Here is a 115,343-nt window from a genome sequence, read left to right as displayed (position 1 = left end):
AGGTTATCGCTGTATTTAAAAGTAACGGTGATGAAGTATTCACTCCTGACTTTATGAACATGTTGAAATTTATAAAAGCACATCTAGAGCAAACTACCAATAACGCCTCAGAAGTAATATTCAATATTGGTGTTATTAATGAATACGATGAATTTGAATTCATCGATATTTAAATACAAATGTTACTATATACCCACACCACGACCTCCATGTGCACATCTAGTGCACATGATTGATGTCTATTTAAAATACCCTTTCATAATCAATCAATTAAAAAATTACGGACTCGGGTTCAACTCCCGCCAGAGCCTATTTAAAAAACTCATGGTTTTTATCGTAATAATACCCTTAAAAAGGCTTATTTTTTCGCATTCCTACATACACTACTTTATTGCATAGTGAATTGCTGGATTTACAACCAATTATTATTGATGTAACAGCTATAGTGACTATTTTAGACATTGCTAAGGTAGAGCTGGGGGAGGTAGCCCATAGATACTAAGATCAAAGTCATTAGGCACTTGCTAGAGAGCAATGGCAGTGAGCCCTTAAAATTCGGCTCTGTCGGAAAGTATTTATTTTATTTTTCTGCTGAAATCAAGCTACTGAAACAGAATATGGTCACACCTTTAGTTAATTATTGAGTATAACTAGCCAAAGGTGTAATAGACAGGAGCGGCAAGTTTTATATTAATATTAGGTATAAAAAACTCTGCAAATGTGAGATTATTTCTAGTTTAGTCTTAAATTATCCATTGATGCTATACCACCCTAGTACTTTATTATTGCGTTTTCTACATGTTGAATAACTATTTTTATCCTCATAAATATACGATTAATTCAATCATCTCAAAAAGACATCCTAACATCATACCCGTAATAAACACTAAAATTGATTATATCTATTTTGTGGTAAGCATTATTGATATTATTCAACATGTATTATCACCATGTTAGAAATGGCTACAATAACTTACCTAACTGTAAAACTTTTGCAATATTATACGCCGCCTGTTGCAGGTTTTCTGCTCCCTGCTTTAGTGCCTCATCTAGCGGGCTTAACCTTGGTAAAATACTGAAAAAAGCATCGATACCTTCTTGGTGTAGTACTTCAACGCCTTTACCTAATACACCACTTAATGCAATAACAGGGACATTGTGTTTGGCCGCAACCTTGGCTATTCCTAAAGGCGCTTTCCCCCCTGCCGTTTGCCCATCCATGCTACCTTCCCCTACAATAACCAAGTCGGTATCAAGGATTTCTTGCTCTAACTTTACTGCATCAATAACGATATCAATGCCTGGTTTAAGCTGAGCATTCATAAATGCAGCGGCAGCAACAGATATCCCACCAGCAGCACCTCCGCCAGGTAAATGCCTAAAATCATGCCCTTTACTTTGTTGGATAACTTCAGCAAAACGATTTAAGCCTTTTTCCAATTCCAATACCATTGAAGCGGTTGCCCCTTTTTGTGGCCCAAATATCATTGCGGCTCCACGTTCTCCAACCAGTGGATTATCAACATCACAAGCCACTTCGATCGTACAATGTTGCAACTGAGGAGACATTCTTGATGTGTCAATCGTTGCAATATGATTTAAGACTTCACCTCCTAAACCAAGTTTGTTTTGTTGGCTATCATAAAAAATAACACCTAGGGCTTGAAGCATACCGACACCACCATCAACGGTTGCGCTACCGCCAATCCCTAAAATGATTTTTTTCGCCCCTTTTTCAAGCGCATCTTGAATTAGCTGACCTGTTCCGTAACTCGTCGTAATCATTGGATTACGCTGCTCTGGGCTAACTAACATTAACCCACTGGCCTGAGCCATTTCGATAACAGCGGTTTTTCCATTGTGTAATACACCATAGTAAGCACTTACCATATTCCCTAATGGGCCTTTAACCTCAAGTAATACTCTCTCACCACCTGCGGCCGCAATCAATGCATCAACGGTTCCTTCACCACCATCAGCAATCGGCAAACAAAGATACTGAGCATCAGGAAATACGCTTTTAAATCCTTTAGTTATGGCATTTGCGGCACATTCTGCACTCATACTTTCCTTGAAAGAATCAGGGGCTATAATAATTTTCATATATGGCTACCTATAGAACGGTTAAGTAATCAGTTAATAATATTGTTAATTTCGAAAAATATTATCGATTATCAAAATACACATCCACTTTTACAAATTGCGCATATTACTGATAAATAGATTAGCTTATTAAATTGAGAGAATTATATTCAGCACCACTTCCTAAAAACCTTTTTAGTACTGAGTATAGCCATTAACTTCTATTCGCCATTGTATCAAAAAAAAACAATTGATAAAGATTTAATTGGAAAAATTTTCCAATTATTTTTATTGATTAAAATCAATTGGTTAAAGTTAAAACAAAAACAATAAAACACTAAAATAAACCTAAAATTAATCCAACCTCATTAAAATTAATCAAAAATAGAGTAAATCAACTTAAATTGAACGAATTACCTCAAAAAAACAACAAAAAAAGAAATGATAAAAAATAAAATACTCCATAACCAACTGTTTATTAATCGATTTTATAAACAAAGGTGCTCCAGATCTATTTTTTGGAAAAATTTTTTAAATTTATATTGCATCCATCAGTTAACGGTGGCTATATTAAGTTCAAGAATTAATTCCCTTGTAGTCAATATAATTAATTAAACTGACGCTAATAACTATATATAAAACCATTAGTTATTAAGTTGATGTGTATATAGAAAATAATATTATTTAAAAAATTAAAACAATAACTTTATTACTTTATTAAAAATTCGATTAGTTAAATCTCTCGTTTTCAAATTTAAATTATATGCGTGGAAGGACACATATATGAACTATTCAGAAGAAAAAGAGATTTATCGTGAACGTGGTTATACAGATGATTTATTACCTAAAACACCGGAGCAACGAACATGGAAAACATTTAACTACTTTACGCTATGGATGGGTTCTGTCCACAATGTCCCAAATTATCTAATGGTTGGCGGTTTTTTTATTCTGGGCCTTTCTACTTTGAACATTATGTTTGCCATCGCACTAAGCGCAATATGTATCGCTTTCGTTATGGTAATGAATGGTGCGGCGGGGTCTAAATATGGTATCCCGTTCCCAATGCTACTTCGGGCATCTTATGGAATTAAAGGTTCACTCTTTCCTGGCGTACTAAGAGGCTGTATTGCTGCTATTATGTGGTTTGGCTTACAATGCTTTACCGGTTCATTAGCGCTATTAATATTAATCGGTAAAATTTGGCCTGAATTTTTAAATATAGGCAATGGCGAAACCTATATGGGGGTTACCATTCCAGCCTTTATTGTTTTCATCATCTTCTGGGCAATGAATGTTGCCATAGGACTAGGTGGAGGCAAGGTATTAAATAAACTTACTGCCATTCTTAATCCCTGTATTTATATTTTGTTTGGTGGTATGGCAATTTGGTCAGTTTCTTTAGTTGGCATTCAACCTATTTTGGATTACATCCCAAATGGTGTTAGCGAAACGCCAAGTAAAGTATTCTTTTTCTTTATCGTTATTAATAGTGTTGTCGCCGTCTGGGCAGCCCCAGCAGTAAATGCTTCTGATTTTACACAATATTCAACTAGTTTTAAACAACAAGCCATTGGACAAACCGCTGGCCTGTTAGTGGCTTACTTGCTCTTTGCCATTAGTAGCGTATGTATTTTAGCCGGCGCCAGTATTCACTACGGCGTTGATACATGGAACGTACTCGATATTGTTCAAAAATGGGATAGTTTATATGCCTCACTCTTTGCGGTAGTCGTTATTCTGATGGCAACAATTTCCACCAACGCTGCTGGTAATATTATTCCTGCAGGGTACCAAATTGCTGCACTGTCCCCATCCAAACTCACTTATCGTCACGGCGTTATTATTGCCAGTATTATCAGCGTATTAATCATGCCTTGGAAACTAATTGAGAATCAGGACAGTATTTATACTTTCTTGGATATTATTGGCGGTATTTTAGGTCCAGTTATTGGTGTCATGCTATCGCATTATTTCATCGTAATGCGTACAAACATTAATTTAGATGTCTTATATACCCGCGCAGGCGATTATAAATTCTATGAGAACGGATTTAATGTTACCGCTTTCGTTGTCACTGTTATTGCAGTTATTTTCTCCCTTGGTGGAAAATTCATTCCTGTATTAGAGCCTATATCACGTGTCTCTTGGTTTGCTGGCGTCATATTAGCCTTTGTTCTCTACTCTTTATTCAAAAAAGACACCACTAAGGTGGTTGAAAATAAAGTAAAAGCTACGAATGATTCAGATATCGGCATAAAAAACCCAGTGTGATCTGAATTAAATACCCTATTCAGCCCGTTTTAATATATTGAAAACACGCTGAACAGTAATGTTAATAAATGAAATTATAATCTTATCTAAGGAATACCCTATGTCATACGATTTAATCATTAAAAACGGTACTGTCATTCTTGAAAACGAAGCAATTAAAACAGATGTCGCGGTAAAAAATGGCAAAATTGCCGCTATTGGCTCTGGTTTATCTGGTGCAAAAGAAGAAATAAATGCCGAAGGCCTAGTCGTTTCACCAGGTATGGTTGACTCTCATGCCCACATTTCTGAACCAGGTAGAACACACTGGGAAGGCTATGAAACGGGAACTCGCTCAGCAGCAAAAGGTGGCATCACAACTATCATCGAAATGCCATTAAATCAGCTACCTGCAACCGTTGACCGTGAAAGTATTCAAATGAAATTCGACGCTGCCGCAGGTAAACTGTCAGTAGATGCAGCACAATTTGGCGGTTTAGTCTCTTATAATCTCGATAGACTGCACGAGCTAGATGAAGTGGGTGTTGTTGGCTTCAAATGCTTTGTTGCCACTTGTGGTGACAAAACTATCGATAATGACTTCCGTGATGTTGATGACTTTCAGTTTTTACGTGGTGCAGAAATTATCAGTAAATTTAACGACTCTCGTGTATTAGTTCACTGTGAAAATGCATCAATCTGTGATGAATTAGGTCGAGAAGCTGAAGCTCAAGGGCGCATAACCGCTCACGACTATGTGGCCTCGCGCCCTGTATATACTGAAATTGAGGCAATTCGCCGCGTGTTATATCTGGCAAAAGTGGCTAATTGCCCAATACATATTTGCCATATCAGTAGCCCTGAAGGCGTTGCTGAAGTAACTAAGGCACGTAATGAAGGACAGGATGTTACCTCAGAATCTTGCCCTCACTATTTTGCCTTAACAACCAATCAGTTTGAAAAAATTGGTAATTTAGCAAAATGCTCACCACCGATTCGTGATGAAGCGAACCAAGAAGGCATGTGGGAAAAACTGTTTAATGGTGAAATCGACTGTTTAGGTTCTGACCACTCACCATGCCCACCAGATATGAAAGCGGGTCATGTATTCAAGGCTTGGGGTGGAATTGCAGGGATGCAAAGCTGTGTTGACTTGATGTTTGATGAAGCAGTGCAAAAACGTGGAATGGAACTCCCATTATTTGCCAAATTAATGGCAACTAATGCAGCTAAGATCTTCGGTCTTAAGCATAAAGGTTCCATTACCGTTGGTAAAGATGCAGATTTCGTGTTTATCAAGCCAAACTCACCTTATGAATTAAAAGCTCAAGATTTAGAGTATCGCCATAAAGTCAGCCCTTATGTAGGGCGCAAAATAGGTGCACAAGTTGCACGCACTATTTTACGCGGAGAAACTATCTACGATATTAATACTGGCGTTCGTGAAACGCCTATTGGGCAGTTTATTTTAAAACACCAACAGTAATATGATGTAAATAATACAGCACACTCTTTATTGGGTGTGCTGTATTGTTATTTATAACAGGATGTAATTTATGTTTAGTTTGAACAAAGATAATGTGTTATCAGGCTTGCAATGGTTCTTTTTTATTTTCTGTAATACAGTCGTTATACCTCCTACATTACAATCTGCATTTCATCTGAGCAATGCCACCACTCACACAATTACCCAGTATGCTTTTTTAGCCACATCTCTGGCTTGCTTAATTCAAGCTATTTTCGGACACAAACGCTCTATCATGGAAGGTCCTGCGGGGCTGTGGTGGGGAACGATTTTATCTGTTGCATTTGCAGAGTCTGCTCAAGGAACACCATTAGAGGTTATTGGTGGTAGTTTTGCAGTGGGAATTGCCATTGCAGGGATCATCACTGTCATTATCGGCTTGAGTGGGGCAGGAAAGTATTTGGCTCTGCTATTTTCGCCTGGCGTGATGGCAGTATTCATGCTGTTACTCGGCGCTAATTTAATTACTATTTTTCTAAAAGGTATGTTGGGCTTACCTTTTAGTGCCACAACAGATGTTGTCCATATTAATTTCAATACATTCTTGTTAGCTTTATTTATCATGGTGTTGATCATTGGAATTATTGTCTTACTCCCTCGTCATATTAATAAATATGCTGTGCTGATTGGCTCAATATTGGGTTGGTTATTATTTTCAGTTATCTTTCGAAGTGACTCAACAGGCGTGAGTGGCATTGGCTGGCAGCTTTTCCCTCTCGGAAAAATTGAAACTATCAATTATGGTATTGTCACAACCTGTGTTATTGCCTCACTACTAAATACGTCCAATACGTTTGGCGCGATTAAGGGAACAGATTTATTTCATCCAGATTCGCCAGCAACGCCAGCCATGTATCGTCGTAGTTTTATTAGTTCTGGCGCACTCACTGTTGCCTGCTCACCACTAGGAATTGTTCCTTTCGCGCCATTTGTTTCTTCAATAGGGCTCATTACTCAAACCAACGATTTTAGTAAAAAGCCCTTTATTATTGGTAGTTTGTTATTCTTTGTTATTAGTATCGTTCCCGTTTTTTCAGGGTTCTTTTCTACCTTTCCTTTAGTGATCAGTAGTACCGTGATGATGGTCACTTACTTACCTCTGCTTTGGTCTTCTTTGTTATTTATTCGTATTTTAGATTTAAATCCGCGCAATATTTATCGACTTGCTTTGCCTATTTTTATTGGCATATTTTTGATGAGTGTTCCTCCAACTTATATGCAAGATATTCCATTGATGGTAAGACCTATCATCACAAATGGGTTATTAATGGGAATTATTATTTCTATAATCTTGGAAAATATATTTAAGTGGGATGCTGTAAAATAGAAAGGATAAATAAAATCTCATAGAGGTAATATATATTAATTATATTACCTCTTTTTTATTCACTTAATGTTATGCAAAAAAAAGCCCCAGATACATGGGGCAAATAAACGACTAGTTAAACTGTTTACTTCTTACATTTACACTTACAATATGAAGATCATTACATTCAAACAATTAGACTGCGTATTAGTCTCCTAATTTATGGTTAGCCATAATTTCAATTGCTTTGATTAAGGCTGAATGGTCATTATCTTGAGCGCCATGTGCTGCACATAAATTGAAAAGTTCCTGACAGGTCGCGGTATTCGGTAAACTCATCGATAAAGCCTTCGCACCCTGCAAGGCAAGATTTAAGTCTTTTTGATGTAAAGAGATCCTAAACCCTGGGTCAAATGTGCGTTTTACCATGCGCTCGCCATGAACTTCAAGGATACGCGATGATGCAAATCCACCCATTAATGCTTCACGAACACGTGCAGGATCGGCCCCAGCTTTTGACGCAAAAACTAATGCTTCAGAAACGGCTTCAATGGTTAATGCAACGATAATTTGGTTAGCAACCTTACAGGTTTGTCCATCTCCATTTCCGCCCACCAAACTGATATTTTTACCCATTAATTCAAGTAGCGGTTTTACTTTAGTGAAAGTCGATTCTTCACCACCCACCATAATACTCAATGTGCCTTGCTTAGCTCCGACTTCACCACCGGAAACTGGCGCATCTAAATACTGACCGCCTAATTCATTGACTTTTTTTGCGTATTCTTTGGTTTCAATCGGGGATATGGAGCTCATATCCACAATGATTTTGCCTTTCAACGCTGTAGATGCGCAGCCGTTCTCACCAAATAGCACCTCTCCAACGTGAGGGGTATCTGGCACCATGACAAAGATAATATCAGCGTTTTCAGTCACTTCTTTAGCCGATGAAAATGTCTTTACCCCTTCATCCGTAAGATATGCGGGAATTTTCCCACGGGTATTTACAGCCAGCTCATGGCCACCCTTTAATAAGTTAGCCGCCATTGGGCCACCCATAATTCCTAAACCAATAAAGCCTAATTTCATAATACTCTCCTAATTATAAATACGGTTTCATCCAGCCTAAACCTGCTTCTGTTGTTGCCGCAGGCTTATATTCGCAACCGATCCAGCCTGTGAAGCCCATTTGTTCTAGCTGTTTAAATAAATAGGTATAATTAATCTCACCCGTTCCTGGCTCATGACGGCCTGGGTTATCTGCGAGTTGAATGTGGCAAATATGCTTTAATAAACGTTTCATTGTCTCAGTCAGCTCACCTTCCATTCGCTGCATATGGTAAATGTCATATTGGAAGTAAATATTGGCATGACTGACACGCTTAATTACATCTTCGACCTGAGCTGATTTATTCAAATAGAAACCTGGAATATCGTAAGTATTCACAGCTTCTACCAGTAAACGTATATTCTCTTTTTCTAACTGCTCAGCTGCATAACGAAGGTTTGCAACGAGGGTTTCCATCGTTTTTTCTTCACTAAGCGATGGGTCTTTACGCCCCACTAAGCAGTTAATTTGTTTACAATTCAAGATCTTTGCATATTCAATCGCTTTTTTAACGCCTTCTTGAAACTCTTTTTGTCTTTCAGGCAAACAAGCGATACCTCTTTCGCCACCATTCCAATCACCCGCTGGGAGGTTAAAAAGAACTTGAGTCAGTTTATTTTCATCTAACTCTTTTTTGATTTCCTGAGCAGTAAAGTCATATGGAAACATGTATTCCACTGCTTTAAAGCCATTTTTAGCTGCCAATTTAAAGCGCTGCATAAAATCGGCTTCTGTAAATAACATAGATAAGTTAGCTGCAAATTTAGTCATTTTTTCGCTCTCTTATTTATATTGGTAAAATGCTGTTGCAGTTGGTGCATCAGCTTCAGAGGTCGCAACTTCTTCAAACTCAGTAACGTTATCCAGTTCTGTACCCATAGAAATATTGGTGACGCGCTCCAAAATAATTTCCACAACAACAGGCACACTGAATTCTTTCATGAGTTTTTCAGCTTGTTTGAATGCTGGCGCAATATCTTCTGGTTTAAAGACACGAATAGCTTTACAACCTAAGCCTTCAACCACTTTGACGTGATCAACACCGTATTCACCAATGACATCATTATTGATATTTTCAAAGGAAAGCTGGACGCAATAGTCCATATCAAAGCCACGTTGTGATTGACGGATCAGACCTAAGTAAGCGTTGTTTACTAATACATGGATATATGGCAATTTGAACTGAGCACCGACCGCCAATTCTTCAATCATAAATTGGAAGTCATAATCCCCTGATACGGCAACGACCTTACGTTTAGGATCAGCGGCACATACCCCTAATGCAGCAGGTAAAGTCCAACCTAATGGGCCAGCTTGACCGCAGTTGATCCAGTGACGCGGTTTAAAGATGTGTAACATTTGAGCGGCTGCAATTTGCGATAAACCAATGGTTGTGACATAGCAAACATCGCGGCCAAATGTTTTGTTCATTTCCTCATAAACACGCTGTGGCTTCACCGGTACATTGTCAAAATGCGTTTTACGTAACAGAGTACGTTTACGCTCTTGGCATTCATCTACCCATTTGCTGTAATCAGGTAAAGATCCCGCTTGTTTACGTGCTTTTGCTCGCTCAACCAAGAGCTCTAACGCAGCTTTAGCATCGGAGACAATCCCTAAATCAGGGCAGAAAATACGGCCAATTTGTGTAGGCTCGATATCAATATGTACTGTTTTACGGTTACCGACATATTTTTCTACAGTACCAGTGTGTCGGTTAGCCCAACGATTACCCACACCCAATAAGAAATCAGATTCTAATAAGGTTGCATTTCCATAACGGTGAGCTGTTTGTAAACCAACCATACCGGCCATCAGTTTATGATCATCAGGGATTGTTCCCCAACCCATTAAAGTTGGAATGACAGGCACGTTACAGATTTCAGCTAACTCTTGCAGTTTATCTGCCGCATTCGCGTTGATAACACCGCCACCGGAGATAATCAGTGGTTTTTTCGACGCGAATAACATATCCAGTGCCTTATCAACCTGAGCAACTGTTGCCGCTGGCTTGTAAGCTGGCAATGGTTCATAAGTCTCTGGATCAAACTCAATTTCAGCGACTTGTACATCAAAAGGTAGGTCAATTAATACGGGTCCAGGGCGACCAGAACGCATTAAATGGAAAGCTTGCTGCAATACTCGAGGAACTAGTGCAGGCTCTAGCACCGTTGTTGCCATTTTGGTAACCGGCTTTGCGATAGACTCGATATCGACTGCTTGGAAATCTTCTTTATGTAATTTAGCTCTTGGCGCTTGGCCTGTAATACACAAAATAGGAATTGAATCAGCTGAAGCGGAATATAATGCTGTGATCATATCAGTTCCTGCGGGACCTGATGTACCAAGACACATCCCAATGTTACCCGGATTTGCTCTCGTATATCCCTCAGCCATATGAGAGGCACCTTCTACGTGGCGAGCAAGATAGTGTTTGATCCCACCATGCTTACGCATCGCACTATAGAATGGGTTTATTGCGGCTCCAGGAACACCGAATGCGGTTGTGATCCCTTCTTTTTCCAGTACATACATTGCAGCATCAACTGCGCGCATCTTAGCCATAACAACTCCTATTTGGAAAATTTTTCCAACTTTATTTTTTGTCTAAAAAAACCGTTTTTTTAAAAACGGATTATCTATGTATTCTGTACTCTTTGGTTAATCAGCTCGTTGATTACCATCTAACCACTTGTTAAATAAACTCTTTTTAGCGGATGATTAACACCCGCTGATCTCTGGTCTTTATGATTGGCGCTCACCTAATGCCGCGCTGATATCCGCAGCAACGTCACGAACCAGTTCCCCTAGCTCAGTAAAACGTTCTTCAGTTACCCTTGCACTAGGGCCCGAAATAGATATTGCTGCTATCACTGAATTATTACGATCAAATATAGGTGCCGCTAAACAATTAAGACCCAGAGCATGTTCTTCATTATCAATGACATAACCCAGCTCTTGATAATGCCCTAACGCCTTTCTCAACACATTAATGCTGGTGATGGTTTTAGGGGTGAATTCTTGTAAACCAGAGCGTGTGACAAGCTCTAACATTTCCTCTTCATCAAGCGGGAACAATAATGCCTTCCCAGCTCCTGATGCATGTAATGGTAAACGACTCCCCAACGGTGCGCACATTCTCACTAACGCATGGCATTCACATTGGCGGATTAATACAGCATCTAAATTATTACGAATAGCCAAGTTTGCCGTTTCCCCTGATAGCAACATTAGCCTGCGCATAAATGGCCCAGCAACTGATACTACGTCCCTATCATTCATATATGTAGCCCCAACTGTGAATGATTGCAGACCGATATGCCACCAGCCAAGTTGTGGGTCTTGAAAAATAAACTCTGATTGCTCAAGGACTTTCAGCAAGCGAAATGTCGTTGATAAAGGTAAACCTAACTGCTCAGATAAAACAGAGACTGAGGAGCTCCCACCTGAATTAGCCAGAAATTGAAGGATATCCAACCCGCGCTCAAGTGCTTGCGCACCTTTTGGCGAACTTTTATCTGTCTGTGGTCTTCCTTTTGTGCGTGGTTCAGTCATTTATTTTTACCTTTTATGTTTACTATCGGCAGAAAGGAATTATATTACCTAGCCCTTATTGCCCAATAGAGTAGTTAAGGAAAAACTATTTGACAAGGCTCAGGGAGATCCATAACGACACAATTGTCAGCACCGCCTCTATCTACCGTTAAAAAATCCGTTTGTGATTGAAATGCATAAATAGGATGATGCCAGACATCACGGTGATAGTTTACACCCTGCTTACCATTGGTGATAAATGCTCGTAAAGTACCAACTGGGATATCATCCCCAGGCTCAGCAACCACCACAATGAAACGCTCACCATTCATTGGGATAAAAGCTTGACTGGAAAGCGGATGCTTCTCTAAAAGTTTAATATTCATTGGCATATCAATAGGTTCTGAACGACTAATACTCATCAGAACGGGACTTGCATCTGTAATCTCTGCCTTACCTAAAGCATGATAACGTTCTGTCGTACCATCATTGATATGAAAAAATTCAGATCCTTCAACTTGGATGACGTCTCCATAGGGGGCAAACGCTTCCGGTGTCAGATCAGATAGAACAAGTTCCATTATTTTCTCCTAACACACTAAAAATTTTAAGCCACTATTTTGTACAACCACCTACTGACAAAATCAGTTTATCAGGTTGTATTACATTTAACATCATTTTTTGGAAAATTTTTCCACAAAAAACCATAGATCACAGTTTTTCATTTTATTTTGTATATAATTCTTTAATATTCAGTAAGATAATAATTACTAACAATTCTACAGAATTTATACTTATCACTTTCAATTATGATGAAGCCAACTTAATGGATGACGTGAAACAAAATGCAGATCTAAAAAATATTATAAATTGATTTTTCCTTTGACTTTAGGGAGATACGAACATGTTAGATCAAGAAACGATGACAACATTTATCACCGTTGCGCAGTGTCAGAGCTTTTCTCAAGCCGCAAAACAACTCTACAAAAGTACCGCAACCATCAGTTACCGGATCAAAATCTTAGAAGAATATGTTGGAGTCCAGCTTTTCACTCGAACGACACGAACCGTTAACCTAACATCTGCGGGGGAATATCTCCTTGAACATTGCCGTGAATGGCATAATTGGTTAAGTAGTATGCCAAATCAGTTACGGCTGATTAATGAAGGCGTCGAGCAAGAAGTTACTATTGCAATTAATAACTTGCTCTATGAACCGAATGCCGTAGCGGACTTACTTCAACACCTCATCGAGCGCTTTCCTTTCACTCGCATTAATATCACTCGCCAAGTATATATGGGGGTGTGGGATTCCCTACTCAGTAACAAATGTGACATTGCTATCGGTGTCCCAGGTTCTGAATCATTAGACAGCGGTGTGAACACCTTATTTTTAGGCAAAATCGATTGGGTATTTACTGTGGCCAACCAACATCCACTTGCCTCTATTGACGGTATTCTTAGCGATGAACAACTCCGTTGTTACCCTACTATCAATGTGGAAGATACCTCGCTAGTTTTATCCAAACGCACTGCATGGTTATTATCTGGCCAAAGGGAAATTAAAGTGCCTGATATGAAAACCAAAGTACTCTGTCACCTAAAAGGAACGGGAATTGGCTTTTTACCTGCCTCTATTTGCAAACCCTATATTCAAAACCAACAACTCATTGCAAAATTGATAAAAAGACCAAGAAGGCCGTCTCCACTATCTTTAGCGTGGAATAGTGACCATCAAGGGGAAGTATTAAAAACTGTGGTGAAGCTCTTCAAACTTCGCGACCCTATCATTCAAGGCTTGCTGAGCCCAATTGACCCAGCAACAAAGTAACTTTGGATTAATTATAAAATATCCAGATATTGCTTATGTGTTGGCGGTGGAAAGCTTTCATCTAATAAAGCAATATCGTCTTTGTCTAATACCAACTGGCAAGCGTGCGCATTTTGCAGCATATGCGCCCTGCTACCTGACTCAGGAATGGCAACGACCCCATCACCACGGATCACCCACGCTAATGCAACCGTTGCTGGTGCAACCTGATATTTTTGCGCAATCATCTTCAACGTTGGGTGCCTAAGTAATTGATTGCCGCTGCCGAGTGGTGAATAAGCCATTAATGGCATTTTTTTATGCCGACACCAGTTAAGTAAGGAATAATCAATACCGCGGCTACCAAGGTTATATAGCACCTGATTTGTCGCACAATAACGTCCCCCCACGAGGTGATCGTACATATCTTGCAATTCATTAATATCAAAGTTAGATATTCCCCAATAACGAATTTTCCCTGCAGATTGCAGTTTTTCGAAACCATTAATAGTTTCTTCGAGAGGAATATCGCCAGCCCAATGCAGCAAGTAAAGATCAAGCCTATCCGTTTTTAACCGGCGCAAAGATGCCTCACAAGCATTAACTAACGCTTTACCTCCAGCATTGAAGGGGTAAACTTTTGATACTAAAAACGTTTCATCGCGTCGTCCTGAAATTGCTTTACCAATTAATTGTTCAGAAGCTCCATTGCCATACATTTCAGCACTATCAATTAATTTTAAGCCTGCATCAAGGCCTGCTTGTATCGCCTCAATTTCTTCTTTTGCACTTTTTCGTTGCTGCCCCAAATTCCAACTGCCCATACCAATTGCGGGTAAAATATCATGACCAAATGAAACGTTTTTCATTAATACTTCCTTGATTATCAAAGCAATTAATCACTATGGCATAATTTTAGTGCCTGCCTCTCCTTTCAAAATAGCATCTATCTGCTTTAACGCACCAATATAAGCAGGTTTACCTGAGCGTTGCACAAAACGGCTGACCGCCATCAGTTTCGGGCCCATAGAGCCATCATCAATCGCCATAGGGGCAACTTCTGCGACCGTTGCGCTTCTAATCACGCTTTGCTCTGGTGTTCCCCAATTTCGATAGACGGCGTCTGCATCTGTTAGAATAATGAGGTGGTCAGATTCAAGCACTTCCGCTAATAGTGCAGAGGATAAATCTTTATCGATAACCGCCTCACTCCCACAAAATCCATTATCCTGCTGAATAACAGGAACACCTCCGCCACCATTACAGATGACAATATGCTTTTGATCTAATAAGCATTTGATGGCATCAATTTCCAGAATGGCTTTAGGTTGAGGGGATGGAACAACCCGACGATAATATTTGCCATCGGCTTTAATCGTCCAACCTAGCTCAGCTTCTAAGCTTTCTTTTTCCTGCTTGTCATACACAGGGCCAATGTATTTAGTGGGGTTTTGGTAAGCAGGGTCATTGCTATCAACTTCAACACGAGTGAGCAGCGTTGTTACTGGCTGTTTAGGGTGCTTACGTCCCAGTTCTTGCATCAGCATATAACCAATCATTCCCTGACTTTCGGCCACTAAAATATCCAAAGGATAAGCAGGAACATCTGTATAGGCTAAATTCTGTAACGCCAATAATCCGACTTGTGGCCCATTGCCATGTACAATCACCACACGATACTTCTGCGCCAATTGTCCCAAAGTCCCCGCAATCGATGCGATAGCTTGGTATTGATTTTCAGCGGAAAGCACTTCTCCGCGCTGCAGTAATGCATTGCCACCTAAGGCGATAACAATAGTTTCCATGTTTGTCCTTGTTTATTCGCGAACGTTAACCCATTTCATCCATACCCGCTAACCACACACCGATTAACGTATCCGCACCAGAAAAATGACCGACCTGAAGCAACAAACGAACCGCTTGTGATAATTTCATCGGCTGTACTAACGCAGCTGCTAACGTTTGTAGTGGAGTAGAAAAGATGCCCTGAGAAGCAAAACGTAAATAGTTCACACTGATCAGAGTCGTTAATGACCCTAAAGGAGGAGTATCTTGAAAAAAGTTTGGTAAGCTGTCGCTGTCAATCTCTGGATTAAGAAACGTGACCAATAGCATACCTATTAAGATATCATCAAAGCTTGGGGTTAACCCTGGCCCTCTTCCAATTATCGACTGCCAATCAATACGCTCACCTTGAAGGTATCGTTGATAGTTTGCTTTTAATTCTTTGAGCTCTCGACATAATGATCCAGTTGTCACTTCACTCAAACTGCCGTGTAAACCACTTTTCGCTTTCGATTGCCTTAAGATATCCCATAGCGCTGTAAACGTTCCATCAGGGAGTTTTTGTGGCACTAACTTGAGCGATAAGTGTTCTTTTGGCGCAATGAGTTGCCAGTTAGGGCTGACCAATCGATCGTTTTTATACTCAACAGACTCATTATCATCATCAAAAATAGCTTGAAAATCAGTATCAGAGACCATCCAGCCCATTGGGCTTAATCCTCGACCATAGCGATGTAATGTCAATAATTCACCTGAAGGAGTGACAAAATTAAGTGCATGATTAAAGCGTCCAACGCAATTCAATATCCCTGTTTCTTTAGGTAAGTGAGCGCTAACGGACAGTGCTTGCATGATCATTTTTAAGCTCCTTCAGAGTGAAAATTATCGATTTATTCGCTGATGCCCATTTTTTCAGCTAGCGCAACAATCGCTTTTTCAAAGCAAGCCAGTGGTGCTCTTACCGTACCCGCACCAATCTGACCAATTCCTGCTTCTTTATGTGCGATCCCTGTATTGATGAGCGGTGTGATACCAGTTTCAACAACTCTGCGAGCGTCCAGTCCGATGCAAGCACCTTGGAAATCCCAAGTTGGAATTTGCAACATCATGTTGTGTTCCAAGTAAATTTCAGTCATTTCCTCAGACACATCTAATGCGGCACTCATGCCACCACTTGCACCAACAAAACGTGTAACACCCGGTGCTGCCACCATCGCGGCACCACCAATACCGAACGCTTCAGTGATTGCACTGTCACCAATATCTGGGTTGGCATCAGCTTGGCTATAACCTGAGAAAAAGAGACCTTCAGGTGTGTTAACTGGCGCGGTAAACCACTGATCACCCATCCCACTGATTTTCACACCAAAGTTTTTACCATTACGCGTTAATACGGTCACAATGGTGCCATGCTGAATTTCAGCGCCAGCATCCATCGCCGATTTACAGTAAGCCATTGCAAGATTGAGGAAAAATTGGTCTGTGATACTTAAAAATTTCATCACTTGCTGGAGTTCAGTTTTATCAATATCCAGCGAGCTCATGATAGGGGCGAGTTGTCTTAGTAATAATGCTGAAGTCGCAATGTTGCGTTGGTGGAATTCATCCCCCATAGTGATGCCTTGTGCCATCACTGCCGTCAAATCAATACCATTTTCCAATGTTTGTAAGGTTTTTTTCAGTACAGGACCTAATGAGTCACGCATCCAACGATGACGTGCTTGAACATCTTCACCATATGCCCCAAAACGCATGACTTTACCAATACCTTCATTGAGGTTGCAGTAAGCAAAGTTGCCATGGGTCATATTCTTGACAACTAACATTGGCATGTTGGCGGAAGTAATTCCCCCCATTGGTCCCACTGCTTTTACACTGTGGCAAGGAATAAATTCAATTTGACCATTATTCAATAAGTTAAGCGCTTGCTCTTCATTATCTGCCCATTTTTCGAATAAACAGGCTCCGATACAAGCACCACGCACGGGTCCACTCATCTCATCCCAAGTAACAGGCGGGCCTGCATGCAGTAATTTTTTGCCTTGTTGCAAAGTTGGGACGAGATTTTTTGCAGGCTCAACACTTTGCCAAAAAGGACGAGCGGCACGAATACGTTCAATTACTGCGGCATTTGCTTCTTCAATCGTTGAGTACATATCCAAACCCTTATTTCAATTTTTTCAGAATATTAGCTAATTTTTTATTACCACCAGCAACTGGAGCCCACTGGTAGTGAACAACTGGAATATCATTGGCTTGTAAATCATCTGCAAAGCTGCGTACGCCAGCATTAATCACTGAAACACTTTGCAAGATGTCTTGCTCTTTTTGAGGGAATGCAATCACAGGCGGGGAAATAATATTGCATGCCAGCGTCACGGCTTCAGGCAGTGAATTCATTACTGCCATTCCAGCCTCTTCTAAATAGGCGATTTGTTCAGAGCGTACTTGAGGATCTTGTTCAGTCCCCGTCACGGTAGCAATAACGGCAATCGGTGCATTACTTGGACGGTTTTCTCTTAATGCTTTAATTTCTTTGGCTAGTGTTTGCGCTGAATCCATTTGAGCACCGTAACCAATAACCACATCCAGTAATAACACTCCAACATCATCTTTCTGAGCAAGCGCAGCAATTTGCTGGTTGCGAGTAGAAGGGTCAATCATTGGATGAGGCTTGCCTTGTGTATAGAAGTCATCACCTAGATCAATAATTCGATGGCCATCTTGGTTAAGCATCATGCCCTGATCGTGCGTAGCGTCTGTTTGCAGTCCTAATTTTTCTGCCAATAACATGGCGCACTCCGCCGCTAGCGTTCCCCCCGCATACAGGCCTGAAATTTTCTTGCCCTTTGCTTGCGGTTGAAATGCTACCGCTTTTTCAACGCGGCCAAGCATGGCTGCAACACGCGCAGTTTCATCCAATGTTTCAGTAAAGTATAAATTTCCATCCTGTTTGATTTCGGGTTTTGTCCCGAGGAATAATGCGACAACTGGTTTTCCTTGAGCCTTAAGCTTATCAATCACTTTGCTACGGATTTCTTTGGCTGGCGGCTTAGAAACAAAGGCGATAACATCGCTCTGCGGATCGGATGCGAGCAATTCGATGGCAGTCATGGCACTGACCCCACCGATTTCAGCGGTTAAATCACGACCACCTAATCCAATCGCATTTGTAATACCTTGTCCTGCAAGCGTAATTTGAGATATCAGCTCTTGAATGCCTGTTCCCGATGCCCCAATAATGCCGATGTTTCCTTGCGGTGCTACGTTGGAGAACGCGAGTGGCGCTCCTGCTAAGTAAGCCGTACCACAATCAGGTCCCATCACTATCAGACCACGTTCGCTCGCTTTAAGTTTTAACCTACGCTCATCCACTTGCGACACATTATCGGAGAACATCATGACGTTACAGCCATCATCTAATGCTTGGTCAGCCAGTTCTGCAGCAAACTCCCCTGCAATGGAAACTAATACAACATTTGCATTGGGGAGTTTATTTTTTGCCATTCGCCAACTACGAACACGTTGGAGTTTTTTTCCTGTTTGCTGCTGCCCTTGAGCTAATGCTTTGAGTGATTCATCCAACGCTTGTGCAATTTCATCAACAATAGCGGTATCTGTAGATTCGGTTTTAATCGCAACACAAATATCATTCGGCGTTGCGTCATCAAAGGATGAATGCCAAAATCCAGTCGCATCAAGTAACGACTTATTCGCTGGAGTTCCCATCATGACGGATATTTCTGAAACATTTGGAGATTCACTTAGTTTTCGAGATATCAGCATTAAGCTTACTGAATCTTGGAAGCTCCCTTTTTTTATGAAAGCATGGATCATAGTGACATCCTTTAAACAACTTTTATTAATTGAAGTTTTATTTACTCAATAAATGAGATAAAAAAGTAAATAGGCATTTATTGAAAAATAAAATTACAAATAAACCTTATAAATAAGTTGAGAATGCTCACACTTTATATATTGTTAGAAATTCCTTTAAAATACACTGGGCATTAAAAGAAAAAACACCAAATTTAAAACTATTAGATTCGTTCTAATAATTAAGCGACTATTTGCACAATTTTTTATAAAATCGAATAAAAATAATCTAGATCACATTTATAGATAATTTAATTGCTACATTGGTATCAGCAAAGAGTTTTATTAAACTTCAAAAACACTAAAGGGTTATTTATGTATGAAAGTTTCTAAAGAAAAACTCCATCAGCTCATCGCTAATAAAATCCATGCGGCAGGATTATCTAAAGATCATGCTGATATCGTTTCTGATGTCCTTGTCCATGCCGATGCAAAGGGTATCCACTCCCACGGTGCAGTACGTGTCGAATATTATGCAGAGCGCATTTCGAAAGGTGGCACAAATAACTCACCTAATTTTACTTTTGATAAAACAGGTCCTTGTAGTGCTGTCTTTGACGGTGATAACGGTGCAGGCCATGTAGCCGCCAAATTGAGTATGGACGAAGCCATTAAAATGGCAGAAGAAAATGGGATTGCCGTAGTCGGTGTGCGCCGCATAGGTCACAGTGGCTCATTGTCTTATTTTGTTCAACAGGCTTCTAGTGCTGGCATGATAGGTATTTCAGTTTGCCAGTCAGACCCGATGGTTGTGCCTTATGGTGGTGCTGAAACCTACTATGGTACTAACCCTATCGCGTTCTCTGCACCGGGTGAAACAGATAATATCACTTTTGATATGGCGACTACCGTACAAGCCTGGGGCAAAGTGTTAGATGCTCGTTCAAAAAATGCAAAAATTCCAGATACTTGGGCTGTAGATAAAGACGGAAACCCAACAACAGATCCATTTGCAGTAACGGCATTAGTCCCAATTGCAGGGCCTAAAGGTTATGGATTGATGATGATGGTCGATATTCTCTCTGGTGTATTACTTGGGCTGCCTTTTGGTAAACACGTCAGTTCTATGTACCACGATTTAACACAAGGAAGAGAACTAGGACAATTACATATTGTTATCAACCCTGCTTATTTTACTGACGCTGTGATGTTCCGCAAACACATCACTCAAGTCATGAATGAACTCAATGCCGTTAAACCTGCTCCAGGCTTCGATAAGGTTCAATTCCCAGGACAAAATAGCTTAGCAAGAGAAAAACAAAGTGAAGTAAATGGTATCGATATTGTCGATGAAATTTATGATTATTTGGTCTCTGATGATATTTACCAAAAATCCTATGACAATAAATCACCATTTGCCAGCTAAATAAATACGGAAATACGATGATTAATCGGATCTCCTGCCAATATTTATTGCATCGTTCTACCCCTAGTCACTCGATAAATAAGAGATTAGGGGCACCTTGCCAAATATAACAAAGATACAGTAGAGCCATTAATTATTTTCTTTTGCCTATGAAAACAAATATCGCGCTTTAGTGACAACACAAACTGTTTTGTTGCTACAGCACACAGTATGAAAATCACTAGGTGGTATGGATATGAAGGACTTTACAAAAGAAGTTAAAGAAACTTCAAATTGGCTGTCTCAACACGGCGCGGTAGAAAATAATGGCATGACACGCCTGCTTTATACTCAAGAATGGGTTAGTGCACAAAAAGCGTTAAAAAATGCATTCGAAGGTTCTGGTCTATATGCCTATTACGATGATATTGGCAATCTGTTCGGTCAACTCAAGGGCAGTAAATATCCGGATCAAGTGATTTTATCAGGATCACATATCGATACCGTTATTAATGGTGGAAATCTAGACGGGCAATTCGGAATTGAGGCCGCCTATATTGCTTTAGATTATCTGCATAAAACATATGGCCAGCCACTCAGAACATTAGAGGTTGTTTCCTTAGCGGAAGAAGAAGGTAGCCGCTTCCCTTACGTGTACTGGGGTAGCAAAAATATTGTCGGTATCGCCAAAAAGAAAGACGTCGAACATATTTCAGATGCTGAAGGGGTCAATTTTGTTGACGCTATGTCGCAAGCTGGTTTTAAATTTCGCCCCACCAACCAAAAGCCTCGCAGTGATATTAAAACCTTTGTTGAATTACATATTGAACAAGGTAATGTGCTAGAACGTGAGCATATTACAATTGGCGTTGTGAATAGCATTGTTGGTCAACGTCGTTACAATATAACCTTAAAAGGTGAAGCCAATCACGCAGGCACAACGCCAATGGGGTATCGCAAAGATACTATCTGTGCCTTCAGCCGCATTTGTTATGAATCCACTGAAAAAGCCAAACAGTATGGTGACCCATTAGTACTCACGTTTGGTCGAGTGGTTCCCCATCCAAATACGGTGAATGTGGTTCCAGGCCAAACTGATTTTACGATTGATTGTCGCCATACCGATAAAGCAACGCTAGTTGAATTCACCGCTATGATAGAGAACGATATTCAACGAATTTGCGCTGAAATGGGTATTGAGGTAAAAATCGACCTCTGGATGGACGAAACACCAATTCCAATGGATGAGCAGCTAGTTACTTTCGTAAAAGAAATTTGTGATGAAAATCAATATAGCTATAAAGTCATGCACAGTGGTGCTGGCCATGACTCACAAATATTTGCCCCTATTGTTCCAACCGTCATGATGTTCGTTCCCAGCATTAAAGGGATCAGCCATAATCCTGCGGAAGCCACTACATTAAGCGATCTCGCTGAAGGCGTGAAATTACTGACGGAAGTTTTATATAAATTGGCCTATCTGGAATAGATTTCCTGCAACATATAGCCAAAACAACAAATAATGAAATTACTTAGGAGAGGATAAAATGGGTTATTTAGATAATCAAATTGGCTACCCAAATGATATTTTGGCATCACGTGCAATTATCAAAAAAGATAATTATGCCATCATTCCACCTAACGGGGTTGTTTGTAATATTATTCCCGGTTTTACTGACTGTAATATGACAATTTTATCCACCCCAAAATTAGGGGCTAGCTTTGTTGACTACATCGGAACCTTATTCAATGAAGGTGGTAACTTAGCGGGTTTTGGTGGCGGTAAAATTGAATGTATTATTTATGTCATTGAAGGTGAACTCATTGCTTATTCTGATAAAGATGAACATAAATTAACCCAAGGTGGTTACCTGTATTGCCCAGCAGGTGTCACCATGCGCTTTAAAAATAATAACAAGGGTAACCCTTCAAAAATATTTTTATACAAACGCATTTATGAACCAACAGAGGGCCATAAAGCACACGTGGTTTGTGGTAACGTCAACGAGCTTCCTAAAATTGATTATGAAGGAATGCACAACGTTCATTTACAAGACTTATTACCTAAAGACCTTGGTTTTGATATGAATATCCATATTCTAACCTTCCAACCAGGTGCTAGCCACGGTTATATCGAAACCCATTATCAAGAACATGGTGCGTTAATATTATCGGGTAAGGGTATGTATAACCTCGATAATGATTGGGTTCCTGTCAAGAAAGGTGATTATATTTTCATGGCATCATATGCACTGCAAGCAGGTTATGCTGTTGGCGATGAAGAGTTTAGCTATATTTATTCTAAAGATTGTAACCGTGATATTGAACTATAATTTCAAGTAACTATTTTGCAATTCATTATCTATATTCTAAATTATTTGAATTGCAAAAAATAAAATAGTTACACTCACAACCAAAGGCATTATTTATTAATGCCTTTAATTTCTTAAAAATTTACTTTTCAAATTAAACTTAACTTTACCATTATATAAAGGAATAGATATGAAACTCATTAAATACGCTCTAATTTCTTTGCCTTTGTTACTTTCTGCAATCTATGCAACTGCCAGTCAAGTTTATAATATTGATGAAGTAAATAAAATGAGTGTTAATGATTACGAAAAAACATTCTCGAATATATTTGAAGATGCAACGTGGCCTATTGTCGAGAGTGCCTCTAAACGCCCTTTCACTGGGTTTGTTAATATGTATATTGATCTTGTTAATGTGGTTGAAAAATCGGGAGCAGAGAAACAATTAGAGCTCATTAAATCTCATCCTCAATTAGCGTGCAAAAATTTGCGCAATAATAACATCGCAGCCTTGTCACAAGGGGAACAATCAGGTGCTGGGCTTAATGAATGCACAGAGGAAGAGGCCAAAGAACTGGCTAAATTAAATAAAGAATATAATGAAAAATTTGGTTTCCCTTTTTTATTGGCCGTTAAAAAGGCCACTAAACAACAGATTTTCTCTTCTCTTAAAACCAGAATCAATAATACAAGAGATCCAGAATTTAAAATTGCTTTACAGCAAGAATACAAGATTGTCCTATTTCGTTTATTAGATACCGTTCAATAATCACATTTATGTTATTTCAACTAAGGACAGTTCAAAATGAATATGAATAACAGCCGTAGAAATTTTATACTCGGAGCATCGGCTTTAGCGACTATAGCGGTGACCCAAAAAACTATCGCATCTACCGACTCAGCGGCCAATAATGTAATGAAAAAAATACGCTTATTAGTCCTTAATCCAAATACTTCTGAGAAATTTACTCAGCTCATCGTCTCTGAAACACGTAAAGCTGCAGGTGATAATGTCGAGGTTGTTGGGCTAACATCCAGTTTTGGGCCTGACTATATCGGCAGCGAGGTTGCTATCGGTATCGCAATGCATTCACTCATTGATATGATGGCTAAACAACTTAAAAAAGACGCACAATTTGATGCCGCGATTATTGCGGGTTTCGGCTGCGGCGAAGCCTCTATTTTACAAGAGATGGTGCCTTTTCCCGTCATCGGCTTACTCGAAGCCTCTCTATCCGCTGCTCTACTATTTGGACGTAAATTTTCAATTCTCTCAGGAGGTGAAAAATGGAAGCCTATTTTGGAAAAACAAGTTGAAAATTTTGGCCTAGCAAGCCGGTTAGCTTCCGTGAGAACGGTTTCAATGACAGGTGCAGAAATCGTTAACAATCCAGATAAAGCTTATGAAATGATAGTGAAACTCAGCGATACCTGTGCACAAAAAGATGGGGCATCCTGTGTCATTTTAGGGGGTGCTGCACTCGCAGGCTTCCCTGCAATCATTCATGAGCGAGTAAGTGTTCCACTGATTGATAATCTAGCGGTAACCATTTCAACGGCACTCACTCTAGCAAAGTACGTTCCCCAGCCAAATCGTAGCCAGCAAACACCATCACCTAAAATGAGCAGCCAAAATTTATCACCAGAACTTTCTGATTTTCTCTTAAAAAAACAATAGATTAGTTAAAATTCCACCAATGAATCCATCGAAGGTCCTATTAATATCTATATGAATACGTCCCAATTAACGAAGATGGATATTAAAACTTATGTTAACCGAAAAATATTAAGGCCGCATTAGGCATGTGGGCCTTTTTTAGTTTAATTTCTAATAGACTAATTATAATTTATTTTCAATAAAATCCATATTTAACAATAATTATCAATAATTTAACTTTTCTGATTAATTTAAATTGTGGCTAATAATGTTCAATACCGTAAGAATCAAGGATGTTATTCTAGGTTTTAGACAACATCATTCATATCCTGGACAACATCCATCTGTTTTATACAAGAACCAATAACGAATAAACATTGAAGTTTATTAGAAAATTCATAGCATTACAGCAGCTATGTCTTGCTTAGTTGCCTATTTTGCCTATGTTTTAGTTAATCACTATCATCTTGCACAAAGTGATAATTATATAAATGACGCTTTTGAAATTAAGAATGCAGGCTTCCTTAATGCTCTATATTACGGGCTTGTTCGCTCAATATTCTATCTTAGAGGATCGATAGAATATAACCCTGTGCTATGGACAATGGCGATTGAGTTTTATGGTTCACTGGCTTTGTTTATTGCTTATAAACAAAAACACCCTTTAAGGGTTATGTTTATCATCGCTATCTTGTTCATGGCGATTAATACGACTGTATTTCTAGGTATTTTCAGTTTTTATATTGGGATGCTCATAAAAGAAAAATTTAGCGAGTATAAAAACAATGCCGTTAGCCTGCTATTAATCATATTAGGTCTGTATTTTGCTGGTATACATACATCTAGCCTAAGCTATAGTTACATTGCAAACCTAGCTGGTAAACATAGTTATGATATATTCAATTTTCTATCTGGTGTTTTGATTGTATTAGGTGTGATGAGCAATACGGCTATTCAACGGTTCCTTTCTCATTCATTTTTAGTCTGGTTTGGTTCTTTATCATTTCCGCTCTATTTAATCCACTGGGCTACAATCTATGTATTCTCAAATCTGTTTTATTTATACGATTTTGAAAACTCGTTGATTAATAGCGCAGCTATCATCATTCTATCTATTATTATCGCAAGCATTTTCGTTAAAGTGGATACAATATCCATCAAATTATCGAAGAAAATAAAGCAATAACCTGAAGTGAATGGCGGGGATTTCGCCATTCACATATCGGTTTTAACTAATACGATACCACCCCATCAACGTGGCATAAACGTTGGTTACTGCCAAAACAGTGCACACTTTATCCATCAATAATTAACTTTTCACAAAAAAGCTTAATTCTGTTTTTCCTTGGTAATTTCCCGGTTTCACTTCTGGAGTCCGGCATAAAGCCCACTTAATATTTAATAACATTGGTTTGCTTGGAACAATTTTAATTCCTATACTTTTTTCTTGGCCATCAAAATGAATTAAATTATCTTTCCCTACATCTCTGCAACTTAAAGTTGCAGAAGTTCCTGCTGGTTGGATAATACCTAAAACCCATGGCAACACATCTGATTTCATTGCACTATCCGTTGGCTGCAATAATAATTTAGTTGGTTCACCTGCGTCATATGTTGTTTCTTTCGCTAGTGCGACCATATTTAACACATCTTGTCGGCTGCCATTGCACTGAACCGTTAACGTGGAATTTTGAATATTTTCCATCTCGTTTGTGAATTGATGTTCTATTTTAGTGTTTGTTACACTACTCACCTCACAATAACGCAGTACCGTTAAGTTCGCTCTAATATCTACTTTTATCGAGCTTATCGCAGAATCAACTCTTCCAGCCGTTGTTATATATAATGGAAGCGTGCTTGTATACGCAAATTGTCCAGGCGCTATATCATTATCTGCATAAATTATTTGCTGGCTTTCTGCTGATATACTGATATTTTTTGTACCTCCTGCTGGTATGGTAGTAAAATTGTCCTTCGCATAAAAACACGAGTTCGTTATTCTATCGGGTATAGCCGATAAACCTGTTGGCGGCTTTTCATAAAATGTTCCACTATAATAAGGCTCAAACCATTTATTACCCACTGTCGTCATTTCATAATGTATTTTTGGAACAATATAAGCTTTGCCTGTTTGATTTCCATTATTCGTTAATGGCAAAGCATATGCCACCAACGTGGATGGACGTATCACAAATGCAGTTGTATTGCACTTAGTCTCTTCATTACTAATACCAATAAATGGCGTTAAACTACTCCAATACGACGCTTTACCCGTTGAGTATATAGGCGTTGCAGTCATTGAAAGATCACCCGTTAGAACCCCATTGACTTCATGAGATTCCCTTTCCGCCACAGTCATATCCAACGTGCCGTTGAGCTGTAATGTTGCATTTCCAACCACCGCTGAATAAGCCAAATTTATATTGAAAGCCCAAGCAGATAAAATTGCAGTCGAAAATATCAGTATCTTACAATTTCTAATCATGGGTATTTTCCCCCTGCAGGTCTACAATTTATTGCAAATGTTCTGATTGGGTTATCGGCAGTAAGTTCCATGTTCTCTAATCCACTAAAAGAAGCCTGACAACTTTGCTTGTCATTCTTCCCCCACTGAATGTGTAATATACCAGCGTCAGGTAATCCACTCATATATAACATTCCATCATCACCAACCAATCCAGTATTTTCAGTCTGCGTCGTATTATCCGACATTAAGGATGCAACGGCACCAAATGGCACCACGTTGTTTTCAGAAACTAAATTAATCAATGCCTGATAACCAACACGCGTATTAAACTTCACCTTAACAACAGCCCCTGCTGTTGGGTATATACTGGTCGAGGTTTGTTGTAGTGTTACATCATTTGGCAATGTATTTACATTTAAGCTAACCGTATTTTTTGAGTAATCCGCTAAATAAGGGTAAACAGCTTTACCTTGCTTATTTATTTGTGTATTGCTGGCCGTTAGCGATGTTCCTTGTGCTCCTTCTGCTTCAATGATGGCAATACTATTACTCATTGTGCGACCGAAAATAATGCCATCGGAATAAGCCACAACCCCACCGTTATAACCCGCATTAATGGAATAGTAGTCTTTTGAGTAATTATAACCTGCTGATGCAGTCCCTTGGCTTCCTGAATAATTAGTATAGATAGAACCATTGTGATTTTGCCCCTGATTTCCCCATCCTTGAGAGATACCATAGGTCAATCTATTTGATAACATGCTGCCGCTGATACCCGCTTGATGGTTAGTCTTACCTTTATTATCATGGCTAATTGAATATGTACTGCTAATATCTTGTATTATAGGACTCTTTGAAAAGACACTTAATGGCACACTAACGTTAAAACTCAATTGCCTATTTTCAGGCCATCGCTCTTTATTTTTTACGCGGTCAATACTGTAATTCACACTGTAAGATATATTTTTAATCGAATTATTATACCCTGTGGACAACTGAACCATATTTTGTGCTTGATCCCAATACTCATATTGGCTAGCAGATAGGTAAATATTGCCATAATCATTCAGTGGTTGAGATAATGATAAAGAATATTGATTTTTTTCCCTTGATGCTAACCACGGTGCAATATCCTCTTTCAGTCGATAATTTAAATTATTAAAATCACTAAAAGAATAATAGTCTTTTGATGAATAACGCGTTGCAGAGACGTCAATAGAGGTATTTGTTGTATTGACATTCTTAGAATAACGGACCCGATAAGCTTGTGCTTTGTTAATATCATTATTATCAAGTTTAGCTTGCGCAAACGTTACATCCGTTGAAATTGCACCGATATTACCAAGTGATAACCCAACACCCGAAACAAACGAGTTATAATCATTTGCAATTAATGTACCGCCATACACTGTAATATCGCTAGGTAATCCGTAACTTCCTGTTACTAAAACAAAATCAGATTGCCTTGATCCAACCGTAATCCCACCATCATAATGCCCACCAGTTAATTCATATTTCCAACCACCAGGGCGTTGCATTACAGGTAAAGAGGCAAATGCCACAGTAAATGTTCTTTCCGACCCATCTTCTTCTTTTATCGTGACATCTAAAGTGCCAGAATTGCTCCCCGTCGCTAAATCTTTAATACTAAATGGGCCAGGAGCGACATAGGTTTGATAAATAACATAACCATTTTGGCGAATAGTCACCTGGGCATTTGATTGAGCAATGCCATTCACATCAGGGGAAAACCCTCTCAAACTGTCAGGCAACATCTGCTCATTAGAATGTAATTTAATCCCCTTAAATGGAATTGAATTAAAAATATCGCCATTAGTTGTATTTTCGCCTATTAACAAATCAGAGCGAATGGCATATAAATTACGCGAAACATACGTATTCGAAAAATTATTATCACTATAAGTATCGCTTCGCTGGCTTCCACTTTGGCGATTATAAGTATGAGTCATATTTGAACGTAAACGCCAAGGCCCAGCGTTTGCTCCCATATGAAAACTCGCAAATAAATTGTCACTTTTTTGCTTGCGAGAAAGAAATGAATCATTGACTGCATGATTTGCACTGAACATATAATTTGTCATCAATGCAGGGATCCCGTCGTCTAGTAATGAAGGGTCAATGTATCCATTCGCTGTTTGTACCATAGCAATTTGTGGGATACTAATATTCACACTGACATTTGAAAGGTCTGTACTCACTGATGAGTCAGGAATATAACGATGTAAATCAGTGACTATGCTATCTTCAGGTAATTCCCGTAACGTGGGTAAACTATCCACCTTAACCCCAATTAAAGATAAAATCGAGGTGTGAATTCAGGTACGACCTTATTATTTTCACCAGAAACGAACGTAAGCGAATACTCTCCCTTTAATTCTTGGTTAACATATACCAACATTGTATATGTTCCTGTCGGTACACTACCCTCTTGTGAAAAATGGCTTAAGTCTACCTCATTTGGATCAATCCCTAACTGCTCATCAAGTAAACTTGGGTCAAAATATACATCACCACGGCTGAAAACAGGCAACAGTAAAATTAAGCATAATGAATATGTCTTATAATGGATGTTTGTCATTTTATTACCATCATATCTAATGATGTCATTCCTTTAATGGCTGCTTTAGCACTTTATTATTATTAAGTTCTATTGTATTTTTTTCTGTAGGAAAAATATTTTCATCCAGAATATCCCATGCAACAGAACCCGTTACGCCTTTAGGGAGTATGTATTCTTGCTCGCTAAAAGGCGCAACAGACACATATAATTGCTCATCTTTTAAATGGTAGTTCCCGACAGACAATGAATTAAAGGTTGCATATATTGCTGTATTGTTTTTAACAATTAATCGTTCACCTTCTTGGCGAAAACTAAGTTGTTTTGCTACATCAACTAATTTTATATCTTTCAAAATGTTAGGACGATAATATACTTTAAATAGTAATGCACGCATCACCGTAAATTGCAACGGTTCCTGTGAAGGCTCCGTAGAGGGAATTATTTTCAATTGAATAAGAAATACACTTTCCCTATCATTTGGCAATTGGTCTTTATGACCAGAGAAAAAAAGCCGCCAACTATAGTATTCATCAGGTGAAATTTTATAGAGCGGAGGAGTCACTAAAAACGGTATTTTTTCTTTTTTCTCAACAATACTTAAACCCGTTTTTTCATCTAACCACTTCATATTCGCTTGTACCAAATAAGGGCTACTATCGGTATTTCTTAAGCTAACTGAAAGGCTTTTTTCACCCGAAACATACGTTAAACGTTGTAAAGAAAATTTGATGCCGTTATCCGCCGCTAATGTGAAAAAACTTAGGCTACTAAACAAAAGACAAAATAAAAACTGAATGAAATACAGGGTTTGCTTATGCATTGAATTCCCTTAATTATTAACATCTTGGCGGTTTTTAGAATATATCGGAGTCGTTCCACCATAGTCATTCAACATTTGCCACTGACCCTCGCTAATATCTTTTTCTACACCTTCGAGCTTCGTTTGGCTAAAAGGAGCTATCAATATGCTGCGCTTATATGGCTTATTATTTATTTTTATATTTACTAAAGTCATATAATAAGGCGTTGGGTTAGTAAATTGCCATTTGGTTCCTTGCCTTTCTAATTCAACTTGCTTAAAGCTATTATCACTCGGCACGCTTAAATCACTAGGTCGATATATCAACTTAATAATAATATTTGTCACAAAAACAAGCTTCGCATTATTTGGAGTGCTCTCCATCGAGTTTGTCGCTGGGATAGCCCTAGTGTTTAAATAAAAAATAGATTCTTGATCTGTTGCTAGCTCACTTTTATTTTTTAGAAAGAGACGTAAACTAAATTTAGTATTTGCATCAATTCTAAACAAAGGTGGTGTAACGACAAAATAATGACTCTTCCCGCCGTCAACACTCTTTGTCACACCCGATTGGATTAAATAAGGCGAGTCATCATCATTAACTATGGTCACAGTTTGGTTATTCGTATCACCACTAAAAATGACACGGGTTTGTTCTAGACGGATCCCTTCGGCCATCCCCTGACTTTGCACTAATACCGCACTACAAACCACTAATAAAGAAAACCATAAGCGCTTCATTTATTCCTCATTCAATCAATAACAAATGAAAATGTGACCGTAGATTGAAAATCCCCCACTTGTGGTGAACATTCACTCCCAGTTTGGCACCTTACATAGGTATAAAGTGTTTTATCAAGTTGATTTTCATTAATATTAGTCCAAACTTGGCTTTCTTTTTCAAAGAAATCCGCCATTGAAGAAGAGTTCACAATATTATTTTGTTCTGAAAAACTAATCCCAAAACCTTTGGCTGGGTCATCAATAAATGTAATCGAGTCTAAATAATTTTTAGGGGATATTTTCACATACGCACCTATAAAATTATTTGTTGCACAGTCACTTAAAACTATTTTAGTTTGAATAGGCTGGACTTTATGCGCTCGAATATCTGCAACAGTGATATTACCAAAATCAATTTCATTTAATGATGTGCCCACAATTGAAATTTTACACATCTGAGCCATAATGTTGATATTAAAATCAAAAACGGCTGAATTACTGGCAACACTAAGTAAAGGAGCTAAAAGTGACGAAAAGAATATTGATAATTTCATTAAATGCTTCATGATTGCTTCTTCTTATGGCTGCACAAATGAAAAAATTACACTAGCACTTAATTTTCCTGATTTTATTGGTGAACCATCTAATTTAACAACCTTAGCTTGAAAATATTTTTCATTTTCACCATTGTGAACAGGAAAGTCGATCTCTGTATTATTATTAAAAAAATCAACAAGTGAACAGTCTGTATTCACAATATTACATTGGGACAAAGTAAAGGCTGCATTTGTAATATTATTTTTAGGAAATAGCTTTTCATTTAAAGTATTGGAGTTACCATCTGCTTTTATTGATACCTGTAAATCAGGGATCACATCATCCGTGTAGTCTTGGCAAATATATTGAATAGTAAACGGCTCAGTAGGTGTAGTTGCATCCATAACATCACCAATGTCTGCTGAGACTAGTGGTTTAGTAAACTCAACAACCTTGTTAGAAAATGCAAAAGAGCAAGTTCCTTTTGAAACTTTGCCCTTCACAATTAAGTCAATTTGTTGATCTTGTTCACTTATTGCATACACACCACCACTAATACTGCCTAGTGCTAATAGCATCAGTATGCTTTTTGCTTTGTGGCTAAATTTTGATGTTAAATTCATTTGTCCCACCTAAATCAGTAATGACTCGCCAAGTCACCATCCCTGTTTTCACACTTGAAGATAGAGGGTAACTTATTGATGAGAAAGGTGGAATCATTGTGTTTCCTTTTGCCATACTCATATCAATACGCTGATTATTAATTTTAATTTGCGCTAAATTAATATAGTAAGGTGAGTCATTCGAAACATTGAGCGCTGAACCTTTAACCGAAAATTTAAGTGACTCTTGTGCTTTCGCAGACGTCATTCCAAGGTTTTTGGGGCGATAAAACATTTTTAAAACATGATCATAACCAATATTTAAAGCATCCCCTTCCACTTGCTCATTTTGCCCCGCGATCATCGTAGTATGAAAATAAAATAACGTTTCCCTATCTGCTGGCAACGCACTATTTTTACTGATAATCCGAACATCCTGCTTCATTCCTGGAGTTATCTTGAAGACTGGTGGTGTTACCTCAAATGATTTATTCGGTTTATCACGTTCATCAGCGATGAATGAACGGCTTAAATAAGTCACTTGCGGATCACTATTCTTGATAGTCACTGAAACACTTTTTTCACCTTGAGGGTAAATAATACGTGTTGCATCAAGGCTTACACCTTTACCCCAAAGCAACATTGGCATCATGGACATGAATAAACTCGATACAATGGCGATTTTTGCTGTTTGTGATCTCATTGTTATTTCCAACCCTCAAGCCAATATAAATTTTAACCACAATCACTTAATTAACGGCTAATTTATTTGTTATGTATAATTACCTAACTCTTTTTATTTACCCTTACAGCATAGGTATTACAAATCATTTTGAGTGTTTGTAATACCTAAGTCAATCCTTCTCTAGCGCAGCTATTACACTTAATAATAGCTGCGTTTTTATAATAGCTGTATTTTTCATTTTAGTTATAAGAGACTGTAAATGTTACAGGTACTTTTAAGCTATCGCCAACAACAGCTTTGTTCACCATAATCAATGATGCTTTCATAGGTATAATTGCAAAACCTTTATCTTTCAGTGTATCCACGATAGAAACTGACGCATCTCTATTTGGTTTAACATCAACTGGACTATTATCCGCGGATGTAGCTTCTAATTTCACCGCTAATGATTTGGCAGCAGAGTTTGCAAATAAGTTTGGATTAAAAGCAGATGCAGAGCCTGATGCATGAACATGAACTGTTGAATCTCCATCTGCATTTTCCGCGGAGCAATCAGTCAGCATTAAATTAAAATCTTTTGTATTACCGAGCTCACTACCAGCTTCTTTGTCGGCTAACTCTTGCGTTGTAAAAACACCCCAATTAACCATCGCCCCTTCAGTAGTTGATGAAACAGTACAGCTAGCGGTACGAACCATAGCTTCAAATGTAACCATTGCGCCTTGACTTGCAGCAAATACCGAAGGGCTTAACAGGATGCTAGAAACAATAAATACAGGCGTTATTTTTTTTAAAATTGACATGTGTGTAACCTCATTAAAATATTGATTTTAAATTTCATAAATCAGAGTTTAATTTAGATTAGTTGAGATTAATTAAATCAATCATCTAACTAATATAATTATTTAAGTTTTAACCACCGACTTGGTATGAAAATAAGATACAATGTAATTAATGACAAATACACCTTTAGTGTGTATCCAAATAAGTGAAAAATGTTAAATTATCACACTTTAAAAAATAATAATAAGTCATATTATTTATTTAAATCAATGATATAACCTAATTTGAGTAGAAATATTCTGTAATACTTTCTAAGGTAATAAACCACTATTTTCTGTTTATTTTTACTATTTTTTAAATAACGTCTATTTACCGCATACAAAATAAATGCTGTTAATCTTATTTTTTATCAATCACTTAATTTTTCCCTTTGGCTGTTATCAGTCGATGAAACCTACCTAAAGCAAGCATTCGGTTGCTCTTCCAAATATAATCACCTGTCAGATTGATGTGTTCCCAACCTAATGGTAATAAGTGTGACAGTAATTATTCGTTGAATTTAAATCCTTTACGCTTTAGGGCATCAACTGTACTTTCCATATAAACAGTATTCCACAGCGAAATAGCCACTATTAACCGAGTTAGAACACTTGCTCGATAGCTTTGACTCTCCAGTTTTCTATCCCACCGATGCATAAATACTGCATGCGCCAGTGTATTACGAGCCTCACCTTTATTTAGTCCATTCTATTGTGAATAGTTGACCAAGCTTTTTCAGCATCAAGGATGCAGTTACTGTGGCGTTGAGTATTTTTCATGTATACGCATATCCCCCCTACCAGGTGTTCCGATATTTAGTTAATAGAAGGCCACCAGCGATAGCAGCCAGACTTAGATTAATCAATTTAATCGGCATGTTAGATGATTTTGAAGTAGTGTTACTGGCAGTGTAAAAATGACCCCATATTGGCAATTGAATCTTGACCCCTGACGTAATATAGCGGTTTTACTTGTGAGGCCGCTTTTCAATGTTAACTCAGGAGAGGGTTGTGACGATAAAAGTTCTCAAACAACAGGGCAAATCGATCAAAAGGATTGCTCGTGAAACAGGTCTAGCGCGCAATACTATTAAAAAGTATTTGCAACGTACTGATACAAAACCTGTTTATCAGCGTAAAGCTCATCGACCAAGTAAATTGGATCCATTTAAAGATTATATTCAGTCTCGGATTGATGCGGCTCATCCTGATTGGATACCTGCATCCGTTCTTTATGAAGAACTCCTTGCTTTGGGGTATCAAGGAAAACGTCGAATATTGAGTGGATATCTTGCAGCTTTAAAACCTAAAGCATTGCCTGAGCCACTTGTGCGATTTGAAACAGAGCCAGGAAAGCAATTGCAAGTTGATTTTACCATTATTCGGCGAGGTAAACAGGCATTAAAGGCCTTTGTTGCAACGCTTGGTTATTCTCGCGCCAGTTATGTTCATTTTTATGACAATGAACGAACTGATGCGTGGATTGATGGATTGGTACGTAGTTTCGAGTTTTTTGGTGGTGTTCCTCATGAAGTCCTTTTTGATAACGCAAAGGCGATCATCCTTGAGCGTGATGCTTACCGAATAGGAGAGCATCGTTGGAACCCTAAACTTTTATCTCTTGCTCAGGATTATGGTTTTAACCTAACCGTTTGTCGTCCTTATCGCGCTAAAACAAAGGGGAAAGTTGAACGTTTTAACCGTTACCTAAAATCAAGCTTTGTTGTGCCATTACAAGCAACATTAAGGATGTCAGAGTTACAACTCGATGTCCAAACTGCAAATGGTTATATCGGTTACTGGTTGACTCAAGTTGCCAATGCAAGAGTCCACGGTACAACTGGTGAAGTACCGAACCAACGATTAATCACAGAGCAGAATGGCTTACTGCCATTGCCGATAAAGTTTGGCAATGTTTATGGCTATCAGAGGATAAATACAATGCCGATGCCATTTGAAAGTCTACAGCATCCACTTAGCGTCTATGATCAACTTTTACAGGGGGCATTGTGAATTTACAATCTGAGCGGATTACTGATGCTTGTCGACAACTCGGGCTCTACGCATTACCGGAAAGTTGGCCTAGGATTGCTGAAAAACACCTAGCACAAGAAGGGTCGTATGCTGACTTTATTGAAAAACTTCTTACCGAGGAACTCAATGCTAAGATGCAGCGTACTAAGGCAGCATTATTGAAGTTTGCAGGGTTACCCAATATCAAAACACTTGAGGAATATGACTTTAACTTTGCTAGCGGTGTGCCTAAAGCCCAACTGATTGAATTATCAGGTCTCAGTTTTATTGAACGTCATGAGAACGTTGTTATGCTGGGCCCGAGTGGTGTTGGAAAAACACATTTAGCTATCGCGCTGGGTTATAAAGCGATCATGTCCAATGTAAAAACGCGATTTATTACCGCTGCAGATTTAATGTTGCAATTGGGAACGGCCCATAATCAAGGTAAATTAAAAGCTTACCTACAACGGGTCGTTATGAGCCCCAAGCTCCTCATTATTGATGAGATTGGTTATTTACCTTTTGGTCGAGAGGAGGCTAATCTCTTTTTCAACGTAATTGCAAAGCGGTACGAGAAAGGGAGTACGTTATTAACCAGCAACTTGCCCTTCAGTCAATGGGCAGGCGCATTTGCCAATGATACGACATTGACAGCAGCGATGTTAGATAGGTTACTACATCATTGCCATGTTATTCAAATTAGTGGTGAAAGCTACCGTTTAAAAGATAAGCGTAAAATAGGCATTGCACCAATAGTATCTGAAGTGTAGTCAATGGGGTCAATTTTAAATTGCCAACTGGATCCTTAAAGGGGTCAAAATTAAACTGCCATTGACAGTAGAACTGATTAGCTTCATTGACGAATGTTAATGACGCAAGTGGAGTATTTAGCTCTTCAACAAACAGTTTCTATATTGTTACATCATTGCCTGATGATAAAAAGTAATTAGCATACGTTATTATTTATAGCATCAGGAGCAGGACATAAGTCTGATCTCTTAAATAAAAAGAGACTGCGTAATTCGCAGCCTTTGATTCAATCAATATACCTATCAATAGAACTAGGTCTTATTTAAATTACTTTACAGATGCCTTTAAGTATTTGGTCATCTTTTTATTATCTATATGAGAATAAGACATTTACTGTATTACTAAACGGACCTTGTTTAATAGACTCGTTGTTTTTTTTAGATAATTCAGCTGAATACTGATAATTCCCTGGTTTTTGCTGAGAAATAACACCTTTATAATACTCTTGATCAAACCGGATCTCTTGCCCCAAGCTTCTATCTGTAATAGCCATCTGTAAACCATTATCAAAAACTAAATATTTATTATTTACCACACCTTTATTACTTTGAAATTTAACACTAACTTCTAAAGCAGTTTCACACGTTGAAATTGGGGTTAAAATCAAATTAAAATTTTCTTTTACTGTTTTATTATTCTCAAATTGGTCAGTTGTCAGCTCTTTAAAATCAACGACCTTATCACTCATCGTAACAATAGGGGTCGGGCAATAATTAATTAATTTCCCCACAAGGCGGATAGTGTAGTTGTCACCAATACGGCTTCCCACACCATCCAAGTGATAGCCAAGCGTAAAATTGCCGGTATCAAATGATTTTAATGGCCCAGTTCCTCGCTTTATAACAAAATTATGCCACAGCGCTATTGAAAAACTACCTGTCTCCCAATATCCCACCATTAGCCGAGGGGTATTTGGTGCTGTAATTTCCACTTCATTATTACCATAAGATGACTGATAAACCTGGACTCCACTAGAGGTAAGGTAAGTTTTAATTGACGCAGGTGTTTGATTATAAAACCAAATAGTTCTATCTGCTTGGGAGCCAGAAAATCTACAATTCCATGATATCACTGACTTTCCAGAGCCTAATCTTGTTCCAGTTGGGATATCACCAGGCGTTGTATTCATATCAATTGATAATAATGGTAAGGGGAACCACTCTCCGTTAGGCGTACATGTAACACCTGCATAAGAAAGCGTGCTGAAAGTCAGTAATAACGAGCTAAACACCCCTAGCTTTAATTTATTCTTAATTTTTTTGCTCATAAGAGATTTCATTTAATTATTCCTCTAGGGACAACACTATAATTTTATAGGACACATTTATATTCACCTGCCCCACATTGAAACTATGCAGATGAGTGTGCTAGAAGATCCCCTCTCGCCCACTAATAACAATACGCTCTTATCAAATTTGTTTTCATATTTTAGTAAACTTGTCACTACCGACTACACCTCACACAGTTTTTTAACTGAATTTAATATATATACGTTATCTCCCACGAATAATACTCATGATTAGTGTAATTTTGTATCGGTGAACTATTAATTTATTCCATAGTATGTAACAAAATATAATAAATAATTATAAAATCAATTAAATCAAAAGGATAAATTTCTCAAACGCAGCAAGATTATTTTTACATTGATGGAATAGACAAAAACACTAATTATTAGCCTGCATACTTAAATTAGCATTAACTAATCAACATAGTGATTTATAAGGATTGGGTAGCGACAATTAATTCTGCACTTAATCTTATTTTTAAACTCAACAAGAGGAAGATAGGTAACCACTTTAAATTACCTATCTCGAATGCGATACAAGAATGCAGCGTTTACTTTTTATCTTCGATAATCATTGCCGCTGCACGTTCAGCGATCATAATCGTTGGTGCGTTGGTATTGCCACTTGGGATCTCAGGCATGACAGAGCAGTCTACGACTCGTAAGTTTTCAATACCATGCACACGTAAGCGTAAATCCGTCACCGAATCTTTAGTGTCTGTTCCCATACGGCATGTTCCCACTGGGTGATAAACGGTTTTACAGAAATTACGTACAAACTCTTCAAGCTGAGCATCATCATGGCGCACTGAGTCAGGTGGCATTAATACGTTTTGGCTAACCGCTTGTAACGATGGTGAGCTTAAAACATCTAAACCAAACTTAACCGCACGCTTACATCCTTCCATATCTTCTGGCAATGCAAGGTAATTGGCATGAATTTTTAAAGGAGCTAGAGGGTCTTTACTGCGTAATAGGATTTCGCCTCGAGATTTTGGCTGTAGATACCCCACTTTTAAGGTGAAACCATGAGCGGCAGGTAACGGTTCACCGGGTACATCATCCCAGCTGTCTAAAATGGGTAAAAAATGGATTTGCACATCTGGGCGACCTTGCTCACAGCTATCTTTAAACGCAGCACCCTCAAGAACATTAGACGCTAATAACCCGCTGCGAAATGCCATCCATTCGAAGCCGTGCTTAATGGCGTTTAAGCCTTGATCCGCTCCAAATAAACTGATTGGCTGCTTGGTTGTCACATTAATCGACATGTGCAAATGGTCATGAAAATTCTGACCAACGGGTAAGTTTGCCACCGTATCAATACCCAAGGCGGACAAATGTTCTTCAGGCCCAATGCCTGATAGCATCAATAATTTTGCTGACCCCATTGCACCAGAGCAGATAAGCACTTCGTTACCCGCAATAGCTTCGATTTCATGACCACTTTTTCCTTGATAAGCCACACCAACGGCACAGCCATCCTGAATAATAATTCGATTCACTTGTGTGTTGAGTTTTAAGGTTAGATTTTCACTCTTTTCTACTGATTTTAAATAGGTTTTTGATGTACTGGCTCTTTCGCCGTTGTGGGTCGTCGTTTGATAAAAGCTAGTTCCTTGCTGGCTTTCACCATTCAAATCATTTACATAGGGCAACCCATGTTCTTGTGCTGCTTGAATAAAGGCCATTGAAAGTGGGTGCCGGTAACGGTTTTCACTGACGGGTAAGGGCCCATCTGTACCGTGATACTCCCCTGTCAGGCTTTCATTACGCTCTGCTTTTTTGAACCATGGCAGTACATCTTTATACCCCCACCCTTCACAACCATATTTCTCAGCCCAATTATCATAATCCTGCTTTTGGCCTCGAATATAAATCATGCCATTAACGGAGCTACTTCCACCGAGAACTTTACCTTGGGCAATTTGCATTTTGCGGTTATTTGCATGAGGCTCGGGCTCCGTTTCATAGGGCCAGCTTTTTTGAGCGATGATTTTAGCGACCCCAGCAGGCATCTTAATAAACATATGGTTATCACTTCCACCCGCTTCGAGTAGTAATACACGCGCTTGAGTTTCTTGGATCAATCTAGCTGCTAATACACACCCCGCAGAGCCTGCACCGACAATAATATAGTCATATTTTTCTGTACTCATGATTTAGCCCCATTATGCAAACGCAACAATAAATACACATTGAGTTAACAATAACCCTTTATTTTATTAATGTATTAATGATGTTCTCGTAATGTGATTTCAATCAAAAACAATTTATTTTGTAATTATAAAAATTAAGACCAATACATTGAAATTAAACAAAATATAATAAATTCAAAGTATCTAAAACTGCCTCACTTATATTATTAATACTTTAATAAGAAAATAACCCAATGGAGAGTTAATCATTGATTATTTCAGCCTAAAGACAAAAAAGCCCACTTTCGTGGGCTACATAGCTATTTATGTCAACGCGCTAGCAAATTACCAGAACAGGGCATATAACACACACAGGATAACCATGATTGTGTAGGATGCAATATTGAACCCTGTTGATGTTTTAAACGTTTCAGACGTTAAAACAATCGCACCATTACTGTCATCTTCTTTTGAAGTTGTTAGGCTGATTAAACCAATAACCACAGCGGTGAAGAAGAAGGTGTACATCATTTGGTCAAGGAATGGCATTCCAAGTGGCATCAGTTTTAAGAATAATGCAAATGGAATGGAAAGTAGCACACCAATAATCGCGCCTTTCGCATTGGTTTTTTTCCAGAATAAACCTAACAGGAATACCGCTAAAATCCCAGGGCTTACTAGGCCAGTATACTCTTGAATATATTGGAAAGCTTGGCCAATATTCCCCAGTAACGGCGCAATAAAGCAAGCAATAATTAACGCCACAACCGCACTGATCCGCCCAACATTCACTAATTTATGGTCGGCAGTTGCAGGAGCAATATATTCTTTATAAATATCCATAGTGAAGATGGTTGCCACAGAGTTCAACATGGAAGCTAAAGAAGAAACAATCGCAGCGGCCAATGCAGCAAACACGACACCTTTCGCACCCACAGGTAAGAACTGTGTTAACCATGGGTAGGCTTTGTCCGCTTGTGCCAAGGTTGGCATATGTTCTGAGGCCATAGTTCCTAAACCAGCGAGCAATGCAGGGTCAGAGACAATCACAAATGCAGCAATCCCTGGTAAAACCACAAGAATAGGTACAATGAGTTTTAAGAATGCGGCAAACACCAAACCTTTTTGAGCTTCACCAATGGATTTAGCTGCCAATGCGCGTTGAATGATGTATTGGTTGAAGCCCCAATAATATAAGTTCGCAATCCATAGGCCACCAATCAATACCGCGATGCCCGGTAAGTTACTAAATTGAGGGTTATCTTGGCTCAAGATCATTTCAAAGTGTGCTGGTGCTTCACTCGCCATTCGGCTCATACCGGCAAACAAACCTGCATCGCCACCAATATAGCTCACAGCCATAATCGTGGTTAAGAAACCACCGAGGATTAGGAAAAAAACTTGAACCACGTCGGTCCATGCAACTGCAGACAAACCGCCATACAGGGAGTAAATAACGGCAAACAATGCTAAACCAAAAATAGCATAATGCATTGGAATGCCAAGAATAGTTTGTAATGCTAATGAGCCTAAGTACAGTACTGATGTTAAGTTAACAAAGATAAATAATGCCAGCCAAAATACCGCTAAGATCGTTTTTAATGTTTTATTAAAGCGTTTTTCAACAAACTCAGGAATAGTGAATATGCCTTTATCTATAAACACAGGCATAAAATATTTAGCAACGATAATCAGCGTCAATGCTGCCATCCACTCATAAGACGCAATGGCTAATCCGATAGAAAAACCGGAGCCTGACATACCGATAAACTGCTCTGCGGAGATATTTGCTGCGATTAAAGATGAACCAATTGCCCACCATGGCAACGTTTTCCCTGCTAAGAAATAGTCTTTTGTTCCTTTTTTTTGCCCATTTTTATCTCGGGATACCCAAAGCCCGACGGTAATAATGATTAGCACATACAGGATGAATATCCCGTAGTCTAAAGTGCTTAATCCAACACCTTCTGTCTGCATAATAAATTTCCTTCGCCAAGTGATAACGAAGTTAGTGTAAACGTTACCACAAAATAACTCCGTTATGTGAATCACATATTTTCACAATCTTCTTACTTATGGCTATTTAACACGTTAAATCTACACAAACCCTGCAGGTTCAATGCCTACATAAAGGTAAAAGAGACGATTTAGGTAAGGAAAAATTAGAAACATCCTCAAAGACGTGATAAACGTCAAAAATAAATGTAAACGTTATCATTAAATATGACTTTTTAATGTTTATCACGGTATGGCAGTTAAGAATGAAGCGGGCGAACTGAGTTTCGCTGAACGAGAGTGGGAGAATAAATTAAGTTATCACCCGCTATCTTTTCACCACGAGCGAGAGAAAGGGCTAATTGTGTGGCTTTTTCTGCCATCATTTGAATAGGATAGCGAATGGTAGTTAAGCGCGGATGAATATAACGAGCGATTAAGACATCATCAAAACCAATCACGGACACCTGATCAGGCGCATTAATTTCATTTTCATCGAGTACCGCAATTGCGCCTGCAGCCATGAAATCGTTATACCCCACTACAGCGGTTATCTCCAAAGATTTGGTAAGTAAATTGGTCATGGCTTGTTCACCGCCTTCACCATAAGGCACGCCGTATTCAATATAGCTATCCGAAAGCGTTATTCCGTTATTTTTCAAGGCATCGCGGTAGCCTAATAAACGCTGTACCGCATCTTCTATTTGATGGTTCGACGAAATATAAGCAATTTTCGTATGACCATGGCGAATAAGATGTTCCGTTGCTAAATACGCCCCTTTGTAGTTATTCAATGAAATGCAGCGATTGCCAATTTCCTCAATATGGCGATTTATCAATACCATACTGGGAACCTCTTTCGCATATTCAATCAGTTCATCATCAGAAAGAGCTTTAGAATGGATAATTAATGCATCACAGCGATTATTAATCAGCAACTCGATTGATTGCCGCTCTTCTTTTGCGTTGTGGTAACCATTACAAATTAAAATGTGTTTACCATTTTTGTGAGCCACCGCATCGACGGCTTTGACCATCACACCAAAAAACGGGTCTGAAACATCGTTAACTAGCACACCAATAGTGTTTGAACTTTGATTGACGAGGGCACGTGCAGCAGCGTTCGGGCGGTAGCCAAGCTTATTCATGGCTTTATTCACTGATTCAATCGAGGCTTGACTCGCCTTTGGTGACTTATTGATCACCCGTGAAACAGTTGCAACGGAAACGCCCGCCTCTTTCGCTACATCTTTGATTGTCGCCATCGTGCACCTCTGCAATTAGGATGGCTTATTAAACAATGTGCTAGGATTAAAAACAATGGCATTACGCATAATAAAGTTGTTTATATCAAAAGAAAACACCGCCAAATGGCGGTGTTGAATACAAAAACAATAATTTTAGAAAATGAATTGGTAACTCGTTTCATTGATATAAATCTGTTCGGGCTGTGAAATCGGGCTGTATTGTGATCCCCATTCAGGATGATTTACCGCATTAGGAGGAAATTGCGTTTCAAATGCGACCCCTGAATAAGGGGTATATTCCCCCGTTTTTCCTGCCACTGAATTTAAATAATTTCCTGTATATAGCTGCATTGATGGCATCGTCGTTAAAATATCCATTCGTACATCCCTGTCAGGAGAATACAGCGATGCAACAGGTTGCTGACCATCAGTTAATGTCTCATCAAGAATAAAGGTGTGGTCATAGCCTCGAGCCGCTTTTTGGTCTGCATCTTGTAAAAAATTGCGGCCAATTGTCTTTATGCAGCGAAAGTCAAAATATGTATCGGTCACATTTTTCCATTCCCCTGTCGGAATGCCGTCTAAGTCTGTCGGTAAGTAAGAGTCGCTCTGGATTTCGAGCTCATGGCCTAATACCGTTTCGCCCGCCCCTTCTCCTGCAAGATTAAAATACGTATGGTTTGTTAAATTGACTGGGCACGCCTGTGTTGTTTGGTGCTGATAACGAATAACCACTTGGTTTTCTTCCGTTAATTCATAAATTACCTCAACCTTTAGCTCCCCAGGAAAGCCTTGGTCACCATCAGGTGAAACTAGCGAAAAAGTCACTTGGCGTGCATTTTGCTGCGAAACACCCCATATTCGATAACTAAAGTTATCTTTTCCGCCGTGTAAGCAATGTGGACCTTGGTTGTTTGTGACCTTATATCCTATTCCATTAATCGAAAATTGCGCATTTTCAATACGGTTTGCCACACGACCTACCGTCGCCCCTAAATACACCGCCTGCTCCCTTTGCTTGGCAATATTTGGGGAACCTAAAACAACATCACGCTGCCCACTTTCGAGTGGTAAAACACAACTTAGCCAACTCGCTCCTAGGTTTGTCAGTGTAATTTGCATCCCACGGCGGTTAGTTAACGTCACGACAGTAGGAGCAGGTGACGCGAAGTCAATCTTTTGCATAAACAATCCTTTGTCTCGAATTAAATAACGCCTGCACCTTTACTTGGTTGGCACACATAGATATCTGCATGTAAACCTGTTGCATCTGCGTATTGTGATTCAACCGCATTGATGACAGGCTTGACAAGGTGCTGTTGCATTAGGGCAACCACACAGCCACCAAAACCACCACCTGTCATGCGTACGCCACCTTGAGAGCCTAAAACCGACTTCACAATATCCACTAAAGTATCAATTTCTTTGACGGTGATTTCAAAATCATCACGCATAGAAATATGCGATTGTTCCATTAATTGACCAAGCAATAATAAATTGTTTTCTGTCAGTGCCTTAGCAGCCGACAATGTGCGCTCATTTTCACTAATCACATGCTTTGCACGCTGCGCAACAAGGGGTGACAATAAATGCTCTCTTTGTACAAAATCTTCATAGCTCATATCACGCAATGCTTTAACCCCAAACGTTTTTGCCGCTTCTTCGCATTGCTGACGACGCGTGTTGTACTCGCTTCCGACGAGCCCTCGTTGTTTATTTGAATTGATTATCATCACAACCAAATCATCTGGGATGGAAATAGGAAACAGCGCTAAGCTACGGCAATCAATCAATAAGGCATGCCCTTCGTCCCCACAAGCAGAAATAAGCTGATCCATAATGCCGCAATTGCAACCGACAAATTGGTTTTCTGCCTGTTGACCGTTCAGTGCTATCTCTTGCTGACTAATATCTAACTGATACAAACTCTTAAGTGTCTGTCCTATCACCACTTCTAATGAGGCTGAAGAGCTTAACCCCGCGCCTTGAGGAACGTTACCACTAACCGCAATATCGCAACCGTTAAATGAAAAACCACGTTCTAATAAGAACTTAACCACTCCACGGATATAGTTCGCCCACATTTTTTCAGGTAAAAATGTAATTTCATCGTCAAGGCTAAATTCATCACAGTCATTATTATAATCAGCAGCAACAACGCGAATAATGCGATCTCCGCGTTTTGATGCAGCTGTCATGGTTAGGTAATCAATTGCACAAGGTAAAACGAAGCCATCGTTATAATCGGTATGTTCACCAATTAAGTTTACGCGCCCTGGTGCTTGCACGTAGATATCCGCTGGATAACCAAATGTTTTTTCAAACGAACTAGCAACCGTCTGTTTTAGTAATTCCATTATTGTGTTCCTTGATCATAAAATTGATTTGCTCGGAAAATAAAAACCAAACAAATATTAATTAGGTGTATTTCTACCAATGCAATTAGGCTTAATTCTGTTTGTAGTGCCTATCACTAACGTCTCTAAGGCGTTGAGCCGCCTGTTCTGGGGTTAAATCCCGTTGTGTTTCTGCCAGCATTTCATAACCCACCATAAATTTTTTCACGGTTGCAGAACGCAGTAATGGCGGGTAGAACAGCGCATGTAATTGCCAATGCTCGATATTTTTATCTTCTTTAAAATAAGGCGCAAAATGCCACCCCATTGAATAAGGAAAGGAACATTCGAATAGGTTGTCGTAACGACAAGTCAGTTTTTTCAGCGCAACACCCAAGTCCAAACGAATGGCATCGTTCATTTCATCCATTCGTTTAATGTGTTGTTTCGGCAATAATAACGTTTCAAATGGCCAAGCCGCCCAATATGGCACTAGTGCCACCCAGTGCTCAGTTTCAACCACTATGCGAGAGCCATCCTGCCGCTCTGCGTTGACATAATCCATTAGTAAGTTAGTGCCATGGCGTTGATAATATTCAGATAAAAAATGGTTTTTATGCTCAATTTCATTAGGCAAGAAGTCACTCGCCCAAATTTGCCCATGGGGATGAGGCTGTGAACACCCCATAATTTCACCTTTATTTTCAAATACCTGAATCCATGTATAACGCTCACTTAGCTCACTAATCTGCTGCTGCCACGTCGTTATTACACCGCCAATTTCAGGCAGTGAAAGCTCAGGTAAGGTTTTACTGTGATCGGGTGAAAAACAGATTACACGGCTAACACCACTTACTGATTGAGCTTGGAATAATTCAGACTGGTTTTTCGGTTGTGCACAGGCATCCGCCAATAAAGCACCATGGTCATTTTGAAAAACATACGTCCCTTGATAGTTAGGGTTCACTTCCCCTGAAACCCGCGTATTGGTTGGGCAAAGAAAACAACCCGCATCATAATGGGGTAGCTTTTCTACCGCTGGTTTTTCATCCCTACCACTCCAAGGTCGTTTGGCGCGATGAGGCGACACCAACACCCATTGCCCGGTTAGTGGGTTATAACGGCGATGAGGGCAGTCTGAGGGGTTAAATTGCAATGTATTCATCCAATCACTCTCCTATACACCATAACCATTGGGGTTATTTGATTGCCAGCGCCAGCTATCTACCGCCATATCATCAATGGTACGGCGCGTTTTCCAGCCAAGTTCGCGATAAGCTTTTTCAGGGGTTGACCAATATTCCGCAATATCCCCCGCGCGACGAGGTTCAAATACATAAGGGATGGGTTTTCCTACTGCTTTTTCAAAAGCCTGTAATACTTGCAGCACACTGACGCCACACCCTGACCCTAAATTATAGGTATGTAGCCCTGCTTTATGGCCAACCCCCTGTAACGCAGCAACATGCCCATCCGCCAAATCCATCACATGGATATAATCCCGAACCCCTGTTCCATCTATGGTTGGGTAATCGTTTCCATAAATAGCCAGTTTTTCCCTTTTTCCAACAGCAACCTGTGTGATATAAGGTGTTAAGTTATTAGGGATGCCTTGAGGGTCTTCACCGAGTGTTCCTGAAGGGTGCGCACCAACAGGGTTAAAATAGCGCAAAACCGATATCGACCAAGTGTTGTCAGCTTGAAAGAGATCCTCAAGACAACGTTCAACCATGTATTTACTCGTGCCATAGGGGCTCTGAGTATTCCCTGTCGGGAAATCTTCAGTGATAGGTAATGCATGAGGCTGCCCGTATACTGTCGCTGAAGAACTAAAGATTAAACACTTTACGTTCGCTTTTTGCATACAGCGCACTAAAACCAGGGTTCCATTTAGGTTAACATCATAATATTCAATTGGTTTTTCGACTGATTCACCGACTGCTTTTAACCCTGCAAAATGGATCACTGAATAAAATTGGTGAGAGGCAAAGATATCATTGAGCGTTTGCTCGTCACGAACATCACACGGGTAAAATACAGGGCGCACACCCGTTAATTTTTCAATACGATTAAGGACTTCGCGCTTTGCATTATATAAATTATCAACGATAACAGGTGAAAACCCTGCTTTTATTAGTTGAATACAAGTATGGCTGCCGATATACCCTAACCCACCTGTGACCAACACTTCAGTCAGTTTCATTTTTCACCTCTATACGTTTTCTCATCGTTAAACTTGCCATTGCTGCGGAGTATAGCAATGAGTTGCCATCCACTTCTGTGATCAACCTCGACTTAGTGTAAACGTTTACACAAAAATATAAAGGCCTCTTTAAAATGGCTCAAAAAATTGTTATGCGAGGTGTTTCGATGAAATAATTTTCCCCCCTTTTTCGGGATGAATAACTGAATTTAACAAGGCGCTAGCAATATTTTGGGCTGGGCTAATTTGGCAGCTAGCGGGTAATATGCGGGATAAACTAGAGATAATACGGATAACAACCACTTCACCAAGGCGCTCTTGGTTACGATGCCCACTAATGACGTTAGGACGCACTAATGTCAAGGACTCAAAATTCAAGGCGATTAAGCTTTGTTCAAGCTTCCCTTTTATTCGGCTGTAAAAAAATGGCGAGTTCGCGTTAGCACCTAATGCAGAGGTTAACGCATAAGTTGGGCACCCCCATTTTTTGGCAAGTTTTGCACATTCTAAAGGGTAAGTGTAATCAACTTGGCGAAATGCGGCTTTTGACCCTGCCACTTTCATGGTTGACCCTAATGTACAAATTACCGCATCCACATCCCAAATATTGGCTTCATCGGGAAGTTGGTCAAAATTCACAATTGGCGCGAATAGTTTCGGGTGTACAGGCAATTCATGACGCACAGGGGTAATAATTTGGCTAATACGAGGGTCAGCAAGCGCTTGCTCTAACACATGGCTCCCCACTAATCCAGTTGCGCCTATTAGTAATATTTTCATTAATCGCCCTCCGTTTTAAAATTGAAGAGATCAACAACTCAATAATGACAACGTTATTTCAGTTATACGTTTTTCTTCTTATACCTTATAACCTAAGCAAATACTGCATTTTTGTGCCTATATCCCATTTTGTAGCTCTTTTGTTGTTTGATTGTGAAAATCACTTGATATTGGGCATAATTATAAAGATAATCATTCTCAGTATCATTTCTGTTATCAGTATAGTTAGCATGGTAAATAATATGACAGCGCCAGTTGCAGAAAATATCGCCGAAACGGCCAAGCAAACAATCAAAACTGACGTCGTAGAGAGTCAACAGCTCTTGGGGCCGGCAGGAAAGGTTTCCATACAGCACAATGGCGAGCTTTACCAGTTAAGGCAAACGCGTACAGGTAAATTGATTTTAACGAAGTAACGTTCCAACAAAAAATTTTATCCGCAAGCCACCTAGGTTACTCATCCAGGCAGCCAGCTTAATCTAAAACATAGGAATAGGTTTCTATGGAGTTTAAACTGCCGTCTGTATTTGCTGGTTCTTCATCCAAAAAGCAAACAAAAAGGTCATACTCCGACCACGTAAAATTCGCAATCATTACTCGCACACTTTGTGATATTCCTGCGCATCTTACATTCGAAACTCCCTATGTAATGCCAACCTCCTATCCCCCTGATGGGCTACATGCCTGTCCATAAGTATTTTAGCCATTACATAAATAGCCTTTTATTTCCGCTACTTAACCTAGCAAAAAATGAAACTTTTACGGAGTGTCACCATTATGTCTCATGTTTTACGGATATCCGTGTTGACCAGCGCGATCTTAGGTGTCATCGCCAGCGCTCATGCACAAGCGGCTGAACCTTCAACAACTAAAAAAAGCAATGACGTCATGACTGTTTATGCGACAGGGACTGAACGTGATAGCTTTGATGCACCGATGATGGTGAGCGTGATTAAAAATGACTCACCTGAAACCCAAACGGCAAGCACGGTCAATGATATTCTACGCAAAGTCCCTGGTATTAACGTGGCAGGCACTGGTCGTTCAAATGGGCAAGATGTCTCCATGCGTGGGTTTGACCGCCGTGGGATCTTGACCCTAGTAGATGGCGTTCGCCAAGGCACCGACACAGGCCATGTTAATGGCACATTTATTGACCCTGCCCTGATCAAGCAAGTGGAAATCGTTCGTGGTCCATCCGCCCTGCTTTATGGTAGCGGTGCAATGGGGGGGGTGATTGCGTGGGAAACTGCTGATGCAAAAGACTTGTTACGTGATGGGCAAAATCACGGTTTTCGCGTCTTTTCCCAAGCCGCGACAGGCGACCATAGCTTTGGTTTTGGTGGCACAACGTTTGGGCGCACCGATAACCTTGATGGGGTTTTCAGCTTTGTAACAAAAGAAGTGGGTGATATTCGCCTCAGTAATGGCGATGACATGGATAACAAAGAAACCATTGCTAACCTACTTGCCAAAGGCACATGGCAAATAGATGATGCACAGAAGCTTGCGGGTCAAGTTCGTTACTATAATAACGACGCTCATGAACCTAAAAACCCACAGAAATTGAATGTCGGTAAAGATAACCTACAAGTTAACCGCACTACTCGCCAACGTGATGCCCAAGCGACTTATCAGCTCAATCCTTCATCACAAGATTGGTTAAACCTAAAAGTCACTCCTTATTATTCCGAGGTAAATATTACGGCTAAAGGTAAAGGAACCCCTTATGAAGGCCGCACGCAAAAAACTTACGGTTTAAAAGCTGATAACCGCTCTAATGTTTATGATTTACCGCTGGCGGCTCATAACTTCACCTACGGCAGCGAAGCTTATAAGCAAAAGCAAACCCCTTACGCAAACACAACCCAATTCCCTGATGCGGATATCACCTTTGCTTCTGGATTCTTACAAGACGAAATTGCCCTAAAAGATTTACCCGTGTCATTTATTGTGGGTACACGTTATGACCACTATAAAGCGAAAGCAAAAGGCAATGAGGACGTTAAAGCAGATAAATGGTCATCGAAAGGTGCGATAAGTATTACACCAACAGATTGGTCCATGCTATTTGCATCCTACTCTGAAGCCTTCCGTGCGCCGACAATGATGGAAATGTATAACGATGAAACACACTTTCGTATCGGGCCAATTGCGAATAAATGGCGGCCAAATCCAAATCTAAAACCCGAATCAACACGCACCGCTGAATACGGCTTTGGCTTACGTTTTGACGACTTATTGATGGAAAGGGATAACCTGCAATTTAAAGCCAGCTACTTTGACACAAAAGCCAAGGATTATATCAATACTTATGTCACACCTAAGCCTGATTTTAGAAATCCAGAAAATAATTACACCATGTCAATCAATGATAAACGCGCCAAAATTTGGGGTGTAGATGCATCACTGGATTATAAAACAGATTATTTCACCTGGAATTTAGCCTACAACCGTACAACAGGTAAGAACGAGTATAACGGTAAATCAATTACGTCAATCAAACCAGAGTCATTAACCAGTAACCTGTCAATTCCTGTTGCTAATAGCGGTTTTTCCGTGGGCTGGTTAGGGGAATTTACCCGCCATACCGACTTCAATAAGGCCTCTGAAGCTAAACAACAAGCTGGCTATGCCGTCCATGATTTCTACGTTAGCTACAAAGGTGACGGCGAACTCAAAGGTTTAGGCACCAGCGTGGTGTTAGGCAATGCCTTCGACAAAGAATATTACTCATCACAGGGCATTCCTCAAGATGGACGTAATGCCAAGCTACTGGTCAGCTTCCAGTGGTAATTCATAATAATATTAAGGAGATAAATGTGAATCCAACCATTTTTGAGCGTTACCAACAAGCCAAAGCAGATAACAAAGCCAAATACGCTCGTGATCTTGCCGCTTACCTAAATATTTCTGAAGCCCAGTTGCTGCACAGCCGCGTGGGTCATGATAACGCCGTGCGTTTAGAGGTTGACGCGCCAACGTTATTGACTGAATTAGCCGCAGTTGGCCAAGTCAAAGCCATTACCCGCAACGAATACGTGGTGCATGAGCAAGTAGGTCGTTATGACAATGCGACATTCAGCCCTCACGGTGGTTTGATTTTAAACCCTCGCGCCCTTGATTTACGTATGTTTTTTTCCCATTGGGATGCGATTTTCGCCCTGACAGAAGACACCAAACACGGTGAGCGCCACAGTATCCAATTCTTTGATAAACAAGGTGATGCACTGCATAAAGTCTACACCACAGATGAAACTGATATGGCGGCATGGCAAGCACTGATTGAGAAGTATGCGACGCAAGATAACAGTGAATTAACCCATGTACCCGCTACGCCATTTACTAACCAACCCGTTAGCGATGAGCTAAAACAACAATTAGAACAAGAATGGCGCAACATGACAGATGTGCACCAATTTTTTGTTTTATTGAAAAAGAATAACTTGAGCCGCCAGCAAGTTTTCGCCGCCGTGAGTGATGATTTAGCTTGGAAAGTGCCGACCGATTCCTTCAATCAGCTGATTAATACTGCGTTCAATGACCAGAACGAAATCATGATTTTTGTGGGCAACCGTGGATGTGTGCAAATTTTCACTGGTGAAATCAAAAAAATCATGCCATATCAGAGTGAAGGTTCAGACTTGAAATGGCTCAACATTTTCAATCCTGATTTTACCTTACACATGATTGAAAACGGCATTCATGAGTGCTGGGTAACACGCAAACCAACGCAAGATGGCTTTGTGACTAGCCTTGAAGTTTTCGATATTGAAGGGAATCAAATCGCACAAATGTACGGTCAGCGCACTGAAGGTACGCCAGAGCAAGAACAATGGCGCCAGCAAGTCACTGCGTTACCCCGCATTTAAAATTTAGGTAATTTATTATGAAACAATGGCTTCTAACCTTATCAGTCCTGTTTGTCTCGTTCAGTTCTTATGCTGCGCAGCGCATTGTCACCCTCGGTGGTGATGTGACAGAGATAGTTTATGAACTTGGTGCACAAGACCAACTTGTTGCCCGCGACAGTACCAGCCTGCACCCAGAGCAAGCGACCAAGCTGCCTGACGTTGGGTATATGCGAATGCTTAACGCTGAAGGCGTGCTTTCAATGCGCCCAACCTTGGTGCTCGCCAGTGAATTAGCAAAACCGTCCATGGCGTTAACGCAAATAGAAAAAAGCGGCGTTAAAGTCATCAAAGTGACAGGGAAACCGAGTTTAGAAGCCATTCCAGAAAAAATCACCACCATTGCCGCTGCGGTTGGCAAGCCTGAGCAAGGCAAGCAATTGGTGGATAAATTCAATCAATCGCTTAGCCAAGTCAACACGGCACCGATTGATAAAAAAGTGTTGTTTATCATGAGCCATGGTGGTGTTCTCCCCTTAGCAGCGGGGAAAAAAACGGCGGTGGATAGCATGATAACAGCAATTGGTGCGAAAAATGCGATGGCCAATTTTGATAGCTATCGCCCGCTTTCCTCAGAAGGCTTATTGTCTAGCCAACCTGACTTAATTGTCTTCACCGAAGAAGGTATTAAATCATTAGGTGGCGTTGATCGCGTGTGGAACTTACCCGGTATTGCTATGACGCCTGCGGGGAAAAATAAAGCACTCGCCGTCGTTGATGATGTGGGCATGCTAACGTTTAGTTTAGGCACACCAAAAGTCATGCAACAACTACGTGAGGCATTAGAGAAGTCCCAATGATCCGTTTTAAGCGCCCTTTATTTGTTATTCTAATTTTATTGTTCGTGCTTTGTGGCCTGACGTTTATTGCATCTAACGCAGGGCCGATAAACTTTTCATTCAGTACACTGTGGCAAGCTTCTGCCACCGATCCTGACTGGCAAATTTGGCTAAACATTCGTTTACCGCGAGTCTTAATTGCCATTTTAGTGGGGCTAGCACTGGCTGTGTCTGGCGCCATTATGCAAGGGCTTTTTCGTAATCCACTCGCGGATCCCAGTTTGCTAGGCATCAGTAGTGGTGCGGCATTAGCCGTTGCCGCTTTTATCGTTTTATCTTTTTCATTACCAGCGGTAATGCAAAACTATGGCCATATCGCGGCGGCTTTTATTGGCAGCTTAATTGTTTCGTTAATTATTTTTAGTTTAAACCGTTCATCCAGCGGCAACTTGGCACGCTTACTACTCGCAGGCATCGCAATTAATGCACTGTGTATGTCGTTTATCGGTGTGCTGAGTTATATCAGTAATGACCAGCAACTTCGAACCTTTAGTCTCTGGATGATGGGCACGTTGGGGAATGTGGATTGGACGTCGTTAGCCATTGCCGCTACGGTCATTTTACCTGTCACCCTAGTGTGTTTATGGCAGGGAAATAAGCTCAATATCCTCCAGTTAGGGGATGAAGATGCTCACTACCTAGGTTTGAATGTTGAACGGGCGAAATTTGTTTTGCTGTTTCTCAGTGCCTTATTAGTCGGATGTGCGGTAGCAATGAGTGGCGTGATTGGCTTTGTTGGGTTAGTGGTTCCACACTTAATCCGTATGACATTAGGCCCCGACCACCGTTGGTTAATACCGGGGTCAGCCATTGTCGGTGCTGCGCTATTGTTAATCGCCGACACCATTGCCCGTACCGCAGTCGCCCCTGCTGAAATCCCTGTTGGTCTGCTCACTGGGCTGATTGGTGGGCCATACTTCTTATGGCTAATTTTACGCCAACCTGCGGGGAGAATTTAGACGATGCAAGATAAATCTATTTTATTAGAGGCACAGAGCCTGACTTATCAAATCGACGATAAGGCATTGATTAACAATATAAGCCTTTCGATAAAACAGCATGAAATGGTAGTCATTATTGGCCCCAATGGTGCAGGGAAATCCAGCCTATTAAAACTGTTAACTGGCTATACAACACCTACACAAGGTGTTTGCCTATTAGAGGGGCGCTCGTTAAAAGAGTGGCAAGGCAATGAGCTAGCTCGCAAACGTGCGGTAATGAAGCAACATAGCAATTTGCAATTTGCATTCACTGTTGAAGATGTCGTGGCCATGGGGCGTACCCCTTATGGTTCCGAACACAAGCAAATTGCTATTGAAGAGGCGTTATCCCTAACCCATTGCCAAGTGTTGCGCCACCGCGATTATCGGCAGCTTTCTGGCGGTGAACAACAACGCGTTCAATTAGCACGTGTGTTGGCACAGTTATGGCAGCCCACAAGCCAAGGCGCCTGTTTATTTTTAGATGAACCTACGTCGGCTCTGGATTTATACCACCAGCAACATAGCTTACGTCTACTGCACCAACTAACCCGCGAACGCCCTATTGGCGTGTGCTGTGTGCTACATGATTTAAACCTAACCGCGTTATACGCCGATCGTGTTTATTTAATTCACGAAGGGGAGTTAGTCGCCAGTGGTACGCCAACGGAAGTATTAACAACAGAAAATCTCACTCGTTGGTACCAAGCCGACTTAGGGGTAAGCAAACATCCTGAAAATGATACACCTCATATCTATTTGCGCCATTAATGGTTTTATTCTGTTGTAACGACTAAGGGCACATTAACAACGTGCCTTTATCTCCCCCTCACTATAAATTGCTCTATTCTTTTGTTTTTCTTAAACTATTCATTTTATAATCATCTTGTTATGCTCAAGTGTAAACGATAACTCAATTGTTCATTTACCTCTCTAAAAAGGCGTGAAATTAATACAATCTATTGATAGCGATTTGAAATTTGAAGATAAATATTAAGAATTTTCCCCTAGAATACGCCTAAACACACAAATGGGCTAATAAGGCAGAAAATGGAAAGTAATATTATCCAAACATTGATTGAATTGACGCATCGTGGCAATGATGACGTAAAAATTGCTGCCATTTCGGCGTTAGGGGATTACCGTGCAACTGTTGAACAACAAATTGCGATTCATCGTCTTCTTGATTTATGCAAAGACCCAAATAAAGATGTGGCTGTATCTGCGATTAAAGCATTAAGTAAATTATCTGAGCATTTTGAATAAAAACCTTAGCCTTCGATTAAGTTAATTCGTTAACTAATCAAATAATATTCTCACTCATCTTTCTCCCGTAAATCCCGATTTATTCTTACCACACCCGAAATCCAGGTAGGCATACCCTCGGGCATTCAATCATTTTTATGATTAAAACCAATAAATTATATCTCTTTTCATTCCATCCGCTTTTTTTTATATTTTTAGATTAAATATTTTGATAATATCAATATTATTGAACTTAAATGCTAATATATATTAAATATCAGTATATTTAACTAGTTCATTTTTTATAACATAATTTCGTAGGATGGATAATGGATAAACAAGTCATCAACACACTGCTCGATTTAACCAATCGAAAAAATGACGATGTCAAAATAGCGGCAATTTCAGCGCTTGGTGATTGCAAGTTACCAATAAAGCAAATGAATACCATGGGTCGTTTGTTAGAACTGTGCAATGACCCAAATAGGGATGTTGCGATTAGCGCGATTAAAGCTGTGAGTAAGCTTTTAAATCATGATAATGAATAACAAAAATATATTTATGCGAACTATAACAAGAGGATAATAGAAGGGTAAAATTATTTATAATCCTACCCTTCTATATTTATTACACCTGTTTTAAATGACGTGCGTGAAAAGCAATATGTTCGCCAATAAAGCTGCTAATAAAATAGTAGCTATGGTCGTAGCCATCACGCAAAAGCAATGTGCAATCAAATTGCTTTTGTTCACAGACCGTTGCTAACAGCTCTGGCTTTAATTGCTCATGGTAAAAGGGATCTGCAAGGCCTACATCGACAAGTATTGGCAGGGTTGTTGCCGCTTTGCCAAGTAACTCAACAGTATCATATTGATGCCATTTTGCTGTGTCATCTCCCAAGTACGCAGTAAAGGCTTTTTGCCCCCAAGGTACCTGTGAAGGCGCAATAATCGGTGCAAATGCAGACAAGCTACAATAGCGCTCAGGGTTACGTAAACCAATCATTAGCGCCCCATGCCCCCCCATAGAATGCCCGGAAATCGCGCGTTTATCCGTCACAGGTAAATGGCTTTCCACTAAAGCGGGTAACTCTGAAACGATATAATCATACATTTGATAATGACGTTTCCAAGGTTCTTGGGATGCATTGACGTAAAAACCAGCCCCTTGCCCCAAGTCATAGGCAGTATCATCTGCCACACCTTCGCCCCTTGGGCTGGTATCTGGCGCAATAAGAACCACACCATGTTCTGCGGCAAATTGCTGAGCTGCTGCTTTCGTGATGAAGTTTTGCTCGTTACATGTCAGCCCTGACAACCAATAAATCACAGGGCAAGACTGCGTTTGAGCCTGTGGCGGTAAATAAGCAGCAAATTTCATTTCACAGCCTAACACCGTTGATTGATGTTGATAAACATCCTGCCAGCCACCAAAGCAAGCGTGGCGCTCAATTCTCTCCATCAATAGCTCCTTATTCGTAATGAATGACGGTACGGATTGATTTGCCTTCATGCATTAAATCAAAAGCCTCATTAATGCTATCAAGCGGCAATGTGTGAGTCACAAATGGCGCCAGATCAATATCCCCTTTCATGGCATCTTCAACCATTTTTGGCAATTGGCTGCGCCCTTTCACGCCACCAAATGCAGTTCCACGCCATGAACGGCCTGTCACCAATTGGAATGGGCGAGTTGAAATTTCTTGTCCAGCACCTGCCACACCAATAATGATGGATTGCCCCCAACCACGGTGAGCACTTTCCAATGCAGCACGCATGACATTCACATTACCAATACATTCAAAGGTATGATCGACACCCCATTCGGTCATTTCAATCAATACTTGTTGAATAGGCTTATCAAAGTCTTTCGGGTTTAAGCACTCTGTCGCACCAAATTGACGAGCTAACTCAAATTTAGTCGGGTTCGTGTCAATGGCAATAATGCGCCCCGCTTTGGCTTGTCTTGCCCCTTGGATAACCGCTAAACCAATACCACCCAAGCCAAACACTGCAACAGAATCACCTTCTTGCACTTTTGCGGTGTTATGCACTGCACCAATTCCTGTCGTCACGCCACACCCCAGTAAACACACTTCTTCGTGTTTTGCTTCTGGATTGATTTTAGCGAGCGATACTTCGGCAACAACAGTATATTCACTGAATGTTGAGCAGCCCATGTAGTGATAAACAGGCTGACCATTATAGGAAAAACGTGTTGTTCCATCAGGCATCACACCTTTTCCTTGGGTTGCACGGACAGACACACATAAGTTCGTTTTGCCTGACTCACAGAAAACGCATTTTCCGCACTCTGCAGTATACAATGGAATAACGTGGTCACCGACGCTGACACTCGTCACGCCTTCACCCACTTCAACCACAACCCCAGCACCTTCATGGCCTAACACAACAGGGAATAGCCCCTCAGGGTCATCCCCTGAAAGTGTAAATGCATCTGTGTGGCAAACACCCGTATGGCTGATTTTAACTAAAACTTCTCCAGCTTGAGGTGGCATAACGTCGAGTTCGACAATTTTCAGTGGTTCACCAGGACCAAATGCGACTGCTGCACGTGATTTCATCGTTGTTCCTTTTTATTTAACGCAAATAAGTGCGAATAAGTGAAATAGCATCATCAACTGACTCTTTTTGATGCTGTGTGGTGGCAGACTCTTGAAGCCCTTCGCGCAAATGGCTTTCGAGTACCCCCGCCATTAACCCATTAACGGCACCGCGGATGGCCGCAATTTGTTGCAAAATTGCGGCACACTCCGCTTCGTCCTCGAGTGCAGACTCCAATGCTAATAGCTGCCCTTTAAGTTTTCGAACGCGCGTCAATACCGCTTTCTTTTCTTTTGGTGAATGTGGCATCGTTAAGCCCTCTTCATATACATAGGGGGAGTATAGTATCTATAGGATTATCTGTACAGAATTACCCTATCGGATTTACATTTTTGAAAAATAATAAATAAAGAGAATGGCAAAACGCATTGAATTTCGTTCTGCCATTTATCGGTATATCGCGCTAGGAATTACAGCAAATTAAAATATTTGTCTGGTTTATTGACTGGAGGGAGCGGCTTGAGATCGAGCATGTCCATTGCATTTCGCTCGATACTATTGCAAATCGCATTTAATGGTAGATCATTCGCAGATGTCCCAAAAGGGTCTTCCAACTCTTCGGCTAATGAGTCCCATGCTAAAAAGGTATACGAAATAAATACCGAAACAAATGGGGTCATATAATGTAAATCAACCACCAACGCGAACGGTAATAGCGTACAAAATAAATACACAGTGCGTTGCAAAATCAAAGTATAAGCAAAAGGTATCGGTGTATTTGAAATACGTTCACAGCCACCTAAAACGTCTGATAACGCATTAATATCTTTATTGATTGCTTGAAATAATACGTCGCTAATCACTTTATTATCACGCAGTTCCCCTACCTTCAGCCCTATCTGCATTAAAATACGGCTGGTTGGGAATGGACTACGAATAACTTCGTCAAAAATAGCGCGCGGCAGCAGCCGATATAAATCAACAATGGGGCTAGTTTTTCTTAGCTCATGCTTTAAGCTCCATCCAAAAGCAATCAATAAGTGCGCAAATTCTTTTTGTGCGGCTTTGTCATTTGGTAATAACCCTTTAATATTTCTTAAAATATTGCGTTGGTTAATCAACAAATTTGCCCAGAGTGTTCTTGCTTCAATTAAACGGCTATAGCATGCGTTATTACGAAAACCTAAAAAGATAGCGATGGCTATCCCTAATAAACTAAAAGGCGCGATAGTTAAATGAATACCTAATTGTTCGTACCATTGGTAACTTAATACGGCAACAATTGAGATCATGATATTAAGGGATAACCGAAAGGTGATTTTTGACAGCACGGAACCGTGCCAATCGAACAACCGGAAAAACCAGTGCTGATGCGGGCGAATAACCATAATGTAATAAGTATATTTTTAGTAAAACGACATGAAACTTATTATTTCACTTATCAAACTGATAATCTATAGGTAATAGTTGGTTAACAGTTGGCACCTTATCCAATAATAAAAAATAGCTGATGGCGTTTCCAGAGCAGCTATTTCCCACGTATTAATTATGCCATTGCGCTATTTCATTTTCAGTTAGCATTAAAGGCTGTGTAGAGCCAGTCTCTGCTGATTTTACTGCCGCTTCTAACACCGCCATAACTGCTAACGCCTGCAGTGGTGTTACTGGGTTTTGTGCATTATCTTTCAATGCATTACGAATATTCACATAATACTGGCTTTGGTCACCTTTTGGCGTTTGTTGCGCCTTAGAAGATAACGTCTCATCAATTAAAATCATTGGGTCATTATCCACACCCCATTCTTTATCTCGCGGCGTTATTCCTTGTAACAATTGTTTTTCTTGTTGATCTGGTTGGGATTTTACTGCACTGCCTTTATCGCCATGTACAGTAAAACGCGTAAACCCACCAGCAGCTAACATGCTGCAATGCAAGATCACTTTATGAGTTGGGTAGTTTAATAACACATGCGCCCAATCATTAATTTGGCCATTATTTCTTAGCGTTGCAATGTTACCCTGTACTGATTGTGGTAAACCAAAAAGTTGCAGTGCTTGGTCAATTAAATGCGGGCCTAAATCAAACCATAAACCACTGCCTGGCAAGTTTTGTTCACGCCAACGTACTCTCACTTCAGGGCGAAAGCGGTCAATGTGTGATTCAAAATGTTTTATTTCACCAATCTGTTTTTGTTCGATGACTTCTTTTATTGCCAAATAATCACTATCCCAGCGGCGGTTATAAAATACCGATAGCAAGACATTATGTACTTTCGCTAGTTCAATCAATTCCCTAGCTTCTTGCATATCAAGGGTAAATGGCTTGTCAACCACCACATTTTTACCCGCTTCAATTGCCAGTTTTGCCAATGGTGCATGAGTTGAATTTGGGCTAGCTATCACAACTAAATCAATATCAGGGCGAAGAATCGCCTCTTCAGGAGATGCAATAACCGTGGTATTTGGAATATCACGTTTTACTTTGTCCTCATCACTGGAAGCCACAACAGCAAGGTTCAAGCCATCAACTGACTGAATTAGAGGTGCATGGAATGTTTTCCCCACAAACCCATAACCAATCAGTGCAACATTAATTTCTTTGCTCATAATTTTACCTGCATTGTTAAATATTCAGAGAATTTACAATTACCTTGCTACTAGGATTAAGTTCATCCCAATGACAATCTAAAAATAGTTGATCAATTTCGTCCAAATGTGCCACTAAATAAGGCTGACATAGATTGAGTTTTGTGCTGTCTGCTACGACCCAATGTGCTTGGCTATTCGCTATCATGGCACGTTTTACATCGCAATCTGCTTCTTGTGTTGCACTCAATCCCAAAGTGGAATGCAAAGCACAAGCCCCTAATATAGCAATATCTGCTCGGTATCGTGCCAATATGGATAGTGTGCCACTTCCTGCAAACAAGCGCTGCTCTGAGTCCCACTCCCCACCTAATAAGATCAATTGGATATCCGCACGTTCACTAAAATGCACAGCAATATCTAAGGATGTGGTGATGATTTTCATTGGACCTTGAATAAAGCTAGCAACAGCCATAACCGTACTGCCCGAATCAAGGAAAAGTGTTGAACTCTTCGGGATCAACTTAGCAACCTGTTGCCCTAATTGTTTTTTAACCTCAGGCAATAAAATATTGCGCCCTCGACGGCTCATAACTGGCACATTGAACCCCACAGCACCACCATGGTTTTTTTGTGCCAGCCCTTGGTTTTCTAATTCCGTTAAATCACGGCGGATAGTATCCGTAGATACGTGCAACTGATTAGATAAGTCCGCAACACTCACCTGGCCATTTTTTGCTATTATTTCAATAATATAATTCTGTCGTGCTTGTTTGTGCATAACCGCAAAACCTTGCAAAAAGCCGCATATAATCTCATAATACCGCAATAAAACTGGAAATAAAGATAAAAGTCAGCGCTACAACCACACACATCAACAAGCCTATGAAATTTTTCTATTTTTATTTTTTAAGAAAAGAAAACATCAGGAGGGAAATTACAGTATGAGTAAGGGCAAAAATAAAGTAGCAAGCCACTAATTAGGCTTTCTACTTTATTTGAATTAAAACATTAACTTTTTAACGATTCTAACCGCTTGATTTCATAGCGTAGCGCATCAATTTCACGTTCTAACTGACGGCTTTCATCTGAGTAATATTTACTGTTCAGTTTTGTTGGGCCTGTAGCTCCAGAATAGTGGTCATAACAACGGTTTTGCACATTCGAAATAGCACGTTGTAACCCTGCGACTCGATGACGGTTTCCATGCGCTTTTGCATATTTTAACTGTTTTTCAAGTTGGTAAATTTTATTATCACAACCATAGTAATTAGAGCCCGCTTGAGAAGATAATGGAATAAACAGTGTTGATAAAATAATTAGCATTATCTTTTTCATTTAATTCTCCAAATATAAAAATAAATTAAATTTCGTCTATTTCATCACTTTTATATTTTATTGATATAAGCAAGCTCTTAATTTGGCTTAAGCCAAGGAATAACTCTAAAATAATCGTATCCCAAAGTAGGATAAATGATAACTTATATTTATAGTTAACAAGTTAAACAGTTCTAAACACTTTTTATGATAATTTATTACAGACAGACATAATTTTCCTTGTTACCTTATTTACAAGGACTTTTCTCTACATGGACGTAGGCATTTTTCATTTAAAATCTCAAAATAACTACTTTCACCACCTAAATCATCAATCCAATTACTTCAATTAAATTAAACAGTTAGCTTGATTATTAAAAAATATATTAAGCACAATTTGCAAAAATCCATTTAATTATAAAAATAAAAAATCCATTTTATTTGTATTTATTTAAACCTATAGGAATAAGTCTAAATTACATCTTGTTCTCATATATATTTTGCTGCCTATTAATCAGTGACGATATACTCTTAGCATCGGTAATGCCAAAGAGAACAACGATGCTCACGACTAAATTTGAACTGACATTTTCCAATGCTGACGAACAACATTTTCATGCAGCGTTAAAGCAAGCCAGCCAAAATTATCTGCAAAATAAGCAAGATCATGTATATGCAAGCAAAACCGATATTATTGTGATAATCACTTTATTTGCTATCGCAATATTGTGTTATCTTCCGACGCTGTTTACCTCATCCGTATTAACCTACAGTTTATCCTATTTTGTTTTTGTCCTAATCATTATGTTCCTCAATGTGATCGGGCAACACGATGCTTGTCATAATACCTTATTTAAAAATAGCTGGAAAAACCGAGTGTTTGGCCGCTTAGTCACCTTACCTTTAGGATTAGAGCCTGAATTTTGGCGAACTCGCCATGTTCACTATCACCACCATTTTGCCAATATTGAAGATTACGACTTAGATACAGAAGAAAATGGCATCTTTCGCCAAACACCTTTTCAAAAGTGGCGACCTTTTATGAAGTACCAACATATCTACTGGCCATTTATTGCCTCTTTTTCTTTAACCTGGATTGCGCTGGTTTTTGACTGGTCGGATAGAACGGGGAAAACACGCCTAAAAGATAAAAAGGTCTTAACAGGAAAAAAAGGCTGGGCACTTTTTATTGCCAGCAAAATTGGCCATTTATTGCTGATGCTAGGTTTACCTTTATTTTTTGCACATGAGCATGGAATAAGCTTAACCGCTATTTTTGTCACTTATATTTTGAGCCAAATGATTGCATCTATTTTTGTTATTTATTTACTTTTAGGGACCCATTGGGCTGAAACTGAATTTTTTACTGCTCCAAATAATAAGCAAATTAAACATGGTTGGTACCATCATAATTTTGTCACTGCTTGCGATTGGATACCAACGCCACATTGTCTATGGCGTTTAACTGGCGGGCTTAATTATCATCTTACCCATCACCTTTTCCCCAATTGGCACCACCGTCACTACCCTGCTTTGGCGAGAATTTTAGGGGAATTGGCAACGCAACATAACATGCCTTACCGCTGTATTCGTTATAACGAATTGGTCGCAGCGCAAATCCGTTTCTTAAAAAAGATGGGCGAAAAACCACGCTAAATGCAACTTCACTGTATGCTATACCGTGTAAATACAGTGAAGTAATGTTTGTATTTAAATAGTTACTCAATGAACTAATTATTCAAATACCCATCACTTTTATAAATAAACCCTTAAGGTTTATTGCCTAGCGATATGGTAGGCTTTATAAAAATAATACCCACATTACTTTTGACGAATAATTAAAACGATTGATTATATTATTGATATAAATTTAAACAAAAAGAGCATGATATCTATTAATTCACGTCTTATTTATGTTCTGTTTACTTTTTATTTATTAAGGAATTATTAAATTCACTATTGCACCTATTGATATTCCATTTAAGTTATTCAAAATATAATCCATACATAAAAATAATATTTCTAAACTACACACTACATTTTATAGAATGGTTGACACTCGCATGAAAAAAGCAGAGTACATTATAAAAAAACTACGTACATTTATTATCAGTGATAAGCTTTATCTTGCTAATAAATTTACTAAAAAACTAAATTATCGCCCTGATTTTAAAACACCTAAAAGCTTCAATGAAAAGGTGAATTTTAGAATGCTGCGTGATAAAAACCCGCTGTATACACAACTTGCTGATAAACTCGCCGTCAGAGGCTACATTAGCCGAACCATTGGCGAAGAGTATTTAGTCCCTATTTTAGCCACTTATCGTAATGTTGATGAAATTGATATCGGTGCGCTTCCCGAGCAATTTGTACTCAAATGTAATCATGACAGCGGCAGCAGTGTAATCTGTCGAAACAAAGCCAAATTTAATTGGCAACATGCTAAAAATAAATTGTCATTTCACTTAATAAAAAATCTTTATTACATTACTCGCGAACGTCATTATAAAAATATTTCACCTCAAATTATTTGTGAACAATATATTGATTTGTTCGCCAATAAAAATAGAAAACTCGTTCCTGAAACCTGCCGTATACATTGTTTTTCAGGTAAACCTGTCTATGCAGAAATAGATTACACTGATGAATCAGGTGAAGAGTTTATCAACATCTATGATGTTAATTGGCAATTGCAACCGGTGACTTTTGGCTACCCAAATATGTTAGAGCCAGTACCTGAGCCCCCCATGTTTAAAGAAATGCTGCGCTTGGCTGAAATCCTCGTCACGCCGTTCGATTATTGCCGTGCTGACTTTTTGATGTCTGATGAACATACCTTGTATTTTAGCGAACTGACCTTTGCACCTAACGCAGGTAGAACAGAAATATCCCCACTATCGTGGGACTTCAAATTAGGGGAGCATTGGGAGCAACGCATTACCCAATCTGCAGGCTATATGCCACTCGAAGGCGCCTTATCAACAATCTCAGCGAATAAGAAAAAGTAACATGCAGAAAAAAGGCTCTGTGAAATCACAGAGCCTTCATAAACTATTTTAACTCAAACCGTTAATTCGCCAGCACGCTCGCTTTACGACGTAAGCTTGCTATTAACATATAAATTGCGGTCACGAGCAACACAATAAAGAAGAAATCCACTAAACCATTGTGCTGGCTTAACAGCGTACCTGCTGCGATAGGGCCCATTGCAGAACCAATGCTATAGCTAAATAACATCACTTGTGTCGCTGCAACAATGTAGGATGAATCCAAGCTGTCGCACGCTAAAGTGATAGCAATCGGGTATAACGCAAATGAAGACATTCCTAATAAGGCTAACGCAACAATCATCACTAAGTAGTCGCTAGAGATATAAATAACCCCCATCGCGAATACCCCTAACAGAGAAACCATCGCTAATAACAAGGTTTTGCTCATCAGGATAGATAACTTGCTGACAACAGGCTGAATCAACATCCCACCTAAAATAATAGAGGCCATTAACACCCCTACTTGGTCAGTCGTAAATTGGTCTTTCTTCAATGATAGTGGCATCAACCCATAAATCGTACCCATGGTGATACCTGAAACCATACAGCCGATAATTGCAGGTTTACTTAATCGCGCAATTTTTTTCAGTGATAATTTTTGATGTGACCCGCTATCTGGCTGCCCTTGGCGAACTAATAAAGGCGGCATTACAGCTAATAACAATAAACCCAATACAACCATAAAGGGATAGGCACCTTGGGTCCCAATCACGCCAATCGCGAGTTGCCCTAACGTTGTACCGCCATACAATGATGTCATATAAAAGCTTAAACGCTTAGCTCGCTCTTTCGGGCTGTCACCAATCAGCAACCAAGATTCAACCACAACAAAGATACCTGCAACCGCGATACCTGCAACTAAACGGTTTGGTAGCCAAGCTTCAATAGAAGGCGCCCATGGCAACACCACAACCGTAGCAGCTAGCATTAATAAAAAGCCGATAAAGGCAAAGCGATGGCCAATTTTGGCGATCACAGGTTCAATTAACATCGAACCAATTAATAAACCAATATAGTAGGCACTTGCTAACCAGCCTGCATACTGCGTATCAATTCCGAAGCTCCCCATTGATAATGGGATTAGGCTCATTAAATAACCCGATGCAATAGCAAAAATCGTTAACCCTGCAACAGGAACGAATGCATTATCGCGTTTGCGCATGATAGTAGTGGACTGATTCACGCCCCACTCTCCAACAAATAAAAATAAATAATATGCGCTGCAACTACATCGTAGAATACGACAAGGCTTCGCTCCCCAAAAAAGGAACACATTTCGGCGATTAGTGCAGTAGTAAAATATAAAAATAAGACTGATTTGAGCGCAATATAGAACGTTCAATCAGTAAGTTAAAATGAGAAAATCTAATGGTGACTAGTAAAATAATTTATGTGAGAAAAATCACGTTTTTTCCGAAGGGAGGTTTAGATCAATAATCACAATAAAAATACATAAAAAAGTTAAAAATCAATGCAGTATAGATAAGCACCCTTTCATTTTCTTGTTACGATTTGATACAACTTAAGTCATATACCGAGTATCCTAAAAGTGCTCAATGGCAAAATAATTTATTTATTATTTTTATCTTGCCATTTTATTGGGTGCAAAAGGCCTTTCTGGCTAATGGAACAAATAAATAATTAAATTTGTGCTTTCATTAATTTATTTCTTTTTTAATCAAAAATACGTAATAGCACATACCATTTAATGGTTATTTTCATCGTGGTTTATCTGCTAAGTTTATTCTAATGAAGAAAGACGCCGCCAAAGTGTTGTTCTACTAATCCCTAAATACTGCGCTACCGCTTTACGGTCACCATTAAACCTCGCCATCACCTCAGTCAATGATCCCTCCCTTCTATCTATAGTAGCTTCATGGTCATTTGCTCCCCACTGGCGCTCTGGGGATAAACTTGTCAGCATTTCCTCCGTAATCGCCTTTTCTGGGTATGCACTGCAATAAAGCGCAACCCGCTCCATTAAATTTCGCAGTTCACGCACATTCCCTGGCCACGCATAATGTAGAAAAAAATGACGGCAGCTTAAAAGTTGCTGTACGCGAAATGCGGGGAGCGGCAGTACTAATCCCGCAAAAGCCAGTTTTAAAAGTCGCTCAGCGAGAACAAAAATATCCTCTCCACGTTCATTAAGTGCAGGAACTTGCATTCGAAGTACCCCTAAACGATAGAAAAGATCAGCCCTAAAATGCCCATTCTTCACCCAATCGTCTAAATGGCAATGAGTTGCGCAAATCACACGAACATGGACTTGTAAAGGTTTATAGCCGCCAATTCGCACCACAGATTTCTCTTCTAATACGCGTAAAAGCCTTGTTTGCAACACTAGTGGCATTTCACCAATCTCATCTAAAAATAGCGTGCCACCGTGGGCTAATTCGAACAAACCCGCTCTTCCACCACGCCGAGATCCCGTAAACGCACCTTCTTCATAACCAAATAATTCTGCTTCTAATAATGTTTCAGGGATCGCACCACAATTAACCGCCACAAACGGCATTTGCTGCTTACTGCGTTTGTGTTGATTAAATAAGGTAAATTCGTGGTGAATCGCTTGCGCAACCATTTCTTTCCCTGTTCCGCTTGCACCTTGGATCAACACCGTAGCATCGGATCTCGCATATAACATAATCGTCTGCCTTACCCGCTCCATCGATAATGATGAACCAATTAAGTCATTGATTGTATAGCGGACTCTTGGTGGTGTGACTGGGACATACTTTTCTGATGAATGGCGATTGCGATGAGACATACGGCTTAACTCAATGGCATCAGAAAAGGCCTGGCGTATGGTTTGAGTTGAATAAACAAAAATTCCTGTCATTCCCATTTCATCCGCCAAATCCATAATCAACCCCGCGCCAACAACCACGGTGATCCCCATCGCTTTCAAGGCCTTAAGCTGCGCTCTCGCATCTTCTGCCGTGACATAACTGCGTTGTTCAATTTGCAATGCAAAACGCTGCTGAAAATCAGTTAATGATGCAATGGTATTTTTATAATTAATAATGCCGACCTTATCACTGATTTCTCGTGCTTTAGCGAGTGCCTGCATGACATCAAACCCGTTGATATTAACGATAATCACAGGTACAGAAACATGGCTTTTGAGATAAGCACCGTTAGAGCCAGCGCTAATAATCGCATCACAATGTCCCTCTTTTAGCCTTTCTCGTACTATGTCTACCGCTTGTTCAAACCCCAAATTCAACGGTGTAATTTCGGCTTGCTCACTAAACTCAGGACTGATATCACGAAAAAGTGTGAATAACCGCGAAACAGACACAGTCCAAATAATCGGTTTTTCCATCTGCTTCGCGGCCTCTCTATTATGCTTAAAATTATGTTTCAAAATGCGTTTCAGTTAACACTAGTCTGTTTCAATGAAACACGCTAATCACAAATGATAAATTTGTTTGTCTTATCACAAATCTATATTTTTTTAACCCGCTAATTTTTAACGTTTTATTATTAACATTGACACCTGAACTAGTTGGCATGGCAATTGCTATATGACTATAGTTACCTTAAATAAAAAACAATTCATTAACATTCGAGAGGCTGTTATGTCATCTATTCCTGCTGGACAAAAATTCCGCAATGCAGTCGCCCAAGAGTCCCCTCTTCAGTTAGTGGGAACTATCAACGCCAACCACGCCCTTCTTGCTCAACAAGCTGGCTACAAAGCCATTTATTTATCCGGTGGCGGCGTCGCCGCGGGGTCGTTAGGCATGCCTGATTTAGGGATTTCTACCCTAGATGATGTGTTGATTGATATTCGCCGTATTACTGATGTTTGTGATTTACCCCTGATGGTCGATGCCGATATTGGTTTTGGCCCATCCGCCTTTAATGTCGCTCGCACCGTCAAGTCATTTTGTAAAGCAGGCGCGGCAGGCTTACACCTTGAGGATCAGGTCGGTGCGAAACGTTGCGGTCATCGCCCAAATAAAGAAATCGTATCGACACAAGAAATGGTGGATAGGATCAAAGCCGCGGTCGATGCCCGTACTGATGACAGCTTTGTGATTATGGCTCGCACAGATGCGCTCGCCGTCGAAGGCCTTGATGCAGCACTTGAACGAGCTCAAGCCTACCTTGAAGCAGGCGCGGACATGTTATTCCCTGAAGCAATTACCGAGTTGTCTATGTATCAACAGTTTACCCAAAATACCCCCGCCCCTGTTCTCGCGAATCTCACCGAATTTGGCCAAACCCCATTGTTTACCTTAGATGAACTTCGCAGCGTCGGTATCGCAATTGCACTTTATCCATTGTCAGCCTTTCGAGCAATGAATAAGGCCGCAGAGCAGGTCTATGCTGCGATACGCCATGAAGGTACGCAAAAAAGTGTCGTTCCATTGATGCAAACACGTGATGAACTATATCAAAGCATTCATTACTACGATTATGAACAAAGATTGGACACTCTATTTTCGCAAAAAAAGTGATAAGCACGTAGGCAGCACCAAGTTGAGTCTCCTCAATCCCTTACAAGGAAATTACGATGAATGAACAACTTAGTAGCACTGAAACACCACAATTTAAACCCAAAAAATCCGTTGCACTTTCGGGCGTTTCTGCGGGAAATACGGCACTGTGTACCGTAGGGCGCAATGGAAATGACCTGCATTATCGTGGGTTTGACATCCATGATTTAGCCACACAGTGTGAGTTTGAAGAAGTTGCACATTTATTGATACACGATAAACTTCCCACGCAAACCGAACTCACCGCTTATAAAGAAAAACTGCAATCCTATCGTGGGTTACCTGCGAGTGTGAAACAAACTTTAGAATCCATTCCCGCCAATGCACATCCTATGGATGTCATGCGCACAGGGGTTTCGATGATGGGTTGCGTGCTTCCCGAAAAAGACGCTCACCCATTTTCAGGCGCTAAAGATATTGCCGACCGGTTGTTAGCCTCATTAGGTTCAATGCTGCTGTACTGGTACCACTTCAGCCATCATGGTCGCCGCATCGAAACACAAACCGATGACGACTCAATTGGCGCACATTTTTTGCATTTACTGCATGGCAAAAAACCGCCTGCTCAGTGGGAAAAATTCATGCATATTGCCGCAATTTTATATGCAGAACATGAATTTAATGCTTCAACATTTGCCGCTCGCGTCATTGCAGGTACGGGAACAGATTTTTACTCAGCAATGACAGGAGCAATAGCCGCTTTACGGGGGCCAAAACATGGTGGGGCAAATGAAGTTTCACTAGAAATTCAGCAACGCTATGCTTCAATGGATGAAGCGGAGCAAGATATCATTGCTCGTATTCATAATAAAGAGGTCATCATTGGCTTTGGTCACCCCGTTTATACCCTTGCCGATCCACGCCATCCCATCATTAAATCCGTAGCACTGCAGCTATCAGAGCAAAACTTGAATCGCCATTTATACAGCATCGCCGACCGTATCGAAACGGTAATGAAACGTGAAAAAGGTATGTTCCCTAATTTAGATTGGTTCTCCGCAGTGGCCTATCACTTAATGGGCGTACCGACTGCTATGTTTACACCACTCTTTGTCATGGCGCGGACTGCCGGTTGGTCTGCCCATATTATCGAACAGCGACAAGACAATAAAATTATTCGTCCATCTGCCAATTATATTGGGCCAGAGAATCAGTTATTCATTCCGATAGAACAGCGTTAATAAAGGTAAAATAATGACAACACAAACCGTGAGTTCTCATAAAGTTGAATTTGATAGCGTGATCAGTGACATTGTTGATTATGTAATGGATTACCCCATTGTTTCTGAGCTAGCTTACGATACCGCTTATCATTGCCTGCTTGATACATTAGGCTGTGGCATGGAATCGTTAGAATACCCTGCTTGTAAAAAACTGTTAGGCCCAATAGTCCCAGGAACCATCGTCCCTAATGGCACTAAAATTCCGGGCACACAATTTCAGTTAGACCCCATTCAAGGCGCCTTTAATATTGGTACAATGTGCCGCTGGCTTGATTTTAACGACACTTGGCTTGCTGCTGAGTGGGGCCACCCTTCAGATAACTTAGGTGGCATTCTTGCTACTGCGGATTGGTTGTCTCGGGAAAACCTAGCCAAAGGAAAAAAACCTTTAATCATCAAAGATGTATTAACAGCCATGATTAAAGCGCATGAAATCCAAGGGTGTATAGCCCTTGAAAATGCCTTTAATAAAGTGGGGCTCGACCATGTTATTTTAGTCAAAGTCGCCTCAACCGCAGTCGTCGCACAGATGTTAGGTTTGAGCCGTGAACAAATCCTCAATGCCGTTTCCCAAGCGTGGATTGATGGCCATAGTTTACGGACTTATCGCCATGCGCCGAATACAGGCTCACGAAAATCGTGGGCGGCTGGCGATGCAACTTCCCGTGCTGTTAGGCTTGCATTGATGGCGCAAAAAGGGGAAATGGGCTACCCAACGGCATTGACCGCCAAAACTTGGGGGTTTTATGACGTTTTATTTAACGGTCAACCACTTAACTTCCAACGCCCTTATGGTTCCTATGTCATGGAAAACGTGCTGTTTAAAATCTCTTTCCCCGCTGAATTTCACTCGCAAACGGCCGTCGAAGCGGCACTTCAGCTTCATCAAGCATTAGCCGCAATAGGTAAAAGTGCCGATGATATTGCCTCAATTGCAATTCGTACCCATGAAGCCTGTATTCGCATTATTGATAAAAAAGGTCCACTCAATAACCCTGCTGACCGCGATCATTGCATTCAATACATGGTAGCTGTGCCATTAATTTTTGGTCGGCTTACTGCCGCTGATTATGAAGATAACATTGCACAAGATAGCCGTATTGATGTGCTTCGTGCCAAAATGCACTGCCATGAAGACACACAATTTACCGCTGACTACCATGACCCAGATAAACGTTCGATTTCCAATGGGTTAACCATTACGTTAAATGATGGCCAAGTATTAGAAGAAGTGGTGATAGAATACCCTGTTGGCCATAAACGCCGACGCAAAGAAGGGATGCCGTTGTTATTAAAGAAATTTAGGGTTAATTTGGCAAGGCAATTTCCTGAAGCGCAGCAACTGCGTATTCTTCAGGCATCACTCGATAAACCTATGCTAGAAAAAATGCCAGTAAATGAATATATGGATTTATTTGTGATTTAAATTCTATCCATCTTTAATACGAAAACGCCGCTAAATTGCGGCGTTATTTATTTTGTCCATCAATAAATTAGAAAATAAATTGATAGCTCGTTTGGCTGGTATAAACCCGCTGCGCTTTCGCAATACCTGTATATAGCTCCCCCCATTCAGGGTGATTAACTGCATCAGGCGGAAACTGTGTCTCTAAAGCCACGCCTGAATATGCCGTATAAATTTGGCTTTTTCCTGCAATCGCAAATAATTGATTGCCACTATAAACTTGCATTGCAGGCATAGTCGTGGTGATTTTCATCTGTACATCACCATCAGGCGCGCCTAGTATTGCCGCTGTTTGCTGGCCATCAGCAATACCACTATTGAAGATAAACGTATGATCATACCCACCAACTGCGGCTTGTACATCATCCTGTAAAAAATCTCGTCCAATGCGTTTACCTGTACGAAAATCAAAGTTCGTCTCTGTCACATCTCGCCACTCCCCTGTCGGGAGCCCTTCTGCGGTGGTAGGTAAAAACGTATCAGCCGCTATCTGCAGGTCATGCTCAAATGCAGTTCGAGCCGAATCTTCCCCTGCAAGGTTAAAATAAGTGTGATTCGTCAGATTCACTGGGCAGTCTTCCGTTGACTGGTATTTATAATCAATAATCACTTGATTATCTTCCGTTAGTTCATAGCTTACCTCAACCAATAATTCCCCAGGAAAGCCTTGATCGCCCGCAGGTGAAGTCAACGAAAAAACCGCTTTGCACGGACTTGGTTGAATAATCCCCCAAATTCGATAGCTAAAGTTGTCTTTTCCACCATGCAAGCAGTGCCTGTCTTGATTATTAGACACTGTGTATTGCTGGCCATTTAACGTAAATCGTGAGCCACAAATGCGGTTTGCAACTCGTCCGATGGTCGCGCCAAGATAGACACCTTGCTCCATCTGCTTCCCCATATTGGGTGACCCTAACACCACATCCCGCTTACCACTGGCTAAAGGCAATATGCAGCTAACCCAGCTAGCGCCTAAGCTTGTAAGTAAAATCTTCATTCCATTTTGATTGGTCAGAGCAATAACTTTTGGCGATCGGATAGTATGACGTTGTTCTTGAGTAAACCGCATTTTTTCCTCAATATTCGATAGTAATCTATTTAGCTGAAGGGGTTAAAATTAACATTTGCTCAACCGCCCCTTCCGCGTCAGCAAAAAAATCGTTCCATCTTGCAGCAACAGATTGATTTTCCACTGGTTGCCTATTGAGTGCAATAACTTATTGGCTGATATTGTTTTAATTCGACAAAAAAATAACCGAGCAAGTGACAAAGCTCGGTTATTTCGAAAACATATCGGTAACAATTCTATTAATGTTTGGTGTACTTATCGTAGGGATCTAAGTGAGTCATCACATCTAAAATCTGTGGATTTTTCATCAATTTTTTACGTGTATTAACAGCAATATCATGCCCTTGTGTGATACTCATATTTCCATCAAGCTCTAAATGCACATCAACTAATAAAAAATCTCCTGATTTACGGGTTTTTAAATCATGGTAGCCCGATAATTCATCGATGTTATCTAATACATCACGAATTTCTTGCAATGTCTCTTCATCTGCACCTTTATCCATTAAATCTTGCATTGATTGGTTGGTAAATTTAAAGCCCATCCTGAAAACAAATGTCCCTACAATCATCGCAGCGAGAGGATCGAATATACGCAGCCCACATAAGTTACCAACAATACCAATCGCTACGACCAAAGAAGATGCGGCGTCAGAACGTGCATGCCATGCATTTGCAACCAACATGCTCGAATTGACTTTTTTTGCCACGTGTAGCATGTAACGGAATAAACCTTCCTTTGCAACTAACGCAATCAAAGCTGCCACTAATGCAATCATGTGAACTTCAGGGATCAAATCAGGATTGAGCAGCTTCTCAATGGCAGACCACACCATTCCCACCCCAACAATCAATAAAATAATCCCCAAAATTAATGATGCCCCATTTTCATAACGAAAATGCCCATAAGGGTGGTCTTCATCTGGCTTTTTGTGGCTCTTTTTATTGGCGATTAAAACAACAAAATCTGCGATCAAATCGGATAATGTATGGATCCCATCCGCGATTAAACCCGATGAATGGGAGAAAACACCAATAATAATCTGCCAAATAGATAACAGCGTATTGACCAACACACTTATCAACGTGCTTTTTTTCGCTGCCTTAAATTTAGCCTGCTGAACCACGAATTCCTTGCTTGGCTGAGTCACTGCTTCATTTTTATTCATATCGTCATTTCTTTAATGAAAAACAAAATAATTATCATTTAAATAAACTTTTTAAATCAATAAGTTAAATAAACACTCAGCCAATATTCGCACATTAAATGTTAAATGTCTCATCATAAATTGTAACCAGTTAGTGTAGATGAAAATGGTTATTCTTTACTTTTGGTTACGAAAGCACTCATTATTTAATAATAGCGATAAATGCGCACTTAATAGCATTTCTTCTATCTTATTTAACTTATAGTATATAAATAGTGAATTGCTATAATCGGTTTCAAATAACATATGGATGAGGTGGCTATGTATAAAAAAATTCTAGTTCCGATTGATTTGTTAGAGGATGAATTGAATCAGGACATCATAAAACACGTTGAAGCCTTAGCCATGTTGGGGGCGCCTGAAATTCATTTTTTATCCGTCATTCCTAGTGTTGAATTATTCTTTGGTATTGAAATTGCCGCTCTGCCCGAGAGTCAGAAAGACTCAGCGGAACGCTCAATTTTGGCGATGAGAGCATTAGAAGAAATAATTAAAAATATCAAAGTGCCAGATAATCAGATTAGTTGCAAAGTAAGCATTGGATCAGCGAAAGATGAAATCTTGGATTATGCACAAGAAATTAATGCGGATTTAATTATGGTAGGTTCACACCACCCTAGCACTTCAACCTATTTATTAGGTTCAACCGCGTCTGCTATTGTTCGCCATGCAAAAACATCGGTCTTTGTGATCCGCTAAAATATGGGATAAAAAATGCCGCTAATCAGCGGCATTTTTTATTTATTTTTTGGTGGAATCAATTAACTTATCGTCTGTTGACCAAACACGATATTTTACATCCATATCAGCTGGCGCATAAACAACGATAGGGAGTTTGCTGTTATAACGAACAAACGCATCATCACCTAATTGCGTGGTAATAAAACGGTTCTCAGCTGGCTTAGTACAAGCCATCATCGTTGATGCAGGCCCTTTAATTTCATCCAGTTTATAGTAATCATAACCCCAACCGTCTAAAGTTTTCTTATCAAGATCACCCATAAACCACTGGTGGTTACAATCTGCTTTAATCGTTTTACCAATGACCAGCTCAACCATAAAGTTATTTTCATTTTGCTGGTTCGCGAGTTGAATCACATGACGAGTCATACCTGATTCTGCTTTTGGATATGGTGCGATCTTTTCCAAGTCCTCCGTTGCTACTGCACAAGATGAGACAAGTGCCGCTGCCATTACAGATAAAATCGCTTTCTTCATCATTTATTCCTATTTCAAAAGAGAAAATCAATTAAAAACTCTAAGTTCCACTACATAGTAAGTCAATTACACTACAATTATCACTATAGATGATTCTTAATTACAAAAATATAGGTTTGCCACAGTAGATAGGCGTAATAATACTTAATTTTAGTATAAGGATCATAAAAATGATAAAAAGTATGTAAATTACTCGCTAATTTAATGCACAAAATATACGCACTGATTATACTAAATTTGAGGCTTAATACATTCTGAGGAGGTAGTATGTTATCAGCAGATCAAGATTTAGTTTCAAAATTAGTATCCACCCATCCCCGTTTTCAAACGCTGTATGAAAAGCATCATCAACTCGATAAAGAAATTAGTAAACTCGAAGGCCCTTCTGGCGCTGGCTACAACGAGCATGTCGTCAAATTAAAAAAAGAAAAATTACATCTTAAAGATGAAATGCAAAAAATAATGCAATCTAGTCTGTAACCTATTAAAGATAGACTCAATAAGTTTATCTTTTTATTGAGTATCCAAGTGGTTTCAGTTAAAGAGGGTAGCCCATTGGTTAACCCTCTTTTTCATTATCCCCAAATTTATTGAACTCTATCAAAGAATCTCTCATTAAGCCCCCATAAGCTTTCTATTGAAACCATTAACATGTATATTAAATACATGTTTTATTGCGCGATGAGGGGTTATCATGGCTGGCAAACGAATAAATCGGGAAATTAAAACGATTGAAAAAATGATTAATATCTATGAAAAAGCGCACCCAGCAGCCAGTGACACACCAGATTATTATCAAACGCTTTTCGATTATGCCGTTAATCGCTTAGAGAAATGCCGCTATGGCGAAGAAAAACCTGCCTGTAAGCAATGCCCTATTCACTGCTATCAACCCAAGATGCGAGAACAAATGAAGTTAGTGATGCGCTGGGCTGGCCCTAAAATGTTATTACACCACCCAATACTCGCCATTCGGCACTTACTTGATGATCGTAAGCCTGTTCCCGATCTTCCTGCTAAAGTTAATAAGCGTACATCACAGAGCCAAGACATAAATAAGTAGAATTAACTTAAGAGCAGAAACATCACAGCATAATCCACATAAGCGGAAGCTACGTTTTTTTATACTTATTTACATAAGGTAGTCTTATTCTTTCTGTTTTTTCTCACCATTAAGAAATTATCAATATCCAACTGATATATTTATGCTTTTTTATATAGACACCTTTTATGCATAAATCTAAAAATGAGAAACACCGGAATCCATCACCTTAACACTGACTATTTATGACTGAGATATGTCCCACTAAAAAATAGTAACTCAAAATAACTAATTACTAAAATCTATATTTATATTACCTATTAAAACCATTAACGCCATCTATCAATTAAAAATAGAGACATAGGTCTCATTATCATACATTTAAACGCCATCTTGATAAAAATAATCAATCACATCGATTATTTAAATAAATAACTTAAGTAAACAATTAATTAAAACATAAGAATTATTTATTATTTATGTTTTTTACGAATGTTTAATCAATTATTAACATGGCAATAAAACCGATTACTGCACTAAAAATGATGACTCTATACAAAAACGAAAAAAAACACGAGTAAAGCGTGAAAAACAATAAAAAATTTACAACTGGCTGAAACAATCAAACCAGAACAATAAACCAGATGTTACCCATAACACTGGAATATTATAAAAACAGGAAATTAATCACTATAGTAAAACCGAGTTAAAAAACAAATTAAATCGGAAAAACTATATTTTGAAACATTTATTTATATTTAAAATAACAAAATGACACATAAATAATCGATTTATATAATTTCAACCATACAAGTAATGTCGATTTTTTATATCAAGGAATTTTCATTTTTTGATATTTAATTTCGATAGTAATGTTTAAACAGTATGAATACGACTACTTAGGTGACTATAATGCAAATTAAAAGCAATTTAAATCAGCAAGTTATAAAAAAAATGACCATCGATAAAGGGATGGCTCACACCATTATCGACCTGACCTCCAAGGGGATCATTATCGTTGAAACAGGAACTTTATTACTGGAAACCCCAGCGAATGTGCAAACCTTAGATGCAGGCGATATTCTATACCATAAGCAAGGCTCTTATTCATTCCAGTCAGCTGACTTCACAACAGATTGCCAGCTGATTTGGATAGGCTTAGAGGATGATTTTTTACGTGAGTTTATTACTCTCCATGGTTCACAACTGAGTGAAATTGAACGATTTGAAGACACATCATCCGATATTATCAAATTTACCTCGTATTCTTTAATTGATGATATCAAAAACAGCCTAAATGCAATCATCAACCATGATTACCCTGAGGTCATCGTATCATTACGCGTCAGCGAATTATTGCTGTTATTATCCTATAGTGAACAAGGTGCTATCTTACTTTCTAACTTTAAGCAATTAAGTAACCGCCAAGCTCAACGATTGCAATTATTTATGGAAAATAACTATTTAAAAGAGTGGAAGTTAAGTGAATTCGCTCGTACCTTTGGCATGGGCTTAACAACATTCAAGGAGCTATTTCATACCGTGTACGCAACATCACCCCGTTCATGGATCAGTGAAAAACGGATCATGTATGCACACCAATTATTGGTAAATACTGCAATGAGCATTGTTGAGATTTCGATGGAAGCAGGTTTCTCTAGCCAATCTTATTTTACACAAAGTTATCGAAAACGATTTGGTTACACCCCGAGTAAATCAAGAATAACAGCTTAATTACTCAATAAACTCGAGCATAGACACATGCCCTGTCAGTTATAGAAATTTCTGATTTAACTATAATCTGGCAGAAAGGCAACCAAAAAAACCTTTCTTTTTATCATCCTTTTCCATTATCAACTCTTCGTCATAAAAAAGGCAATTTGCCTTAGTGACAAATCGCCCTTTCAAAACCTAAACTACTTTTTCAGTTATTTGACTTTCATGATCTTCAAGTCAATGATAGACATCGAGTTCGGTGGTATTTCACCAGGGATCCCTGCGACCCCATAACCGCCTTCTGGCTTAATGTAGACTTTCACCATCCCACCTTCCCCTGCACGTTCAACAAACGAGTTCAATGGTGTTGGTAGTTCATTATAAGGCAGCGTTACTGGGTTTTTATCGGTATACATTACCGTTACTGTCCCATCCGTCAACTGCTCCCTCATAATAAAGGTGATGTCTTTCTTTTTAACATCGGTAATCGGTGTTCCACGCTGAATAATTTTATAATATGTATTGTTATCCAATTTACTGTATTTTTGTGCCGTAATATCTTGAATTATCTTCTGGTTTTTCTTGTCATTCTCTTCAGCGATCACTTTAGCATCTTTGCTTGGTGGTATGCGCCCCGCTAACCCTGCGCTCGCCCCCGTTTTACCATTCCCTTTTAACGCATTATTTTCATCTTGCAACAGAGTTATACGACGGTTTAAGTCCATAATTTGCGACTTAAGTCCTTCATCACTTGAAAATGCTTTTTGTGTATCTAACTCCGCCTGTAATTTTTTCAATTGTTCTTTCGCAGAAGCTAATTCTTGTTCTGCTTTCGTTGCAGAACTCAGCTTTTGTGCGTCTAACTTCAAGGCGCTAATTTGTTTATTTGCATCAGCAAGTTGAGACTCAACCTCTGCTTGCTTTTTAACTTTGGCCGCAATATCGTTTTCAAGTTTGCTAATTTGTGTTTCTTGCTCTTTGGTTTGTTTCACAAATTGTGAGTTTTGTAGTTCGAGTTTTTTCTTTTCACTCTCTTGCATTGCAAGCGCATCTTGAATTGCTTTTTTCTCTAAATCCAATTTACCCAAGGCATCTTCTTTTTGCTTCAACTGTGCTAGCTGCTTATTCAAACTTTCCGTTAATTCTTTTACTTGCTGATCACTTGCTTGACCAATTAATGTAGTTTGCTTTTCAACGTCTTTTTGCAGTTTTTGCAAGTTATCATTAGCCTGAGCCAACTGCTTCTGAGCTGCCGTATAGTTTTGCTCATTTTGCGTTAATGTAGCTTGGAGTTGCTGCTGTTGTTTCTGGCTTTCGGTATATTGTTTAGAAAGTATATTTTGAGCAGCTTGATGCTCTTGCAATTGCTGCTTAGCCGCAGCAAGCTCCGACTCTAACGTAATTTTCTGAGCAACTTTAGCGGATTGCTCAACAAGTGATGCTTGTATTTTATCGGCTTGCTGCGTTTTCTCTTTCAATTGAGCGGAAAGTTGCTGATTTTTCTGCTCTAATTCTTTCGATGTCACTTGCTGTTTCGTCAACGCATCTTTCGCTAAACGGCTATCTGCCTCTGCTTTCTTCAAGCCATCTTCTTTTTGTTTTAACAGTGCAATTTGTTTATTTAAATCAACAGTTAATGCTTCAATTTGCTGATTTGTGGCTTGGTTCATTAATGCAGTTTTAGTTTCAACATTCGCTTTTAATGTTTTAAGCTCTGAATTCGCGGTATTTAATTGCTCTTGTGCAATGACATAATTTTGCTCATTTTTCTTAAGCAAGGCTTGCAATTCAGCTTGATTCTTTTCGCTATCAGCCACTTGTTTGGCTAACGCATTTTGTGCACTTTGGTGCTCAGCGAGTTGTTTTTGTGCTAATGCTAACTCACTTTCCAAGCTAGCTTTACCTTCTGCTTTAGTCGTTTGAGCAGATAATAATGCTTGAATTTTATCGGCTTGCTGAGTTTTTTCACTCAATTGTGCAGCCAATTGTTGATTTTGCTCAGTCAGCGTTTTCTCTGTTGCTTGCTGCTTCGCTAATGCATCACGCGTTGCTTGGCTTTCTGTTTGGGCTTTTTGCAAGTCAGCTTCTTTTTGTTGCAGTAATGCAACTTGCTTATTAAGGTCAAGGGTTAATGCTTTGACTTGTTTATCATTTTCTTGCCCTATCAATGCAGTTTGTTTTTCAACCTCTTTTTGCAGTTTTTGCAAGCCCGCATTAGCTTTATCCAACTGCCCTTGAGCGGTTGTGAAATTTTGTTCATTTTGGCTTAATTTAGCTTGTAATTCAGCCTGTTGCTTTTCACTGGCAGCCAATTGCTTCGCCAATGTATTTTGCATTGATTCATGTTCAGCTAACTGTTTTTTTGCCGTCGCTAACTCGGTTTCTAACGCCGCTTTGTCCGCCGCTTTCGCCGTTTGAGCCACTAATTCCGCTTGGATTTTATCGGCCTGCTGCGATTTTTCCGTTAGCTGCGCCGTTAATTGCTGATTTTTCTGTTCAAGCTCTTTGGCCGCAGATTGCTGCTTCGCCAGCGCATCACGGGTTGATTGGCTGTCCGCTTCTGCTTTTTTCAGCCCATCTTCTTTTTGTTTCAGCAACGTAACCTGTTTATTTAAATCCGCCGTGATGGCTTTCACTTGCGCATCACTCGCTTGATTTAGCAATGCTGTTTGTTTTTCAACATCTTTACGCAGTTTCTGTAAATCTGTATCCGCTTGCTGCAACTGAGCCTGTGCAGTGGTATAGTTCTGCTCATTTTGGCTTAATTTAGCTTGTAAATCAGCTTGTTGCTTTTCACTGGCAGCCAATTGCTTCGCCAATGTATTTTGCATTGATTCATGTTCAGCTAACTGTTTTTTTGCCGTCGCTAACTCGGTTTCTAACGCCGCTTTGTCCGCCGCTTTCGCCGTTTGAGCCACTAATTCCGCTTGGATTTTATCGGCCTGCTGCGATTTTTCCGTTAGCTGCGCCGTTAATTGCTGATTTTTCTGTTCAAGCTCTTTGGCCGCAGATTGCTGTTTTACCAGCGCATCACGGGTTGATTGGCTATCCGCTTCTGCTTTCTTCAGCCCATCTTCTTTTTGTTTCAGCAACGCAACCTGTTTATTTAAATCCGCCGTGATGGCTTTCACTTGCGCATCACTCGCTTGATTTAACAATGCTGTTTGTTTTTCAACATCTTTACGCAGTTTCTGTAAATCTGTATCCGCTTGCTGCAATTGTGCTTGCGCTGTAGCATAATTTTGTTCGTTTTGGCTTAATTTAGCTTGTAAATCAGCTTGTTGCTTTTCACTGGCAGCCAATTGCTTCGCCAATGTATTTTGCATTGATTCATGTTCAGCTAACTGTTTTTTTGCCGTCGCTAACTCGGTTTCTAACGCCGCTTTGTCCGCCGCTTTCGCCGTTTGAGCCACTAATTCCGCTTGGATTTTATCGGCCTGCTGCGATTTTTCCGTTAGCTGCGCCGTTAATTGCTGATTTTTCTGTTCAAGCTCTTTGGCCGCAGATTGCTGTTTTACCAGCGCATCACGGGTTGATTGGCTGTCCGCTTCTGCTTTTTTCAGCCCATCTTCTTTTTGTTTCAGCAACGCAACCTGTTTATTTAAATCCGCCGTGATGGCTTTCACTTGCGCATCACTCGCTTGATTTAACAATGCTGTTTGTTTTTCAACATCTTTACGCAGTTTCTGTAAATCTGTATCCGCTTGCTGCAATTGTGCTTGCGCTGTAGCATAATTTTGTTCGTTTTGGCTTAATTTAGCTTGTAAATCAGCTTGTTGCTTTTCACTGGCAGCCAGTTGCTTCGCCAATGTATTTTGCATTGATTCATGTTCAGCTAATTGTTTTTTCGCCGTCGCTAACTCGGATTCTAACGCCGCTTTGTCCGCCGCTTTCGCCGTTTGAGCCACTAATTCCGCTTGGATTTTATCGGCCTGCTGCGATTTTTCCGTTAGCTGCGCCGTTAATTGCTGATTTTTCTGTTCAAGCTCTTTGGCCGCAGATTGCTGTTTTGCCAGCGCATCACGGGTTGATTGGCTGTCCGCTTCTGCTTTCTTCAGCCCATCTTCTTTTTGTTTCAGCAACGCAACTTGTTTATTTAAATCCGCCGTGATGGCTTTCACTTGCTCATCACTGGCTTGATTTAACAATGCTGTTTGTTTTTCAACATCTTTATGCAGTTTCTGTAAATCCGTATCCGCTTGCTGCAACTGAGCCTGTGCAGTAGCATAATCTTGTTCATTTTGACTTAATTTAGCTTGTAATTCGGCCTGTTGTTTTTCACTGGCAGCTAACTGATCAACCAGCATACTTTGCGCTGTTTGTGCCTCTTTTAACGCTTTTTCGAGTGCAACTTTTTGATCTGCTTGCGCTGTTTTTTCTATTAACGAAGCCTGGATTTTTTCTGCTAACTGTTCTTTCTCTGCTAACTGAGCCAATAATTGCTGATTTTGCTGCTCTAACTGTTTAGTACCCGCTTGTTGAGCATTCAAAGCTGACTGGACATCATCTTTTTCACTTTTTGCAGTATTTAATTCAATTTCTTTTTGTTTGAGTAATTCTTTTTGCTGCAAGAGCTCATTGGTCACCAATTTCACTTGCTCATCTGTATTCCCTGCAAGTTGCAATTGATTTTTAGCATCTAGCTCTAATTTCGCAATATCTGCCGTTAGCTGCTCAATTTTTACATTTGCAGCGGCATACAGTTGTTCTTTCTCAGCAAGCTGCTGTTTGATTTTAGATTGTTCAATAGCGCTTTCATTTAATTGTTTTTCAAGCTGAGCAATCGTTTCTTGGGTTTGCTGATTTTCTTGGCTAAGCTGCGTTAAATTATTCTGTTTTTGTTCAATCGTTTTTTCCGCTTCAGCCAGTTTGCGGTTTAGCGTATCAATTAACGATTGATCATCTGAAGATGAATTTAATAGTGCTTGCAGTTGCGCAATTTGATTTTTATTTTGTTTAACATCTTCATTAAGCTGATTAATTTCAAATTCTTTTTCTGCAATTGTCTGAGTTAATTGTGCAACACTCTTATTATGATTAATTAGCTCAGCAACAAGTTGTTCATCATTTAACAAATTGTTATAAGAAATAAGTTGGCCTACACCTTGTGCAATCCCAAATTTATATAAATCGGTTAACTGCTGGCGTTCAATTAATTGTGCAAGTTGCTCAAGATAGGCTGAAGCATCTATCCCTGACGGTCTTGCAAATTTAGAAGAATACAACCCGAGAGGATCGAGAACTAACTGATATTTGGCAAAATCCCTTGCTAAATATTCAGGGTGCCATTGATTACTTTGGAATAAATAGGGATAGGATGAGAGTAAAATTGGCGCAGAAGCGTTATTTGTTGTCACCGCACAGACATCAGAAAAAGTTGTTTTTTCTGGTTCTGCTGGCGTCGTTTTAGCCGCATCGACTTGATTTGTCGATGCTGCGCCTGATTTTCTTTTACCTGTTGTCTTACCTTTACTTCCTTTATTCGCTGCCGCGGACTTTTGTCTTTCCTTTGGCGCAGGCACCGTCGATAGTGAAGAGAAAATATCGTAACCTTGAACTTGTGTATTAACTGGCTGCTGTTGCTGTTTTTGCTCTTTTACTTTTCCTTCGTTTTCCAATTGAAGGTAAGTATCAAAATCATCAATAACACTATTAAATTTATCTGCTTTTGGAGCATGACTAAAAAATGTCGTAACAAGTGCCAGCGACACACAAAGTCTAAGGTTTATTCTCATAATCCACTAATTTTCTTCAATGTTGATTCGGTAGACAAGACTGAGTTATAGCGAACTTTTGCACAGAGCACTTTCGTTTTAGACTCAATCGCCATTTGCAGTAATTCAATTGTGTCAGGGCTAGCGGTACCTTCAACTTCTCGATAGAGACGGTTGATTTCACTAACTTCTTTAAATGAACCTACTAAACGGTTGTAATCTTTTGGTGAAAGTGTTTTTAGTGCGTTTAATTCCTTAACACACGTATTTAGGTGAGCAAATGTTTGTTGGTCAGCACCACTTTGTCCATAAGTTGTTGACGCTATTGGTGTGCGATTAATAGCGCTATTTAACACTTTTTGTGATTCAGGGTAAGAGTCATCAGTTTGAGTTGCATTTACTGCAGGTTGCTGAGCAACTGGTGTCGTATTTGCATTTACTGTTTGTTTACTCGGGGTATTCGGCGTTGCTGTATTGTATGTGTCTGAGCCAAATGTACAGCCAGAAAGAAGAGCCGTACCTGCTATAAGCAAAGATGCAACATGAAATTTATTTTTTAAAAACATATGGTTACCTTACCAGTACTTTTCTTCGCTATTATAATGATGTCCAAGAAACCTAGTGTAAGCTAAAAACTAGTTATTTTCTATAAGTCCGAATGTAGAAATAGAGCCATCTCATAAATTTATGATTAAAATAACTTTAGTTTTAAATTTATTTTATCGCTACCCTTGCGTTCCTTTTATGAGCTTATTCTTATTAATGCACCAACTCAGTCATAAATTAACACCTTTAAGGTGCTATTTAATTATATTATGTTATCCAAACATTATTTTACGAGTTTATGTAACCATAAACATAACAGTTCAATAACACAAAGCCTGGGTTCTTTTTTATCTTATGGCTGTAACACTTACTAACAAATAAAATAGTTTTTAGCACACAAAAAAGGTGTATTAACTACCCTCATAGCTCTAAGTTACTCTAAAACATTTAAGTACAACCGCCTTACCTGAAAATAAGCAACTTCACCTAATCTCAATCACAAAAAGACTGAATTCAATAAATTTCATGTATACTCAATGGGTTATGTCAAACAAGCACCAACAAACACCTTACATAGTACTTGTGTAATTATACCCTCTCTTTGGCACACTTACTTATACTAAATTGATACTATTCGTAACTCAAATTTATTTTCAGCATTATTATATAGTCCACTTTTTACTAATTAGCGAATGCCAACGAAAAATAAGTTAGTACATATTATTTTGATATTCATTTTTGGGGAGGTAGAGACTCTAAAGCTACGTAGAATAAAAAAGGAAGGAATTTTTGAACATATTAAGAGTAAAATAATGTGCCCAGAATTATCTGGGCACAAAAATAACATGGGTTATTTTGTTGGGCGCAATGCCGGGAATAAAATAACGTCACGAATGGTATGACTGTTAGTGAATAACATCACCATACGGTCAATACCAATACCAAGACCCGCTGTTGGCGGTAAACCATGCTCTAAGGCCGTCACATAGTCTTCGTCATAGAACATTGCTTCATCGTCACCTTCGTCTTTTTGACGAACTTGCTCAGCAAAACGTTCTGCTTGGTCTTCTGCATCATTTAATTCTGAGAAGCCATTACCAATTTCGCGACCACCAATGAAGAACTCAAAACGGTCAGTGATAAATGGATTGTCATCATTACGGCGTGCTAAAGGTGAAACTTCAGCAGGGTATTCTGTAATGAATGTTGGTTGAATTAAGTGGCTTTCAGCGACTTCTTCGAAGATTTCGCATTGAACACGACCTAAGCCCCAACTTTTCTCAATCTTAATACCTAATGATTTTGCAATCGCAACGGCTTTATCCATATCGTCTAAGTCAGCCACGTTAGTTTCTGGACGATATTTGCAGATAGCTTGCTTCATGGTCAATTTAGTGAATGGCTGACCAAAATCAAACTGTTGATCACCATACTGAACGACCGTATTACCTAACACTTTTTGTGTCAGTGTACGGAATAAATCTTCCGTTAATTCAATCAAGTCACGGTAATCTGCATACGCCATATAGAGTTCCATCATGGTGAACTCAGGGTTATGACGAGGCGATAATCCTTCATTACGGAAGTTACGGTTAATTTCGAAAACGCGTTCGAAGCCACCGACCACTAATCGTTTTAAGTACAATTCTGGTGCGATACGTAAATACATATCGATATCTAATGCATTATGGTGCGTAATAAATGGACGCGCTGATGCACCACCAGGAATGACTTGCATCATTGGGGTTTCAACTTCCATAAAATGACGACCAACCATGAAATTACGCACTTCAGCCAAGATTTTAGAGCGTACAATGAATGTATTACGTGATTCATCATTTGCAATTAAATCCAAATAACGCTGGCGATAACGTGTTTCTTGGTCTGATAAACCGTGGAATTTGTCTGGTAGCGGGCGCAAGGCTTTAGTTAATAAACGAACTTCATGGCAATGAACCGTCAGTTCGCCTGTTTTCGTTTTAAATAAACGACCTTTGGCACCTAAAATGTCACCTAAGTCCCATTTCTTGAACTGTTCGTTATAAACGCCTTCGGCTAAATCATCACGAGATACGTAGATTTGAATACGCCCGCCGACATCTTGCAATGTTGCAAATGAGGCTTTACCCATGATACGACGAGTCATCATACGACCCGCAATAGAGACTTCAATGTTTAAGTCTTCCAATTCTTCTGATGACTTTTCACCATACTGTGCATGAATTTTGTCAGAAAGATCTTCACGACGAAAATCATTTGGAAATGGAATTCCTTTTTCACGCAACGCCGCGAGTTTTTCTTTACGGGTTTTCAGTTCGTTATTCAAATCGGGAGCTTGTTCTGCACCCTGTTGCTCTTGAGACATTTTTTCCTCACAGGCCAGCTTTTAAACTAGCTTCAATGAATTTATCCAAATCACCATCCAGCACGGCTTGCGTGTTACGCGTTTCCACACCAGTACGTAAATCTTTTATTCTTGCATCATCAAGGACATAAGAACGAATCTGGCTTCCCCAGCCAATATCTGATTTGTTCTCTTCCATCGCTTGCTTGTCTGCATTTTTCTTTTGTATTTCCAGTTCATATAGCTTTGCTTTTAACTGGCGCATCGCTTGGTCTTTATTTTTATGCTGCGAACGGTCGTTCTGGCACTGCGTCACAATATTAGTTGGAATATGTGTAATACGTACCGCTGATTCCGTTTTGTTTACGTGCTGACCACCTGCACCTGAAGCACGGTACACATCAATACGTAAATCCGCAGGGTTAATTTCGATATCAATATCGTCATCAACTTCTGGGTAAATAAAGGCTGAACTAAACGAAGTATGACGACGCCCGCCAGAGTCAAATGGACTCTTACGAACTAAACGGTGAACACCTGTTTCCGTTCTTAACCAGCCGTAAGCGTAGTCACCGATAATTTTCACTGTCGCTGATTTTAGACCCGCGACATCACCATCAGATTCTTCAATAATCTCGGTTTTAAAGCCCTTTGACTCCGCCCAGCGCAAATACATACGTAATAACATACTCGCCCAATCTTGAGCTTCAGTACCGCCAGAACCCGCTTGTAAGTCAATATAGCAATCAGCACTGTCATATTCACCCGAAAACATGCGGCGAAATTCCAGTTGTTCTAATTTGCCTTGCAGTTGTTCAAGCTCCGCACCCGCTTCATTGAAAGTGTCTTCATCGTCAGCCTCAACCGCCAGCTCTAATAAACCTTCAACATCTTCAAGGCCTTGTGTTAGCTGATCGATTGTTTCAACAATCGCTTCAAGGGATGAGCGTTCTTTACCAAGTGCTTGCGCTCTTTCGGGCTCATTCCAGACATCAGGTTGCTCTAGTTCTGCGTTGACTTCTTCTAAGCGTTCTTTCTTGGCATCATAGTCAAAGATACCCCCTCAGAACCGATGTCCGATCAGACAGGTCCTGAATCTTACTTTTTACTGGGTTTATTTCAAACGTCATTTTTAATATCTTATGGTTGGTCAAAATAATTTTTATTTACAAACCGTTTAGTATAACGGAATTTATCTCAGGTTTATAGCACCCTAAAACGCTATTTCATCACATACTTATCGATAATATTTGCGTTTAGTCAGGCCAAATATGTTCAACCATTAATTGTACGCTTCGTTGCCCACGATATTCATTTACGTCGAGTTTAAACGCAATTTTAGCTTTTTTAATACTGTTATCCGGCCATCTGCGCACATCAATATTAAACATGATAGCATCGAGCATCGGGCCACCATTCACTGGCTCTAACATCAATTTAAGATGACGTTCACCCACTAAACGTTGCTGTAATAGCTGAAAATGGCCATCAAATACAGGTTCAGGGAAAGCTTGCCCCCATGGGCCACTTTCTCGAATTAACTCTGCCGTTTCTAAGCAAAATTCATTTCGTGAAAGCTCGCCATCACTCCAAACAACACCCGCCAGTTGCTCAGGTTTAATGAGTTCCCCCATTAAAAGCTCAAAGTGATGTTTAAAATCCGCAAATTTATTTTCGTCTAAGGTCAACCCCGCCGCCATTGCATGGCCACCAAATTTTTGCATCAAACCAGGTTGCAGGGTATTTAAACGTTCAAGTGCATCACGCATATGCAGACCTTGGACTGAGCGCCCTGAACCTTTCAGTACACCATCCCCTGCAGGTGCAAAAGCGATAACAGGGCGATGAAACTGCTCTTTAATTCGCGATGCTAAAATCCCAACAACCCCTTGGTGCCATTCTGGGTGATAAATAGCGAGACCATTTGGTAGTTGATTATCACTATACTCAAGCTTGTTAAAGAGAACTGATGCTTCTTGCTGCATCCCCTGCTCAATATCGCGGCGAGTTTGGTTTAACCCATCTAACTCGTTAGCAAGCTCCCTCGCATAGGCCATATCATCAGTGAGCAATAATTCAATACTCACTGACATATCATCCAACCGCCCCGCCGCATTTAGCCGTGGGCCAAGTGCAAAACCAAAATCATTGGCAACAAGTCTCGATAAATCACGTTTTGACACCTCAATGAGTGCCTTAATGCCTGCGCAGCAACGCCCTGCTCTAACGCGGTTTAAGCCTTGATGAACTAATATTCGATTATTGGAATCAAGCGGTACAACATCGGCTACCGTACCTAATGCAACTAAATCAAGGTATTCAGCTAAATTAGGCTCGCTTAACCCTTGCTGGGTAAACCATTCTTTTTGACGTAAATGTGCGCGCAGCGCTGACATTAAATAAAATGTCACCCCAACACCCGCTAATGATTTTGAGCCAAAGCGGCACTCATTGAGATTTGGGTTAATGATCGCATCAGCTTCAGGTAATGTTTCACCGGGCAAATGGTGGTCGGTAATAATGACATTGATACCATATTGCTTCGCAACTACCACGCCTTCATGAGATGAAATACCATTATCCACCGTGATAATTAAATTTGCCCCTCGCTTATGTGCTTCTTCAACCACCAACGGCGTCAATCCATAACCATTTTCAAAACGATTGGGTACGATATAATTTAAGTTCACATACCCCATCGATTTTAAGGCTCGAATTGCTAGTGCAGTGCTTGTTGCGCCATCCGCATCAAAATCCCCAACAATAGTAATGGATTCGTGCTCCGTCAGTGCGCGGTAAAGCAAGACAAGTGCATTTTCAATGCCTGATAACGAACGATAATCCAACAAATTTGTGGCTTTGCGCTCTAGCTGAGCCAAATCCGTAATACCACGATGCAGGTAAATACGCTGCAATAATTCAGGAAGCCCAGAAAGTTGCGCTGATTCGCCTTCAACTTGCCGTTGTCGTAAAAAAGTTTCTACATTCACAATAATTAACTATTTTTCATCGAGTAATTGAATAAGGGCATCCGGTTTTAGAAAACCGGGTAGCATTTGACCATTAGGTAAAATAATTGCAGGAGTACCTGTCACTTTAAATAAATTACCGACATTCATATGCTTGCTTAAATCAATTTTGCAGCTATCGATCATAGCGACTTCTTCACCTTTAAACGCTTGTGTTAACGCATTTTGTGGTAAGCCATTACACCAAATAGACGCCATTTTTTTACCCACATCACTTTGGGCACCTTGACGAGGGTAAGCAAGGTAGCGCACCGTCACACCTTTACTATTAAGTTCACCAACGGTTTCATGGAGCTTTTTACAATATCCGCAACTAATATCGGTGAAGATAGTGACCACGTATTTTTCTTGTGGTGCTTTGAAATAAATCATTTCATTTTTTAGCGCTTCAACCTTTTTCATTAGCGGTTGATTACTAATATTCACGGGGGTTTTTCCACTCATATCGTAAATTGGCCCCTGAAGTAAATACTTACCATCATCAGTGATGTAGATGATACCCGTCGTTGTTTCGACCACATTTAGCCCAACGATAGGTGAAGGTTTAATTGACTCCACTGTCATATCATATTTTGCCAATGTGTCGCGAATGACTTTTTCTTCCGTTGCACTGTATGCGCTCGCGGTAATTGCAGCAAAACAAGCAGCCGCCAGTAATAGCAATTTGCGTTTCATTAATAATCCTTTAATTGTCATCCTCTTGGATGATGTTGTTCATGTAGCGCGCGTAACCGTTCCGTCGCAACATGAGTATAAATTTGCGTTGTTGATAAATCGCTATGACCTAGTAGCATCTGTACGACACGTAAATCAGCTCCATGGTTCAATAAATGCGTTGCAAAGGCATGTCTAAGGACGTGCGGAGAGAGCAATTCAGTATCAATTTGTGCCAGCACCGCGTAGTATTTTATTCGATGCCAAAATGTTTGCCGTGTCATTTTTGTTCCACGTTTACTTGGGAATAAAATATCACTGGTTTTGCCATTTAATAAGTCAGGGCGGCCTTCGTCAATGTATTTTTCCAGCCAGTATATTGCCTCTTCCCCCAAGGGAATCAATCTTTCTTTATCGCCTTTCCCGACAACTCGAATAACGCCTTGGCGCAAGCTGATGTCAGAAAACGTTAAGCCAATCAGTTCAGACACACGTAGACCACAAGCGTATAAAACTTCTAACATAGCTTTGTCCCGCAACTCGAGGGAGTCTTCCGTTGCAGGCGCATTTAATAAATCATCGACTTGCCGTTCACTAAGGTCTTTTGGTAATCGCTGCGGTATTTTAGGTGCTGCGATGACGGCTGAAGGGTCATCCGCCCGTCGTTTCTCTCGATATAAATATTGGAATAAACGGCGCATCGCGCTCAATAGACGTGCTGAACTTGCAGCCTTATAACCACCATCTATACGTTCAGCGAGAAAAGATTGCAAATCAATTGATTGAACACTTTCTAAATGTAAATGACGTGCATCAAGCCACTTATCTAGCGACTGAAGGTCATTACGATATGAGGCTAATGTATTCTCTGCCAAATCTTGCTCAAGCCAAATCGTATCAAGAAATTGCTCAATTAATGGATTAAGGTGTTTTGTTTCCACAGCTAATTCGTTTCCTTTGAATAATACCACACGATTCTATTATGCCTGAAAGGGGGTCCATCTGTTACAATACCCCTCTTGTCATCAAAACCCTAGCTGGACGTAGTAATAATATATGAAAATAGGTCTTTTTTACGGTTCTAGCACCTGTTATACCGAAATGGTTGCTGAAAAAATACGTGATATTCTCGGTGATGATTTTGTCACACTGCATAATGTTAACGATACCCCACCCAGTGAAATGGAACAGTATGATATTCTGATTTTGGGAATACCTACGTGGGATTTTGGTGAAATACAGGAAGACTGGCTAGAAATTTGGGATGCGCTTCCCAACCTTAATTTAACTGGCAAAATTGTTGCTATGTATGGGCTAGGCGACCAGATAGATTACAGTGAGTGGTTCCTTGATGCACTTGGGCTGCTTTACCATCAACTTAAACCTACTGGCGTGCAGTTTATCGGTTTTTGGCCAACTGAAGGTTACACCTTTGATAGTCCAAAACCCTTGAATGAAGCAGGAGACATGTTTGTCGGGCTTGCACTCGATGAAGTCCATCAGTTCGAACAAACTGATGAGCGCATTGCCCAGTGGTGCGTGCAAATTCTACAAGAAATTGAAGCGTCTCTCTAAGGCGCAATTCTGGCGGTAAACATTGTTCCTAATTGACGCTTTATAATGCTAGATATCTGGATATTGGAGCAATAGTTGATTGAGATTCCGCCAGTTTTCTTCTGAAACTGAATCCCTCGCGACCCACAAATGAATTCTTTGCGCCTTCCCTTGCAAAGCTTCTAGTGTAAGTAATACACCATAACGGCTCAGCCATGGCGTTCTCACGATATTCCATTCGTTTTTCTTCCATTGAACCTTATTGCCATTAACCAGCACAGCAACGCCTTTTATTTTGCTGATATTTTTTTGGCTTTTAGCCCAACTTGCCACCACCACAACGAGTAATGGCAGCCAAAACACGGAATTACCTTGTGACCATGGTGCAAGCAGCAAAAACATGCCGACTGCGCCATGAACACAGGTAGTAAAAAATTGTGTCTTCCATGAAATGGCAAGATTAGATTTCCACAGGACCACGATTTTTATTTTTTTCCTGAATGAGTTTAACCATACGGAACAGCTCGTCATCCTCTGGACGACCATGATTCATTAACCAATTGAATAAGTCTGGATCCGCGCACTCTAATAAACGAACAAAAATGTGTTTGTCTTCTACCGTTAAGCCATCGAACTCATACTCAAAAAAAGGCATGATTGAAATATCTAGCTCACGCATTCCACGACGACAAGCCCAATGAATTCGTGCTTTATTCTCAATATCCATTCCACTACGACCTTTTGTTGCAGTTAACTGATAAGATTGATTATTTTCAATACTCTAACAGATTATCTACGAAGAAAACATGTCATAGACTACATAGTTGTAATTTTAGTAGTAAAATGCCGTTTTTCTACAAACAGATGCTAAAAAAATCCGAGATAATGCAAGCGGCATCATAATAACTACTTGCAATGTTATCTAGCTATTTTACCATTAAGCACCTTTATCTATCAAAGAACAACAGGTGAAATCATGACTACCCACATTGATAGTACACAGCAATTTCCCCTTGAATCTCAGTCTTTACCACTTGTTTTGATTTCACTGGAAAACTGGGAACTTATTCATCTTACAGGCCTCGATGCAGAAAAATACCTGCAAGGCCAAGTGACAGCAGATATTGCGACACTGGCACAAATGCATACCTTAACGGCACACTGTGACCCCAAAGGCAAAATGTGGAGTGACCTACGCCTATTCCATCATTTAGATGGTTTTTCTTATTTGCTTAGGCGCAGCGTCGCAGATTCACAATTAGCTGAGCTCAAAAAATATGCGGTTTTTTCTAAGGTTTCGTTTGAGAAAAAACCTGAATTGAGATTACTGGGTGTCGCAGGAAAAGGGGCGAGAGAAGCGCTTGCAACGTTGTTTACCACGTTACCTGATGAGCAAAACCAAGTTGTCTCTGAGGGTGATTCCACGTTGTTGCACTTTTCATTACCTGCGGAACGTTTTTTAGTGATATCGACAGAAGAAATAGCACAAAGAATGTCTGAAATATTAGGTGCTGCTCAAGTCAATGATGACCAATGGCTCGCGTTAGATCTTGAAGCAGGCTTCGCCGTTATCGATCAAGAAAACAGCGCACAGCACCTACCACAAGCCACAAATCTGCAAGCACTTCCTCATGGGATCAGCTTTAAAAAAGGCTGTTATACCGGCCAAGAAATGGTGGCTCGAGCAAAATTCCGTGGTGCCAATAAACGTGCAATGTATTTACTAAAAGGCACTGGCACAACACTTCCAGTCATTGGCGAAGGTCTTGAATGGCAATTAGGTGACAAATGGCGCCGTACAGGCACTGTCCTTGCCGCTGTGCGCCTAGGTAATGGCGAAATTTATGTGCAAATCATTATGAATAACGATATGGAAGCTGACAGCGTTTTTCGTGTCATGAGTGATGAACAAAGCCATTTAACCATTGCAGCTTTACCTTATTCATTAGAAGAAGAACATTAATTGAGGTTTTTATGTCATCTGCATTAAGTAACAAGCCCTCTGAGGTGGTCAATTTTGGGGCTTTTACTGAAGTCGTCCAATTTTTAATGGAACTGGATAAACTAAAAAGTGTTTACCGTAAAAATAAGTTGCTCAACCGTGAACGCCACGAAAATACGGCGGAACACAGCTGGCAATTTGCCGTTGCAGCAATGAGTTTTGCGCCTTATGTTCAAGGCGTAAATATTGAACATGCAATTAAACTTGCTCTCGTGCATGACATTGTTGAAATTGATGCGGGTGATGTATTGGTTTTCGATAATGCTGCTCGTGATGCTATTCATGCAGAAGAAGTCAAAGCCGCAAACCGTATTTTTAACCTTCTTCCTAGTCCACAAAACTCAACATTGTTGGCGCTGTGGAATGAATATGATGCATTAGAAACCCCTGAGTCGGTCTATGCGAATGCGATTGATAGAGCAATGCCAATGCTGATGAATTTGCACAATCAAGGGCAAAGCTGGGTCGAAAACCATATTCGCCTCGAACAAGTACTCAGCAAATGTGATTACATTGAGCAAATTCTTCCTGAGTTTTACCAACAACTTAAGCAACAATTAGAGCTTGCTCAACAAAAAGGTTGGCTGCTTTAATTAAGAGGCTAAAGCGGCTTTTCTGTCGCTTTAGCCTAACCCTGAAAGCATCTCTTCACTTACCTCCCCTTAAATGAAACTAACCTAATTAATAGCAATCTATTAAATTAAATTATACTTAGATAAATAATTTCCTAGTAATTTATCTTTTATGTAGTTTTTATTCGCTGTCAATGAGGTCAAATATGCCAAAAGACAATAAAAATGCTTCCCCTTATTTGTTATTGCTTGATATTCATGCCCTTTCTATTGTTCAGTTCAATAAGTCGACTCATCACCTAATGCCTCTCATTGAAGGCCTCGGCGGTACACCTGATGGTATCGCCGTTGATCCTGATAATCACTTAATCTATTGGAGCAATATGGGGGAGAATTTTGATGAAAATGATGGCTCAATCAATGTTATGCGTTTTGATGGTAGCAATAGCAAAATGCTATTAGGTAAAGGGGCGATAAGAACCCCCAAACAATTACAACTCGATCTGCTCAATCAACGGTTATATTGGTGCGATCGTGAAGGTGGAATGGTTTCCTCCTGCAGCATTAATGGTTCCGATCTAATCACCCACATTGCTAGGCCGCGAGATGAAAATGATCAGGTTGATATACTTGAACAATGCGTAGGCATTGCTATTGACCTAAAAAATAATTGGATTTACTGGACGCAAAAAGGAACACCTAAGGGGAATTTAGGTCGTATTTTTAGGGCACCATTAAGACAAAAAAATCCGCAATCCCCAGAAAGCCGCAGTGATATTCAGTTACTTTTGGCTAATTTACCTGAACCTATCGATTTATTACTCGATGAAGAAGCCAATATTTTATATTGGACTGATAGAGGGGCTGAACCTGATGGAAATAGCCTAAACTGTGCCAATATAACCCTTCACGGGCTCACGGATCACCGCGTGATCAGCCGAGGATTCAAAGAAGCAATAGGACTAACTTATGATAAATCGGCGCAGCTGATGTATATCGCCGATCTCCATGGTGGCGTTTATCAAGCTAATATAACAACGGGTGAGGTTGAAAAACTTTACCAAGGCAACAGTTATACCGGTATTGACCAATATTCTGGTTAAACGATAGAAGAATAAAAAGGCTTGCCCCAATGAAAAAGGAAGCAAGCCTAATATTAACCCAACTAAATATATCTAGTTTGCCAATTCAAACTATTACATATACTCGTCAATCGGCACACATGAACAATGTAAATGACGGTCGCCATAGACATCATCAAGGCGTTTTACCGCTGGCCAATATTTATTTGCTTTGGTTTGTTCTGTTGGGAATACTGCTAGCTCGCGGCTATATGCGTGTGGCCAGTCACTCGCCAACTCAGTTTGCACATGAGGGGAATTCACCAGTGGGTTATCCTCTAACGTCCATTTACCTTCAACTACTTGGTCAATTTCATCACGTATCGCTAACATCGCGTCAATGAAACGATTGATTTCTGTGATACTTTCAGACTCAGTCGGCTCAATCATCAATGTCCCAGCGACTGGGAAAGACATCGTTGGTGCATGGAAGCCATAGTCAATCAAACGCTTAGCAATATCTAATTCGCTGATCCCAGTATCTTTCTTGATGGGACGTAAATCGACGATACATTCGTGAGCCACATAGCCTTCTTGCCCTGTGTACAGAATGTCATAACGACCCGCAAGGCGCTGAGCGATATAGTTCGCATTCAAAATCGCCACTTGGCTTGCCTTTCTTAAACCATACGAGCCCATCATGCGAATATACATCCAGCTAATAGGTAAGATTGACGCACTACCAAACGGTGCCGCGGAAACTGCGCCTTGGTCAGTAACCATATCTAATTCAACCACGGAATGCCCTGGCACAAATGGTGCGAGATGCTTTTTCACACCAATAGGCCCCATGCCTGGACCGCCGCCACCGTGTGGGATGCAGAACGTTTTATGTAAATTAAGGTGAGAAACATCCGCGCCAATAAAGCCTGGTGTAGTCAACCCAACCTGCGCATTCATATTTGCACCATCAAGATACACTTGCCCGCCATATTGGTGAATGATTTCACACACTTCGCGAATGCTTTCTTCGTACACCCCATGCGTTGATGGATAAGTGACCATCACACAGGATAAATCGTTGCCGTGCTGCTGCGCTTTTTCACGTAAATCCGTTAAATCAATATTACCTTCATCATCACAGCGCACCACCACCACCTCCATTCCCGCCATATGGGCAGAGGCCGGGTTAGTTCCGTGTGCAGATGCAGGGATCAAACAAATATTACGCGCGCCTTCATTGCGGCTTTCATGGTAACGACGAATCGCTAACAGGCCAGCATATTCCCCTTGTGCGCCTGAGTTTGGCTGCATGCAAACTGCATCGTAACCAGTTAATTGCACCAACCAATGAGAGAGCTGCTCAATCATTTGATGATAACCTTGCGCTTGATCCGCAGGGCAGAATGGGTGTAATTCCCCGAATTCTGGCCACGTAATTGGGATCATTTCCGCTGCGGCATTGAGCTTCATCGTGCAAGAACCCAGCGGGATCATCGCTTGGTTCAACGCTAAATCTTTGCGCTCTAGGCTGTGCATATAACGCATCATTTCCGTTTCGCTGTGGTAACGGTGGAAATTAGGATGCGCTAAGATTTCGTCTTTACGCTGTAATGCTGCGGGGATGGCTTGTTCATTTTCAGCCACTTGCTGGTCTAGCTTTTCAAAATTTAATTTGTCATCAGAGCCGGTTATTACCGAGAATAACTCATTGATGTCTTGGCGAGTGGTTGTTTCACTTAGTGTGAGGCCTACAGCGCCACGAATATCTGTACGTAAATTGATTTTCGCTTTTTCTGCTCGCGCTAACACTGCAGTTTTGTCTGCGACTTCAATCGCTAAGGTGTCAAACCAGGTTTTATGGCGTGATGTGAAACCCGCATCCGCTAATGCTTTCGCCAAAATAGAGGTAAAGCGATGGATGCGCCCTGCAATCAATTTAAGCCCTTCAGGGCCATGATATACCGCGTACATAGCGGCAATATTCGCCAGCAATACTTGAGAAGTACAAATATTGGAGTTCGCTTTTTCACGGCGAATATGTTGTTCACGGGTTTGCATTGCCATACGTAACGCAGTATTGCCCGCCGCATCACGAGAAACACCAATAATACGACCCGGCATGGCGCGTTTAAACTCATCGCGACAAGCAAAAAACGCCGCATGTGGACCGCCATAGCCCATCGGTACACCAAAACGTTGCGCGGAACCGAAAACAATGTCCGCACCTTGTTTACCCGGTGCAGTTAATAGCACAAGCGCCATCATTTCTGCCGCAACGCAGCTGACAATTTGGCGCTCTTTTAGTTGTGCAAGCAGTTTAGTGTAATCATGGACATTACCTGTTGTGCCGACTTGTTGTAACAGCACACCAAACACGCCCTCATGTTCTAAAACTTTGTCAGCACTATCGACAATAATTTCAAAGCCAAAAGTTCCTGCACGTGTGCGCACCACATCAAGGGTTTGCGGGTGAACATCATCCGCCACAAAGAAGCGTTCTGCATTTTTTAATTTGCTAATGCGTTTCGCCATCGCCATCGCTTCTGCCGCAGCCGTGGCTTCATCCAGTAATGATGCAGAGGCAAGGTCTAACCCAGTTAAGTCAATGGTGAGCTGTTGGAAATTGAGCAGAGATTCTAAGCGGCCTTGGGATACTTCAGGTTGATAAGGCGTATAAGCGGTGTACCAGCCTGGGTTTTCCAGTAAATTACGTAAAATAACTGGGGGCAATACAGCAGGTGCATAACCCATCCCAATATAACTTTTGTAGCGTTTGTTCAACGATGCAATGGCTTTTAATTCCGCCAATGCTTCTTGTTCGGTGGCTCCGCCGCCTACTCTTGGCGGCTCTGGAAGTAAAATGGCCTTTGGCACAATTTTATCCATTAGGTTATCGAGCGACGACGCCCCCACGGTATCTAACATGGTTTTTATTTGTTGTTCTGAAGAACCAATGTGGCGCGAGATAAATTCTGAACGGTTTTCTAATTGACTCAGTGACATCGACATATCTGTGTTCCCATCCTTTGTCTGCTATGCATAAGTTGTCGGGCGGTTATTACGGAACTTGCGAGATAACACTCAAAATCAGTGATGTAGCGATTTGTTTCTTGTTTCTTGTTTCTTGTTTCTAACTAATTGTCTTTTTTAACACTCTAAAAGGTGTTTATTCTATATAGTTTGCGTTGTGGCTAGGCGGCAAGCGAGACAATCTTGGGGAGCATACACCAGTATGTGACCCAAGTTGTCGAGTGCAGCCAACACCGCCACAACACAAAATATGACGAATAAACTATTCTTCAGCTTCAATCATAGAATTATACCCAGCCGCATCAATCAAATCCGCCAACTCTGCGGTATCCGATGCTTTAATGCGGAAAATCCAACCTTCTTGATACGGCTGTTCGTTCACCAGCTCTGGAGAATCGCTCAGTTCACTGTTCACTGCCACAATTTCGCCGCTCAGTGGTGCATAGATATCAGACGCAGCTTTAACAGACTCAACCACTGCTACGTCATCACCTGCGCTGACAATATTGCCCACTTCAGGTAAATCAACAAACACCATATCCCCTAACGTTTCTTGCGCATGTTCTGTGATACCAACGGTATATTCACCATTGCCTTCATCACGCAGCCACTCATGCTCACGGGTATACATTAACTCTTTAGGTGTATTGCTCATCATTAGCCTCTCATTTTAAATTTATTCATTGGGTTAGCCCAAATTACACTAAGCAGTTACCTTCGCGGACAAAGCCCGGTTTAACCACTTCAACTGGCATTTCTCGCTGTCGAATTTCAACAATCGCTTTGTCTTGAATTCCGTTCGGGACACGCGCTAACGCAATACTGAAACCTAAAGTAGGAGAGAAAGAACCGCTGGTAATAACGCCTTCTTTCAATTCACCCAGATCATCTGTAAAGCGAACCACTTGCCCTGCTCGCAGTATACCCTTATCACGCATCACAATACCGACAAGTTTTTCAGTTCCTTGTTCACGTAACTTTTCGAGAGCTTCACGGCCGATAAACTGGCGGTCTTCAGGTTTCCACGCAATAGTCCAACCCATATTGGCTGCAAGGGGAGAAATACTTTCATCCATATCTTGACCGTATAGGTTCATTCCCGCTTCTAAACGCAACGTATCACGAGCACCTAACCCAGCAGGGTGGACGCCTGCTTTCAATAATTTATGCCAAAAATCAATAACTTGCTCTTTTGGCATTGCAATTTCATAGCCTTTTTCGCCGGTATACCCTGTTGTGGCGATAAACAAATCGCCCGTTTGAACTCCATAAAATGGCTTCATGCCGTCAATGGCTTGATTTTGTTCTGGAGTCAATAATGAATGGACTTTTTCTGGTGCTTTAGGGCCTTGAACAGCAAGCAGGGCTAAATCATCACGCACTTGAATTTCAACGGCATAACCTGAAGCGTGCTGTTCAATCCATGCAAGGTCTTTTTCCCGCGTTGCCGAATTAACCACAAGACGGTAAAAATCATCAGCAAAGTAATACACAATCAGGTCATCAATCACACCACCTGATGCATTCAACATACCGGTATACAGTGCTTTACCTTGCTCAGTGAGTTTATTGATATCATTCGCTAAGAGGTAACGTAGGAAGTCACGGCAGCCACTACCATGCAAATCGACAATGGTCATGTGGGAAACATCAAACATCCCTGCATCCGTTCGAACAATATTATGTTCATTAATTTGCGAACCATAATGCAATGGCATCATCCAACCATGAAAATCCACCATCTTTGCACCACAAGCAATATGCTCGTCATACAGTGTTGTCTGCTTTACCATGAATACCCTCTTTGTTCGATTAAGATATTTTGGAATGTTTACGGGTTAAAAATACCAATTGGTAATCATTAAATGGGCATTTTTAACCTGACGCAAACGATAACTTCTGTTAAAAAACCTACCATTATTTGTCTTTTGATCCTATAAAAAAAAATAGGGCGACCTCCCTTCTGTATTACTGATTCCCCCTTACTTTTACCAGTGAATTTTGTTAAATAATTGAGAATGATCACTCAAAAACAGCCTAACACTGCTTATTTAGCTCAAAATATCACCAAATCCCCCCCTGAACACGTGGATGATTAAATTAATCAAAAGATCATTGAATTAGAAAAACTAATGCGAAAAATTGATATAATTAGTTTTTTTCAGGCATAGGTTCCCATAAGGCCATCGCCTTTCTATCCGCTTTTGCTGGTGTAAGTTCACGCTAAAACTTCACCCATTTGGCCTATCGTTATCGACTTTACACAACATCATCGCAAATAGGCTAATAAATGCACACATCCACAATTTATAAGTAATTTTATTTATCTATCTCTCTAAAAAACGCACTGAAATGTTATGTTACACTTTATATTCCTTATCCAAAAACAGCCATTAACACTTCAAAAAAACCACTCAATGCACTGATAAATAAAACAATATTATCACAAAAAAACCATCCAAAATAAATCACCGCATATTATTCGCATATCATGACTGGTTAAATAAACTGATCTATATTCTCCCCGATCGATATACGTAGAAGACGCAAAAAATCTCGATAAAAATCTACCGTTAACAAGGCCGAGTTATGTCAAATACCAAAAACCAAACCACATCAAAAACCAATTGCGGAACCGGCAGCACCGATGCCTTTTCAACCTGTGGGCCTGTCTTGTATTACCACCCAAATACCCATGAACTGATTGAAGTGCCCAATGATGAACTCGAAAGGGAAAGCCAATACCTTTGCGACCTCGTCATCAAAAAGCGCGTGCTACAGTTTAAAATTGATGAACTCAATGATAAATATCCCCTAAGGCTGAGGGAAAGAAACCCTCAGAATTATCAGCACGAGCTCTTAGCGCTCTACCAAGACTATGATGTGGCCTCTGAAGAACTGAATACCATCATTAAAGAACTTAATGCAATCCCAGAAGACGCCCAAGGTGAAGAAATTCTAACCACCTCTTTGGATTCAAATTCAACCGGTTTCGACAACAGTATTTTGGAATTAATCCGGTTAAAAAAAGGCGGCGAATTCAAATACAGCTATATTCGCTCAAACAAACTCGGCGAGCGCCATATTGTCCATAAGTTAGGCACAGAGGATATTAAAAGCGAAACCAGCACATTGGTTAAAACCGAAACGGTTAAAAACAATGAAACGAATGAAGAAATCACCGTTAAAAAAATTGATACGCAAGAGCTGAAAAAACAACTGTCTGAAATTGCCCCCACGTTAAAATACCAACTCTTTGAAATTGAAAATAAAAATTACAGTATTTTTGAAAATTATAAAAATGATGATAACTGGGTCAGTGGCTTATATCACTGGGCTGAAAACATCAATGAGAGCTTAAATGAAACCCCGCCTTATCGCGGCAAATATGCTTCTTTTGATAAAAACGCCCAATTAATGCGTTTTAGTTTTGGTGGCAGTGGCGACCTCGAATTAACCAAAGGCAATCTTGGGGATGCCTCCAACCCCAAAGCCAGTGCCAAAGTGGCGCTGTATGCTAACTTAGCCTTAGCGGAAGCCCAAACACAAGGGAAAGTGCATTTGCCTTGCCGCCAAGGTATTCAAATTCGCTACCCGAAACAAGGCGCCAATGAGCTCGCCCTAATGGGGGCGTTACGCTTTGACCTTGTTCTATCCCTTAGCGGCCATATAGGCGCCAGTGTTGGGCTGCAAGGCAGTGCCAATTTTTCACAAAATGGCATTATGGGTATACCGTCAAAAACCGCGGTTGATGAACCGAAAGACCTTAATGAAATCAAAGGGATTGATATCACAAAACAAGCCAATGACCTTGGCGTTGTGGCTCAAGGGGAAGTGTTCGCAGGGATCAAAGTGGGGGCAAAAATGTCTGGCGAACTGCTGTGGCGTAACCCGGAAAAACCCGCCACAGAAAACGACGGCTTTGCCACCTTAGGTGAGCTAAGTGCGGGCATTGAGGGGCTACTCGGCGCGGGGGCATCGGGGACATTCGCCTTTACTTACTTTAACGGCAAAATCCTCGTCACCGTTCAAGGGGGGCTTTGCTGGGGGGCGGGAGCCAAAGGCAGTACCTCTTTTGAAATCAATACAGATAGAATTATGCGGGATTTTATGCCCTGTTTTGGTTATATGCTAAAAAATATGGATTATGAAAAGCTGGTAAAAATGATCAGACCTGAACATTTTTATGCTATTTGCTCGTTACCCTTATTAGTTGGTATGGAGTTAGTCAACATTGCCTATATCAATCTTCAAAGTATAAGAGATGAATTGGAACTCTCATGGGAAAATAAGAATAAACGCGTTAATTTGATGGAAACTATCGTCAAAACTAAAGGTGAATTTTTAAAATATTGCCCCCCTGAAACCAAAGGTGCCGCCATTGCTTCCTTACTCGAGCATAATTTTTGGGATGACTATATGAGCCCTGCCAGCCACGCACAAGCCAGTGGTGAGGCGATGGCGGTGTTTAGTCAACGCAAGCGTGCCATATTGCATATACTGCGCTGGGCACAGTCAAGGCGGGATTTTGACAATATTTTGCAACACGCCAGTTTAATTCCCTCCGAAACCAAAGAGAACATTACGGAAAATAAATTACGCATTGCAACATTTATGAAAATGGGGGAAAAGGTGAAGCCTATACCTAATCATGCGTTAGGCAAAAAGTATGGAGTATGGATCCCGACACCAATGATTAACCCCAGCCATTACGCCGATATTTTTAGCAAAATAGAGCAGCGCTTACCCGATGACACATTAGCCCATAGTTATGCCAATGAACCCTATCAAGAATTTGTTACTGCTGGGATGGTTGAAAGCCAGTCAGACATTTTCTTTACCAAATAACCCACCAATAACCGCGAGGTTTGCATGAATTATAACGCTATCTATCTTTTATTAAGTGCCGTTTTGCTCACAACAGGCTGCGATCAACAACTTACCGCCGAGCAAGAAACACAGAAACAGCAACTGGTTAGTGATTCGCGAAACAATATGGTATTTATCGAAGGCGGCACCTTTTTAATGGGGGATTTTGGCAGTGGCCATGACGGTAAATCCACCCTGCCCTATTCTGTAGATAAAGACAATAAATTTGTCCATAATGTCACCTTAGACAGCTTTAGTTTATCCAAATACCGCGTAACGTGGGGGCAACTTAATTTATGGCGTGAATTAACAGGGCAGCCACTAACTGAAAAATATCAAAAGCTGAAAACTCGATATAGATTAAAAGATTGGCAAGCCTCCACCCAAGATAACTACCCAGCTTCAGTAGATTGGCAAGATGCCAAAGATTATTGCCTTTGGTTAGGCCAAAAAACGGGGCTGCCATTCGATTTGCCCACTGAAGCCCAATGGGAATATGCGGCCCGTAATCGGGGGCAATTTATTTTATTTGCTTCAAAAGATGGCACTTATAATGATGGCACAGAAGAAGGCGAACCACTGTTTATCGCAGGTTTCTACCCCATTGGCAGTTACCCTGCCACTCCATTAGGCCTCTACGACATGATGGGTAATGGCCTAGATTGGACCAATGATTGGTATTCTGCTGATTATTATGAACATTCCCCTACTAAAAACCCTCAAGGTCCTGAACAGGGCACAGAAAAAGTAGCTCGTAGTTCAGTCAGCAGTGCTATCCGCGAAACATTAACTATTATTAGGGCCCCTCGCCCTCTTATTAGCGGGAATATTCCTACACTTGGCTTCCGCTGTGCCGTGCAATCCCCAACCCCAGTCCAACCTGTGGCGAAATAACCATGCGATTATTAAATAAAATACACAGTGCTGTTTTACTCGCGGGTCTTGGGCTATTAACCGGCTGCGATCAACAGCTCACCGCCGAGCAAGAAACACAGAAACAGCAGCTAATTGATGATTTGCTAAACAATATGGTGTTTATCGAAGGGGGCACCTTTTTAATGGGGGATTTTGGTAGCGGCCATGACGGTAAATCCACCCTGCCGTATTCTATAGGTAAAGACAATAAATTTGTTCATGATGTCACCTTAGACAATTTTAGTTTATCCAAATATCGCGTAACGTGGGGGCAATTTAATTTATGGCGTGAATTAACCGCCCAGCCACTGACTGATCGCTACCTTGATCTAAGCACACAAAAAGAAATAAAAGCGTGGCAAGAGTCCACTCAAGATAATTACCCAGCTTCCGCAGATTGGCAAGACGCTAAAGATTATTGCCTTTGGTTAGGGCAACGGTGTCGATTGGGTAAACGACTAGTATAGCACTGACTACTACCAACACTCCCCTGAAAAAAACCAAGGCCCTGAAAATAGCACTAAAAAAGTGATCTGTGGTTATCGTGCTAGTGTTGATGGCACGCTGACCATCACTCATGGTGGTCACATTCCTGATCATGAATTTGGGGCTGGCTTTCGCTGTGTAGAAAACCTTTAACGTGAACAAATGCCCCAAAGGTGCAAAATGTAAAAAATCCGTCATCTATACAAGATGGCGGATTTTTGTAGGATGAGCTGTTTAAGGGAGAGTTTAGGAATAATGCCTCAGCATAACACCTTACGCCGCCCTGTACTTATGAGAATACCTGACGCCAATTTAACAACTTACACTGACTCTTCAACGGAAATTTTTTCCAGCCACTTAGGCATATCAAACAGCCCCATCGCATGGTTCAATAGTTGGGGTTTTACACCCGGTAGGCTATCTGCCAATACTAAACCAATATCACGCAAAAGTTTTTTCGCAGGGTTATTGCCATCAAACAACTCACGGAAACCTTGCATCCCCGCTAACATCAATGCAGCGCTGTGTTTGCGGCTACGCTCATAATCACGCAAATAAAAATACTGACCAAAGTCCTTACCTTCACGATGCAAGCGCTTAATTTCACCGATTAACATCGCCACATCCATAAACCCAAGGTTGACACCTTGCCCAGCCAATGGGTGGATGGTATGGGCAGCATCGCCCAATAAGGCTAATCGCTGCGCCGCAAACTGCCGTGCATAACGCCCTGTGAGTGGAATGGTCATGCGGTCACTTTCGACTTGGCACAAACCAAGCTGGACATCGAACGCAACGGCAAGTTCTTTATCAAAATCGGCTTTATCCAACGCTTGGCGCCTTGCGGCTTCTGTTGCTGGTTGTGACCAAACAATGGAGCAAAGATGCGGGTCAGCCAATGGTAGAAAGGCTAAAATACCTTCGCCATCAAAAGATTGGCGTGCAACCCCCTCGTGTGGTTTTTCTGTGCGAATGGTTGCCACCAGCGCGGTATGTTCGTAATCCCAAAACGTCAGTGGGATATCGGCATGGCTGCGTAACCACGAATTCGCGCCATCAGCGCCAACAATTAGCCTTGCGGTCAACATACTTTCATCATCTAACGTGATAAACACATCGTTCTCACCCCACACCACCTTTTTGATGGTGGCAGGTGCCAATAATGTCACATCACGCAGCTCTGATGCTTTTTGCCACAATGCATCGCGAACCACATTATTTTCAACAATATGGCCTAAATGAGTCAGGTTGCGCTCTTGCGCTGAAAATGTGATACGGCCGAAACTGTTATTGTCCCACACTTCCATACCGTTATAGGCAGCAGCTCTCATGCTTTTAATCGCTGACCAAACGCCCAAATAGGTTAACAGTTTTTCACTTGCCGCATTAATCGCGGATACCCGTAATGCATAAGGCTCCGACGCAGAAAATGTCTTTTTCGGTGGGTGATTTTCCACCACAGCAACGCGCAGGCCGCTTCCTTCAAGGCCACATGCAAGGGCAAGCCCCACCATGCCACCACCAGCGATAACCACATCAAACGATTGCATACTTTTTTCCTCTTTATTTCGTGGTTATTGGTGAACAACCCAACCCAATGTTTGGCGAGCCAAAACATCGCGGACAGGCGGCAACATCTCCATTGCCATTAAACCTAAATTTCGCCCCACAATTAATGGGATACAGCGATTTGCAAATACGCGAACCAAGCTGTCTGTCATGGTCACGGTTTTTTCTCGGTCGACTGCACGCGCTTGTTGATATTGGCTTAATAGGGAATAACTGCCAATATCTTGCTGATTTTCATGAGCCTTAACCAGAATTTTCGCCAGTTGCATTACATCACGGATACCAAGGTTAAACCCTTGCCCCGCGATGGGATGTAACGTCTGAGCGGCATTTCCGACTAAAACGACTCGATGGCTCACCGGATTCAGTGCTTTGCGCAGCGCCAGCGGGTAACAATGGCGTTTGCCCGCCATGTCTATTTTCCCTAAGCGCCAACCAAATGCGGTTTGTAACTTGTTGATAAAGGTTGCATCGTCCCATGCATTAATCGCATCCGCATGTTCTTGGTGATGGCACCATACTAGCGAACTACGGCCATCTGACATGGGTAATAATGCCAGTGGCCCAAACTCAGTAAAACGTTCGAAAGCTTGGCCTCTCGGGGCAATGGCCGTTTTCACGTTAGCAATAATCGCCACTTGGCCGTAATCATCCTGCTGCCACTGCATATTGCAGGCTTGCCCCACTAAAGAGCGGCTACCATCAGCGGCAATGATTAGCGCTCCACTCACCGTTTCGCCCGTATCTAATGTCACGGTGACAGAATCTTGTTCGCGGTGGATACGTTCAACTTTTGTGGGGCAATGTAGCGTTACCCCTGGTGCTTTTCGTAATAATGAAAAGAGGCGAGCACCCGCTTCATGCAGCTCAATCACATTGCCAAGTGCTGGAATATGATAGTCTTTTGCGTTGATATTCACAAAACCCGCATGCCCGCGGTCAGACACATGAACGTGAGTAATCGGCGTTACGCAATCAGCAAACGCAGGCCATACCCCTATTTTCGCTAAATATTGGCACGTACCATGGGCTAATGCGATAGCACGCGCGTCGAATCCGGGGTGTTTACCTTCTGGCAAAGAGGCCTCGATTAATGAAACCGATAATTTTCCTTGGCTAAGTGAAGAAATCGCCAGTGCCAATGTCGCGCCAGCCATTCCTCCACCCACGATGATCACATTCATGGGTTGTTTCTTACCTTTTTATGATTAACCTTTTACTGTTAATAACCCCTACCCCAAACGCTGTTTTGCAGCTGCCATTAGGGCTTCAATTTCATCAGGGTCTTTGACCACTAAGTCCGTTAAGTTTTCATTCCCGTTTTCAGTGATCACAATATCATCTTCAATACGAATACCGATGCCACGGTATTGCGGCGGCACGTCAGCATCTGGCGCAATATATAAACCAGGTTCAATAGTCAGCACCATGCCCACTTCTAATGTACGGTCACGGTCTGTACCATAGAACCCCACATCGTGCACATCTAACCCTAACCAATGACTTAAACCATGCATAAAGAAGGCTTGATATGCTTTGTTTTCGATCAATTGATCGACATCGCCATGTAAAATTCCGAGTGCAACCAACCCTTCGGTTTTAATCCGCACAATTTCACGCGTGACTTCATGGATGCTGGTACCAGGGCGATATAACGTTAATGCAGTATCTAACGCTTTGAAAACAATGTCATAAATTTCACGTTGTGCCTGACTAAACTTACCATTAACGGGGAAAGTACGGGTAATATCCCCTGCATAGCCGTCAAACTCGGCGCCGGCGTCAATCAGCACTAACTCACCATCTTTCATTTGGCATTCATTTTCGGTGTAATGCAAAATGCAGGCATTTTCGCCGCTACCAACAATCGAATTATAAGATGGGAAGCGCGCTCCATGGCGAGTAAATTCATGTTCAATCTCGCCACAGAGTTGATATTCATACATATTTGGGCGGCAAGTTTCCATTGCGCGAATATGTGCCAAGGCAGAAATACGCCCCGCCTCACGCATTGTGTTCAGTTCGGCTTCAGATTTAAACAAGCGCATTTCATGGACAATTGGGCGCCAATCGATAACCGTTTGCGGCGCACGTAAATTACGGCGGCTGCCTTTACGCAAGGTTTCTAACGCATCAAACACCAGCTTATCTGCGTAAGCAAATTCACCCTGTGCATGATAAACCACATCCAATCCATTCAGTAATTGGTAAAGTTGCTCTTCAATTTCATCGAAAGGTAATGCTTTATCGATACCCAATTTTTGAGGTGCAGCCTCTTGACCTAGGCGGCGACCAAACCAAATTTCAGCCGTTAAATCACGAACGCGGTTAAAAAGAACGGTATGGCTATGTTTTTCATCGCTTTTAATCAATACTAATACTGCTTCAGGCTCACTAAACCCTGTCAAATACAGAAAATCACTGTGTTGACGATATGGGTATTCACAATCGGCATTACGCTGCGCAGGCGGCGCAGAAAAAATAATTGCGGCACTCCCCACTTCCATTTTTGCCAATAATGCATTGCGACGAGCAACAAATTCCTGTTTATTCATACCGTTTTTGCCTTATTATCTGAATTATTAGGTTGCAAACATATTGTTGGTCCAATATGCGCGACGATAATGACTTAACACTGATTAAAATCGACCTAAAGCCGCTTCGTTCTACCTTTCGATAAAACAAAGTGGCGGATTTTTAGTGACAAACAAGTCGGGATTAGTGAAGGATCGGCTTGTTATTCTCAACTGCTGTTGGGCCTTTTTTCGGCTCAACTAACGCGATATAACATAACTGCACAGCCACTCTCACGTACTCAACCACTTCTTCCAGCGCTTGTTCGAGTTCTTCTTGGTCTTCATCTTCATCGTAACCAAGCATCCCGATATTACGCAGATCCGTAATGACTTCACTGATTTCTTTTTTATCAGCTAATTTCGGTTGTGCGACACCCACGCCTAATAAAAAGTGATTAACCCAGCCCGCTAATGCGTCTGCGTGGTCAAATATCGACGCATCTTCATCAGGGAATAGCATGGTAAATGCAAATTCACTGTCATCGAGTGCTTCAAAAGTAGTATCGAACAGCTCGCGTAGAGGTTGAGCGACCGTTTGTGGGAATGCAAGGCCATCGTTAGCAAGGTCATGGACAAGTGTTTGCCAGCCATGGTCACGACTTCCGCCACAGATTAACCCCGTTATTAAACCATGGATTTCCGCAGCGGTAAGTGCTATTGAGTGCTGTTGCAGCAGTTTGTCCAGTGATTCATAGTTTGGTAAAGATTTTTGTATAGACATCTGAATTCGTCATGTTAGCTTATGATTCGTGATATGCTACCATCAAGGGTAGTCGCTAACCAGTATGCTTTTGTCTTATCTATTAATTGCGCCAAATATGATGTATTTATGGCGAGTATTATTCAGTATGGAGGTTTCATGTCCGCACAACCTGTCGACATTCAGATTTTTGGGCGTTCAATGCGCGTTAATTGCCCATCAGAACAAAAAGAGGCCCTTCTTGAGTCGGCTAAAGAATTAGAACAACGCTTGCAAAATCTGAAAGATAAAAGCGGCGTTACCAATATGGAACAGCTTATTTTTATCGTAGCATTGAACGTCTGTCACGAATTAGCACAAGAAAAGACAAAAACGCGTGATTATGCTTATAATATGGAAGAGAAGATAAAAATGTTGCAACATACCATTGAACAGGCGTTGCACGACCAGGTGAAGATCACTGAGAGGCAAGTATTGCCCTTAGAGTAAATCTGCTTATTAATCAGACACTAGTAGAAAAAAATATACAAAATTAGGGTTGCATTTTAAATCTAGTTTCGTACAATGAAGTCACTGAGTAACGATAAGTTCTCAAACCAAATTTCTCTGAGATGCGCGTGAGTGGGCGAGTCCCCTGAGCCGATATTTCAACTAAAAAGAATGCGGTTATTGCGCTGGTGAGCATGCCTGATTCGTTCAGGAAGCCTAAAGGTTGCTAAACTGCGTTCACCTTGAACCAAGGGTTCAAGGGTTACAGCCTACAACGGCATCTTGGAGACCCTCAATTTTTTCTTGCTGTACTTTCAATCGCTTAATCCCCCAACATCAATTTATTAACCTGCACTATTTCTGGCCTTGCGATATACTGTTTTGAATATTGCTATTTCCTATCGCCGTCCACTGTAGGTTATTTATATGCAAGACACACTTTCTACCCAGCGCCAACAAATCCGCCAAACCATACGCCAAGCTCGACGTCAGTTAACCCCTGAAGAGCAAAAAATAGCGGCTGAGCAAGCTAAACTCAATGCATTGCAGCACCCCAAAATTGCACAAGCAAAAAATATCGCGCTGTTTTTATCATTTGATGGTGAAATTAATACCCAGCCACTTATCGATGCCTTATGGCAACAGAATAAACAAGTTTATCTACCTGTTTTGCACCCTTTTAGTGCTCATCATCTGCTATTTCTGCACTATCGCCCTGATACACAGCTCGTGAAAAACCGTTTTAATATTGCCGAGCCCCCCTTAGATGTGCGTGACGTTTTACCCCCTGAGCAACTTGATGTGATGTTAATTCCATTAGTGGCATTTGATAGCCAAGGGCAACGCTTAGGTATGGGTGGTGGGTTTTATGATAGAACGTTAGAGAATTGGCAGCAAAGTGGTTTTTACCCCATCGGGCTGGCTCATGATTGCCAACAGGTTGAGCAGCTGCCTATTGCGCCTTGGGATATTCCATTACCTGAAATTATTACCCCGAAAAAAATATGGCGCTGGTAATCAATACCTGCGCCATATCATAAGTAATAAAACGGGTTATGCGAACTTAGAACAACAGGCGTGCACGAATAGTGCCCGGCAGGTCTTTCAGTTTCTGTAGTGCTTCATCCGTTTGATTTGGTGTTTGCATCAGTACATCGATGACGACGTAACCCACATTACCCGATGTCCGTAAATACTGACCCACTACGTTAATATTGTTGTCAGTAAACACTTGGTTGATGCTATTCAAGATACCCGGGCGGTTTTCATGGATATGCAAGAAACGGTTAGTATCTTCAGTGTGTACAGGCAGAGAAACTTCTGGGAAGTTGACCGCAGAAAGCGTTGAACCGTTATCAGAATATTTTGCCAGTTTACTCGCAACTTCTAAGCCAATGTTTTCTTGTGCTTCTTCTGTAGAGCCCCCAATGTGAGGCGTTAAAATCACATTGTCGAATTTAATCAGCTCAGAAATAAACGGGTCATTCGGGTCGTTATTTGCCGCAGGCTCACTTGGGAATACGTCAACCGCTGCACCGGATAAATGCTTGCTTTCCAGCGCCGCTGCCAGTGCAGGAATGTCCACCACTGTACCACGTGACGCATTGATAAAGATTGAGCCTGGTTTCATGCGGTCAAACTGTTCTTTAGCAAACATGTTTTTCGTGCTGGCCGTTTCTGGTACATGCAAGCTGACGACATCACTCATATTGAGTAACTCAGTCAAAGAACGCACTTGTGTAGCATTTCCTAAAGGTAGTTTATTTTCAATATCATAGAAGAAAACATTCATACCAATACCTTCAGCTAAGATCCCCAGCTGAGTACCGATATGGCCGTATCCAACGATACCAAGGCGTTTACCTCGCGCTTCAAAACAGCCTTTCGCTTGTTTTTCCCAAATACCACGGTGCGCTTGCATATTCGCTTCAGGAATACGACGTAACAACAGTAATAGCTGGCCTAATACCATCTCAGCAACGGAACGAGTGTTTGAGAATGGAGCATTAAAGACAGGGATACCGCGTTTTGCCGCAGCGTCTAAATCCACTTGGTTGGTTCCGATACAGAAGCAACCAACTGCCACTAACTTTTCAGCCGCAGCGAAAATCTCTTCAGATAAATGAGTGCGGGAACGGATACCGACAAAGCGCGCATCTTTGATCGCTTCTTTTAATTCTTCATCAGATAATGCGCTTTTATGGTATTCAATATTGGTATAACCCGCTGCTTTTAGGTTATCAACCGCGCTTTGGTGCACACCCTCTAGCAGTAAAAATTTTATTTTGTCTTTATGCAAAGATACCTTGACCATTTCCCTACCCTATCGTGAACGTTTTAAATTTGTGACAGATGAATTTGCTTGTTTGACTCATGGTTTTGCTCAACATAATTCAAGGCATATCCATACCAGCACATTCATCTACCTTGAAATCTGAAAAGAGTATACCAACATAGCAAAATTCGGCGCAGTATCAATACAACCGTTTGCTTAAGGGATGCTAAAAAGCGCGAGGAAAAAGAAGTTAAATGGTAGAAAATCAGGAGCAGTAACACAAAATAAGGATTTTTCCTGCACAATGCATATTAGTGTGAGATATATCACCAAAATCGCGAAATAATAAAAATAATGAAATAAATTTCAAATTAATGATATTTATAAAACTGGTCAATTATTTTTCAATCTACTCACTAGCCAAATACGTTAACGCCTTTTTTACGGCACAAAAAAGCCAGCAACTAAATAGTTTGCTGGCTTATAGATTAAGCAAATTAATTCATCGCAAATAATTGCGATTATAGTTTGATCGTTTTAACCCCAGCATCCGTTGTGCCCATCAGGACAACATCAGCACCACGATTAGCAAATAAGCCAACAGTCACAACACCCGCGATACCGTTAATGGTGTTTTCTAACGCAACAGGGTCAACAATACTTAAATTGTGAACATCTAAAATCACGTTGCCGTTATCAGTAACCACATTTTGACGATATTCCGGTGTACCGCCCAGTTTGACCAATTCACGTGCCACATAACTACGCGCCATTGGGATAACTTCAACAGGCAGAGGGAACTTGCCTAACACATCAACCAGTTTTGATTGATCAACGATGCACACAAAGGTTTTTGCTATCGCAGAAACGATTTTTTCACGTGTTAACGCAGCACCGCCGCCCTTGATCATATTCATATGGTGGTCGACTTCATCCGCACCATCAACGTAAACATCTAATGAGTCCACTTCATTACAATCAAAAACAGGGATACCCAATGATTTAAGTTTTTGCGTAGACGCTTCGGAGCTAGAAACGGCACCTTCAATTTGCCCTTTCATTGTTGCCAATGCATCAATAAAGTGTGATGCAGTAGACCCTGTACCGACACCAACAATTGTACCGGGTTTAACGTATTCCAGTGCTGCCCAACCCACCGCTTTTTTTAATTCATCCTGCGTCATGCTCATGCCTTTTGCTATTTAATTGAGACGTAATTAAGAATTAGTATATACCGAGCCCACAATAAGTTGCAGTGTTGTTCGCTGCATTTGTGCGTTACTTCTTGTGATTTGTCGAGTGCCCGCAATAATTGCAGGTGTTATCAATAAAAATATGGCATAGTGCTTAGCAGAATAACAACAAGGAGACTTTTTGATGAAGCGCCCCGACTATCGCGCACTACAAGCACTGGATGCTGTTATCCGCGAACGCGGCTTTGAGCGTGCAGCTCAAAAGCTTTGCATCACGCAATCCGCTGTTTCACAACGGATAAAACAGCTAGAAAACCTGTTTGGGCAACCGTTACTTGTGCGAACCGTTCCGCCGCATCCGACTGAACAAGGGCAAAAGCTGTTAGCGCTGCTTCATCAAGTTGAATTGTTGGAAGAACAATGGCTTGGGGATGAAAATACAGGTTCAACACCTTTATTACTTTCCCTTGCCGTCAACGCCGACAGTTTAGCAACGTGGTTCCTCCCTGCGCTCAACCCTGTTTTAGGTAATAGCCCTATTCGGTTGAATATCCAAGTGGAAGACGAAACCCGTACTCAAGAACGTTTAAGACGCGGTGAAGTGGTAGGTGCAATCAGTATCCAGCCACAAGCGTTACCCGGCTGTTTAGTAGATAAACTCGGCGCGTTGGACTATATCTTTGTTGCTTCTCCTGATTTCGCCGCTAAATATTTCCCAGATGGTGTCACTCGCTCATCCCTATTAAAAGCCCCCGCAGTGGCATTTGACCACTTGGATGATATGCACCAAGCGTTTGTTCAGCAAAACTTTGGTTTATCGCCGGGTAGTGTTCCTTGCCATATTGTTAATTCGTCCGAAGCCTTTGTGCAATTGGCTAAGCAGGGCTCTACCTGTTGTATGATCCCACATTTGCAGATTGCTGATGAATTAAAAAATGGTGAGTTAGTCGACTTAACACCGGGGTTGTGCCAACGCCGTATGCTGTACTGGCACCGCTTTGCGCCTGAAAGCCGCACGATGAAGAGAGTGACTGACGCCCTATTAAAAACCGGGCGCCAGATGTTAAAACAAGAAGATGAAATTGCAGCTGAAAGTTAACGTTTTAGTTCAAACACCACATCAACTTGGTCATTAAAATCAATGCTTTGCTGTTCATAGGTCTCATCAATATTGAGATCTTGAGCAGCCGCTTTCATTTT

General features: G+C 40.5%; 99 protein-coding genes, 1 other RNA gene and 2 pseudogenes (2 of these 102 only partly in view). 41 read left to right on the top strand and 61 right to left on the bottom strand.

The window, feature by feature from the left end:
* A protein-coding gene (locus J6836_RS03115; RefSeq protein ID WP_219246762.1) for a YraN family protein crosses the window boundary here: on the top strand, positions 1-173 show its end. Its footprint begins 1,180 nt before the window's first position; only the last 173 of its 1,353 coding nucleotides appear in the window; its start codon lies beyond the left edge, outside the window; its stop codon occupies positions 171-173.
* A gap of 790 nt (positions 174-963) precedes the next feature.
* Here the strand turns inward: J6836_RS03115 and J6836_RS03110 are convergent.
* Positions 964-2,103 (bottom strand): glycerate kinase, encoded by a 1,140-nt coding sequence (locus J6836_RS03110; protein WP_219246760.1) that lies wholly within the window; start codon positions 2,101-2,103, stop codon positions 964-966.
* A 762-nt stretch (positions 2,104-2,865) separates the two neighbouring features.
* On the opposite strand from J6836_RS03110, the gene J6836_RS03105 reads away from it, so the two are divergent.
* The 3 genes from J6836_RS03105 (at position 2,866) to J6836_RS03095 (ending at position 7,187) form a co-directional block, all read left to right on the top strand.
* Positions 2,866-4,356: an allantoin transporter gene (locus J6836_RS03105; protein ID WP_219246758.1), complete on the top strand. Its 1,491-nt coding sequence runs from the start codon at positions 2,866-2,868 to the stop codon at positions 4,354-4,356.
* A gap of 100 nt (positions 4,357-4,456) precedes the next feature.
* Positions 4,457-5,821: an allantoinase AllB gene (gene allB / locus J6836_RS03100; RefSeq protein ID WP_219246756.1), complete on the top strand. Its 1,365-nt coding sequence runs from the start codon at positions 4,457-4,459 to the stop codon at positions 5,819-5,821.
* A 70-nt stretch (positions 5,822-5,891) separates the two neighbouring features.
* Complete coding sequence (locus J6836_RS03095; RefSeq protein WP_219246754.1) at positions 5,892-7,187, top strand: uracil/xanthine transporter; 1,296 nt, start codon at positions 5,892-5,894, stop codon at positions 7,185-7,187.
* 186 nt (positions 7,188-7,373) lie between these two features.
* Here J6836_RS03095 and glxR read toward each other — a convergent pair whose 3' ends face one another.
* From glxR to J6836_RS03070, 5 genes are all read right to left on the bottom strand, one after another.
* Positions 7,374-8,255 (bottom strand): 2-hydroxy-3-oxopropionate reductase, encoded by an 882-nt coding sequence (gene glxR, locus J6836_RS03090; RefSeq protein ID WP_219246751.1) that lies wholly within the window; start codon positions 8,253-8,255, stop codon positions 7,374-7,376.
* Positions 8,256-8,268: 13 nt separating this feature from the next.
* Positions 8,269-9,045 carry a hydroxypyruvate isomerase gene (gene hyi / locus J6836_RS03085; protein ID WP_219246749.1) on the bottom strand — a complete coding sequence of 259 codons (777 nt, stop codon included), beginning with the start codon at positions 9,043-9,045 and terminating at the stop codon, positions 8,269-8,271.
* Between the two features lie 12 nt (positions 9,046-9,057).
* On the bottom strand, positions 9,058-10,839 hold the full coding sequence (gcl, locus tag J6836_RS03080) for a glyoxylate carboligase (RefSeq protein ID WP_219246747.1): 1,782 nt from the start codon (positions 10,837-10,839) through the stop codon (positions 9,058-9,060).
* Between the two features lie 180 nt (positions 10,840-11,019).
* A complete protein-coding gene (locus J6836_RS03075) occupies positions 11,020-11,829 on the bottom strand; it encodes an IclR family transcriptional regulator domain-containing protein (protein ID WP_219246744.1) in 810 nt (269 codons plus the stop codon).
* Positions 11,830-11,903: 74 nt separating this feature from the next.
* Positions 11,904-12,389, bottom strand: a complete 486-nt coding sequence (locus J6836_RS03070; protein ID WP_219246742.1) for an ureidoglycolate lyase — start codon at positions 12,387-12,389, stop codon at positions 11,904-11,906.
* A gap of 323 nt (positions 12,390-12,712) precedes the next feature.
* Here J6836_RS03070 and allS point away from each other — a divergent pair, with 323 nt between their 5' ends.
* Positions 12,713-13,639 (top strand): HTH-type transcriptional activator AllS, encoded by a 927-nt coding sequence (allS, locus tag J6836_RS03065; RefSeq protein WP_219246740.1) that lies wholly within the window; start codon positions 12,713-12,715, stop codon positions 13,637-13,639.
* Between the two features lie 11 nt (positions 13,640-13,650).
* Here allS and J6836_RS03060 read toward each other — a convergent pair whose 3' ends face one another.
* From J6836_RS03060 to fdrA, 5 genes are read right to left on the bottom strand one after another with little or no spacing between them, the layout of a single operon-like run.
* On the bottom strand, positions 13,651-14,487 hold the full coding sequence (locus tag J6836_RS03060; RefSeq protein WP_219246738.1) for an aldo/keto reductase: 837 nt from the start codon (positions 14,485-14,487) through the stop codon (positions 13,651-13,653).
* 33 nt (positions 14,488-14,520) lie between these two features.
* The gene (locus J6836_RS03055) at positions 14,521-15,423 is read right to left on the bottom strand and encodes a carbamate kinase (protein WP_219246735.1); all 903 of its coding nucleotides are present in this window, start codon (positions 15,421-15,423) and stop codon (positions 14,521-14,523) included.
* Positions 15,424-15,448: 25 nt separating this feature from the next.
* Complete coding sequence (locus J6836_RS03050; protein ID WP_219246732.1) at positions 15,449-16,261, bottom strand: DUF2877 domain-containing protein; 813 nt, start codon at positions 16,259-16,261, stop codon at positions 15,449-15,451.
* Positions 16,262-16,293: 32 nt separating this feature from the next.
* The gene (locus tag J6836_RS03045; protein ID WP_219246729.1) at positions 16,294-17,559 is read right to left on the bottom strand and encodes a DUF1116 domain-containing protein; all 1,266 of its coding nucleotides are present in this window, start codon (positions 17,557-17,559) and stop codon (positions 16,294-16,296) included.
* Positions 17,560-17,569: 10 nt separating this feature from the next.
* Positions 17,570-19,240 carry an acyl-CoA synthetase FdrA gene (gene fdrA / locus J6836_RS03040; protein ID WP_219246727.1) on the bottom strand — a complete coding sequence of 557 codons (1,671 nt, stop codon included), beginning with the start codon at positions 19,238-19,240 and terminating at the stop codon, positions 17,570-17,572.
* Positions 19,241-19,598: 358 nt separating this feature from the next.
* On the opposite strand from fdrA, the gene allD reads away from it, so the two are divergent.
* The 6 genes from allD to J6836_RS03010 all read left to right on the top strand — a co-directional run bounded on the left by allD (position 19,599) and on the right by J6836_RS03010 (position 25,779).
* Positions 19,599-20,645 (top strand): ureidoglycolate dehydrogenase, encoded by a 1,047-nt coding sequence (gene allD, locus J6836_RS03035; RefSeq protein ID WP_219246725.1) that lies wholly within the window; start codon positions 19,599-19,601, stop codon positions 20,643-20,645.
* A 235-nt stretch (positions 20,646-20,880) separates the two neighbouring features.
* Entirely contained in the window at positions 20,881-22,113 is a 1,233-nt protein-coding gene (gene allC, locus J6836_RS03030) for an allantoate deiminase (protein WP_219246722.1), read from the top strand.
* A 58-nt stretch (positions 22,114-22,171) separates the two neighbouring features.
* Positions 22,172-22,957 carry a (S)-ureidoglycine aminohydrolase gene (allE, locus tag J6836_RS03025; protein WP_219246717.1) on the top strand — a complete coding sequence of 262 codons (786 nt, stop codon included), beginning with the start codon at positions 22,172-22,174 and terminating at the stop codon, positions 22,955-22,957.
* 169 nt (positions 22,958-23,126) lie between these two features.
* Positions 23,127-23,705 carry a 2-oxo-4-hydroxy-4-carboxy-5-ureidoimidazoline decarboxylase gene (gene uraD, locus J6836_RS03020; RefSeq protein ID WP_219246716.1) on the top strand — a complete coding sequence of 193 codons (579 nt, stop codon included), beginning with the start codon at positions 23,127-23,129 and terminating at the stop codon, positions 23,703-23,705.
* Between the two features lie 36 nt (positions 23,706-23,741).
* Positions 23,742-24,614, top strand: coding sequence for an aspartate/glutamate racemase family protein (locus J6836_RS03015; RefSeq protein WP_219246713.1), 873 nt, complete (start codon positions 23,742-23,744; stop codon positions 24,612-24,614).
* 394 nt (positions 24,615-25,008) lie between these two features.
* Positions 25,009-25,779 (top strand): acyltransferase family protein, encoded by a 771-nt coding sequence (locus J6836_RS03010; RefSeq protein ID WP_219246711.1) that lies wholly within the window; start codon positions 25,009-25,011, stop codon positions 25,777-25,779.
* Positions 25,780-25,902: 123 nt separating this feature from the next.
* On the opposite strand, the gene J6836_RS03005 is transcribed toward J6836_RS03010, so the two are convergent.
* From J6836_RS03005 to J6836_RS02965, 10 genes and pseudogenes are all read right to left on the bottom strand, one after another.
* Positions 25,903-27,078 (bottom strand): hypothetical protein, encoded by a 1,176-nt coding sequence (locus J6836_RS03005; RefSeq protein ID WP_219246708.1) that lies wholly within the window; start codon positions 27,076-27,078, stop codon positions 25,903-25,905.
* Positions 27,075-27,305 (bottom strand): FimD/PapC C-terminal domain-containing protein, encoded by a 231-nt coding sequence (locus J6836_RS22685; protein ID WP_255586394.1) that lies wholly within the window; start codon positions 27,303-27,305, stop codon positions 27,075-27,077. Before J6836_RS22685 ends, J6836_RS03005 begins: the two co-directional genes overlap by 4 nt.
* Positions 27,306-27,446: 141 nt before the next feature.
* Positions 27,447-29,659: pseudogene (locus tag J6836_RS03000) on the bottom strand (fimbria/pilus outer membrane usher protein); the annotation flags it as partial.
* A gap of 25 nt (positions 29,660-29,684) precedes the next feature.
* Positions 29,685-30,461 (bottom strand): fimbrial biogenesis chaperone, encoded by a 777-nt coding sequence (locus tag J6836_RS02995; protein WP_219246706.1) that lies wholly within the window; start codon positions 30,459-30,461, stop codon positions 29,685-29,687.
* A 9-nt stretch (positions 30,462-30,470) separates the two neighbouring features.
* Complete coding sequence (locus tag J6836_RS02990) at positions 30,471-31,181, bottom strand: fimbrial biogenesis chaperone (protein ID WP_219246704.1); 711 nt, start codon at positions 31,179-31,181, stop codon at positions 30,471-30,473.
* Positions 31,182-31,192: 11 nt separating this feature from the next.
* On the bottom strand, positions 31,193-31,729 hold the full coding sequence (locus tag J6836_RS02985; protein WP_219246702.1) for a fimbrial protein: 537 nt from the start codon (positions 31,727-31,729) through the stop codon (positions 31,193-31,195).
* Between the two features lie 12 nt (positions 31,730-31,741).
* Entirely contained in the window at positions 31,742-32,323 is a 582-nt protein-coding gene (locus J6836_RS02980) for a fimbrial protein (protein WP_219246701.1), read from the bottom strand.
* Positions 32,301-33,005: a fimbrial biogenesis chaperone gene (locus tag J6836_RS02975; RefSeq protein ID WP_219246699.1), complete on the bottom strand. Its 705-nt coding sequence runs from the start codon at positions 33,003-33,005 to the stop codon at positions 32,301-32,303. Before J6836_RS02975 ends, J6836_RS02980 begins: the two co-directional genes overlap by 23 nt.
* A 221-nt stretch (positions 33,006-33,226) precedes the next feature.
* A complete protein-coding gene (locus tag J6836_RS02970; protein WP_219246697.1) occupies positions 33,227-33,790 on the bottom strand; it encodes a fimbrial protein in 564 nt (187 codons plus the stop codon).
* Between the two features lie 397 nt (positions 33,791-34,187).
* Positions 34,188-34,514 (bottom strand): annotated as a pseudogene (locus J6836_RS02965) (Tn3 family transposase); the annotation flags it as partial.
* A 284-nt stretch (positions 34,515-34,798) separates the two neighbouring features.
* Between J6836_RS02965 and istA the strand changes: the two are divergent.
* Complete coding sequence (istA, locus tag J6836_RS02960) at positions 34,799-35,821, top strand: IS21 family transposase (protein WP_219244838.1); 1,023 nt, start codon at positions 34,799-34,801, stop codon at positions 35,819-35,821.
* The gene (istB, locus tag J6836_RS02955) at positions 35,818-36,594 is read left to right on the top strand and encodes an IS21-like element helper ATPase IstB (protein ID WP_166697141.1); all 777 of its coding nucleotides are present in this window, start codon (positions 35,818-35,820) and stop codon (positions 36,592-36,594) included. The genes istA and istB overlap by 4 nt, the downstream gene beginning before the upstream one ends.
* 347 nt (positions 36,595-36,941) lie before the next feature.
* Here istB and J6836_RS02950 read toward each other — a convergent pair whose 3' ends face one another.
* The 9 genes from J6836_RS02950 to J6836_RS02910 form a co-directional block, all read right to left on the bottom strand.
* Positions 36,942-37,913 carry a fimbrial protein gene (locus J6836_RS02950; protein ID WP_219246694.1) on the bottom strand — a complete coding sequence of 324 codons (972 nt, stop codon included), beginning with the start codon at positions 37,911-37,913 and terminating at the stop codon, positions 36,942-36,944.
* A 560-nt stretch (positions 37,914-38,473) separates the two neighbouring features.
* Positions 38,474-40,081, bottom strand: a complete 1,608-nt coding sequence (locus J6836_RS02945; RefSeq protein ID WP_219246692.1) for a GMC family oxidoreductase — start codon at positions 40,079-40,081, stop codon at positions 38,474-38,476.
* Positions 40,082-40,405: 324 nt separating this feature from the next.
* Positions 40,406-42,037, bottom strand: coding sequence for a sodium/sugar symporter (locus tag J6836_RS02940; protein WP_219246689.1), 1,632 nt, complete (start codon positions 42,035-42,037; stop codon positions 40,406-40,408).
* A gap of 278 nt (positions 42,038-42,315) precedes the next feature.
* Positions 42,316-43,320 (bottom strand): substrate-binding domain-containing protein, encoded by a 1,005-nt coding sequence (locus tag J6836_RS02935; RefSeq protein ID WP_219246687.1) that lies wholly within the window; start codon positions 43,318-43,320, stop codon positions 42,316-42,318.
* A 135-nt stretch (positions 43,321-43,455) separates the two neighbouring features.
* A complete protein-coding gene (gene galM / locus J6836_RS02930) occupies positions 43,456-44,487 on the bottom strand; it encodes a galactose-1-epimerase (RefSeq protein WP_219246685.1) in 1,032 nt (343 codons plus the stop codon).
* Between the two features lie 20 nt (positions 44,488-44,507).
* Entirely contained in the window at positions 44,508-45,659 is a 1,152-nt protein-coding gene (galK, locus tag J6836_RS02925) for a galactokinase (protein WP_219246683.1), read from the bottom strand.
* A gap of 91 nt (positions 45,660-45,750) precedes the next feature.
* Entirely contained in the window at positions 45,751-46,803 is a 1,053-nt protein-coding gene (locus tag J6836_RS02920; protein WP_219246681.1) for a UDP-glucose--hexose-1-phosphate uridylyltransferase, read from the bottom strand.
* A gap of 12 nt (positions 46,804-46,815) precedes the next feature.
* Positions 46,816-47,841 (bottom strand): UDP-glucose 4-epimerase GalE, encoded by a 1,026-nt coding sequence (galE, locus tag J6836_RS02915; protein WP_219246679.1) that lies wholly within the window; start codon positions 47,839-47,841, stop codon positions 46,816-46,818.
* A gap of 150 nt (positions 47,842-47,991) precedes the next feature.
* Positions 47,992-48,621 (bottom strand): NAD-dependent dehydratase, encoded by a 630-nt coding sequence (locus J6836_RS02910; protein ID WP_219246677.1) that lies wholly within the window; start codon positions 48,619-48,621, stop codon positions 47,992-47,994.
* A gap of 242 nt (positions 48,622-48,863) precedes the next feature.
* Here J6836_RS02910 and hemP point away from each other — a divergent pair, with 242 nt between their 5' ends.
* From hemP to J6836_RS02870, 8 genes are all read left to right on the top strand, one after another.
* Positions 48,864-49,037 carry a hemin uptake protein HemP gene (gene hemP / locus J6836_RS02905; RefSeq protein ID WP_255586312.1) on the top strand — a complete coding sequence of 58 codons (174 nt, stop codon included), beginning with the start codon at positions 48,864-48,866 and terminating at the stop codon, positions 49,035-49,037.
* Positions 49,038-49,398: 361 nt separating this feature from the next.
* A complete protein-coding gene (locus tag J6836_RS02900; protein WP_219246673.1) occupies positions 49,399-51,417 on the top strand; it encodes a TonB-dependent hemoglobin/transferrin/lactoferrin family receptor in 2,019 nt (672 codons plus the stop codon).
* A 26-nt stretch (positions 51,418-51,443) separates the two neighbouring features.
* Positions 51,444-52,493 (top strand): hemin-degrading factor, encoded by a 1,050-nt coding sequence (locus J6836_RS02895; RefSeq protein ID WP_219246672.1) that lies wholly within the window; start codon positions 51,444-51,446, stop codon positions 52,491-52,493.
* Between the two features lie 17 nt (positions 52,494-52,510).
* Positions 52,511-53,332 (top strand): heme/hemin ABC transporter substrate-binding protein, encoded by an 822-nt coding sequence (locus J6836_RS02890; protein ID WP_219246671.1) that lies wholly within the window; start codon positions 52,511-52,513, stop codon positions 53,330-53,332.
* The gene (locus tag J6836_RS02885) at positions 53,329-54,330 is read left to right on the top strand and encodes a FecCD family ABC transporter permease (RefSeq protein WP_219246670.1); all 1,002 of its coding nucleotides are present in this window, start codon (positions 53,329-53,331) and stop codon (positions 54,328-54,330) included. Before J6836_RS02890 ends, J6836_RS02885 begins: the two co-directional genes overlap by 4 nt.
* Before the next feature lie 3 nt (positions 54,331-54,333).
* On the top strand, positions 54,334-55,122 hold the full coding sequence (locus J6836_RS02880; RefSeq protein WP_219246668.1) for a heme ABC transporter ATP-binding protein: 789 nt from the start codon (positions 54,334-54,336) through the stop codon (positions 55,120-55,122).
* 279 nt (positions 55,123-55,401) lie between these two features.
* A complete protein-coding gene (locus J6836_RS02875; RefSeq protein WP_219246665.1) occupies positions 55,402-55,617 on the top strand; it encodes a HEAT repeat domain-containing protein in 216 nt (71 codons plus the stop codon).
* A 308-nt stretch (positions 55,618-55,925) separates the two neighbouring features.
* Positions 55,926-56,144: a HEAT repeat domain-containing protein gene (locus J6836_RS02870; protein WP_219246663.1), complete on the top strand. Its 219-nt coding sequence runs from the start codon at positions 55,926-55,928 to the stop codon at positions 56,142-56,144.
* A 79-nt stretch (positions 56,145-56,223) separates the two neighbouring features.
* Here the strand turns inward: J6836_RS02870 and fghA are convergent, their stop codons facing one another.
* The 7 genes from fghA to J6836_RS02835 all read right to left on the bottom strand — a co-directional run bounded on the left by fghA (position 56,224) and on the right by J6836_RS02835 (position 62,084).
* Entirely contained in the window at positions 56,224-57,057 is an 834-nt protein-coding gene (gene fghA / locus J6836_RS02865; protein WP_219246661.1) for an S-formylglutathione hydrolase, read from the bottom strand.
* A gap of 10 nt (positions 57,058-57,067) precedes the next feature.
* Positions 57,068-58,180 (bottom strand): S-(hydroxymethyl)glutathione dehydrogenase/class III alcohol dehydrogenase, encoded by a 1,113-nt coding sequence (locus tag J6836_RS02860; RefSeq protein ID WP_219246660.1) that lies wholly within the window; start codon positions 58,178-58,180, stop codon positions 57,068-57,070.
* Positions 58,181-58,196: 16 nt separating this feature from the next.
* Positions 58,197-58,469 (bottom strand): formaldehyde-responsive transcriptional repressor FrmR, encoded by a 273-nt coding sequence (frmR, locus tag J6836_RS02855; RefSeq protein ID WP_219246657.1) that lies wholly within the window; start codon positions 58,467-58,469, stop codon positions 58,197-58,199.
* Positions 58,470-58,630: 161 nt separating this feature from the next.
* On the bottom strand, positions 58,631-59,548 hold the full coding sequence (locus J6836_RS02850; protein ID WP_219246654.1) for a bestrophin family protein: 918 nt from the start codon (positions 59,546-59,548) through the stop codon (positions 58,631-58,633).
* A gap of 154 nt (positions 59,549-59,702) precedes the next feature.
* Positions 59,703-60,767 (bottom strand): oxidoreductase, encoded by a 1,065-nt coding sequence (locus tag J6836_RS02845; RefSeq protein ID WP_219246652.1) that lies wholly within the window; start codon positions 60,765-60,767, stop codon positions 59,703-59,705.
* A gap of 16 nt (positions 60,768-60,783) precedes the next feature.
* Positions 60,784-61,527: a DeoR/GlpR family DNA-binding transcription regulator gene (locus J6836_RS02840; RefSeq protein WP_219246650.1), complete on the bottom strand. Its 744-nt coding sequence runs from the start codon at positions 61,525-61,527 to the stop codon at positions 60,784-60,786.
* A 230-nt stretch (positions 61,528-61,757) separates the two neighbouring features.
* A complete protein-coding gene (locus J6836_RS02835; RefSeq protein ID WP_219246648.1) occupies positions 61,758-62,084 on the bottom strand; it encodes a DUF1090 family protein in 327 nt (108 codons plus the stop codon).
* Between the two features lie 540 nt (positions 62,085-62,624).
* Here J6836_RS02835 and J6836_RS02830 point away from each other — a divergent pair.
* Positions 62,625-63,719 carry a fatty acid desaturase family protein gene (locus tag J6836_RS02830; RefSeq protein WP_219246646.1) on the top strand — a complete coding sequence of 365 codons (1,095 nt, stop codon included), beginning with the start codon at positions 62,625-62,627 and terminating at the stop codon, positions 63,717-63,719.
* 407 nt (positions 63,720-64,126) lie between these two features.
* The gene (locus J6836_RS02825; protein WP_219246644.1) at positions 64,127-65,071 is read left to right on the top strand and encodes an ATP-grasp fold amidoligase family protein; all 945 of its coding nucleotides are present in this window, start codon (positions 64,127-64,129) and stop codon (positions 65,069-65,071) included.
* Between the two features lie 61 nt (positions 65,072-65,132).
* Here the strand turns inward: J6836_RS02825 and J6836_RS02820 are convergent, their stop codons facing one another.
* Positions 65,133-66,275, bottom strand: coding sequence for an MFS transporter (locus tag J6836_RS02820; protein ID WP_219249343.1), 1,143 nt, complete (start codon positions 66,273-66,275; stop codon positions 65,133-65,135).
* Between the two features lie 579 nt (positions 66,276-66,854).
* Complete coding sequence (gene prpR, locus J6836_RS02815; RefSeq protein WP_219246643.1) at positions 66,855-68,441, bottom strand: propionate catabolism operon regulatory protein PrpR; 1,587 nt, start codon at positions 68,439-68,441, stop codon at positions 66,855-66,857.
* A 256-nt stretch (positions 68,442-68,697) separates the two neighbouring features.
* Between prpR and prpB the strand changes: the two genes are divergently transcribed.
* Genes prpB through J6836_RS02800 form a run of 3 tightly spaced genes read left to right on the top strand, consistent with a single transcriptional unit; the run spans position 68,698 to position 72,270 of the window.
* Positions 68,698-69,582, top strand: a complete 885-nt coding sequence (prpB, locus tag J6836_RS02810; RefSeq protein WP_219246641.1) for a methylisocitrate lyase — start codon at positions 68,698-68,700, stop codon at positions 69,580-69,582.
* Between the two features lie 56 nt (positions 69,583-69,638).
* The gene (gene prpC / locus J6836_RS02805) at positions 69,639-70,802 is read left to right on the top strand and encodes a bifunctional 2-methylcitrate synthase/citrate synthase (RefSeq protein WP_219246638.1); all 1,164 of its coding nucleotides are present in this window, start codon (positions 69,639-69,641) and stop codon (positions 70,800-70,802) included.
* A 13-nt stretch (positions 70,803-70,815) separates the two neighbouring features.
* The gene (locus J6836_RS02800; protein ID WP_219246636.1) at positions 70,816-72,270 is read left to right on the top strand and encodes a bifunctional 2-methylcitrate dehydratase/aconitate hydratase; all 1,455 of its coding nucleotides are present in this window, start codon (positions 70,816-70,818) and stop codon (positions 72,268-72,270) included.
* A 67-nt stretch (positions 72,271-72,337) separates the two neighbouring features.
* On the opposite strand, the gene J6836_RS02795 is transcribed toward J6836_RS02800, so the two are convergent.
* Complete coding sequence (locus tag J6836_RS02795) at positions 72,338-73,378, bottom strand: galactose-1-epimerase (protein ID WP_219246634.1); 1,041 nt, start codon at positions 73,376-73,378, stop codon at positions 72,338-72,340.
* A gap of 239 nt (positions 73,379-73,617) precedes the next feature.
* On the bottom strand, positions 73,618-74,547 hold the full coding sequence (locus J6836_RS02790; RefSeq protein ID WP_219246631.1) for a cation diffusion facilitator family transporter: 930 nt from the start codon (positions 74,545-74,547) through the stop codon (positions 73,618-73,620).
* Between the two features lie 300 nt (positions 74,548-74,847).
* Here J6836_RS02790 and J6836_RS02785 point away from each other — a divergent pair, with 300 nt between their 5' ends.
* The gene (locus tag J6836_RS02785) at positions 74,848-75,285 is read left to right on the top strand and encodes a universal stress protein (RefSeq protein WP_219246629.1); all 438 of its coding nucleotides are present in this window, start codon (positions 74,848-74,850) and stop codon (positions 75,283-75,285) included.
* A gap of 42 nt (positions 75,286-75,327) precedes the next feature.
* Here the strand turns inward: J6836_RS02785 and eco are convergent, their stop codons facing one another.
* A complete protein-coding gene (gene eco, locus J6836_RS02780; RefSeq protein WP_219249341.1) occupies positions 75,328-75,804 on the bottom strand; it encodes a serine protease inhibitor ecotin in 477 nt (158 codons plus the stop codon).
* 267 nt (positions 75,805-76,071) lie between these two features.
* Between eco and J6836_RS02775 the strand changes: the two genes are divergently transcribed.
* The 3 genes from J6836_RS02775 (at position 76,072) to J6836_RS02765 (ending at position 78,580) form a co-directional block, all read left to right on the top strand.
* The gene (locus tag J6836_RS02775) at positions 76,072-76,284 is read left to right on the top strand and encodes a DUF465 domain-containing protein (protein WP_219246627.1); all 213 of its coding nucleotides are present in this window, start codon (positions 76,072-76,074) and stop codon (positions 76,282-76,284) included.
* A 214-nt stretch (positions 76,285-76,498) separates the two neighbouring features.
* Positions 76,499-76,867, top strand: coding sequence for a nitrous oxide-stimulated promoter family protein (locus tag J6836_RS02770; protein WP_219246625.1), 369 nt, complete (start codon positions 76,499-76,501; stop codon positions 76,865-76,867).
* 891 nt (positions 76,868-77,758) lie between these two features.
* Complete coding sequence (locus tag J6836_RS02765) at positions 77,759-78,580, top strand: helix-turn-helix transcriptional regulator (protein WP_219246623.1); 822 nt, start codon at positions 77,759-77,761, stop codon at positions 78,578-78,580.
* 194 nt (positions 78,581-78,774) lie between these two features.
* Here J6836_RS02765 and J6836_RS02760 read toward each other — a convergent pair whose 3' ends face one another.
* From J6836_RS02760 to xerD, 7 genes are all read right to left on the bottom strand, one after another.
* Positions 78,775-84,297, bottom strand: coding sequence for a hypothetical protein (locus tag J6836_RS02760; RefSeq protein WP_219249587.1), 5,523 nt, complete (start codon positions 84,295-84,297; stop codon positions 78,775-78,777).
* Positions 84,294-84,842, bottom strand: coding sequence for a hypothetical protein (locus J6836_RS02755; RefSeq protein WP_219246622.1), 549 nt, complete (start codon positions 84,840-84,842; stop codon positions 84,294-84,296). Before J6836_RS02755 ends, J6836_RS02760 begins: the two co-directional genes overlap by 4 nt.
* An 830-nt stretch (positions 84,843-85,672) precedes the next feature.
* Positions 85,673-87,187: a lysine--tRNA ligase gene (lysS, locus tag J6836_RS02750; protein ID WP_219246619.1), complete on the bottom strand. Its 1,515-nt coding sequence runs from the start codon at positions 87,185-87,187 to the stop codon at positions 85,673-85,675.
* Between the two features lie 7 nt (positions 87,188-87,194).
* Positions 87,195-88,296 (bottom strand): peptide chain release factor 2 gene (gene prfB, locus J6836_RS02745; RefSeq protein WP_219246618.1). Its coding sequence is split into 2 segments (ribosomal slippage): positions 87,195-88,217 and positions 88,219-88,296, totalling 1,101 coding nucleotides; the frame shifts between segments, so codons are not numbered across the junction.
* Positions 88,297-88,422: 126 nt separating this feature from the next.
* Positions 88,423-90,156 (bottom strand): single-stranded-DNA-specific exonuclease RecJ, encoded by a 1,734-nt coding sequence (gene recJ / locus J6836_RS02740; RefSeq protein ID WP_219246616.1) that lies wholly within the window; start codon positions 90,154-90,156, stop codon positions 88,423-88,425.
* Positions 90,157-90,165: 9 nt separating this feature from the next.
* On the bottom strand, positions 90,166-90,870 hold the full coding sequence (dsbC, locus tag J6836_RS02735; RefSeq protein WP_219246615.1) for a bifunctional protein-disulfide isomerase/oxidoreductase DsbC: 705 nt from the start codon (positions 90,868-90,870) through the stop codon (positions 90,166-90,168).
* A gap of 17 nt (positions 90,871-90,887) precedes the next feature.
* Positions 90,888-91,790, bottom strand: a complete 903-nt coding sequence (gene xerD / locus J6836_RS02730; protein ID WP_219246612.1) for a site-specific tyrosine recombinase XerD — start codon at positions 91,788-91,790, stop codon at positions 90,888-90,890.
* A gap of 115 nt (positions 91,791-91,905) precedes the next feature.
* Between xerD and fldB the strand changes: the two genes are divergently transcribed.
* Positions 91,906-92,424, top strand: a complete 519-nt coding sequence (gene fldB, locus J6836_RS02725) for a flavodoxin FldB (RefSeq protein WP_219246610.1) — start codon at positions 91,906-91,908, stop codon at positions 92,422-92,424.
* A 48-nt stretch (positions 92,425-92,472) separates the two neighbouring features.
* On the opposite strand, the gene J6836_RS02720 is transcribed toward fldB, so the two are convergent.
* Positions 92,473-92,934: a protein YgfX gene (locus J6836_RS02720; RefSeq protein ID WP_255586311.1), complete on the bottom strand. Its 462-nt coding sequence runs from the start codon at positions 92,932-92,934 to the stop codon at positions 92,473-92,475.
* On the bottom strand, positions 92,864-93,130 hold the full coding sequence (gene sdhE, locus J6836_RS02715) for an FAD assembly factor SdhE (RefSeq protein WP_219246606.1): 267 nt from the start codon (positions 93,128-93,130) through the stop codon (positions 92,864-92,866). The genes J6836_RS02720 and sdhE overlap by 71 nt, the downstream gene beginning before the upstream one ends.
* A gap of 249 nt (positions 93,131-93,379) precedes the next feature.
* Here sdhE and ygfZ point away from each other — a divergent pair, with 249 nt between their 5' ends.
* The 3 genes from ygfZ (at position 93,380) to J6836_RS02700 (ending at position 96,080) form a co-directional block, all read left to right on the top strand.
* Positions 93,380-94,366 carry a tRNA-modifying protein YgfZ gene (gene ygfZ, locus J6836_RS02710; protein WP_219246604.1) on the top strand — a complete coding sequence of 329 codons (987 nt, stop codon included), beginning with the start codon at positions 93,380-93,382 and terminating at the stop codon, positions 94,364-94,366.
* 11 nt (positions 94,367-94,377) lie between these two features.
* Positions 94,378-94,998 carry an HD domain-containing protein gene (locus J6836_RS02705; RefSeq protein ID WP_219246602.1) on the top strand — a complete coding sequence of 207 codons (621 nt, stop codon included), beginning with the start codon at positions 94,378-94,380 and terminating at the stop codon, positions 94,996-94,998.
* A 185-nt stretch (positions 94,999-95,183) separates the two neighbouring features.
* Positions 95,184-96,080, top strand: coding sequence for a YncE family protein (locus J6836_RS02700; RefSeq protein ID WP_219246599.1), 897 nt, complete (start codon positions 95,184-95,186; stop codon positions 96,078-96,080).
* Between the two features lie 93 nt (positions 96,081-96,173).
* Here J6836_RS02700 and gcvP read toward each other — a convergent pair whose 3' ends face one another.
* The 3 genes from gcvP to gcvT form a co-directional block, all read right to left on the bottom strand.
* A complete protein-coding gene (gene gcvP / locus J6836_RS02695; protein WP_219246598.1) occupies positions 96,174-99,050 on the bottom strand; it encodes an aminomethyl-transferring glycine dehydrogenase in 2,877 nt (958 codons plus the stop codon).
* 283 nt (positions 99,051-99,333) lie between these two features.
* Positions 99,334-99,726, bottom strand: a complete 393-nt coding sequence (gene gcvH / locus J6836_RS02690; protein ID WP_219249339.1) for a glycine cleavage system protein GcvH — start codon at positions 99,724-99,726, stop codon at positions 99,334-99,336.
* A 43-nt stretch (positions 99,727-99,769) separates the two neighbouring features.
* Positions 99,770-100,864, bottom strand: coding sequence for a glycine cleavage system aminomethyltransferase GcvT (gcvT, locus tag J6836_RS02685; protein ID WP_219246596.1), 1,095 nt, complete (start codon positions 100,862-100,864; stop codon positions 99,770-99,772).
* Between the two features lie 796 nt (positions 100,865-101,660).
* Here gcvT and J6836_RS02680 point away from each other — a divergent pair.
* From J6836_RS02680 to J6836_RS02670, 3 genes are read left to right on the top strand one after another with little or no spacing between them, the layout of a single operon-like run.
* On the top strand, positions 101,661-103,919 hold the full coding sequence (locus J6836_RS02680; protein WP_219246594.1) for a hypothetical protein: 2,259 nt from the start codon (positions 101,661-101,663) through the stop codon (positions 103,917-103,919).
* A gap of 24 nt (positions 103,920-103,943) precedes the next feature.
* Positions 103,944-104,834: a formylglycine-generating enzyme family protein gene (locus J6836_RS02675; RefSeq protein ID WP_219246592.1), complete on the top strand. Its 891-nt coding sequence runs from the start codon at positions 103,944-103,946 to the stop codon at positions 104,832-104,834.
* 2 nt (positions 104,835-104,836) lie between these two features.
* Positions 104,837-105,322 (top strand): formylglycine-generating enzyme family protein, encoded by a 486-nt coding sequence (locus tag J6836_RS02670; RefSeq protein WP_219246591.1) that lies wholly within the window; start codon positions 104,837-104,839, stop codon positions 105,320-105,322.
* Positions 105,323-105,661: 339 nt separating this feature from the next.
* Here the strand turns inward: J6836_RS02670 and ubiI are convergent, their stop codons facing one another.
* From ubiI to J6836_RS02650, 4 genes are all read right to left on the bottom strand, one after another.
* The gene (gene ubiI / locus J6836_RS02665; RefSeq protein ID WP_219246589.1) at positions 105,662-106,891 is read right to left on the bottom strand and encodes an FAD-dependent 2-octaprenylphenol hydroxylase; all 1,230 of its coding nucleotides are present in this window, start codon (positions 106,889-106,891) and stop codon (positions 105,662-105,664) included.
* Between the two features lie 24 nt (positions 106,892-106,915).
* Complete coding sequence (gene ubiH, locus J6836_RS02660) at positions 106,916-108,094, bottom strand: 2-octaprenyl-6-methoxyphenyl hydroxylase (RefSeq protein WP_219246587.1); 1,179 nt, start codon at positions 108,092-108,094, stop codon at positions 106,916-106,918.
* Positions 108,095-108,142: 48 nt separating this feature from the next.
* Positions 108,143-109,465 carry a Xaa-Pro aminopeptidase gene (gene pepP / locus J6836_RS02655; RefSeq protein WP_219246585.1) on the bottom strand — a complete coding sequence of 441 codons (1,323 nt, stop codon included), beginning with the start codon at positions 109,463-109,465 and terminating at the stop codon, positions 108,143-108,145.
* 163 nt (positions 109,466-109,628) lie between these two features.
* Positions 109,629-110,207 carry a YecA/YgfB family protein gene (locus tag J6836_RS02650; protein WP_219246584.1) on the bottom strand — a complete coding sequence of 193 codons (579 nt, stop codon included), beginning with the start codon at positions 110,205-110,207 and terminating at the stop codon, positions 109,629-109,631.
* 138 nt (positions 110,208-110,345) lie between these two features.
* Between J6836_RS02650 and zapA the strand changes: the two genes are divergently transcribed.
* The 3 genes from zapA (at position 110,346) to J6836_RS02635 (ending at position 111,692) form a co-directional block, all read left to right on the top strand.
* Positions 110,346-110,675 carry a cell division protein ZapA gene (gene zapA / locus J6836_RS02645; protein WP_047756767.1) on the top strand — a complete coding sequence of 110 codons (330 nt, stop codon included), beginning with the start codon at positions 110,346-110,348 and terminating at the stop codon, positions 110,673-110,675.
* A 111-nt stretch (positions 110,676-110,786) separates the two neighbouring features.
* Positions 110,787-110,968, top strand: a non-coding RNA gene (ssrS, locus tag J6836_RS02640) — 6S RNA.
* Positions 110,969-111,101: 133 nt separating this feature from the next.
* Entirely contained in the window at positions 111,102-111,692 is a 591-nt protein-coding gene (locus J6836_RS02635; RefSeq protein ID WP_219246582.1) for a 5-formyltetrahydrofolate cyclo-ligase, read from the top strand.
* A gap of 46 nt (positions 111,693-111,738) precedes the next feature.
* On the opposite strand, the gene serA is transcribed toward J6836_RS02635, so the two are convergent.
* Both serA and rpiA read right to left on the bottom strand, forming a co-directional pair.
* Entirely contained in the window at positions 111,739-112,989 is a 1,251-nt protein-coding gene (serA, locus tag J6836_RS02630) for a phosphoglycerate dehydrogenase (RefSeq protein WP_219246580.1), read from the bottom strand.
* A gap of 482 nt (positions 112,990-113,471) precedes the next feature.
* A complete protein-coding gene (gene rpiA / locus J6836_RS02625; protein ID WP_219246578.1) occupies positions 113,472-114,134 on the bottom strand; it encodes a ribose-5-phosphate isomerase RpiA in 663 nt (220 codons plus the stop codon).
* Positions 114,135-114,327: 193 nt separating this feature from the next.
* Between rpiA and J6836_RS02620 the strand changes: the two genes are divergently transcribed.
* Positions 114,328-115,242 (top strand): LysR family transcriptional regulator ArgP, encoded by a 915-nt coding sequence (locus J6836_RS02620; RefSeq protein WP_219246576.1) that lies wholly within the window; start codon positions 114,328-114,330, stop codon positions 115,240-115,242.
* Here the strand turns inward: J6836_RS02620 and J6836_RS02615 are convergent.
* Positions 115,239-115,343, bottom strand: partial view of an oxidative stress defense protein gene (locus J6836_RS02615; RefSeq protein ID WP_219246575.1) — the 3' end only. 627 nt of this gene lie beyond the right edge of the window; the window shows 105 of its 732 coding nt (coding positions 628-732); its start codon lies off the right edge, out of view; it ends in the stop codon at positions 115,239-115,241. The genes J6836_RS02620 and J6836_RS02615 overlap by 4 nt on opposite strands.

It is taken from the genome of Providencia sp. R33 (assembly GCF_019343475.1).
Taxonomy (GTDB): Bacteria; Pseudomonadota; Gammaproteobacteria; order Enterobacterales; family Enterobacteriaceae; genus Providencia.
Note: the sequence above shows the minus strand (reverse complement) of the source record. Positions and strands in the feature narration are given on the sequence as shown.

Excerpts from the sequence above, each read along its gene's own strand:
- J6836_RS03110 (WP_219246760.1), bottom strand. The coding sequence starts at position 2,103 with ATGAAAATTATTATAGCCCCTGATTCTTTCAAGGAAAGTATGAGTGCA.
- J6836_RS03105 (WP_219246758.1), top strand. The coding sequence starts at position 2,866 with ATGAACTATTCAGAAGAAAAAGAGATTTATCGTGAACGTGGTTATACA.
- allB (WP_219246756.1), top strand. The coding sequence starts at position 4,457 with ATGTCATACGATTTAATCATTAAAAACGGTACTGTCATTCTTGAAAAC.
- J6836_RS03095 (WP_219246754.1), top strand. The coding sequence starts at position 5,892 with ATGTTTAGTTTGAACAAAGATAATGTGTTATCAGGCTTGCAATGGTTC.
- glxR (WP_219246751.1), bottom strand. The coding sequence starts at position 8,255 with ATGAAATTAGGCTTTATTGGTTTAGGAATTATGGGTGGCCCAATGGCG.
- hyi (WP_219246749.1), bottom strand. The coding sequence starts at position 9,045 with ATGACTAAATTTGCAGCTAACTTATCTATGTTATTTACAGAAGCCGAT.
- gcl (WP_219246747.1), bottom strand. The coding sequence starts at position 10,839 with ATGGCTAAGATGCGCGCAGTTGATGCTGCAATGTATGTACTGGAAAAA.
- J6836_RS03075 (WP_219246744.1), bottom strand. The coding sequence starts at position 11,829 with ATGACTGAACCACGCACAAAAGGAAGACCACAGACAGATAAAAGTTCG.
- J6836_RS03070 (WP_219246742.1), bottom strand. The coding sequence starts at position 12,389 with ATGGAACTTGTTCTATCTGATCTGACACCGGAAGCGTTTGCCCCCTAT.
- allS (WP_219246740.1), top strand. The coding sequence starts at position 12,713 with ATGTTAGATCAAGAAACGATGACAACATTTATCACCGTTGCGCAGTGT.
- J6836_RS03060 (WP_219246738.1), bottom strand. The coding sequence starts at position 14,487 with ATGAAAAACGTTTCATTTGGTCATGATATTTTACCCGCAATTGGTATG.
- J6836_RS03055 (WP_219246735.1), bottom strand. The coding sequence starts at position 15,423 with ATGGAAACTATTGTTATCGCCTTAGGTGGCAATGCATTACTGCAGCGC.
- J6836_RS03050 (WP_219246732.1), bottom strand. The coding sequence starts at position 16,261 with ATGATCATGCAAGCACTGTCCGTTAGCGCTCACTTACCTAAAGAAACA.
- J6836_RS03045 (WP_219246729.1), bottom strand. The coding sequence starts at position 17,559 with ATGTACTCAACGATTGAAGAAGCAAATGCCGCAGTAATTGAACGTATT.
- fdrA (WP_219246727.1), bottom strand. The coding sequence starts at position 19,240 with ATGATCCATGCTTTCATAAAAAAAGGGAGCTTCCAAGATTCAGTAAGC.
- allD (WP_219246725.1), top strand. The coding sequence starts at position 19,599 with ATGAAAGTTTCTAAAGAAAAACTCCATCAGCTCATCGCTAATAAAATC.
- allC (WP_219246722.1), top strand. The coding sequence starts at position 20,881 with ATGAAGGACTTTACAAAAGAAGTTAAAGAAACTTCAAATTGGCTGTCT.
- allE (WP_219246717.1), top strand. The coding sequence starts at position 22,172 with ATGGGTTATTTAGATAATCAAATTGGCTACCCAAATGATATTTTGGCA.
- uraD (WP_219246716.1), top strand. The coding sequence starts at position 23,127 with ATGAAACTCATTAAATACGCTCTAATTTCTTTGCCTTTGTTACTTTCT.
- J6836_RS03015 (WP_219246713.1), top strand. The coding sequence starts at position 23,742 with ATGAATATGAATAACAGCCGTAGAAATTTTATACTCGGAGCATCGGCT.
- J6836_RS03010 (WP_219246711.1), top strand. The coding sequence starts at position 25,009 with ATGTCTTGCTTAGTTGCCTATTTTGCCTATGTTTTAGTTAATCACTAT.
- J6836_RS03005 (WP_219246708.1), bottom strand. The coding sequence starts at position 27,078 with ATGATTAGAAATTGTAAGATACTGATATTTTCGACTGCAATTTTATCT.
- J6836_RS22685 (WP_255586394.1), bottom strand. The coding sequence starts at position 27,305 with ATGTCGGATAATACGACGCAGACTGAAAATACTGGATTGGTTGGTGAT.
- J6836_RS02995 (WP_219246706.1), bottom strand. The coding sequence starts at position 30,461 with ATGCATAAGCAAACCCTGTATTTCATTCAGTTTTTATTTTGTCTTTTG.
- J6836_RS02990 (WP_219246704.1), bottom strand. The coding sequence starts at position 31,181 with ATGAAGCGCTTATGGTTTTCTTTATTAGTGGTTTGTAGTGCGGTATTA.
- J6836_RS02985 (WP_219246702.1), bottom strand. The coding sequence starts at position 31,729 with ATGAAGCATTTAATGAAATTATCAATATTCTTTTCGTCACTTTTAGCT.
- J6836_RS02980 (WP_219246701.1), bottom strand. The coding sequence starts at position 32,323 with ATGAATTTAACATCAAAATTTAGCCACAAAGCAAAAAGCATACTGATG.
- J6836_RS02975 (WP_219246699.1), bottom strand. The coding sequence starts at position 33,005 with ATGAGATCACAAACAGCAAAAATCGCCATTGTATCGAGTTTATTCATG.
- J6836_RS02970 (WP_219246697.1), bottom strand. The coding sequence starts at position 33,790 with ATGTCAATTTTAAAAAAAATAACGCCTGTATTTATTGTTTCTAGCATC.
- istA (WP_219244838.1), top strand. The coding sequence starts at position 34,799 with ATGTTAACTCAGGAGAGGGTTGTGACGATAAAAGTTCTCAAACAACAG.
- J6836_RS02950 (WP_219246694.1), bottom strand. The coding sequence starts at position 37,913 with ATGAAATCTCTTATGAGCAAAAAAATTAAGAATAAATTAAAGCTAGGG.
- J6836_RS02945 (WP_219246692.1), bottom strand. The coding sequence starts at position 40,081 with ATGAGTACAGAAAAATATGACTATATTATTGTCGGTGCAGGCTCTGCG.
- J6836_RS02940 (WP_219246689.1), bottom strand. The coding sequence starts at position 42,037 with ATGCAGACAGAAGGTGTTGGATTAAGCACTTTAGACTACGGGATATTC.
- J6836_RS02935 (WP_219246687.1), bottom strand. The coding sequence starts at position 43,320 with ATGGCGACAATCAAAGATGTAGCGAAAGAGGCGGGCGTTTCCGTTGCA.
- galM (WP_219246685.1), bottom strand. The coding sequence starts at position 44,487 with ATGCAAAAGATTGACTTCGCGTCACCTGCTCCTACTGTCGTGACGTTA.
- galK (WP_219246683.1), bottom strand. The coding sequence starts at position 45,659 with ATGGAATTACTAAAACAGACGGTTGCTAGTTCGTTTGAAAAAACATTT.
- J6836_RS02920 (WP_219246681.1), bottom strand. The coding sequence starts at position 46,803 with ATGAATACATTGCAATTTAACCCCTCAGACTGCCCTCATCGCCGTTAT.
- galE (WP_219246679.1), bottom strand. The coding sequence starts at position 47,841 with ATGAAACTGACTGAAGTGTTGGTCACAGGTGGGTTAGGGTATATCGGC.
- J6836_RS02910 (WP_219246677.1), bottom strand. The coding sequence starts at position 48,621 with ATGAAAATATTACTAATAGGCGCAACTGGATTAGTGGGGAGCCATGTG.
- hemP (WP_255586312.1), top strand. The coding sequence starts at position 48,864 with ATGACAGCGCCAGTTGCAGAAAATATCGCCGAAACGGCCAAGCAAACA.
- J6836_RS02900 (WP_219246673.1), top strand. The coding sequence starts at position 49,399 with ATGTCTCATGTTTTACGGATATCCGTGTTGACCAGCGCGATCTTAGGT.
- J6836_RS02890 (WP_219246671.1), top strand. The coding sequence starts at position 52,511 with ATGAAACAATGGCTTCTAACCTTATCAGTCCTGTTTGTCTCGTTCAGT.
- J6836_RS02885 (WP_219246670.1), top strand. The coding sequence starts at position 53,329 with ATGATCCGTTTTAAGCGCCCTTTATTTGTTATTCTAATTTTATTGTTC.
- J6836_RS02880 (WP_219246668.1), top strand. The coding sequence starts at position 54,334 with ATGCAAGATAAATCTATTTTATTAGAGGCACAGAGCCTGACTTATCAA.
- J6836_RS02875 (WP_219246665.1), top strand. The coding sequence starts at position 55,402 with ATGGAAAGTAATATTATCCAAACATTGATTGAATTGACGCATCGTGGC.
- J6836_RS02870 (WP_219246663.1), top strand. The coding sequence starts at position 55,926 with ATGGATAAACAAGTCATCAACACACTGCTCGATTTAACCAATCGAAAA.
- fghA (WP_219246661.1), bottom strand. The coding sequence starts at position 57,057 with ATGGAGAGAATTGAGCGCCACGCTTGCTTTGGTGGCTGGCAGGATGTT.
- J6836_RS02860 (WP_219246660.1), bottom strand. The coding sequence starts at position 58,180 with ATGAAATCACGTGCAGCAGTCGCATTTGGTCCTGGTGAACCACTGAAA.
- frmR (WP_219246657.1), bottom strand. The coding sequence starts at position 58,469 with ATGCCACATTCACCAAAAGAAAAGAAAGCGGTATTGACGCGCGTTCGA.
- J6836_RS02850 (WP_219246654.1), bottom strand. The coding sequence starts at position 59,548 with ATGGTTATTCGCCCGCATCAGCACTGGTTTTTCCGGTTGTTCGATTGG.
- J6836_RS02845 (WP_219246652.1), bottom strand. The coding sequence starts at position 60,767 with ATGAGCAAAGAAATTAATGTTGCACTGATTGGTTATGGGTTTGTGGGG.
- J6836_RS02840 (WP_219246650.1), bottom strand. The coding sequence starts at position 61,527 with ATGCACAAACAAGCACGACAGAATTATATTATTGAAATAATAGCAAAA.
- J6836_RS02835 (WP_219246648.1), bottom strand. The coding sequence starts at position 62,084 with ATGAAAAAGATAATGCTAATTATTTTATCAACACTGTTTATTCCATTA.
- J6836_RS02830 (WP_219246646.1), top strand. The coding sequence starts at position 62,625 with ATGCTCACGACTAAATTTGAACTGACATTTTCCAATGCTGACGAACAA.
- J6836_RS02825 (WP_219246644.1), top strand. The coding sequence starts at position 64,127 with ATGAAAAAAGCAGAGTACATTATAAAAAAACTACGTACATTTATTATC.
- J6836_RS02820 (WP_219249343.1), bottom strand. The coding sequence starts at position 66,275 with ATGCGCAAACGCGATAATGCATTCGTTCCTGTTGCAGGGTTAACGATT.
- prpR (WP_219246643.1), bottom strand. The coding sequence starts at position 68,441 with ATGGAAAAACCGATTATTTGGACTGTGTCTGTTTCGCGGTTATTCACA.
- prpB (WP_219246641.1), top strand. The coding sequence starts at position 68,698 with ATGTCATCTATTCCTGCTGGACAAAAATTCCGCAATGCAGTCGCCCAA.
- prpC (WP_219246638.1), top strand. The coding sequence starts at position 69,639 with ATGAATGAACAACTTAGTAGCACTGAAACACCACAATTTAAACCCAAA.
- J6836_RS02800 (WP_219246636.1), top strand. The coding sequence starts at position 70,816 with ATGACAACACAAACCGTGAGTTCTCATAAAGTTGAATTTGATAGCGTG.
- J6836_RS02795 (WP_219246634.1), bottom strand. The coding sequence starts at position 73,378 with ATGCGGTTTACTCAAGAACAACGTCATACTATCCGATCGCCAAAAGTT.
- J6836_RS02790 (WP_219246631.1), bottom strand. The coding sequence starts at position 74,547 with ATGAATAAAAATGAAGCAGTGACTCAGCCAAGCAAGGAATTCGTGGTT.
- J6836_RS02785 (WP_219246629.1), top strand. The coding sequence starts at position 74,848 with ATGTATAAAAAAATTCTAGTTCCGATTGATTTGTTAGAGGATGAATTG.
- eco (WP_219249341.1), bottom strand. The coding sequence starts at position 75,804 with ATGAAGAAAGCGATTTTATCTGTAATGGCAGCGGCACTTGTCTCATCT.
- J6836_RS02775 (WP_219246627.1), top strand. The coding sequence starts at position 76,072 with ATGTTATCAGCAGATCAAGATTTAGTTTCAAAATTAGTATCCACCCAT.
- J6836_RS02770 (WP_219246625.1), top strand. The coding sequence starts at position 76,499 with ATGGCTGGCAAACGAATAAATCGGGAAATTAAAACGATTGAAAAAATG.
- J6836_RS02765 (WP_219246623.1), top strand. The coding sequence starts at position 77,759 with ATGCAAATTAAAAGCAATTTAAATCAGCAAGTTATAAAAAAAATGACC.
- J6836_RS02760 (WP_219249587.1), bottom strand. The coding sequence starts at position 84,297 with ATGAGAATAAACCTTAGACTTTGTGTGTCGCTGGCACTTGTTACGACA.
- J6836_RS02755 (WP_219246622.1), bottom strand. The coding sequence starts at position 84,842 with ATGTTTTTAAAAAATAAATTTCATGTTGCATCTTTGCTTATAGCAGGT.
- lysS (WP_219246619.1), bottom strand. The coding sequence starts at position 87,187 with ATGTCTCAAGAGCAACAGGGTGCAGAACAAGCTCCCGATTTGAATAAC.
- dsbC (WP_219246615.1), bottom strand. The coding sequence starts at position 90,870 with ATGAAACGCAAATTGCTATTACTGGCGGCTGCTTGTTTTGCTGCAATT.
- fldB (WP_219246610.1), top strand. The coding sequence starts at position 91,906 with ATGAAAATAGGTCTTTTTTACGGTTCTAGCACCTGTTATACCGAAATG.
- J6836_RS02720 (WP_255586311.1), bottom strand. The coding sequence starts at position 92,934 with ATGACGAGCTGTTCCGTATGGTTAAACTCATTCAGGAAAAAAATAAAA.
- sdhE (WP_219246606.1), bottom strand. The coding sequence starts at position 93,130 with ATGGATATTGAGAATAAAGCACGAATTCATTGGGCTTGTCGTCGTGGA.
- ygfZ (WP_219246604.1), top strand. The coding sequence starts at position 93,380 with ATGACTACCCACATTGATAGTACACAGCAATTTCCCCTTGAATCTCAG.
- J6836_RS02705 (WP_219246602.1), top strand. The coding sequence starts at position 94,378 with ATGTCATCTGCATTAAGTAACAAGCCCTCTGAGGTGGTCAATTTTGGG.
- J6836_RS02700 (WP_219246599.1), top strand. The coding sequence starts at position 95,184 with ATGCCAAAAGACAATAAAAATGCTTCCCCTTATTTGTTATTGCTTGAT.
- gcvP (WP_219246598.1), bottom strand. The coding sequence starts at position 99,050 with ATGTCGATGTCACTGAGTCAATTAGAAAACCGTTCAGAATTTATCTCG.
- gcvH (WP_219249339.1), bottom strand. The coding sequence starts at position 99,726 with ATGAGCAATACACCTAAAGAGTTAATGTATACCCGTGAGCATGAGTGG.
- gcvT (WP_219246596.1), bottom strand. The coding sequence starts at position 100,864 with ATGGTAAAGCAGACAACACTGTATGACGAGCATATTGCTTGTGGTGCA.
- J6836_RS02680 (WP_219246594.1), top strand. The coding sequence starts at position 101,661 with ATGTCAAATACCAAAAACCAAACCACATCAAAAACCAATTGCGGAACC.
- J6836_RS02675 (WP_219246592.1), top strand. The coding sequence starts at position 103,944 with ATGAATTATAACGCTATCTATCTTTTATTAAGTGCCGTTTTGCTCACA.
- J6836_RS02670 (WP_219246591.1), top strand. The coding sequence starts at position 104,837 with ATGCGATTATTAAATAAAATACACAGTGCTGTTTTACTCGCGGGTCTT.
- ubiI (WP_219246589.1), bottom strand. The coding sequence starts at position 106,891 with ATGCAATCGTTTGATGTGGTTATCGCTGGTGGTGGCATGGTGGGGCTT.
- ubiH (WP_219246587.1), bottom strand. The coding sequence starts at position 108,094 with ATGAATGTGATCATCGTGGGTGGAGGAATGGCTGGCGCGACATTGGCA.
- pepP (WP_219246585.1), bottom strand. The coding sequence starts at position 109,465 with ATGAATAAACAGGAATTTGTTGCTCGTCGCAATGCATTATTGGCAAAA.
- J6836_RS02650 (WP_219246584.1), bottom strand. The coding sequence starts at position 110,207 with ATGTCTATACAAAAATCTTTACCAAACTATGAATCACTGGACAAACTG.
- zapA (WP_047756767.1), top strand. The coding sequence starts at position 110,346 with ATGTCCGCACAACCTGTCGACATTCAGATTTTTGGGCGTTCAATGCGC.
- J6836_RS02635 (WP_219246582.1), top strand. The coding sequence starts at position 111,102 with ATGCAAGACACACTTTCTACCCAGCGCCAACAAATCCGCCAAACCATA.
- serA (WP_219246580.1), bottom strand. The coding sequence starts at position 112,989 with ATGGTCAAGGTATCTTTGCATAAAGACAAAATAAAATTTTTACTGCTA.
- rpiA (WP_219246578.1), bottom strand. The coding sequence starts at position 114,134 with ATGACGCAGGATGAATTAAAAAAAGCGGTGGGTTGGGCAGCACTGGAA.
- J6836_RS02620 (WP_219246576.1), top strand. The coding sequence starts at position 114,328 with ATGAAGCGCCCCGACTATCGCGCACTACAAGCACTGGATGCTGTTATC.